The sequence below is a fragment of the Comamonas sp. Z1 genome (genome assembly GCF_008121555.1).
Taxonomy (GTDB): Bacteria; Pseudomonadota; Gammaproteobacteria; order Burkholderiales; family Burkholderiaceae_C; genus Comamonas; species Comamonas thiooxydans.
The window spans coordinates 1-112,689 of the sequence record NZ_VOQT01000008.1 but is presented as its reverse complement, the minus strand read 5'-3'; the positions used below and the strand labels follow the sequence as shown (position 1 = coordinate 112,689).

Below are 112,689 nucleotides of genomic sequence, written 5' to 3'. Positions count from 1 at the left end.
CTGTTTCCTGCGCTCGTTGCGCCGTGGAATCTTGCGCATTTTGCAAAAGATTGTGGATGACCTGACGCAATTGCTGGCTATCGCCCTGAATCAGCGGGCAGGCTTCGTCGAGCGATGCCTCCACACGCACCGCCGCATTCTCTTCGCCATAGAGCTGCAGCACCTCAGCGACCAGTGCATTCAGATCCAGCGCTTGCAGATTGGCAGCCGGCAAACGTGCATATTCACGAAACTCATCGACCAGACGCTTCATGGCCCCCACCTGATCGACGATGGTCTTCACGGATTTGGCCAGCAGCGCCTGCTCCGCAGGCTGCAGCTTGTCGGTCAGCTTCATCGCCAGACGCTCGGCAGACAGCTGAATCGGCGTCAGCGGATTCTTGATCTCATGCGCCACGCGGCGCGCCACCTCGCCCCAGGCCTGTGCGCGCTGGGCAGAGACGATCTCCGAGATGTCGTCAAACACCAGCAGGCGCTGGTCGTCGGGCAGCTCCGCGCCGCGCATGACCAGGCTGGTGGTGTTGTGCACCACATCACCGTTGCCGTTGCCCGCGTCCAGCTCATAGACCTGCTGCCAGCGGTCCCGCCCCTGCTCGGCCGAAGCATCGCCGAGAAAGATCTCGAACTGTTCCTGCACCACGCGCGCAAAGTCCTGCAAACCCGAGACATCGCGCAGGCGCTTGCCCTGGAACACCGCCATGGGCGCGCGCAGAATGCGTGTTGCACCAGGGTTGCTGAGCACGATGCGCCCGGAGCGATCGAGCACGATGACGCCCGAAGTAAGGTTGTCCAGAATGGTCTGCAGATTGCTGCGCGCCGCATCGAGTTGCAGCAGATTGCGGTTGGCGTCGGAGCGTGCGTCGGCCAGTTGCTGGGTCATGACGGCAAAAGAGCGCGTCAGCCCGCCAATCTCGTCCTTGCTCTGCAGCGCAGGCTTGGGGCGCAAATCGCCACGCGCCACATCGCGCATGCCCTGGGCCAGCAACAACAAGGGCTTGGCCAGTTGGTTGCCCAGCACCACGGCCAGCACCACGGCCCCAAACACGGCCAGAAAGAGCGCCAGCGTCAGAGTGCCGATATACATGCGCTGCAATCCACCGCGAGCAAGTGCTCGCTCCTGATACTCGCGATTGGCCTCCTGCACGGCCAGGGCATTGCTGACCAGGGCTTGCGGCAGGGGAATCGTGGCCTGCAGATAACGCGCCTCCTCCAGCAGATTCACTGCCGAGCTGGGCACCAACGCCAGTGTGCGCACCTTGGCGTTGGCCGCGGCCTGATCGGCAGGCACGTCGCCGGCATCATCCAGGCCTTCGATGCTGGCCACGGCACGCTGACCGCCCTGCTCCCTCAAGCTGCGCAGCAGCTGGGTGTTGGGCCGCTCGGGCGCCAGGCTGAACTGAGACTGACCGGCACTGGCAATGGCCTTGCCTGATGCATTCCAGAGCACCACATCGGAGGCTCCGATCTGATCTCGGATGCGCTCCAGCATCAGTGCCGCCCCTGCATCCGAAGTCTGAGACAGCTGAAGGCCTGCCGTGCGCGTGTTGTTGGCCATGTCATTGGCCACGGTATCCAGCGTGGCACTGGCCAGGCTCACGCCCGCAGACAAGGCCCCTTCGACCTTGACGTCGAACCAGCTCTCGATGGAGCGTGAGACGAACTGGTAGGACACCACATAGATCAACAAGCCCGGCAGCAAGCCCACCAGGGTGAAGATGCCCGCCAGCTTGAGCAACAGCTTGCTGCCAAAACGCCCGCGCCTGAGCCTCAGAGCCAGGCGCAAGCCGCCCCAGAACAGCACCAGCAGCAGCAATCCGGCCACAACGACATTGGCGGCAAACAGCCAGTTGTAGTTGCGCTCATAGGCCAGCCGGTTATTCGTGGCCAGGGTCAGCAGGAACAGCAGCAGCACCCCCACCACCACCATCAGCGCCACGCCCGTGCCAACGGCCCAGCGCGTGGCGCGCGACCAGCGCGCGGCAGAGGAGCCGCCGGCTTCGCCATCCGGGAGCTTGATGTCAGCCATCAGGGAGCGGCCTCCAGCGTCTGGGTGCGCGACAGTTGCAGATTCCAGCCCGAGCGCCCCAGTGCCCCAATCTGTAAAGGTCTGGGCAGGGACGACAGATCTACGCGAAAGCGCAGTTGCACCGAGACGCCGGAAGTGGAGCCGAGCTGGCCGGAGTCCAGAATCTTCCAGCGGTAAATGCGTTGAATGGCTGCGATGGCATCCTCCAGCTGCTCGTAGGACTGGCCCAGCGCCAGTCCGGTGCCGCTGCCGCCGGTGAAGGCGGAATTGGAGATATGCAAACGCCAGCGCCTGGTCAGCGGCTGGTGCGTAATGCGGTAATAGCGGGTGGCGACGCCCAATTGCTGATCGGACCAGTACCAGCGCTCGCGCTGCACCTGAGCCTCGGCAATGAAATACATGGGAATGCCCTGGCGCAGGGCATCTTCAACCTGACCGGGCAGCTCGAACTGCAGATTGGCCGAGAGAAACACCCCCTCGTCGGTACGCGTGACCTGCATGGAGCTGATATCCGGCGGCACGGTATCGGCCCGGGCCAGCACGAAAACCAGGGACAGCGCCAGCACCAGCGAAGCTGCACGGGCCGCACGCCGCAAGGCCCCCGCTACAGCGTTAGCGCAATTTTTCCAGCAGAGCGTAAAAAAAGCCGTCGTGGTCACCCAGGGGATTGTCTGCCACGGAATCGTGTTTGGCAGCTTTGCCGGGAATTAAATGACCCGGAGCAGGCAAGCTGGCCGCCGTAGTGTTGCGCGCAAGAAACGCTTGCATCTGGGCATCGCCCTCGGCCTTGAAGACCGAGCAGGTGCAATAGACCATGCGGCCGCCGGGCTGCAGCAGCGGCCACAGGGTATCGAGCAGCTTGGACTGGATGTCTGCCAGCTGGGCCACATCGCTCTCACGGCGCAGCCAGCGCACATCGGGCTGGCGACGCACAATGCCAGATGCCGTGCAAGGCGCATCGAGCAAGATCGCATCGAAGAACTGACCGCCACATTGCGATTCGAACCACGCCTGGGGCGCGGACGCATCGGCCACCAGCACCTTGGCCTTCAGGCCCAGGCGCGACAAGGTTTCACCGATGCGGCGAGCCCGCTCGGGGTCGATCTCCAGGGCCGTGACTTCGATGCCGCCGGGCGCAGCGCGCTCAAGCAGATGGGCAGTCTTGCCGCCGGGCGCAGCACAGGCATCCAGCACGCGCAGCGGGCGGCCCTGGGGCTCGGGCAAACCGGCCAGCAGCAGCGGTGCAGCGGCCTGCGCCGCGCCGTCCTGCACCGAGGCCCATCCCTCTTCAAACTGCGGCAGCTCCTGCACAGGCACGGCCTGCTCGAGTTGCAGGCCGCACTCGGCGACAGCTGTCGACTTCAGGTTCATCGCCTGCAGCGCATTCTGATACTGGGCTGGAGTGCTTTTCTGTGCATTCACCCGCAGCGTCATGGGCGGCTGGGCGTTGTTGGCCGCCAAAATGGTCTGCCAGTCCTGGGGATGGTCTTTTTTGAGCCGGGCAATCCACCATGCAGGGTGATTCCAGACGGCCACGGGATCGTTGTCGGTCGCGCTCACCAGGGCATCACGCTCGCGCAGAAAGCGGCGCAGGCAGGCGTTGATGAAGCCGGACTGCGCGCGTGCCGCGCCGTTCTTGGCGGCTTCCACGGCCTGGTTGACCAGGGTGAAGGGCGGATATGGGGCTTGGGTCTCATCCCAGGCCAGTGCCAGCGCAGTGCTCAGCAAGGCACTGACCTTGGGTGCCGGTGGGCGCGGCGCCAGCTGCTTTTGCAGCGCCTGGGCACGCCCCAGATTGCGCAGCACCTGGAACAGCAAGGCCTGCACTCCCGGACGCAAGCGCTGCGGCACCTGTGCCAGCACAGCCTTGCTGGACTGACCACCCAGGATGCCGTGCAAGGCCTTGGCCACCGCATCCAGCTGTTGCCACAGGGCAGGAGCGTTGGGCACGGCAGCACCTGCAGCGGCGTTCTTGGGTTGGGAAGGCTTGGAAGTCATGAAGAGCAGACCTGAAAATCTTGTAGAACTGACGCAGACCAGGATGCACAGCGGGCATTTCTATCGAGAAAACACCATGTCTGATCCGAGCTTGCGCAAATCGTGTCTTGATCAATGAAAAACGCTCCCGTCTGCACAAGGCAGAGCGGGAGCGCGGTGCATCAGCAGCGAACCGCAGCCGTTGCCGGCCGCGGCCCAGTGCCATGCTTAGTCGGCAGAGGCGTCGCCAGCAGGTGCTTCGACGTCATCAGCCAGCACACCGGCCAGCTCGGCTTCTTCGGCTTCGGCGATGGCACGACGCTCGGCATCGTCCATTTCGTCCTTGGCCTTGCGAGCCTGGTGATAGGCCAGACCGGTACCGGCGGGGATCAGACGACCCACGATCACGTTTTCCTTCAGGCCACGCAGCTCGTCGCGCTTGCCCATGATGGCAGCTTCGGTCAGAACACGGGTGGTTTCCTGGAAGGAAGCCGCAGAGATGAACGAGTCGGTCGACAGCGAAGCCTTGGTGATGCCCAGCAGCACGTTGGAGTACGTGGCAGGCAGCTTGCCTTCCTTCTGCATCTGTTCGTTGGTGTTGAGCACCTCGGAACGCTCGACCTGTTCACCCTGGATGTAGGTGGTATCGCCGGAGTTCTCGATGATCACGCGACGCAGCATCTGACGCACGATCACTTCGATGTGCTTGTCGTTGATCTTCACACCCTGCAGGCGGTAAACGTCCTGCACCTCGTCCACGATGTAGCGCGACAGCTCTTCGATACCCAGCAGACGCAGGATGTCTTGAGGATCGGCAGGACCGTCAACGATGGACTCGCCCTTGTTCACCACCTGGCCTTCGTGGACCAGAATGTTGCGCTCCTTGGGCACCAGTTCTTCCCAGACCTTGCCTTCCAGATCGGTGATCTGCAGGCGGATCTTGCCCTTGGTTTCCTTGCCGAAGGACACGGTACCGGTCATCTCGGCCAGAGTGCCCTTGTCCTTGGGCGTACGGGCTTCGAACAGTTCGGCCACACGGGGCAGACCACCGGTAATGTCGCGGGTCTTCTGGCCTTCCACAGGGATACGGGCCAGCACTTCGCCGGGGCCCACGTCCTGGCCGTCGCGCACCTGAATCAGGGCGCCGACCTGGAAGCCGATCGTCACGGCGTGGTCGGTACCAGGGATCTTGACTTCCTGGTTGTTGGCGTCGATCAGCTTGACCTGGGGACGCACCACCTTGGCAGAGCCACGACGCTTGGGGTCAATCACCACCAGAGTGGACAGACCGGTCACTTCGTCGACCTGCTTGGCCACCGTCAGACCTTCTTCCACATTCTCGAAACGCACTTGACCGGCGTATTCGGTAATGATGGGTCGGGTCAGCGGGTCCCAGTTCGCCAGGATCTTGCCGGCCTTGATGGCCTCATCGGGCTTGATGGTCAGCACGGCGCCATAAGGCACCTTGTGACGCTCGCGCTCGCGGCCGTTTTCGCTGATCACGATCTCGCCGGAACGCGAAATCACCACCAGCTCGCCCTTGGTGTTGGACACATAGCGCATCGTGCTGTTGAAGCCGATCACGCCATTGGACTTGGCTTCCACGCTCGAGGCGATGGCAGCGCGCGAAGCGGCACCACCGATGTGGAAGGTACGCATGGTCAGCTGCGTGCCGGGTTCACCGATGGACTGGGCAGCGATCACACCCACGGCTTCGCCGAGGTTGATCAGGCCGCCACGACCCAGGTCGCGACCGTAGCAGGTTGCGCACAGACCGAAACGGGTTTCGCAGGTCAGAGCCGTACGCACCTTGATTTCGTCCACGCCCTGGGCTTCCAGCTCTTCGATGGTGTCTTCGTTGAGCAAGGTACCGGCAGGCACCAGCACGGCACGGGTTTCGGGGTGCAGCACTTCTTCGGCGGTCGAACGGCCCAGCACACGGTCGCGCAGGGATTCGATCACTTCACCACCTTCGACGATGGCGCGCATCAGATAGCCGTTGGAGGTACCGCAATCCTGTTCGTTCACGACCAGATCCTGCGTCACGTCCACCAGACGACGAGTCAGGTAACCGGAGTTAGCCGTCTTCAGCGCCGTGTCGGCCAGACCCTTACGAGCACCGTGGGTCGAGATGAAGTACTGCAGCACGTTGAGGCCTTCGCGGAAGTTCGCGGTGATAGGCGTCTCAATGATGGAGCCGTCAGGCTTGGCCATCAGACCACGCATACCGGCCAGCTGACGAATCTGCGCTGCGGAGCCACGGGCGCCGGAGTCGGCCATCATGTAAATCGCATTGAACGATTCCTGATCGACTTCGTTGCCGTGACGGTCGGTGGTCTTCTGGACCTTGAGCTGGTCCATCATCACCTTGGACACGTCGTCGCCGGCCTTGCCCCAGATGTCCACCACCTTGTTGTAGCGCTCGCCCGAGGTCACCAGACCCGAGACGTACTGCTGCTCGATCTCCTTCACTTCGGACTCTGCGCGGGCCAGGATGTCGGCCTTTTGCGGAGGCACCAGCATGTCGTCGATGGAGATCGAGATACCGGCGTGCGTGGACAGACGGAAACCGTTTTGCAGCAGCTTGTCGGCAAACACGACCGTGGCCTTCAGACCGCACTTGCGGAAGGAGGCGTTGATCAGCTTGGAGATTTCCTTCTTCTTCAGCGCCTTGTTCATGTTGCTGAAAGCCAGGCCCTTGGGCAGGATTTCAGACAACAGGGCACGGCCCACGGTGGTTTCCACGAGCGAGGTCACGGGCTCGAATTCGCCAGTTTCCTTGTTCTTGTTCCACTCGGTCAGGCGCACGCTGATCTTGGCGTGCAGTTCGGTCTCGCCAGCATCCAGAGCGCGTTGCAGCTCCATCAGGTCGGCAAACACCATGCCTTCGCCCTTGCCGTTGATCTTTTCACGCGTGGCGTGATACAGACCCAGCACCACGTCCTGGGAAGGAACGATGGAGGGTTCGCCCGAAGCGGGGAACAGCACGTTGTTCGAGGCCAGCATCAGCACGCGGGCTTCCATCTGCGCTTCCACAGACAGGGGCACGTGAACAGCCATCTGGTCACCGTCGAAGTCGGCGTTGAAGGCCGCGCAGACCAGCGGGTGCAGTTGCAGGGCCTTGCCTTCGATCAGGATGGGCTCGAAAGCCTGGATACCCAGACGGTGCAGCGTAGGCGCACGGTTGAGCATGATGGGGTGTTCCTTGATGACTTCTTCAAGGATGTCCCACACCACGGGCGTACCGGCTTCCACTTCCTTCTTGGCAGCCTTGATGGTCGTGGCGATGCCGCGCTGCTCGAGCTGCGCGAAGATGAAGGGCTTGAACAGCTCCAGCGCCATCAGCTTGGGCAGACCGCACTGGTGCAGCTTGAGGTAAGGACCCACGGTAATCACGGAACGACCGGAGTAGTCCACGCGCTTGCCCAGCAAGTTCTGACGGAAACGACCGCTCTTGCCCTTGATCATGTCGGCCAGAGACTTCAGGGCACGCTTGTTGGCGCCCGTCATGGCCTTGCCGCGACGGCCGTTGTCCAGCAGCGAGTCCACCGCTTCCTGCAGCATGCGCTTTTCGTTGCGCGCGATGATTTCAGGAGCCTTGAGCTCGAGCAGACGACGCAGACGCGAGTTACGGTTGATAACGCGGCGGTACAGGTCGTTCAGGTCGGAAGTGGCAAAACGGCCACCGTCCAGAGGCACCAGGGGACGCAGATCGGGAGGCAGCACGGGCAGCACTTCCATCACCATCCACTCGGGCTTGATGCCGGACTTCTTGAACGCTTCCAGCAGCTTCAGGCGCTTGGCGTTCTTCTTGACCTTGACTTCGGAGCCGGTCAGATCGTTGCGCAGGCGCTCGATCTCGACGTCGATGTCGATGCCTTCGAGCAGGTCCTTGATGCCTTCAGCGCCCATCTTGGCGGTGAACTCATCGTAGCCGTACTCGAGTTGCTTGGCGTCGTAGTCGTCCTCGGTCATGATGCTGAACTTCTTCAGCGGGGTCATGCCGGGGTCGGTCACCACATAGGCTTCGAAGTACAGCACGCGCTCGATGTCGCGCAGCGTCATGTCCAGCACCAGGCCCAGGCGCGAAGGCAGGGACTTCAGGAACCAGATGTGAGCGCAGGGCGCGGCCAGGTCGATGTGACCCATGCGTTCGCGACGCACCTTGGTCTGTGTGACTTCAACGCCGCACTTCTCGCAGATCACACCGCGGTGCTTGAGGCGCTTGTACTTGCCGCACAGGCATTCGTAGTCCTTGATCGGGCCAAAGATCTTGGCGCAGAACAGACCATCACGCTCGGGCTTGAAAGTACGGTAGTTGATCGTTTCAGGCTTCTTCACTTCACCGAAAGACCAGGAACGGATCTTCTCGGGCGAGGCCAGGCCGATCTTGATGGCATCGAAATGCTCATCAGGCGTAAATTGCTTGAACAGGTCGAGTAGCGATTTCATGTAACTCTTTCCTTTTCGTCAAAAATCATTGCAGCCACCGCTGGATTTGCCTTGGTTTCAGCAACGAACCAAGCGCAAATCCTTTGTTTTAAAGCGGTTGCAGCTCTCTGTTTAATAGTGCTTAAGAACGTTCGAGCTCGATGTCCAAGCCCAGAGAGCGGATTTCCTTGACCAGCACGTTGAACGATTCGGGCATGCCCGCTTCGATCGAGTGCTCGCCCTTGACGATGGACTCGTACACCTTGGTACGACCGACCACGTCGTCGGACTTCACAGTCAGCATTTCCTGCAGCACATAGGCGGCGCCGTAAGCTTCCAGCGCCCACACTTCCATTTCACCGAAACGCTGACCACCGAACTGGGCCTTACCGCCCAGAGGCTGTTGCGTCACCAGCGAGTAAGGACCTGTGGAGCGGGCGTGCATCTTGTCGTCGACCAAGTGGTGCAGCTTCAGGTAGTGCATATAGCCCACGGTGGTCGGACGCTCGAAGCGCTCGCCGGTGCGGCCGTCATACAGATAAGCCTGAGTGCGTGTCTCGGTCAGACCCTTGGCGGCAGCGATGTCGTCAGGGTAGGCCAGCTTCAGCATGTCCTTGATTTCGGCTTCGGAAGCACCGTCGAACACCGGCGTTGCGAATGGCACGCCCGTGGTCAGCTCCTTGGCCATGGACATGACTTCGCCGTCGTCCAGCTGAGACAGCTCTTCCTTGCGACCGCTGCGGTTGTAGATCTCTTCCAGGAAGGCACGCACTTCAGCAGCACGGGCTTCCTTTTGCAGCATGTCGCCGATGCGCTGGCCCAGACCCTTGCCGGCCCAGCCCAAGTGCACTTCCAGCACCTGACCGATGTTCATACGCGAAGGCACGCCCAGCGGGTTCAGCACGATGTCGGCAGTGGTGCCGTCGGCCAGGAAAGGCATGTCTTCCACGGGAGTGATCTTGGAGACCACACCCTTGTTGCCGTGACGACCGGCCATCTTGTCGCCAGGCTGCAGACGACGCTTGACGGCCAGGTAGACCTTGACCATCTTCAGCACGCCGGCAGGCAGCTCGTCGCCTTGCGTGAGCTTCTTGCGCTTTTCTTCGAACGCCAGGTCGAAGGTGTGACGCTGCTGCTCGATGGAGTTCTTGATGGACTCCAGCTGAGCGGCCACTTCGTCTTCGGCAGGGCGAATGTCGAACCAGTGGAACTTCTCCACGCCGTCCAGATAGGCCTTGTCGATCTTGGCGCCCTTGGACAGCTTCTGAGGACCACCGTTGGCCACGCGGCCGGTCAGCAGCTTCTCGATACGGTCGAAAGCGTCGGCTTCCACAATGCGCAGCTGGTCGTTCAGGTCCAGACGGAAGCGCTTGAGTTCATCGTCGATGATCTGCTGGGCACGCTTGTCGCGCTGGATGCCTTCACGCGTGAACACCTGCACGTCGATCACGGTACCTTGCGAGCCCTGATCCACACGCAGAGAAGTGTCCTTCACGTCGGAAGCCTTCTCGCCGAAGATGGCGCGCAGCAGCTTCTCTTCAGGCGTCAGCGTGGTCTCGCCCTTGGGTGTGACCTTGCCCACCAGCACATCGCCGGGTTGCACTTCGGCGCCCACGTAGATGATGCCGGACTCGTCCAGGCGGTTCAGTTGCTGCTCGGACAGGTTGGGGATGTCGCGTGTGATTTCTTCGGCACCCAGCTTGGTGTCGCGAGCCATCACCACCAGCTCTTCGATGTGGATCGAGGTGTAGCGATCGTCAGCCACGATGCGCTCGTTGATCATCACCGAGTCTTCGTAGTTGTAGCCGTTCCAGGGCATGAACGCGATCAGCATGTTCTGGCCGATGGCGATTTCGCCCAGATCGGTCGAAGCGCCGTCCGCCAGCACATCACCCTTGGCCAGCTTGTCGCCACGGCTGACGATGGGGCGCTGGTGGATGTTGGTGTTCTGGTTGGAACGCTGATACTTGATCAGGTTGTAGATGTCCACGCCGACTTCACCGGCCACGGCTTCGTCGTCGTTCACACGGATCACGATGCGGGTGGCGTCGACATAGTCCACAATACCGCCGCGCTTGGCAGTGACCACGGTGCCGGAGTCCACGGCAGCAACGCGCTCGATGCCGGTACCGACCATGGGCTTTTCAGGACGCAGCACAGGCACGGCCTGACGCGACATGTTGGCGCCCATCAAGGCACGGTTCGCATCGTCGTGTTCCAGGAAGGGAATCAGCGAGGCGGCCACGGACACGATCTGCGCAGGCGACACGTCCATGTATTGCACGCGCTCGGCCGACACCAGGGTCGATTCACCGGCTTCACGGGCCGACACCAGCTCGCCCACCAGATTGCCTTCGGCATCCAGATCGGCGTTGGCCTGGGCGATCACGTACTTGCCTTCTTCGATGGCCGACAGATAGTCGATGTCCATCGTCACCTTGCCGTCCACCACGCGACGGTACGGGGTTTCGATGAAACCGTACTCGTTGAGGCGGGCGTACAGAGCCAGCGAGTTGATCAGACCGATGTTGGGACCTTCAGGCGTTTCGATAGGGCAGACGCGACCATAGTGGGTCACGTGCACGTCACGCACTTCAAAGCCGGCACGTTCGCGGGTCAGACCGCCTGGGCCCAGGGCGGAAACACGACGCTTGTGCGTGATTTCTGCCAGAGGGTTGGTCTGGTCCATGAACTGCGACAGCTGCGAGGCACCGAAGAACTCCTTCAGGGCCGCAGAGATGGGCTTGGAGTTGATCAGGTCGTGGGGCATGAGAGGCTCTTGCTCGGCCTGACCCAGACGTTCCTTCACAGCCTTTTCGATACGCGCCAGACCGGTGCGGTACTGGTTTTCGGCCAGTTCGCCCACGCAACGCACACGGCGGTTGCCCAAGTGGTCGATATCGTCGACTTCGCCACGGCCATTGCGCAGGTCCACCAGGATCTTGACCACGGCCAGGATGTCTTCGTTGGACAGCACCATGGGACCGGTCGCGCCTTCGCGGCCGATCTTGGCGTTGAACTTCATGCGGCCCACGCGCGACAGATCATAGGTGTCGGCGTTGTAGAACAGGCGCTGGAACAGGGCCTGCACGGCGTCCTCGGTAGGAGGCTCGCCAGGACGCATCATGCGGTAGATGGCAACGCGGGCAGCGAACTCGTCCACGGTTTCATCGGTGCGCAGGGTCTGCGAGATGTAGGCGCCCTGGTCCAGTTCGTTGGTGTAGATGCACTGAACGTCCTGCACGCCGGCGCTGCGCAGCTTCTTGAGCAGAGCTTCGGTCAGTTCTTCGTTGGCCTTGGCGATGATTTCGCCGGTATCGGGATCAACGATGTTCTTGGCCAGCACACGACCCAGCAGGAAGTCTTCGGGCACGCTGACGAACTTGGTGCCGGACTGCTCCAGCTCGCGGGTGTGGCGAGCGGTGATGCGCTTGTCCTTGGCGACCACGACCTTGCCGGACTTGTCGGTGATGTCGAAACGCGCGACTTCGCCCTTCAGGCGATCGGCCACGAATTCCATCTGTGCACCGCTGTCCATCAGGCGGAAGTTGTCGTTCACGAAGAACGTTGCCAGGATGGTCTCGGGCGTCATGCCGATGGCCTTCAGCAGGATCGACACAGGCATCTTGCGGCGACGGTCGACGCGGAAGTACAGCAGGTCCTTGGGGTCGAACTCGAAGTCCAGCCAGGAGCCGCGGTAAGGAATGATGCGAGCCGAGAACAGCAGCTTGCCCGAGCTATGGGTCTTGCCCTTGTCGTGCTCGAAGAACACGCCAGGCGAACGGTGCAGCTGAGACACGATCACGCGCTCGGTACCGTTGATGATGAACGAACCCTTGTCGGTCATCAGGGGCACTTCGCCCATGTAGACCTCTTGTTCCTTCACTTCCTTGACCACCTTGGACTGAGCCGTGGAGGACTCGCGGTCATAGATGATCAGCTGGACCTTGGCGCGGACAGCGGAGGCGAAGGTCAGACCACGGGTCTGGCATTCACGCACGTCGAAAGCGGGCTTGGCGAGGTTGTACTCGACAAACTTCATCTCCACAAAACCATTGTGGGAGACGATGGGGAAGGCGGAATTGAAGGCCGCTTGCAGGCCATCAATGGTACGTTTTTTGGGGGCTACATCTGCCTGCAGGAATGCTGTATAGGCATCTTTTTGCATCTGCAGCAGATAAGGCACTTCGAGCACGCTATCGCGGCTCCCGAAGCTTTTGCGGATTCGCTTGCGTTCGGTATAAGAATAGGCCATGAGATCTCCGGGCAAAGACATGAGTCCTGGGTCTGCGACGACTGCCCCACAGGGTTCTCCTGCGGGCTTGGCGGTTGGCCACTACCAACCATGGCTGACGGCGATGCGTTGCACATCGCCCGAACCAAGGCATCTTCTGCTGTCGGATTGTCAGAAGACACTAAAAAGCAGACTCCCTAGGAAACCTGCTTTTTGGTGTGTTCTTTAAGCGCACTCCACAAGCGCCAAAGGCTGGAGACCCTTTTACGAGTCTCCAGCCCTTGATTTCACTGAATTACTTCAGTTCAGCCTTGGCACCGGCTTCAACCAGCTTCTTCACAGCGGCTTCAGCGTCAGCCTTGGGAGCGGCTTCCTTCACGGTCTTGGGAGCGCCGTCGACCAGATCCTTGGCTTCCTTCAGACCCAGGCCGGTGATTTCGCGCACAGCCTTAATCACGGACACCTTGTTAGCGCCAGCGTCGGTCAGAACGACGTTGAACTCGGTCTTTTCTTCAGCAGCAGCAGCGCCACCAGCAGCGCCGCCAGCAGCGGGAGCAGCCATAGCAGCGGCGGACACGCCAAACTTCTCTTCAATAGCCTTGACCAGGTCGTTCAGTTCCAGAACAGTCATGCTGTCCAGGGCGGTCAGGAATGCGTCTTTATCGAATGCCATTTTGATTTCCTAAAATTGGTTGGTTTTGCCGAGCACTCAGGCTGCGGCTGTTTCTGTTGCCGCTTCGGCAGAGCCTTCGCCCTTCTTGGCCGCCAGAGCGCCCAGCACAACGGCTGTACGCGAGATAGGCGACATGAGCAAGCCGCACAGTTGTGCGAGCAGTACTTCCTTGGAGGGGATGTTTGCCAGTTGCTTAACGCCGTCGATGTCCAGGGCCTTGCCTCCGAACGCGCCACCGCGAATCACCAACTTGTCGTTGGTCTTCGCGAAGTCGGCCACCACCTTGGCGGCAGCCACTGCGTCTTCAGAGAAGCCATAGATCAGGGGACCAGTCATCTGGTCAGCCACCACGTCAAACGCGCTACCGGCAACAGCACGGCGGGCCAGGGTGTTCTTCAACACGCTCAGGCTCACACCCTTGCTGCGAGCATCGGCACGCAGTTTGGTCATGTCGGCGACCGTGATGCCACGGTATTCCGCGATCACAAGCGTTTGAGCTTTAGCGGCGAGGCTGGTCACTTCGTTGATGACCGCTTCTTTCTCACTGCGATTAAGACTCAAGGTCTACTCCTTCAAATGCATATGCAAGGCAAGCCCTGCATACACGCTCTTGTTGCAGCGACCAACTGTTTAGGAAAAATTTCCATCTGCAGCGGGATCGCCATCTGCGTTGGCCTTCGTGATTAAGTGATCAAATCACACCAACGGTCTTGGATGACCTGCAGGAGCAACAACTCCCGCAGCCCACCACACCAGATGAGCAAAGCTCATCTGACGATTTCTAGCAATTACGCCGAGATGGATTGTGTATCGACGCGAACGCCCACACCCATGGTCGACGAAACAGCCACCTTGCGCAGGTACAGACCCTTGCTGGAAGCAGGCTTGGCCTTGTTCAGTGCATCGATCAGAGCAGCCAGGTTGCCCTGCAGCTTGTCGGCATCGAACGAACGGCGACCGATCGTGCCGTGCACGATACCAGCCTTGTCCACGCGGAACTGCACCTGACCAGCCTTGGCGTTCTTCACGGCCGTAGCGACGTCAGGAGTCACGGTGCCAACCTTGGGGTTGGGCATCAGGCCGCGGGGGCCCAGGATCTGACCCAGCTGGCCCACAACGCGCATAGCGTCGGGAGCAGCGATCACCACGTCGAAGGGCATGTCGCCGGCCTTGACTTGAGCAGCCAGGTCGTCCATGCCGACCACGTCAGCGCCGGCGGCCTTGGCTTCTTCAGCCTTGGCGCCTTGTGCGAACACAGCCACGCGAGCAGTCTTGCCGGTACCGTGAGGCAGCACCACGGCGCCACGCACCACTTGGTCCGACTTCTTGGCATCCACGCCCAGTTGCACGGCCACGTCGATGGATTCATCGAACTTGGCAGTTGCAGCTTCCTTCACCAGCGCCACGGCGTCAGCGAAAGAGTACAGCTTGTTGGAATCAACCTTGCCCTGGAGAGCTTTTTGCTTCTTGGTCAACTTGGCCATTTACACACCCTCCACGATCACGCCCATCGAACGGGCAGAACCAGCCAGCGTACGCACAGCAGCGTCAACGTCAGCGGCGTTCATGTCCTTCAGCTTGGTCTTGGCGATTTCTTCCAGCTGAGCACGTGTGATCTTGCCAACCTTGTTCTTCAGAGGATTGGAAGAGCCCTTGTCCAGCTTCACAGCCTTCTTGATCAGAACGGTTGCGGGAGGAGTCTTGATGACGAACGTGAAGCTCTTGTCAGCAAAAGCCGTGATCACCACGGGCAGAGGCAGGCCGGGCTCGACACCTTGGGTCTGGGCGTTGAACGCCTTGCAGAATTCCATGATGTTGAGGCCGCGCTGACCCAGCGCAGGACCAATGGGAGGAGAAGGATTGGCCTTACCAGCTGGCACTTGCAGCTTGATGAAGCCGACGATTTTTTTCGCCATGTTGAGCTCCTTACGGGTATAGCGCCATTTGCAATATCTGCAAACAGCTCCCCGAGGTTGCTGACTCTACAAAAAAGCTTCGCATCGAGTCAAAAAATGCGAAGCCCTAGATTCTATTGCGAATCTCAAGTTTTCTCAACTTGAGAGAATTCCAATTCCACAGGAGTCGCGCGGCCAAAGATGGTGACCGAGACACGCAGACGGTTCTTTTCGTAGTTGACTTCCTCGACGGAGCCATTGAAGTCCGCGAACGGACCTTCCTTGACACGAACCATTTCGCCGACCATGAACTCGACCTTGTGGCGGGGCTTTTCGGTGCCCTCCTGCATCTGGTCGACGATCTTGCGAACTTCCTCTTCAGAAATGGGGGCAGGACGGTTCTTGGCACCGCCAACGAAACCGGTCACCTTGCTGGTGTGCTTCACCAGGTGCCAGGTATCGTCATCCATCACCATTTCGACGAACACATAACCGGGAAACAGGCGGCGCTCTGTGGTGCGGCGAGTGCCGTTGCGCATTTCCACCACTTCTTCGGAAGGCACCAGGATGCGGCCAAACTTGGACTGCATGTCCGAGCGAGCAATACGCTCCGCAATATTGCGCTCGACAGCTTTCTCCATACCCGAATAGGCATGGACGATATACCAGCGCAGATCGGGATTGGCGGGTCCCGCTGCTCCACCATTCACATCTGTTTCGACTGCATCAGCCATTACTTCCTCCAGCCCAAAATCAAGTCGTACAAGACCCATTCAAGCGTCTTATCGGTGAACCACAAGAACAAGGCCATCACCACCACAAACGCAAAGACATACAGTGTCATCTGCATGGTTTCCTTGCGGGTGGGCCAGACCACCTTCTTCACCTCACGCCAAGCATCACGAGCAAAGCCAATGAAGCGCTTGCCCGGCTCAGAGATCAGAAACACGCCAGCAGCCAGCACCAGGCCGACAATCAGAGCCGCCCACTGAACCAGCGCACCTTGCTTGCTCAACAGATAAAAGCCAGCAATAGAAGCAACAACTAAAGCCGCAACAGCGGCTAATTTTGCTTTGTCAGCAGCAGAGCTGACTGTTTCAACCTGAGTAGTGGCCATATTTTGTTTCAAATGCACAAAAATGTGCAATTTCAAGACACAAAAGCCCGCCAAAGGCGGGCTCTTGTTGATTCCACCATTAAGAGGTGGCAGGGGCAGTAGGAATCGAACCTACAACCTTCGGTTTTGGAGACCGACGCTCTGCCAATTGAGCTATACCCCTACAAATCAATTATGCAATGATCGTGGCAACCACACCGGCGCCCACAGTACGACCACCTTCGCGGATAGCGAAGCGCAGACCTTCTTCCATGGCGATGGGGGAGATCAGCTTCACAGTGATCGACACGTTATCACCAGGCATCACCATTTCCTTGCCTTCGGGCAGTTCGATGGAGCCGGTCACGTCAGTTGTACGGAAGTAGAACTGAGGACGGTAGTTGTTGAAGAAGGGAGTGTGGCGACCGCCTTCGTCCTTCGACAGCACGTAAACTTCAGCAGTGAAGTTGGTGTGGGGCTTGATGGAGCCGGGCTTGCACAGCACTTGGCCGCGTTCCACGTCTTCACGCTTGGTGCCGCGCAGCAGCAGACCCACGTTGTCGCCAGCTTGACCTTGGTCCAGCAGCTTGCGGAACATTTCCACGCCGGTGACGGTGGTCTTGACGGTGTCCTTGATACCGACGATTTCGATTTCTTCGCCGACCTTGATGATACCGCGCTCGATACGGCCAGTCACCACGGTACCACGACCGGAGATGGAGAACACGTCTTCCACGGGCATCACGAAGGCGCCGTCAACAGCACGCTCGGGAGTGGGAATGTAGGTGTCCAGAGCTTCGGCCAGCTTCAGGATGGCAGGCTCGCCCTTGTCGGACTGGTCACCTTCCAGGGCCAGCTTGGCAGAGCCGCGGATGATGGGGGTGTCGTCACCGGGGAAGTCGTACTTGGACAGCAGCTCGCGCACTTCCATTTCGACCAGTTCCAGCAGTTCTTCGTCGTCCACCATGTCGGCCTTGTTCAGGAACACGATGATGTAGGGCACGCCCACCTGACGCGACAGCAGGATGTGCTCGCGAGTCTGGGGCATGGGGCCATCAGCAGCGGAGCAAACCAGGATAGCGCCGTCCATCTGAGCGGCACCAGTGATCATGTTCTTCACATAGTCAGCGTGACCGGGGCAGTCCACGTGAGCGTAGTGGCGGTTGGCAGTTTCGTACTCAACGTGCGAAGTGTTGATCGTGATACCACGAGCCTTTTCTTCGGGGGCGTTGTCGATCTGCGAGTAATCCTTGGCTTCACCGCCGAAGTGCTTGGACAGCACGGTAGCGATAGCAGCAGTCAGGGTGGTCTTGCCGTGGTCAACGTGACCGATGGTGCCCACGTTCACGTGGGGCTTGGTGCGCTCGAATTTTTCTTTTGCCATTTTTCCGACTCCGAAAAAATTAATTCACTGCAAGAGGATTTCGGCGCAACCCTATCAAGCGAGCGCACCAGAAAATGGTGCCCATGGCGGGAATCGGACCCGCGACCTCTCCCTTACCAAGGGAGTGCTCTACCACTGAGCCACATGGGCAAAGAAGCTGCAAAAACAACTTCTAAAATCTTTGCTCGCAAACTGGAGCGGGAGACGGGAATCGAACCCGCGTCATTAGCTTGGAAGGCTAGGGTTCTACCATTGAACTACTCCCGCACAGATTTACTACTGCACGTGACTGCTATTTCTAGCAATCGCTCTTCTCAACCATTGCTGGTGGAGGGGACAGGATTCGAACCTGTGTACGCGTTAGCGGGCAGATTTACAGTCTGCTGCCTTTAACCACTCGGCCACCCCTCCGAAGAGACTTGAATTGTAGCATCTATTTCCAGCTTAAAAAGAAATTTTGAAATTTCTTTTTTCTTGCCGAAGATCGATGCTGGCGCGGCTGGCGGGGATCGAACCCACGACCCTTGGCTTCGGAGGCCAATACTCTATCCACTGAGCTACAGCCGCGAATCCGTCAGGCCGCTCGCACGGCCAACAACAATTCAACAGCCGCAATTATTGCACGGGTTTGGACACCCAAATCACAAATTCACCTGAAATCCCAAACCAGACAAGTAGACATCCACCGACATCGAACCGACCTTGACCAATGAGAAACTCCCTTCCGTCAATACCCAACCATGTATAAGACCCACAAAAAGAGAGTGCAAACCGAGGGCTGCCTCCTCCGGGGATACCGACAACTGCACGGACTGCCCCTGTGCCGCAGCCGCCAGGTCGTGCGCAAATTTTTCCCGAGCAAAGCCTGAACTTTCTATATGCTGCAAACGCACATCCGCCAGTTCGCCCACGTATTCCATTTTGAATAGCGCCGTTTCAAACACCTTGCGTCTGCGCTCATCCTCGTCCAAGCTCTCGAACACACACAGGATGGAGTGACGAATGCGCTCTAGCGGCAACAGGTCACCATACCTGTCGTCACAGATTTCTTCGAAAGGCAGGCATATGCGCCCAAGCATGGAAACAAAGACATCCATCTTGTCCTTGAAGTGCCAGTACACCGCTCCGCGTGTCGCCCCTGCACGCTGGGCGATATCGCCCAGAGAGGTTCGAGATACACCTTTCTCGAAAAACACCTCTTCAGCCGCATCCAGCAGCTTGGTGCGCGTCTCATCCGCTTCAGCCTTGGTTCTTCGAGCCATCACTCACCCTCTTCATCAATCGCCGACGATAGCTCGCCGCGAGAAAAGCCATTTCTCAGCTGCTTTACGCAGCGTTTGCAATTATACATTTATGCATGTATGTATAATTCCCCTAGCACCGATATGCAGGAAACCATCTAGGGTTTCCACCCAAATGAGCGCTCCACTGCGGACAGCGCTCTTTTCTCGTTTTCACAATGTCAACCGGAAGGACGTTCATGCACCCGATGTATGAAGCAAACCAGGCTCCCGACAATCAGTCCCATTCAGCCGCATCCGGCACCCGCTCCATGGTCATAGGCCTGAGCTTGGCTGCTGCACTGGGCCTAGTCGCATGCAGTGACAAAAACGCGGAAGCTCAAAAAGCACAAGCAGCCGCTCAGGCACAGCCACCCGAAGTTGGTGTGGTGACGGTATCCATGCAGAACGTGCCTTTGATCTCCGATCTGCCAGGCCGCCTGGAGCCATCGCGCATCGCTCAGGTTCGCGCGCGCGCTGCCGGCATCGTGCAAAAGCGCCTGTTCCAGGAAGGCTCGGATGTCAAGGCTGGCCAAGCCCTGTTCCAGATTGATAACACCCCGTACAAGGCCAACCTGCAGAGCGCTCAGGCGACCCTGGCACAGGCCGAAGCCAATCTCGCTCAGGCATCTGCCACCGCACGCCGCTACAAGCCCCTGGTGGAAGCCAATGCCATCAGCAAGCAGGAGTACGACACCGCCATTGCCAACGAAAAGGCGGCACTGGCACAAGTTGCGGCAGGCAAGGCGGCTGTCACCAATGCCAATGTCAACCTGGGCTATGCCAGCGTGACCGCCCCCATCTCCGGACGCATCGGCCGCGCTCTGGTGACGGAAGGCGCTCTGGTCGGCCAGGGCGAAGCCACGCAGCTGGCGACCATTCAGCAGGTCAACCCGCTGTACGTGAACCTGACCCAGTCCTCTTCCGACATCATGCGCATGCGCGAAGCGCTCAGTTCCGGCAAGTTAGCAAAGGTAGGTGACAACGCCGCGCGCGTCCACGTCTATTTGGACGATGGCAAGGAGTACGCACACACCGGCAAGCTGCTGTTCACCGACCTGACCGTGGACCCGACTACCGGCCAGGTCAGCGTGCGCGCGGAGCTGCCCAATCCCGACGGACTGCTGTTGCCCGGCACTTATGTGCGCGTGCACCTGGAGCAGGCCCAGGTCGAGAACGCCGCGCTGATTCCGCAACAAGCCGTGACCCGCAACGAAAAGGGCAACTTCGTCATGATCGTGGCCGAGGATGGCTCCGTGGCACCGCGCCCCGTTCAGATCAGTCAGTCCAGTGGCAATAACTGGGTCGTCACATCCGGCCTGAAAGCTGGAGAAAAAGTCATGGTGGACGGCCTGATCAAGGTGGGCATGGGGGCCAAGAAGGTCAAGCCCGTCGAGATCAACAATGCGGCTGCCGGCGCACCAGCACAACCCTCTGCTGCGCCCCCCCGCCGCACCTGCGCAAGAGAAAGCCGCCACTCCAGCCGAAGGTGCTGGCGAAGGCCATGCAGCCAAGTAACAGGCACGATCCATGTCAAAGTTTTTCATTCACAGACCGATCTTTGCCTGGGTGATCGCGATTTTCGTGATCATTGCGGGCGTGATCTCCATCACCAAGCTACCGGTGGCACAGTTCCCATCGGTCGCACCTCCGACCATCAACGTGACAGCGACCTACCCGGGCGCCACGTCACAAACCATGACGGACTCCGTTCTGCAACTGATCGAGCGCGAAATCAACGGCGCGCAAGGTCTGATGTATATGGAAGCCTCCGCCCCTGCGGGCGGTCAAGGCACTCTGACCGTCACCTTTGCTCCGGGCACCAACCCCGATCTGGCGCAGGTGGACGTGCAAAACCGCCTCTCCCGCGTGCTGCCCCGCCTGCCTCAGGTCGTTCAGGCCCTGGGCGTGCGCGTGGACAAGTCCATGAGCAACTTCCTGATGATTCTGGCCTTCCAGGCCGAGTCTGGAGAGACTTCGCGTGACGACATTGCCGACTACGTGAACCGCAATGTGGTGCCTGAAATCCAGCGTCTGGACGGCGTGGGCAAGGCACAGCTGTTCGCATCGGGTCGTGCCATGCGCGTCTGGGTGGATCCTGCCAAGCTCCAAGGCTTCGGTCTGTCGATTGCATCGGTCAACGCAGCGATTGCCGCGCAGAACCAGCAGATTTCCGGTGGCGCCCTGGGCAACCTGCCCAGCACACCCGGCACCACCACCACCGCCACGATCGTGGTGCCCGGCCAGCTGACGACGCCCGAGGAATTCGGCGAAGTGGTGCTGCGCTCCAACTCCGACGGCTCCACCGTGCGCCTCAAGGATGTGGCCCGCATCGAGCTGGGCATCGAGAGCTATGCCTTCGAGTCCCGCCTGGACGGCAAGCCCGCCGTGGCCATGGCCGTGCAGCTGACCTCGACGGCCAACGCCATGGCGACCGCCAAGCTGGTCAAGGCCAAGATGGCCGAGATGGAGCCCTTCCTGCCTGCCGGTGTGAAGTGGTCCTCGCCCTACGACACCTCCAAGTTCGTGAAGATTTCCATCGAAAAGGTGGTGCACACGCTGCTTGAAGCCATCGTGCTGGTGTTCATCGTGATGCTGATCTTCCTGCAGAACATCCGCTACACCCTGATCCCCACCATCGTGGTGCCTATCGCGCTGCTCGGCACGTTTGCCGTGATGCTGGTGGCCGGCCTGACCATCAATATTCTGGCCATGTTCGCCATGGTGCTGGTGATCGGTATCGTGGTGGACGATGCCATCGTGGTGGTGGAAAACGTCGAGCGCATCATGGCCGAGGAAGGCCTCCCCCCCAAGGAAGCCACCATCAAGGCCATGGGCCAGATCCAGGGCGCCGTGGTCGGCATCACCGTGATTCTGGTGACGGTGTTCCTGCCCTTGGCCATGTTCTCCGGCGCGACCGGCAACATCTATCGCCAGTTCTCGCTGGTGATGGCCATCTCGATCTTCTTCTCGGGCTTCTTTGCGCTGACGCTGACGCCTGCGCTTTGCGCCACCATGCTCAAGCCCATTCCCAAGGGCCACGCGCACGACAAGAAGACCGGCTTGCTCGGCCCGTTCTACAACTGGTTCAACCGCAAGTTTGACGCAGGCACGAAGCGCTACTCTTCCGCACTCTCCGGTGTGGTCAAGCGCTCCGCTCAAGCCTTTATCGTCTATCTGCTGGTGATTGCCGGCGTGGTCTTCATGTTCATGCGACTGCCCACGGCCTTTCTTCCCACCGAAGACCAGGGCTATGTCATCTCGCTGGCTCAGTTGCCTCCCGGCGCCAGCCTGGAACGCACCAGCAAGACCATGGCTGAGCTGGAGAAGTTTGCCCTGAGCCAGCCTGAGACCGATCACATCGTGAGCATTCTGGGCTTCAGCTTCATGGGCCAGGGCCAGAACGTGGGCCTGGCGTTCACCACGCTCAAGGACTGGTCCGAGCGCGCAGGTGCTGGCTCGGATGCCAAATCCTTCGCTGACCGAGCCAAGGGCGCCATGTCAGCGCTGCGCGATGGTTTCATCTTCACGCTGGTCCCCCCCTCCATTTCGGAGCTGGGCAATAGCGACGGTTTCACCTTCCGTCTGCAAGACCGCGGCAGCAAGGGGCATGCAGCCTTGCTGGAAGCCCGCAATCAGCTGGTTGCCAAAGCCAACCAGAGCTCTGTGCTGACCGGCGTGCGCTTTGATGGCGTGGATGACGCCCCCCAATGGCAAGTGGACATCAATCGTGATGCGGTCTATGCCCAGCGCGTGAGCATGGGCGACCTGGCCACCACACTGGCAACCGCTCTGGGTTCGTCCAACTCCACAGACTTCCCCAACAACGGCTTTATGCAGCGCGTCACCATCCAGGCCGATGCCGCCCGCCGCATGCAGCCCGAGGACGTGATGCGCCTGACGGTTCCCAACGCGCAAGGCCAGCTGGTGGAGCTTTCCACCATGGTCAGCGCCAAGTGGATCAGCGGCCCCATGCAGCTGACACGCTACAACGGCTACCCCTCCATGAGCATCACCGGTCAGGCCAAACCCGGCTTCACCAGCGGTGACGCCATGAAGGAAATGGAAAAGCTGGCCCAGGAACTGCCCGACGGCTTCGGCTACGAGTGGACCGGTCAGTCTCTGGACGAGAAAAAGGCTGGCTCCTCGGCCATGCTGCTGTACGCGTTCTCCATCCTGGCCGTGTTCCTGTGTCTGGCCGCACTGTATGAAAGCTGGAGCATCCCGCTGTCCGTGCTGCTGGTCGTGCCTCTGGGCGTGTTCGGCGCCGTGGCCGGCATGCTGATGCGCGGCATGCCCAACGACATCTACTTCCAGGTGGCGCTGATCACGGTGATCGGCCTGTCGGCCAAGAACGCCATTCTGATCGTGGAGTTCGCTAAGGACCTGCATGCTGAAGGCAAGAGCGCGCTGGAAGCCGCGCTGGAAGCCGGTCATCTTCGTTTCCGTCCCATTCTGATGACCTCGCTGGCCTTTATTCTGGGCGTGGTGCCGCTGTACATCGCCTCCGGCGCCAGCGCTGCCAGCCAGAAGGAGATCGGCACCGGCGTGTTCTGGGGCATGGTGATCGGCACGCCGATCTCCGTGTTCCTGGTGCCCGTGTTCTTTGTGGCCGTGTTCAATCTGTTTGGCAAGAAGTCCAAGCAGGACTCCAACGCCACTCCCCCAGCGGCAACTTCTGCAGCACAGGGAGGCTCGCAACATGAATAAAACCTTGCTACCCGTAGCACTGGCCGGCGCGCTGCTGGCCAGCGGCTGCTCCTTCATCCCCACGCTGGAGCGCCCTGCCGCTCCGGTGGCCGAGCACTACTCGGCCACCGACGAGCAGGCTGGCGCCACGGCGGCTGCCGACATCCCCTGGCAGCAGTTCTACACGGACCCACGCCTGCAGCAGGTGATCCAGCTCGCGCTGGAAAACAACCGCGACCTGCGTGTGGCCGTGCTCAACATCGAAAAGGCACAGGCTCAGTACCAGATCCAGCGTGCCGGCCAGTTCCCGGAATTCGGTGTCGCAGGCAGCGCCAGCCGCCAGCCCAGCGCCACCACGGGCCGCTATGCCAACTCGTACATGGTGGGCCTTTCCATGCCCAGCTGGGAGATTGACTTCTGGGGGCGCATCGGCAGCCTCAAGCAGCAAGCTCTAGCCCAGTATCTGGCGACCGAGGAAGGCCGCAAAGCGGCCCAGATCAGTCTGATTGCAACGGTCGCCAACACCTGGCTGAACCTGCAGGCTGACGAGGAGTTGCTGGCCATTTCCCGTCGTACCCTGGGCACACGTGAGCAGTCCATCAAGCTGACCAAGCTGCGACTGGACTCCGGTGTCGCTTCCGAGCTGGACTACCGCCAAGCTCAGTCGCTGACCGAAAGCGCACGCGCCACGCTGGCCCAGCAAGCCGGTCAGCGCGAGCGCGACGTCAACGCCCTGACCCTGCTCGTGGGTCAGACCCTGCCTGCCGATCTGCTGACCAGCATGCAAGGCAAGCAACTGCGCGATCTGCCAGCCCTGGCCGATGTGCCTTCGGGCCTGCCTTCCGACCTGCTCCTGCGCCGGCCCGACATCCGCCAGGCAGAGCAAAGCATGATCGCCGCCAATGCCAGCATTGGTGCCGCACGTGCGCTGTTCTTCCCGAACATCTCCCTGACCGCCTCGGCAGGTTTCGCAAGCTCCGACATCTCCGATCTGCTCAAGTCGGACTCTGCGGCGTTCACGATTGCGCCTTCGCTGTATCTGCCCATTTTCAATGCAGGCCGCAATCGCGCCAATCTGCAGGTTGCAGAAGCCAGCCAGAAGATTGCCGTGGCTCAATACGAAGGCTCCATCCAGTCGGCCTTCCGCGAGGTGTCCGACACCTTGGTGAATCGCCAAGCACTCAAGGATCAGCTCGATGCCCAATCGCGTCAGCTGGAGGCAGAGCAGGTTCGCTACAAGCTGTCGGACCTGCGCTACACCAACGGTGTGGCCAGCTACCTGGATCTGCTGGATGCGCAGCGTTCACTGTTTGCACTGGAGCAGTCCGTGGTTCAGGTCCGCCTGGCGCAGCTGCAAAACCAGGTCAATCTCTACAAGGTGCTGGGCGGCGGCTGGACGCAGGCAAGCGCCAGCGACAACCCTGCGGCAGCAACTACAGCCCAGTAATCGGGCCAAGTTTTGCACTCTCACACAAGGCGTCTTCGGACGCCTTTTTTCATGCACGCCACAAATTGGCTGCACAAAGTTGATCCAACTCAACTCCTTTATGCAGCAGCCGTCAACCCGGATCGTCGTGCACTGGCATTCTTAACCCTCACTTCTATAATGGTTTGTTCATCCCCATCCCACGATCTCAGAGGACTTCATGAGCGAGCAACACCACGAAGAAGCCCATACAGGCCCCATTAAAAAACCCAAGCAGTTGTTGCTTGCCGTCTTCTTCTCGTTTGTGGTTCCCATCTTCGTCATCATCGGTCTGGTCAAGTTCGTGACTTCGTCCGACACCACGGGCGCAGGTACGGCCAATGCCGAAATGGCCAAGGCCATGCGTCTGCAAAAAGTGGGTACGGTGGAAATTCGTGATGCCAACCGTCCTCTGCGCGGCGGAGCCGAAGTCTTCAAGTCGCAATGCGCGGCCTGCCATGAAACCGGCGTAGCCGGCGCCCCCAAATTCCAGGATGCAGCAGCCTGGGGCCCGCGCATCAAGCAGGGCCTGGAAACGCTGGTGCACTCTGCCCTGGCTGGCAAGGGTGCGATGGCGGCCCAGGGCGGCGGCGAGTTCAATGACACGGAAATTGCCCGTGGCGTGGTCTATATGAGCAATGCTGCCGGCGCCAACTTCCCCGAGCCCCAGCCTGCAGCCGGTGATGCCCCCGCAGCAGCACCTGCGGCCCCCGTCGCCGCTGCACCGGCAGCAGCTGTTGCAGCCGCCGAGCCAGCACCTGCAGCCGCCCCGGCTCCCGCAGCTGCCGCGGCCTCCGATGTGGGCAAGAACCTCTACAACACCACCTGCATGGCCTGCCACGCCAGTGGCGTAGCCGGGGTTCCCAAGTTTGGCGACAAGGCTGCCTGGGCACCTTTCATTGCCAAGGGCATGGACGATATGGTGCAGAAGGCCACCCAAGGCGTGGGCGCCATGCCTCCCAAGGGCGGCTCCACCGCATCGGATGCAGACTTCAAGGCCGCCATCCAGTACATGGTGGATGCAGCCAAGTAGGCGCCCCTCTGCCCCGCAAAAACCGGCTTTTGGCCGGTTTTGTTATTTTTGGCCTCAAACCCTTTGCACACAAACGAAAGCTGCTATCAGACTTGATAGCCCTCAGGACTGGGCACAAAACCGAACTGCAACGGCAGCAAGGCGCTCTCGATATCCTGCGCCTCGGGCAGCGCACCACTCTCCAGCGCATTGGCGGCATCCAGCATGTCCAGGCTGTGCACCATGCCCAGGCCTTGCGGCAGGGCCAGAAACAGCCGCCCCAGCTCGTCCAGCAGCACCTGCTGCACCTGTTCGGCAGCCAGCTCCTGGCCCGTATGACTGTGCAACTGCAAGCCATGCTCCGCGTATCGCAGACGCCATATCCATGGCGCGCTCTCCAGTTCCACATACACGCGCTGCGGGCCGTTCTGAAAATACCAGCGACCATCTGCCTCGACCAGATAGTTGCGTCCGATGAATTCGGCCAACTTTTCGTGGCGCAGCAGATTGCCCCTGGAGCCGGGTTTGCCGCTGGCAAACGCACCGCAGACCTGGGCCTGCTCGTCCCTGAGCCACCACTGGCCACGCGCATCCAGACCCAGCCAGCCACTGCAGGCCGGGACATTGGGCCACTTGAGCATGGCCTGTTTCACGATGTCATCCATCACTCATCTCCTGATTATTCTGCGAACGCTCAGAGCCACTGCTCCAGCCACTCGGTCACCGCCAGCGGCATGGCCTGCACATGGGCGGGCCAGGCTCCGCTGGCAAAGCCCACATGTCCGCCGTGCGGCGGCTGCCATAGCTGCACGGTGGCACTGACCTCATCGGGCCTGGGCAGGCTGTGCGCCGGCACAAAGGGATCGTTGCGCGCATTGAGCAGCAACAAGGGCACGGCCACTTGCTTGAGCAGGGGCTTGGCCGAGGCCCGGCGCCAGTAATCATCGGCATCCCTGAAGCCATGGACCGGGGCCGTGAACACATCGTCAAAGTCATGCAGGGTGCGTGCGCGCTGCAGCCGCTCCCTATCGAACACCCCCGGCGACTGCTGCCATTTGGCGAGGGCCTTGGGCACCAGGGTACGCATGAACATGGGGGTGTAGATCCAGCGATTGAGCCCCTGGCCCAGATTGACGCCTCCGGCCACCAGGTCCAGCGGCGCACAGATCACTGCCGCGCCCTTGACGAGCTCTGCGGCCGCCTGCTGCTGCAGCCCGGCCCAGCGCGCCAGGGCATTGCCGCCCAGCGACACTCCCATGGCCAGCAACTCTCCGCCCGCGCCTTGACGCAGCCGACGCAAAATCCAGTCCAGCTCGTCCGCATCGCCGGAGTGGTAGGCGCGTAGCAAGTGATTGGGCTCACCGCTGCAGCCGCGAAAATGCGGCACGGCCAGATGCCAGCCGCGCTGCGCGCAGACCTGTGCCAGGGCCTTGGCGTAGTGGCTGGAGGAAGAGCCTTCCAGGCCATGAAACAGCACCAGTGTGGGAGCGCTTGCACTTGCCATATGGCTTGAAAAATCGATATCGATGAAATCGCCATCGGGCGTATCCCAGCGCTCGCGCCGCCACGCCGGAGACTCTCCGCCCTTCGCACAGAGTGCAGCCCAAATGGTCTGGACATGACCTCCGGGCTGCCACCAAGGTGCACGAAATTGTTCGAAATTCATGAGAAACCCAGCCAGCTCCGCAGCTCTGACTGCAGAGCGTCTTTCTGTGCCGCACGCCAGACCAGCTCAGGCGGAGCCACATGAATTCCCGGCGGTGCCTTGAGCAAGGCTGCCTCCACCAGACGAGCCACATGCATGGCGCGCACCGGTCGCTCCGTCTGCGGCAGCATATAGCTGAGCGCCGACAGCATGGTCTTTGCCGTGCGCTGCAGCCAATGGCCTGCATTGATTTTCTGGGCTTCTCTGGCCGAGCGCACAAAAATCAGGCGCTCGAAGCCCAGCGCAGCTACGCCTTGCTCATTGAGATTGGCCAGCCCCTGCTTCAAAGCCTGGGGCAGGCTACCCATATCGTGGGGCAGCACCACGGCAAGCGTATGCACGCCACAGCGCTGCATCCACTGCGCCACCGCTTGCAGCTGGTCGGGCCGGGGCGTCCACAAGGCGCGCTCGCGCTGGTAATAGGGACGCGGAGGCTCAAACATGATGAGGCCCACATCGGCGCTCTGCACAGGCCATTGCTGCACATCGCCGTGCAGTTGCGTCAGCAACTCCATGCCACGCAGGCCCTGGACATAGGGCTCGCGTGCCAGCACCTGGACCAGCGCATAGTTCTGCGCGCCTACCACGCGACTGAGCACCTCGTTGCCCAGCGGCCCCGTGGCCCCGGCCAGCAACAGGCGCGGCAAGGTTGCAGTTTTCGGGCCGGGACGCTGTGCGCCACGCAGGGCATCGAGTGGAGAAACAGTGGACATGATTGCAATGCTAGCGCCGCTGGACAGCGGACAAGGTGACAGGCCTTGCACGCACACGAACCAAGCAAGCGCTTATGCTATGGTTTCCGTCTCAATCTCGTGAATGGAAACACCCATGAAACGCTGGCTTCTGGCAATCGCAACCGCGGCCTCCATGCTCTCCCTCACGGGCTGCGGCTATAACGACTTTCAGCGTCTGGATGAAAAATCCAAGGCCGCCTGGAGCGAGGTGCTGAATCAGTACCAGCGCCGCTCGGACCTGATCCCGAACATTGTCGCTACGGTCAAGGGCGAGGCCAACTTCGAGCAGGAGACCCTGACCAGGGTGATCGAAGCACGCGCCAAGGCCACCTCGATTCAGGCCACGCCCGAGCTGATCAACAACCCTGAAGCCTTCAACAAGTTCCAGCAAGCTCAGGGCGAGATTTCCAGCGCGCTCTCGCGCCTGATGGTGGTGGCGGAAAAATACCCCGAACTCAAGGCCAACCAGGCGTTCCGCGATCTGCGCGTAACGCTGGAGGGTACGGAAAATCGCATCACCGTGGCGCGCAACGAATACATAGGCACCGTACAAGCCTACAACGTGCTGGCGCGCAGCTTCCCCACCAATATCACGGCCAAGGTATTCAGCTACAAGGTCAAGCCGACCTTCACGGTACAAAACGAAGCCCAGATCTCGCAACCACCAGCCGTTGACTTTTCCACACCCGCAGCGCCTGCTGGCAGCAAGTAATTGTGCGCAGCGCTCTTTGAACCCATGCAAAAATCGCATCAAGCCCTTATCTACAAAGCGCTTGCAGCTATTGTTTTTGCTAGCATGGTGCTACTGTCGGCGCTGCCGGCCCTGGCGCAGGGTGGCGCAGGCGCTCAGCTGCAAGCTGTACCCGAGCTGACGGCGCGCGTCATCGACCAGACCGGTACGCTGAGCCAGAGCGATCAGCAGGCGCTGAGCGAGCAGCTCAAGAAACTGGAGGACGAGACCGGCGCCCAGGTCGCCGTGCTCATGGTCGCCACCACGGCTCCGGAAGACATTGCTGCCTATGCCTGGCGCGTAGCCAGCAGCTGGAAGCTGGGGCGCAAGGACATAGGCGACGGCTCTCTCATCGTCGTGGCCAAGAACGACAGGCGCATGCGCATCGAGGTGGCGCGCAAGCTCGAAGGCGCGATTCCCGACATCCAGGCCGCACGCATCATCGACGGCGCCATGAAGCCGCGCTTCCGCGCCGACGACTATGCGGGCGGACTGTCTGCCGCCATCGAGCAGATGAGCCTGCTGATTCACGGCGAGAAACTGCCCGCACCGCAGTCCCAGGCTCGCAAGTCCGGCCCATCCTGGTCCGAACATCTGGACTTTCTGCTGCCGCTGCTGTTCTTCGGCTTTCCGATCGGGATTGCCATCGCCCGCGCCATCTTCGGCCGCGTGCTGGGTTCGCTGCTCATTGGCGGCATTGCCGGGGCGGCCGCTTATGTGATCACCACCAGCCTGTTGATTGCAGGCGTGGCCGGCGTTGTTGGCCTGATCTTCACCCTGCTCTCCAATCTCTCGCGTGGCGGAGGCGGCCCCTACATCAGCACCGGCGGAGGCGGCTGGAGCAGCGGCGGCGGCGGTGGTTTCAGTTCCGGGGGCGGCTTCAGCTCCGGTGGCGGCGGCAGCTTTGGTGGCGGTGGCGCCTCGGGGGACTGGTGAAATGAGCAATGTCTTTCAACGCCTGGCACGCCTGGTACGACACCGCTGGGCCGAACAGCATCTGCGCAAGGCCTTGCCGCCTGCCACGCTCAAGGAGCTGGAATTGCTGATCGCCAAAAGCGAGCTGGGCCACACCGGCCAGGTCCGCATCTGCGTAGAGGCCGGCCTGCCCTGGAGCTATATCTGGCGCGATGCCACGGCGCGCGAGCGCGCTCTCTCGCAGTTCGCCAAGCTCCATGTCTGGGACACGGAGCACAACAACGGCGCCCTGATCTACCTGCTGCTGGCCGACCACGCCATAGAAATCGTGGCCGACCGCGCCCTGGACCGCACCATGAACGCCGAGCAATGGCAAACGCTGATCAGCGATATGCAGTCCGCCTTCCAGGGCGGGCATTTCAGCGTGGGTCTGGTATCGGCACTGGAGCGTGTCAACCGGCAGCTGCAGGCGCATTTTCCGCGCAAATCCGCGGCCAACACACAGCGAAACCTGCCCGATACGCCCGTGGTCCAAAGGCATCTGCCGAGCCGCAGCCGCTGATCCGGTTCTGCCGCCGCATGCGCCGGCTGCAGACCGCAGAAGCCTCAGGCCAGCACATGTCGCCCGTATGGCGAACACAGCCAGAGCACGGCCGCCACATTGATCAGGACCATGAGCCAGAACTGCAGCTGAAAGCTGGTCTTACTGCTTTTGTGGCGCAGCCACTGCTGGGCCAGCAGGGCACCGGGCCAGCCTCCGGCCAGCGCCATGGTCTGCAGCGTTTTTTCCGGCGTGCGCCACCGCCCCTTCTGGGCGGCCCATTTGTCCTGCCAGTAGGCCATGAAGGTCAGCATGCTCAGGCCTGCATAGATCAGCCAGAGGATGCGCGGTATGCCCCAGATCACGGCAGTGGCCAGCATCATCAGCAGCCAGACCAGCAACACGCCATAGCTGAAGCCACTGGAGGCATGCCAGCCCTGAGGCACCGCACGCGAGGACTGCAAACGCCCTGCAGAAGGGCTGTTGTGCCGCACCGAAGAAGACCGTGCCTGAGGCACTGGGCCGCCAGCTCGCCACGCAACCTGAAGCGCGCGTTTTCTGCCCTGCTCCATGCCGACGGAAAACTCCAGGCGCAGGCCGGGCCGAGGACGCTGCTCTGCGGGCGGGCGCGGCTCAAAAGCACTGATATGGACAAACAGGCGCTCGCCACCGCCATCGGCCTCTATCCAGCCAAAGCCACGCTCGTCATTCCATTGCGTCAAGGTACCGCTGTAGCGCATCCATGTCCTTTGTTGTTTTTGACACCGCGAACAGGCCCGGTGATGCAAAAAGCAGGCGGGCCCTATCCAGAAAAAACCTTTTTACCCGCATGGCTGTGTTAGTTTTGGGGCAGCCGTATTTTCTTAAGAAAGCACTCAAGCATGCAGAAATCTCTGTTCTCTCTGGCCGTCATCAGCTCTGTCCTGGCACTGAGCGCCTGCTCCTCCATCAGCCCCAGAGGCGCCGAAGCACCGGCTGAATACGACTACGCACTGAGCTGCAAGCTCAAGGAAGATGACCCCAAGAAGTGCGAAGCCCAGATCCGAGCCCTCTGCGAAGACCCCAGCAAGGCCGTGGTGCGCAAATCGCGCCATGTGGACCCCAAGGACAACTCCGTGGTCTACGGCTATCAGGCCGCCTGCAACGGCTAAGCCGCTTGCGCGCTGCCGCGGTTCAGAATCCTGCTGGTTTCGGGATCAATCCCTTTTGGGACAAGCGCAGTGCGCTTCGATTTACGCAGCAGCAGTCCATAAAAAAAGCCACCGCATGCGGTGGCTTTTTGCTGCTGATGCATGTGCTCAGGGCACAGCACATCAACGCTTCTGGCGGTACTTGCGCAGAGCAGCAATCTGAGCCGCCATCACGGCCAGCTCGGACTGTGCACGAGCGATGTCCAGTTCGCCCTTGGCGTTCTTCAGGGCTTCCTCGGCCGCAGCCTTGGCCTTTTGCGCCTTTTCATCGTCCAGATCCTTGCCGCGGATGGCGGTGTCGGACAGCACGGTCACGCAGTTGGGTTGCACTTCCAAAATGCCGCCGGCCACGAAGACGAACTCTTCGCTGCCGTCAGGCATTTCGATGCGCACCGAACCCGGCTTGATGCGGGTGATCAGCGGTGTGTGGCGGGGATAAATGCCCAACTCGCCCGCTTCACCGGGCAAGGCGACAAAGCGCGCTTCACCGGAGAAGATGGACTCTTCGGCACTGACCACATCAACGTGAATAGTGTTCATCTTTGCTCCTAGAAAAGGTAAAAACTGGTCCTAAAACAAGCACACCCCAAGCCAGAGACGCCGAGCAAGGGCCGCCCCGCAGCGAGGGCGTCGTCCCCCTCCTGGAAGAGAGGGGGAAGCGGCGCAAGCCGCTCAGGGGGTGCAAGCCAGTTAGGCAGCCAGCTTCTTGGCCTTCTCGAAGGCTTCGTCGATGGTACCAACCATGTAGAAAGCCTGTTCGGGCAGGTGGTCGGCTTCGCCGTTCACGATCATCTTGAAGCCACGGATGGTTTCAGACAGGGGAACGTACTTGCCGGGAGCACCAGTGAACACTTCAGCCACGTGGAAAGGCTGAGACAGGAAACGCTGGATCTTACGAGCACGAGCCACAGTCAGCTTGTCTTCGGGAGCCAGTTCGTCCATGCCCAGAATCGCGATGATGTCGCGCAGTTCCTTGTAGCGCTGCAGCGTACCCTGCACTTGGCGAGCCACCTTGTAGTGCTCTTCGCCAACCACTTGGGGGTCCAGCTGACGGCTGGTGGAGTCCAGAGGATCCACAGCGGGGTAGATACCCAGCGAAGCGATGTCACGGGACAGCACCACGGTGGAGTCCAAGTGAGCAAAAGTGGTGGCGGGCGAGGGGTCGGTCAAGTCATCCGCTGGCACGTAAACGGCCTGGATGGAAGTGATCGAGCCAACCTTGGTGGAGGTAATACGCTCTTGCAGCTTACCCATTTCTTCAGCCAGGGTAGGCTGGTAGCCCACGGCGGAAGGCATACGGCCCAGCAGAGCGGACACTTCGGTACCGGCCAGTGTGTAGCGGTAGATGTTGTCCACGAAGAACAGCACGTCCTTGCCTTCGTCACGGAACGACTCAGCCATGGTCAGGCCGGTCAGCGCCACGCGCAGACGGTTTCCTGGGGGCTCGTTCATCTGACCGTAAACCATGGCAACCTTGGACTCGCCCAGGTTCTCTTGGTTCACAACGCCAGCGTCGGACATTTCGTGATAGAAGTCGTTACCTTCACGGGTACGCTCACCCACACCAGCGAACACCGACAGACCGCTGTGGGCCTTGGCGATGTTGTTGATGAGTTCCATCATGTTCACGGTCTTGCCCACACCGGCACCACCGAACAGGCCCACCTTGCCGCCCTTGGCGAAGGGGCAGACCAAGTCGATCACCTTGATACCGGTTTCCAGCAGTTCCTGCGAAGGCGACAGTTCGTCGTAAGCAGGAGCCTTGCGGTGGATGGCGGCGGTCAGGGTCTGGTCCACGGGACCACGTTCGTCGATGGGGTTGCCCAGCACGTCCATGATGCGGCCCAGGGTAGCCTTACCCACGGGAACGGTGATGGGGTTGCCGGTGTTGGTGACCATCAGGCCACGCTTCAGGCCGTCCGAAGAACCCAGGGCAATGGTACGCACCACGCCGTCGCCCAGCTGCTGCTGAACTTCCAGGGTCAGGGCCGAGCCTTCCAGCTTCAAGGCGTCATACACCTTGGGCACCTGGCCGTGGGCAAACTCCACGTCCACCACGGCGCCGATACATTGAACAATCTTGCCTTGTACTTGAGCCATTTTTTGCTCCAATCTGTTTGTTCGTTAAAGCCGTTTACACAGCGGCTGCGCCTGCCACGATTTCCGACAACTCGGTCGTAATCGCTGCCTGACGCGTCTTGTTGTAGACCAGCTTCAACTCGCTGATGACGTTGCCGGCGTTGTCGGTAGCGGCCTTCATGGCCACCATGCGCGCCGATTGCTCGGACGCCATGTTTTCCGCAACTGCCTGGTACACGAGGGACTCCACGTAACGAACCAGCAGTTCGTCGATGACGCTTTGAGCGTCAGGTTCGTAGATGTATTCCCACGATGCACCCGTCTTCTCGGCTTGCAATTTTTCGGACGACAGGGGGAGCAGTTGCTCCACCACCGACTCCTGCTTCATGGTGTTGATGAACTTGGTGTACGCCAGGTACACCGCGCTCAGCTTGCCTTCAGCATATTGGTCCAGCAACACCTTGACAGGCCCGATGAGCTTGTCGAGGTGAGGCGTGTCGCCCAAGCCTGTAGCGTGAGAGACCACCTTGGCACCGACACGGTTCAGGAAACCCAGTCCCTTGCCGCCAATGGCCACTGCATCTGTCGCAACACCCGCATCCTGCAGTTCGCGCAACTTGTTGGTGACGACACGCAACACGTTGGTGTTCATGCCGCCGCACAAACCCTTGTCGGTCGTCACCACGATGACGCCGACCTTCTTGGCATCGTTCACTTGCATGAACGGATGCACATATTCAGGGTTAGCTTCGCCAAGATGGGCTGCAATGTTGCGGATTTTTTCGCTATATGGACGGGCAGCCAGCATCCGGTCCTGCGCCTTGCGCATTTTGGATGCAGCCACCATTTCCATGGCTTTGGTGATCTTCTTGGTGTTTTCCACCGATTTGATCTTGCCGCGTATTTCCTTACCTGCTGCCATGATGACTCCTCGCCGGTATTAAGCGAAGGACTTCTTGAATGCAGTAATGGCTGCAGTCAGTTCAGCTTCGTCCTTGCCTTCCTTGTCGAAAGCACGCTTTTCGTTCAGACGGTCGAGCAGAGCGCCGTGGCTGGTCTTCAGGAACTGGTGCAGACCAGATTCGAAGGGCAGCACTTGCTTGACTTCGATGTCGTCCATGAAGCCCTTGTTCACTGCGAACAGCGAAGCAGCCATCAGAGCGGTCGACAGAGGAGAGTACTGAGCCTGCTTGAGCAGTTCGGTCACGCGGGCACCGCGGTCCAGCTGCTTGCGGGTTGCATCGTCCAGGTCGGAAGCGAACTGCGCAAAGGCAGCCAGTTCACGGTACTGAGCCAGGTCGGTACGGATACCGCCGGACAGGCCCTTTACAACCTTGGTCTGAGCGGAACCACCCACGCGGGACACCGAAATACCGGCGTTGATAGCGGGGCGGATACCGGCGTTGAACAGGCTGGTTTCCAGGAAGATCTGGCCGTCGGTAATCGAAATCACGTTCGTGGGAACGAAAGCGGACACGTCGCCAGCTTGTGTTTCGATGATAGGCAGAGCGGTCAGAGAACCGGTCTTGCCCTTGACTTCACCCTTGGTGAAGGCTTCGACGTAGTCGGCGTTCACGCGAGCGGCACGCTCCAGCAGACGGCTGTGGAGATAGAACACGTCGCCGGGGAAGGCTTCACGTCCGGGGGGACGACGCAGCAGCAGCGAAACTTGACGGTAGGCCACGGCTTGCTTGGACAGATCGTCATAAACGATCAGAGCGTCTTCGCCGCGGTCGCGGAAGTATTCGCCCATGGTGCAGCCAGCGTAGGCCGACACGTACTGCATGGCAGCGGATTCAGAGGCGGTGGCAGCCACGACGATGGTGTAGTCCATCGCGCCGGCTTGTTCCAGAGAGCGCACCACGTTCTTGATCGAAGAAGCCTTCTGACCAATAGCCACGTAGATACAGATAACGCCCTGGCCCTTCTGGTTGATGATGGCGTCGATAGCGACAGCCGTCTTACCAGTCTGACGGTCACCAATGATCAGTTCACGCTGACCACGGCCCACGGGAACCATGGAGTCGATGGACTTGATACCGGTTTGCAGGGGCTGATCCACGGATTGACGTGCGATCACGCCAGGAGCGACCTTCTCGATCACGTCCGTCATCTTGGCGTTGATGGGGCCCTTGCCGTCGATAGGCTGACCCAGGGCGTTCACCACGCGGCCGACCAGCTCGGGGCCCACGGGCACTTCCAGGATACGGCCGGTGCACTTGACGGTGTTGCCTTCTGCGATGTGCTCGTAAGCACCCAGAATCACGGCGCCCACGGAGTCGCGCTCCAGGTTCAGAGCCAGACCGTAAGTGGGTTGACCGTCGGCGCCTGCGGGGAATTCCAGCATTTCGCCAGCCATCACGTCCGACAGGCCGTGCACGCGCACGATACCGTCAGTCACCGACACCACGGTGCCTTGGTTACGGACGTCAGTGCTAGCAGCCAGCCCTTCGATGCGGCTCTTGATCAGTTCAGAAATTTCTGCGGGATTGAGTTGCATGACTCTTTCCTTCTTTCTTGTGTGTTAGCCGAGACCTCAAGCGCATTACGCGGTGAGGGCCGCTTTCATTTGTTCCAGACGGGCCTTGACGGAGGTGTCCAGCACCTCGTCGCCCACCACGACGCGAACGCCACCGATCAGCGATTCATCGAGCTTCACGGTGAGATTCAGCTTGCGGCCAAAGCGCTTTTCCAGCGTGGCGCCAAGCTCGGCCAGCGCTGCATCCTCAATCGGGAAAGCGCTGTACACCACGGCATCCGAAGAGCCGCTCTTGCTGTTCACGAGGCTGCGGAACTGGGCTGCCACTTCAGGCAGCACGTCCAGACGGCCGTTTTCGAGGACCACACGCAGGAAGTTGCGTGCGGACTCGGGCAATGCCGACTTGGCCACACCCGTGATGAGATCGAACACTTGCGCGTCGCTCACGTTCGGGTTGTCGGCCAGTTGGCGCAATTGCGGATTGGCGGCAATCGCCGCCAATTCCTCCACCCAAGCGACAGTGCTGTTCAAGTCTGCAGCCTTGTCGGCGCAGGCTTTGAACAATGCTTCGGCGTAAGGGCGGGCAATGGTGGCGAGTTCTGCCATTTTTTGCTTTCCTTACAGCTCTGTCTTCAGGCGGTTCAGCAGATCAGCGTGGATACCGGCATTGACTTCCTTCTTCAGGATCTGCTCGGCACCCTTGACGGCCAGCGCTGCCACTTGCTCACGCAGGGCTTCACGGGCAGCAATGGCTTGCTGGTCAGCTTCAGCGCGGGCAGCAGCAACAATCTTGTTGCCTTCTTCTGTCGCGCGGGCCTTGGCTTCTTCAATGATGGCCTGGGCGCGGCGTTCGGCGTCCGCAAGCCGCGAAGCTGTTTCGTTGCGCGTCTGGGCCAATTCCTGTTCGACACGCTTGTTGACAGCGGTCAGTTCGGTCTTGGCCTTGTCGGCAGCAGCGAGGCCATCGGCGATTTTCTGGGCTCGCTCATCCAGTGCCTTCGCAATCGGGGGCCACACGAGTTTCATCGTGAACAGCACCAGGATCAGGAAAACAATGGCCTGAACGAACAGGGTCGCGTTGATACTCACGGCAACACCTTTCTATTTAGGGCGTTGATCGGAGCTTAGGCCACCAGTTGGAAGGGGTTGGCGAAAGCGAACAGCAGGGCGATAGCAACACCGATCAGGAAGGCGGCGTCGATCAGACCAGCCAAGATGAACATCTTGGTTTGCAGTTCGTTGATCAGCTCAGGCTGACGTGCCGAAGATTCCAGGAACTTGCCACCCATCAGGGCGATACCGATCGAAGCGCCGATAGCGCCCAGACCAACAATCAGACCACAAGCCAGAGCGACGAGACCGAGAACGTTTTCCATGATGACTCCTAGGGATTAAAGGAAAGAAAGGTTGAAGAGGGAAAGGTCAGTGAGCTTCATGTGCCTGGCCGAGGTAAATCAGCGTCAGCATCATGAAAATGAAGGCCTGCAGGGTAATCACCAGGATGTGGAAGATTGCCCAGATAGAGCCTGCAATGATGTGCCCCACGGGGAGCAACACACCAGAGAGCGACATAGCCGCCGCACCACCCATCAGGGCAATCAGCATGAACACCAACTCACCAGCGTACATGTTGCCGAACAGTCGCATGCCATGCGACACGGTCTTGGCAACGTATTCAATCACCTGCATCAGCAGGTTCACCACGCCCAGGATCAGGGCGAAGACGGGATTCTTGGAAGTGCCGAACGGTGCAGTCACCAGTTCATGCGCCCAGCCGCCCATGCCCTTGATCTTGACGCTGTAGAACAGGCACAGGACCAGCACGGCGAAGGACAGGCCCAGCGTGGTGGACAGGTCGGCGGTAGGCACGACACGCAGATAGGCGTGTTCGTCGGCGGTAGCGCCTTGCCACAGATAGGGCAGCAGATCCACGGGCAGCATGTCCATGGCGTTCATCAGGAAGATCCAGACGAAGACGGTCAGTGCCAGAGGAGCGATGAATTTGCGCGATTGGGCGTTGTGGATATTGGCCTTGGCCTGGTTGTCCACCATCTCGACCAGGATTTCCACGGCGGCCTGGAAGCGGCCGGGCACGCCGGAAGTCGCCTTGCGGGCAGCCAGCCAGAGCACGAAGATGCCGAGCAGACCCAGAACGCCAGCCACCACGATCGAGTCGTAGTTGATGACTGAGAAATCAATGACGGACTTCTGCTTGATGTTTTGCAGGTGTTGCAAGTGGTGAACGATGTATTCACTTGCAGTTGGGGCGTGCGCATCAGCGGCCATCGTCAACTCTCTTCTTAAGCTTCAGTTTTTCGGACACTGGATCGCACCAGCAGTGCAACCCAATACGTTTTCATCACAACAATCAAACCGGCCAGCAACGCCAGCCAACTGAGATCGGGAACCAGCTTTGGCGCAGCCGCCAGCATCGCGATGCACAGCACCAGCTTCACCAGTTCCCAACCGAAAATCCCCGCCATGGCCGCCCCGGCACCTCCCGGCCGTTGACGAACCACACCTCTTGCAAACAGCGCTGCGGGCAACACGACCGCCAGCGCTCCATACGCCGCCGACCAGCCTGCGGCTGCACGCCCCGTCATCAACCACGACAGCAAAGCCACGATAACGCCGACCAGCGTCTGAACGATGACGATGCGCCAGACAGAAACCTGCGGAAAGCGCGAACGCCATGCAGAGGCTTCTTGTGCAGTCAGGGGCTTGAAGTCTTCGACTTCGTCCTCATCCTGAAAATCAGCGGGCATGTTTGTCATGTTTTCTTTCACACCGCTGACCAGGCAAGACTTTTTTACAAAGCCTCTGATTATAAGTAAAAACCCCCGTCGTTAGATAGGGGTTGATACTGTCATGCGCAAAACGTCTTTGACAAGACCTGAGGGTTGTCGCTGAGTGACAACATCTGCCACCCTCAGCTTTGGTGCGGCGCGAGTGTGCCCTAATTGAAATACCTGATTACCCTGAATTGTCTGCCGCCTGCCAGGGGCTTTGCCGGTTTGCCGGCCTCGCCGGGCCATGGATTAGGCCCACGCGCGCAGGGCTGCCCGGCGTGGCGCACAATCTTTCTTACTCATTGACCGGCTGTTTCACCAACGGCAATTTTTCATTCCAGCCAAGGACTCTTCATGAGCGACACGCCCAACCCATCTGCCGCCAACGAGAACGGCCAGCAAGAAGACCCGCGCAAGGATTCGCTGATCGAGTATCCGAGCCAGTTCCCCATCAAGGTGATGGGCGTCAAGAATGAGCATCTGGTGCATGAAATCACCAAGATCGCCGAAAAATTCGACCCCAGCTTTGACGCCAGCACGGTGGAGCTGCGCCCCAGCTCCGGCGGCAACTACCTGGGCGTGACCATCACCATCACGGCCACCAGCCGCGAACAGCTGGACGATACCTACCGCGCACTGACCTCTCACCCCCTGGTGAAGGTCGTGCTGTGAGCAACAGCCCGATTGCTTCCGCCTTGCAGCCCCCCGAAGCCATGGACCTGCGCTTTCTGGGGCGCACCGGCTATGAAGCAACGGTGGTCGCGATGCAGGAGTTCACGCGCACACGCAACTCGGCCACACGTGACGAAGTATGGGTATGCGAGCACTCACCCCACTTCACCCAGGGGCTGGCCGGCAAAATTGAAAATGTTCTGAACCCCGGCGATATTCCCGTGGTGGCCACCAATCGCGGCGGCCAGGTGACCTATCACGGCCCCGGTCAGGTGGTGGCCTATCCGCTGCTGGATCTGCAGCGCATGGGCTACTTCGTCAAAGAATATGTGTACCGGCTGGAAGATGCGGTGATCCGCACGCTGGAGCATTTCGGCGTCACCGGCCACCGCGTGGCAGGCGCCCCCGGCATCTATGTGCGCCTGGACGATCCGCGCAGCCATGCCATGCTGGAGCAGCGTCCGCAACATCGCGAACCGGGCAGCCCGGCGCCCGAGCCGCATTTCGAGGGCCTGGGCAAGATTGCCGCCCTGGGCATCAAGGTCAGCCGCCACAGCACCTACCACGGAGTGGCCCTCAATGTCGATATGGATTTGGAACCTTATTTGCGAATCAACCCTTGCGGATACGCAGGGCTGAGAACAGTGGACCTTTCTACAATCGGCGTACAGACAACCTGGGACGAGGCCGCATCCGTGCTGGGCCGCCAGCTGAAGGCGCGTCTCTCACCCTGAAGGCAAGATCATGAGCACCAATGAAGTCGTGCGCGAAGCGCAGTCCGCCGAAAACTACAACCCGCTGGCCAAGCAGAAGGCTGCCGCCAAGCTGGCACGCATCCCCGTGAAGGTGGAGCAGGCCGAAGCCCTCAAAAAGCCGGAATGGATACGCGTCAAGGCCGGCAGCCCCAGCACGCGCTTCTACGAGATCAAGGACATTCTGCGCAAGAACAATCTGCACACGGTCTGCGAGGAAGCCAGTTGCCCGAATATCGGCGAGTGCTTTGGCAAGGGCACGGCCACCTTCATGATCATGGGCGACAAGTGCACGCGCCGCTGCCCCTTCTGCGACGTGGGCCATGGCCGCCCCGATCCGCTGGACGTGAACGAGCCGCTGAATCTGGCGCGCACCATTGCCGCTCTGCGCCTGAAGTACGTGGTGATCACCAGCGTGGACCGCGACGACCTGCGCGACGGCGGCTCGGGCCACTTTGTGGAATGCATCAAGAACATCCGCGAGCTCTCGCCCGAGACGCAGATCGAGATCCTGGTGCCCGACTTCCGCGGCCGTGACGACCGCGCGCTGGAAATCCTCAAGTCGGCTCCGCCCGATGTGATGAACCACAATCTGGAAACCGCGCCGCGCCTGTACAAGGAAGCACGCCCCGGCTCCGACTACCAGTTCAGCCTCAACCTGCTCAAGAAGTTCAAGGAACTGCACCCCGATGTGCCGACCAAGAGCGGCATCATGGTGGGCCTGGGCGAGACGGACGAGGAAATCCTGCAGGTGATGCGCGATATGCGCACCCACAACATCGACATGCTGACCATCGGCCAGTATCTGGCGCCCACCAACAGCCACCTGCCCGTGCGCCGCTATGTGCACCCCGATACCTTCAAGATGTTCGAGCAGGAGGCCTACAAGATGGGCTTCACCCACGCCGCCGTGGGCGCCATGGTGCGCTCGAGCTACCACGCCGACCAGCAGGCCCATGCCGCCGGCGTCTGAGCACCGAAGACAGCACTCACAAAAGCAGCCCCTGTGGCTGCTTTTTTCATGCCCGGATGCAATGAGCAGTACTGCACGCTCCAGTATTTGCCAAAAATAAAGCTCCTGAATAAGGAGCTTGCTGCGCTTTTCTGGTAAAGCTTACATAGTCAATTCATAGCAGAATCGTTGCACATCATGCGCTAAAAGCTATGAATTTTGATAATCCACTGTTTACATCGAAAAAACGCCTGGCTAACCGGCAAACCGCTGGCTGGCAAAAACGACTGCAGGCTGAACAGGCCCGACGAGTCGCCCCACGATGAAACTGAGCCATGCAGCGCTGGATACCCCACCAGAGTCCTGTGCTGCAAGCTGGGATGGATAGTAACATCAAATGAGAATCAATATCAATTAATTTTCGTTTTCCACAAAAAGAAATCTCCAAACACCTGTTTTGCAGCCATTTCGCAACCGTTGACACCTGCAATCACGGCGCATGCTGGTCTCAGCAACACTGCAGCACCAACCGCACTCGGTCGAAGCGACGTGCGCGCAGGTCGTCGCGGCGCATCCACAAATAGACCTGGCCTTCATCGCCCCAGCCCATGCCGCCTTTTTCATCGCTGCCGATCTGCAGCAGCAAAAGCCACTGCGTTGCGGTATCGCGTACGGCCCGCGTGGCCTCGTCCGCGTAGGCCTCGCCATTACCGCAGTAATGCCCCGCAGCCACCAACGCGCATTCGGTCTGCATATCACCCTGGACAGGCGTGGGCCAGCCGCCGATGCGATGGCAGCCACTGTCCTCTCCACCGCTGCTGGCAGCGTTTTGTGCGTCATCGAACCACCATTCGACAAAGCGGTCACGCTGCTCTTCGTCAAGCGCTAGGCCCTGCGAATCCCACTGAGCGCTCTCCAGGGGCAAGGCCGTGACGCAGGCATGCAGTTCGCAGGCCATAGGTGCGAGCTGGCAATGATCGGGCAGCTCTAGCAGCGCCGGCGGCTGCGGGCGCCGCTCAAGCTCGGCATCGCCCTCGGAGAAGATCAGCTTCAGCGCACAGGCATCGGCAGGATCGAAACCCCAGGGCTGCTCCATCAGGTCGTAGAAGACGGACAGCAGCCCGGACTCGGGGAAATCCGCATCCAGAGTCCCGGCGGAGCGGGCTTCGGCGAAGTTGATCTGCGCCACAAAGCTCAGCGGAAAAGTGCTTTCAAGCCTTGCGACGTGCTGCAAGGCCTCTTTGCGAAACAGCAGTACTTGCTCGGGTCTGGCCCATCGCCAGCGGCTGTCGGGAGCAAGGCTGTCTTCGCGATGGGGCTTCACCCGCTGCTCATGGTCCGGATAGCGCCCTCGCTCGGGCCAGGCCACACCGGCTGGCAGGTCGGGACAGCCGCCAAACTTGGTGCTGCCGGACGCAATCTCCGCTTCATCCTTCACCGCAGTGGTCTGCAGCCACACGGCCGGCCTGGCTTGTGCAGCCAGTTGCTGCGCAAGCGCTGCATCTTCCAGCACCGGCTCGAGCTCACGGGCGATTTCCTTCGAATGTGCGTAATTCATCCATCCCTTTTCTGCCTGCCTCGAGGCCGCTCCCTGGGTTCTTCAGGGCGCCAGCATCTGCGCAGGGCATTCGCTGCACAGTACCTCGCAGGCCCAGGGAGCCAGCTTGCTGGAGTCCGCACGCAGCACCTCCTGCTTGACGGCCAGAATCTGCGCGGGGTGCATGGAAAAGCTGCGCAGCCCCAGGCCCAAAAGCAGCCGGGTCATGCTCAGATCACCGGCCATTTCGCCGCAAACGCTGACTTCCTTGCCTGCAGCATTGGCCGCTGCGATGACCTCCGCCACCAGGCGCAGCACGGCCGGATGCATGGGGTCGTAGAGATGGGCCACGGTTTCGTCGGCACGGTCGATGGCCAGCGTGTACTGGATCAGGTCGTTGGTGCCTATGGACAGAAAGTCGAAATATTGGAGAAAGCTGTGTACCGTCAGGGCGGCCGCCGGGATCTCGATCATGGCGCCCAGCTTGACCGGGCCGTAGGCCACGCCGCGCACATCGAGCTCATGCTGCGCCTGGCGCAGCTGTGCCAGGGTCTGCTCGATCTCGCTGCGATGGGCCAGCATGGGAAACAGCAGCTTGACCTGCCCATGCGCTGCCGCGCGCAGAATGGCGCGCAGCTGGGTGCGGAACATCACGGGGTCGGCCAGACTCCAGCGTATGGCGCGCAGGCCCAGCGCGGGGTTGAGGTAGTAGTCCTTGGGCTGAGCCTTGTCCAGCGGCTTGTCGGCCCCCACGTCCAGCGTGCGGATGGTGACCGGCATGCCTTGCATGCCGTCTATGGCCTCGCGATAGGCACGATACTGCTCTTCCTCGCCGGGCAGATTGCCGCTGCGCCCCATGAACAGAAACTCGGTACGGAACAGCCCCACCCCGACTGCGCCAGCACGCACGGCAGCAGCCCCGTCGCTGGGCTGCTCGATATTGGCCAGCAGCTCCACCTTCTGCCCATCCATGGTGAGGGACGGCGTGTAGCGCAGACGGGTCAGGCGCTCGCGCTCCAGTTCGGTCTGGCGCTGGCGAAAGCTGTACTCCGCCAGGATGATGGGCGTGGGGTCCACGATGACCACGCCCTCGTTGCCGTCGATGATGACCCAGTCGTCCTGGCGAATCAGCTGGCTTGCGGCCCGCGCGCCAACCACGGCCGGAATGTCCATGCTGCGCGCGACGATGGCCGTGTGGCTGGTCTTGCCGCCCACGGCTGTGATGAAGCCCGCAAAGACCTTGCTCTTGAACTGCAGCATGTCCGCTGGCGACAGATCCTGCGCCACCAGCACCAGCGGGGTTTCCGTGGTGACGTCGAGAGGCAGCTGCTGTCCATCGGTTGCAGGCACGGCGCCCGTCGGAGCCAAAGGTGGAGCAACCTGCGCAAGCGGACTGGCCGCGCCCTTCATGTGGCGCAGAATGCGCTCCACGACCTGCTCCAGATCGGCCTTGCGCTCGCGCAAGTACTCGTCGTCCATCTCGTCGAACTGGCGCGAGACGATTTCCAGCTGAGTGGTCAGCGCCCATTCGGCGTTGTAAAGACGCTCGGATATCCAGTTGCGAATGGCCTCGGCCAGTGCCTGGTCCTGCAGCAGCATCAGATGCACATCGAGCAGCGCATCCAGCTCGCCAGGCGCATCCTTGGGCATTTCTTCCTGAAGCCGGCGCAGCTCGTCAATCACCGCATTGCGTGCCGTGCGGGCACGCTGGATCTCCGACTCCACCTGATCGGGCCGGATGAAGTAGTGCACCACCTCCATGCGACTGGAGGCCACAACGACCGCGCGCCCGATGGCAATCCCTCGGGAGACGGCCAGGCCGTGGATGGCAAATGTCATAGCGAATGCCCTTTCGCGAATTTCGCGATTGCTTTTTGCTTGCTTCTTGCTCTTGTTTTTGCAGCAGTCAGCGCCAACTATCGCTGCACTACAGCATCAAAGCCGCTCTACTTCATTGACAGCAAGACCCTGCCTGCTATCAAAAGAGCTAATCGTCAAGCTGCCACCTGCGCGCGGTCAAGCCGCGGCACAGGTGAAGCAGCCTTTACTGGCCTTCGCCAAACTTGTCGTTGATCAGGGCCACCAACGCATCCGTGGCTTCCTGCTCCTGTGTGCCATCGGTTTCCAGCTCCAGCTCGGAGCCTATGCCTGCCGCCAGCATCATCACGCCCATGATGCTCTTGGCATTGACGCGGCGCTCGCCCTTGGTCAGCCAGACCTCGCAGGGGAAGCTGCCGGCCAGCTTGGTGAGCTTGGCCGATGCACGGGCATGCAGGCCCAATTTATTGCTGATGGTGATATTGGTCTTGATCATTGGAAGGTCGTGCGCTTTGATTTTGTCGGGAACTGCCGGCTACCTGCATCACTCCTTGGCTGCCGCCCACCATGGCCCGCGAAACCAGGGCATCCAGCGGCTCATGCCGATAGCCTATGGAGCGCAAAAGCATGGGCAGGTTCACGCCCGCCACCAGCCTGGCCTGCAACAGGCCCGTGAGACGCTGGGCCACGTTACAGGGTGTGGCACCGAACAGATCGGTCAGCACCAGTGTCGGGGCATCCAGCCCGCCATGCGCCACCAGCATGGCCAGGGCACGCTCCAGCGTGGCCTCGGGCGCCTCTTCGGAAGGCACGTCCAGGGCCAGCAAGTCGTCAGCGCTATCGGCAAACACATGCAGCGCGCATTCGCGCAATGCAGCGGCCAGAGGAGCGTGAGTGAGCAAAAGAATGCGCGTGGTCATGTAGTCACAGTTCTTGATAGCAAATTATGGCTTGTCGCCGCCGTCAACAAGGGCAATGAGGTGGATGAAGCGCAAGGGTCATGATCTGGATGCGGGCTTATTGCAACTGCAGGCCCGAGAAAAACAGCTCGGCCTCTGCAGGCATGGCCTTGTCAGCGTAAATTACCGCGTGATAGACCCTGGCGCCGCCGCCTTCCAGGCGAGCGAACCACAGTCCATGTCCAACCACCTTCTGTCCGCCGCTCGGGCCCTGGCCTTCGAACGAGATGCGCAGGGACTGCGGCAGATTCAGCGCCCCCTTGGGCACCCATGGACCGTCTCCCTTGACATTGAGCTTTGTCGCGACGCCGTCTGCCGACTTCAGCTGCTTGAGCACCGCCTGCTGCCAGAACGTCAGAGCCTCGGCCGCGCGGGCGGGCTCGGCCACGGCAAAATGCGATACCGCATAGATCGCGCCCCGGGCCTCGCAGCCCACCACCGACAGCGGCACCTGGCCCAGGCCCAGATCGACAGGGCGGCTGGCCGTCTGCGCATCGCAGGGCAAGAGTGCTTGCAGCGGCGCATCCTTGAGCTGGGTGGTACGCCAGTTCAGCGCCGGGCTGCAGGCGGCCAGCAGCGCACCGCTGACCAGCAGCGTCGCAGCCCAGAATCCGGTTTTCTTCATGGCCCATTATCGGCAGCGGCACGGGCCCGACCTGTCACGCAAGCCTAGGGTTGACCCGTGGGTCAAGCAGTAAGAACTGAACTTTCGGCGTGTTTGACACACCAAACCACAAATCAGCAAGGTGCTGAAGATTTGTGCACAATCAATCTCTATGGCAAGCAAACATTGGATCGCAGGCATTGTGGCGGCCGCCGTCATCGGCGTCGGGGCCTGGGTGTATTCGGGCGCAGGGCAAGCCGCGGCGCCGCAATCCACCTTTGTGCTGCTGGACGGCAGCCAGAAAACCACCGCCGACCTCAAGGGCAAAGTGACGCTGGTGAACTTCTGGGCCACCAGCTGCACCACCTGCGTGGCAGAGATGCCCGAGATCATCAGCACCTACCAGAAGTACCAGGGCAAGGGCTTTGACACCCTGGCCGTGGCCATGAGCTACGACCCGCCCAGCTATGTCGTGAACTTCGTCGAATCGCGCAAGCTGCCCTTCCAGGTCGCGCTGGACAACACCGGCAACGTGGCCAAGGCATGGGGCGATGTGCAACTCACCCCCACCACCTTCATCGTCAACAAGCGCGGTGAGATCGTGAAGCGCTATATCGGCGCACCCGACTTTGAGCAACTGCACAAGCTGATCGAGACGCTTCTGGCAGAACCGACTGCAGCTTGATTAAAAACCATAGCTCACAGCGCTTGACAGCAGGTCACTTCAACATCAAAAGTGCCTAAAACATAGAAATAGCAAGCGACAGCAGCTCACAAAAAAAAAACCGACCATTGGTCGGTTTTTTCATGCCTGGAGCATCGAGCAAGGGCCGCTCCGCAGCAAAGATGCTGTCCTCTGGGGGAAGCCGCGCAGCTGCTCAGGGGGCTACTTATTCCGGAAGCTGTCGTGGCAGCTCTTGCAACTATTGGCGGCCGGGCCGAAAGCCGTCTTGAGATTGTCCAGATTTCCGGTCTTGGCAGCAGCGTTGAGCTTGACGACTTCTGCTTCCATCTTGCCCGACAGATCATGGAACTTGGCCTGCTCCTTCCACACCTCAGGCTTGGCCTTGCCGCCTTCGGTGCCGGCGCCGAAGCCGGCCCAGGGCAGCTTGGACATGAAGGCCACAATTTCCGCACTTTCCTGCGCGCTCTTGGCATCAAAGGGCATCTTGCCATTGGCCATGGCGCCCAGGCGACCGAAATGCGTGCCCAGCACGCTCAAGGCGCTCTGGCGGTATTTGATGGCATCTTCAGCCTTAGCGAACTGTGCCGAGGCAGGCAGGGCCACGGTGGCAACCACAGCAGCGAATGCCAGAGTGGAAAAAGCTTTCATCGGGGTATCCTTTCTTGGTTCTGCAGCCTGCCGCAGGCGGCTGCCCGACCAGTATGGCAGAGTCCCCCAAAGGCCGCGATTTGGGCTTGCAGCCCTGCCAGGGCACAATGTCCGGGTCCATCAGCCATGAAAAAGCCATGACAGAGTCCGCCACACAAGCCTCCACGGAAGTCCACAGAATTCGGATCTGGGACCTGCCCACCCGCCTGTTTCACTGGCTGCTGGCAATCTGCATCGTGGCCCTGGTGGTCACTGCCAAGATGGGCGGCAATGCCATGAACTGGCATCTGCTGCTGGGACAGGTGGTGCTGGCCTTGCTGATCTTTCGCATTCTCTGGGGTTTGGTGGGCGGGTACTGGTCGCGCTTTGGCAGCTTCATCCCTTCTGCAGCAGCCATGAGCCGCTATATGCGCGGCACTTCGACCACGCAGGACCGCGCAGGCCACAACCCGCTGGGTTCACTGTCCGTGATCGCGATGCTAATCGTGCTGATGGCGCAAATCGCAAGCGGGCTGATGAGCGATGATGAAATTGCCTTCAGCGGACCGTTGACGCGTTTTGTCTCTGGCGAACTGATCTCCAAGGCCACCAACTACCACGCCCACTGGGGCCAGTACCTGATTTACGCACTGGTCGCACTGCATCTGCTGGCCCTCATCGGCTACAGCCTCAAGGGCGACAAACTGGTCCCGGCCATGGTCACGGGCGACAAATTGCTGAAGGAGCCCGTTGCTGCGAGCCGCGACACCGCCAGCACCCGGGTTCTGGCTGCGCTGCTGGCCGTGGTGGCAAGCTCTCTTTCCTGGTGGATCCATCAACTGGGGCAGAGTGCTGCTTTCTGAGTTCTGACGCTGCAGGCAGCGGCTTTAACCATGTAAAGCACTTGCCGCTACACTGGGCCTTCTTTCATCATTGCCTAGTTGCCGTGGACAAGCCTGCCGTGGACTTGCTGACGCCCAGCCTGGAGGAAATAGGTGCTGTGCGCCAGATCTTTCAGGAGTATGCGGACAGCCTGAACATCGACCTGGAATTTCAAGGATTCGAATCCGAACTCGCCGCCCTCCCTGGCGAATATGCTGCGCCCCGTGGACAGATTCTGCTGGCTCGCGTGGATGGCAGCATTGCGGGCTGCTGCGCACTGCGTCCTCTTGACGACTCCGACTACCCCAATGCCGCTGAGATGAAGCGCCTGTTCGTGCGCAAGGCTTTTCGTGGCTTTGGCCTGGGGCGTCAACTGGCCGAAGCCATGCTCGATATTGCCCGCCAGGCTGGCTATGACCATGTGCTGCTCGACACACTGGACGACATGGAGTCTGCCCGCGCGCTGTATGTGGACCTGGGCTTCGAGCCCATCGAACCCTACTATCACAATCCGCTTCCAGGCGCACACTACCTCAAGGCCGATCTTTTCTGAGCCCGAATGCAAAAAGGCATTGCCAGTTTGGCAATGCCTTTTTTCTGTGACGCCGCGCAAAGCCGCCTTGCGGCGAGAGCGTCACTCCCGCGCGCAGCCACTCAGGGCTTCAGCCATCAAGCCTTGGCTTGAGCCAGCATGGTGCCGGCATCGCTGACTTCAAACTTGCCAGGAGCTTCCACGTTCAGGGTCGCAACCTTGCCGTCCTTGACCAGCATGGAGAAGCGGTTGGCGCGCAGGCCCAGGCCCTTGCCGTTCAGGTCCAGCGTCAGGCCAGTCGCCTTGGCGAATGCCGCATCGCCGTCGGCAATCATGCGCACCTTGCCAGCCACCTTCTGATCGCGGCCCCAGGCGCCCATCACGAAAGCATCGTTCACGGCCAGGCACCAGATTTCGTCCACGCCCGCAGCCTTGAGTTCTTCGGCCTTGGCCACATAGCCTGGCAGATGCTTTTCGGAGCAGGTGGGCGTGAATGCGCCGGGCACGGCAAACACGGCAATAGTCTTGCCGGCCAGAGCCTCGGGCAGCTTCACGGGGTTGGGACCAAGGCTGCAGCCATTGCCTTCCACTTCCACATATTCCATCAAGGTCACTGCGGGCAGGGCATCACCAACTTTAATCATGACTATCTCCTTTGTTGCAAAGCACGGACCGCATTCTTGGCGGCCCAAATAAAAAAACGACCCACAGCATTGTGGGTCGTTTTCAAGGGCTTTGCAGCCGGCGGGCCTGGTTAGGCTTACACCAGAGCAGCCTTTTGAACCAAGCGGGTAGCAACCCAGTTCTTGGTCTTGGAGAGAGGACGGCTCTCGGTGATTTCAACCACGTCACCCAGCTTGTACTCACCTTGCTCGTCGTGAGCGTGGTACTTGCTCGACTTGATCATGATCTTGTCGTAGATGGGGTGCTTGACGCGGCGTTCCACCAGAACGGTCACAGTCTTGGCACGCTTGTCGCTGACCACCTTGCCAATCAAGGTGCGCTTGAGGGATGTTTTAGCTTCCGTCATGTCGGCTCCTTACTTGGCGGCTTGCTTTTCAGCAAGGATGGTCTTGGCACGAGCGATGTCACGGCGTGTAGCCTTGATGGTCGCAGTGTTGCCCAGTTGTTGCGTGGCCTTTTGCATGCGCAGACCGAAGTGAGCCTTTTGCAGGGACTTCACTTCAGCTTCCAGACCAGCCACGTCTTTTTGGCGGAGTTCAGCAGATTTCGTCATGTTGATCTCCTTAAGCACCAATGTGACGGGACACGAAGGTCGTGCGCAGAGGCAGCTTTGCAGCAGCCAGGCGGAACGCTTCACGGGCCAGCTCTTCAGGCACACCCACGATTTCGTAGATCACCTTGCCGGGCTGGATTTCGGCCACGTAGTACTCGGGGTTGCCCTTACCGTTACCCATACGCACTTCGGCGGGCTTGGTAGAGATGGGCTTGTCCGGGAACACGCGGATCCAGATACGACCACCACGCTTGACGTGACGGGAAATTGCACGACGTGCAGCTTCGATCTGGCGTGCGGTCAGACGACCACGGTCAGTAGACTTCAAACCGAAATCGCCGAAGGCAACGGAGTTGCCACGGGTAGCGATGCCGGTGTTGCGGCCTTTTTGTTCCTTACGGAACTTGCGGCGTGCAGGTTGCAGCATGTTTATTCTCCTTTACCGTCCGCTGCTGTAGCGGGCGCGTCGGCCTTACGAACGCGCTTAACGGAATCAGCACCAGCGCCAGCAGGCTTGTCGCTGCCATCGGCAGGAGCGGCATTGGTGCCTGCGGGACGACGGCCACCACGGCCAGCGCCATCACGGCCATCACGGCGACCGTCACGACGGGGACCACGAGGACGACGCTCGTCTTCAGGACGGGGCGTTTCCACGGCGGGCAGATCGTTGCGGCCCAGGGTGTCACCCTTGTAGACCCAGACCTTCACGCCGATGATGCCGTAAGTCGTCTTGGCTTCGGAGAAGCCGTAGTCGATGTCGGCACGCAGAGTGTGCAGAGGCACGCGGCCTTCGCGGTACCACTCGGTACGAGCGATTTCGATACCGTTCAGACGACCGGAAGACATGATCTTGATGCCTTGAGCACCCAGACGCATGGCGTTCTGCATGGCACGCTTCATGGCGCGGCGGAACATGATGCGCTTTTCCAGCTGTTGGCAGATGGAGTCAGCGATCAGCTTGGCATCGATTTCAGGCTTGCGCACTTCTTCGATGTTCACAGCCACGGGCACGCCCAGGCGAGCAGCGAGTTCCTTCTTCAGGGCTTCGATGTCTTCACCCTTCTTGCCGATCACCACGCCCGGACGAGCCGAGAAAATGGTGATGCGGGCGTTCTTGGCAGGACGCTCGATCAGAACGCGAGCCACGGCGGCGTTCTTCAGCTTGGCCTTCAGGTACTCGCGCACCTTGATGTCTTCGGCCAGCATGCCGGCGAAGTCACGGTTGCTAGCGTACCAGCGGCTTGCCCAGTTGCGGCTCACCGCCAGACGGAAGCCGGTAGGATGGATTTTCTGTCCCATATTCTTCCTTAAGGCCTCAGTTACCCACTGTCACGTAGATGTGGCAGGTAGGCTTGCTGATGCGGTTGCCGCGGCCCTTGGCGCGAGCAGTGAAACGCTTGAGCGTAGTGCCTTGCTCGACGTAGATGGTCTTGACCTTCAGTTCGTCGATATCGGCGCCGTCGTTGTGCTCAGCGTTGGCGATAGCGGATTCCAGAACCTTCTTCACGATCACGGCAGCTTTTTTCTGCGTGAACTGGAGAATGTTCAGAGCTTGATCCACCTTCTTGCCGCGGATCAGATCCGCGACCAGGCGACCCTTGTCAACAGACAGGCGGACGCCACGGAGAACAGCACGTGTTTCAGACATGTTCTATTCCTTACTTCTTGGCTTTCTTGTCCGCAGGGTGACCCTTGAAGGTACGAGTCAGCGCGAATTCACCCAGCTTGTGGCCAACCATCTGGTCAGTCACATAAACCGGCACGTGTTGCTTGCCGTTGTGCACGGCGATGGTCAGACCGATGAACTCGGGCAGGACCATGGAGCGACGCGACCAGGTCTTCACTGGCTTCTTGTCCTTGGTGGCGATGGCCTTTTCGACCTTGGCCAGCAAGTGATGGTCAACAAACGGACCCTTTTTAAGAGAACGAGTCATTTGCTACCCCTTACTTCTTACGGCGCGACACGATCATGGTCTGTGTGCGCTTGTTGTTACGGGTGCGGTAGCCCTTCGTCAGATTGCCCCATGGGTCAACTGGGTGACGGCCTTCACCGGTCTTACCTTCACCACCACCGTGCGGGTGGTCGACAGGGTTCATGACCGTACCGCGGACGGTAGGACGAATACCCATCCAACGCTTCACACCGGCCTTGCCCAGACGGCGCAGGCTGTGTTCTTCGTTGGCAACTTCACCGATGGTGGCGCGGCACTCGATGTGCACCTTGCGGACTTCGCCCGAACGCATACGCACTTGAGCGTAGATGCCTTCGCGAGCCAGCAGAGTGGCGGAGGTACCAGCCGAGCGAGCGATCTGAGCACCGGCACCGATCTTCAGTTCGATGCAGTGGATGGTCGAGCCCACGGGGATGTTGCGGATAGGCAGGGTGTTGCCCACGCGGATAGGAGCTTCGGAGCCGCTGATGATGGTAGCGCCGACTTCCAGGTTGCGAGGAGCAATGACGTAGCGACGCTCGCCGTCTGCGTAGCACACCAGAGCGATGTGGGCAGTACGGTTGGGGTCGTATTCAATGCGCTCAACCTTGGCGGGGATACCGTCCTTGTTGCGCTTGAAGTCCACCACACGGTAGTGGTGCTTGTGACCACCGCCCTTGTGGCGAGTTGTGATGTGACCGTTGTTATTACGACCGGCCTTCTGGAATTGAGCTTCCAGCAGGGGGGCAAAACCCTCACCCTTGTGCAGGTGGTCGCGAGTAACCTTCACCGCGCCGCGTTGGCCGGGGGTCGTAGGTTTGAGCTTGATAACAGCCATGATTACGCAGCCTCCCCAGACAGGTTCAGCTCTTGACCGGGCTTGAGCATCACGTATGCCTTGCGCACATTGTCGCGACGGCCCACGGTCTTGCCAAAGCGCTTGGTCTTGCCCTTGGTGTTCACCACAGACACGCCAGCCACTTCAACCTTGAACATCAATTCCACAGCGGCCTTGATTTCGGGCTTGGTAGCGTTCTGCAGCACCTTGAATGTCACAGCATTGGACTTTTCAGCAACCAGAGTGGCCTTTTCGGACACGATGGGAGCGACCAGCACTTGCATCAGACGACCTTCGTCAAACTTGGTAGTGCTCATGCGAACATCTCCTTGAGTTTGTCGATCGCACCCTTGGTGACGAGCACTTTCTTGTAGTGCACCAGCGACACGGGGTCTGCATAGCGCGGCTCAACCACGAACACGTTCTTCAGATTGCGGGATGCCAGGTACAGGTTCTCGTCGATTTCTTCAGCGATCACCATCACCGACGAAGACAGGTTCATAGCCTTGAACTTGTCTGCCAGCACCTTGGTCTTGGGGGTATCCAGCGTCAGGGATTCCACAACTGCCAGACGGCCTTCGCGGGCCAGCTGAGACAGGATGGAAGCCATACCGGCGCGGTACATCTTCTTGTTGATCTTCTGCGAGAAGTTTTCTTCGGGCAGATTGGGGAAGATGCGACCGCCGCCACGCCACAGAGGCGAGGAGGACATACCAGCACGTGCACGGCCTGTACCCTTTTGCTTGAAAGGCTTGGCAGTGGTGTGACGCACTTGTTCACGGTCCTTCTGGGCGCGAGTGCCTTGACGTGCGTTGGCACGGTAGGCAGTCACCAGCTGGTGGACCAGATCTTCGTTGAATTCACGACCGAACACAGTCTCGGGAGCTTCCACCTTGGAAGCGGCCTGGCCTTGTTCATTCAGGAGTTCGAGCTGCATTAGTTCGCTCCTTTGGAAGCTTTAGCCTTGATCGCGGGGCGCACGGAAACGAAGCCACCCTTGGCACCAGGAATGGCACCCTTGATCAACAGCAGTTGGCGTGCTTCGTCGATACGAACCACGTCGAGGTTTTGAGTAGTGACGGTTTCGTCGCCCATGTGGCCAGTCATACGCTTACCGGGGAACACGCGACCGGGGTCTTGTGCCATACCGATAGAACCGGGAACATTGTGCGAACGGCTGTTACCGTGCGAAGCGCGCTGCGAACTGAAGTTGTGGCGCTTGATCGTGCCGGCGTAACCCTTACCGATGGAGGTGCCTTGCACGTCCACCTTCTGGCCAACGCTGAACAGCTCTGCCACAGGCAGAACGGCACCAGCGGCATACTTGCCAGCGGTTTCATCAGTCACGCGGAATTCACGGGTCACTTCACCGGCTTCGACACCCGCCTTGGCGAGGTGGCCGGCTTGAGGCTTGGTCACGCGAGAAGCCTTGCGTGCACCGAAAGTGACCTGCAGGGCCACATAGCCATCGTTCTCTTGGGTTTTGACCTGAGTCACGCGGTTGTTAGAAACATCCACCACTGTGACAGGCACTGCGTCCCCATCATCAGTGAACAGACGCATCATGCCCACCTTGCGACCCAGCAACCCCAGGGAGTTGCTCAGACTCATTTGTTTGCTCCAAAACTTTTGCCGCTGAAACTGCAATTGGCCCAGCGTTGTGCCTTAGCAATCATGCCTAGCACACAAAAGAAGGTTAATAAAACTTCGCATCAAAGGCGAAGCTCCAAATTTTAACGCGAACTGCTTTTTCAAGCAAGTTCGCGTTAAACAAAGACCCTTAAAAGCCTCTTGCGAGGCCTCCAAAACTCTTATTGCAGTTTGATCTCGACGTCCACACCTGCGGGCAGGTCCAGCTTCATCAGAGCGTCAACAGTCTTGTCAGTCGGATCCACGATGTCCATCAGACGCTGGTGCGTACGGATTTCGAACTGGTCACGGCTGGTCTTGTTGACGTGAGGCGAACGCAGGATGTCGAAGCGCTTCATGCGTGTCGGCAGGGGCACGGGACCCTTGACGATGGCGCCGGTACGCTTGGCGGTATCAACGATTTCGGCTGCAGACTGGTCGATCAGCTTGTAATCGAAAGCCTTCAGACGGATGCGGATTTTTTGCTTAGACATTGTTAATTCCTAGCTTTTCTAAGAATTAGGCAATGATCGTGGCAACCACACCGGCACCAACGGTACGACCACCTTCGCGGATAGCGAAGCGCAGACCTTCTTCCATGGCGATGGGGGAGATCAGCTTCACAGTGATCGACACGTTATCGCCAGGCATCACCATTTCCTTGCCTTCGGGCAGTTCGATGGAGCCGGTCACGTCAGTTGTACGGAAGTAGAACTGGGGACGGTAGTTGTTGAAGAAGGGAGTGTGGCGACCGCCTTCGTCCTTCGACAGCACGTAAACTTCAGCAGTGAAGTTGGTGTGGGGCTTGATGGAGCCGGGCTTGCACAGCACTTGGCCGCGTTCCACATCTTCACGCTTGGTGCCGCGCAGCAGCAGACCCACGTTGTCGCCAGCTTGACCCTGGTCCAGCAGCTTGCGGAACATTTCCACGCCGGTGACGGTGGTCTTGACGGTGTCCTTGATACCGACGATTTCGATTTCTTCGCCGACCTTGACGATACCGCGCTCGATACGGCCGGTCACCACGGTACCACGACCGGAGATGGAGAACACGTCTTCCACGGGCATCACGAAGGCGCCGTCAACAGCACGCTCGGGAGTGGGGATGTAGGTGTCCAGAGCTTCGGCCAGCTTCAGGATGGCAGGCTCGCCCTTGTCGGACTGGTCACCTTCCAGGGCCAGCTTGGCGGAGCCGCGGATGATGGGGGTGTCGTCACCGGGGAAGTCGTACTTGGACAGCAGCTCGCGCACTTCCATTTCGACCAGTTCCAGCAGTTCTTCGTCGTCCACCATGTCGGCCTTGTTCAGGAACACGATGATGTAGGGCACGCCCACCTGACGCGACAGCAGGATGTGCTCGCGAGTCTGGGGCATGGGGCCGTCAGCAGCGGAGCAAACCAGGATAGCACCGTCCATCTGAGCGGCACCAGTGATCATGTTCTTCACATAGTCAGCGTGGCCGGGGCAGTCCACGTGAGCGTAGTGGCGGTTGGCAGTTTCGTACTCAACGTGCGAAGTGTTGATCGTGATACCACGAGCCTTTTCTTCGGGGGCGTTGTCGATCTGCGAGTAGTCCTTGGCTTCACCGCCGAAGTGCTTGGACAGCACGGTAGCGATAGCAGCAGTCAGGGTGGTCTTGCCGTGGTCAACGTGACCGATGGTGCCCACGTTCACGTGGGGCTTGGTACGTTCGAACTTTTCTTTTGCCATGATTTCTCCGAAAGAGCAAAAACCTGTGTGATGTTTAAGGTCTGCACCTCATTGCTGACTCGCCCCGCACAGGAAACAGGACGGCATGGGATCGCAGACCGGCAAAAATCGCGGCAATCCTCAAAGGACTGCCGCGATTGGAAGCCGTAGATTATGACGGATTCGTCAAACCTGCGTCAATTACTTGGCGCGGGCAGCAACAATGGCTTCAGCCACGTTACGAGGAGCTTCAGCGTAGTGCTTGAACTCCATGGTGTAGCTGGCGCGACCTTGAGTCATGGAACGCAGCGAAGTGGCGTAGCCGAACATTTCGGACAGAGGCACTTCAGCCTTGATGGCCTTGCCGCCACCAACCATGTCGTCCATACCCTGAACCATGCCGCGACGCGAGGACAGATCGCCCATCACGGTACCGGCGTAGTCTTCGGGCGTTTCCACTTCCACAGCCATCATGGGTTCCAGGATGACGGGGTTGGCCTTGCGGGCAGCTTCCTTGAAACCGAAGATAGCGGCCATCTTGAACGCCATTTCGTTCGAGTCCACATCGTGGTACGAACCGAAGGTCAGACGAACCTTGACGTCCACCACAGGGTAGCCAGCCAGCACGCCGGAAGTCAGCGCTTCGATCACGCCCTTCTCCACCGCAGGGATGTATTCGCGAGGAACCACACCGCCCTTGATTTCGTCGACGAACTCGAAGCCCTTGCCGGCTTCCTGGGGTTCCAGAGTCAGAACCACGTGGCCGTACTGGCCCTTACCGCCGGACTGGCGAACGAACTTGCCGTCCACGTCCTTGACCGTGCTGCGGATGGTTTCGCGGTAAGCAACCTGGGGCTTGCCCACGTTGGCTTCCACGTTGAATTCGCGCTTCATGCGGTCAACGATGATTTCCAGGTGCAGTTCGCCCATACCGGCGATGATGGTCTGACCGGATTCTTCGTCGGTACGCACGCGGAAGGAAGGATCTTCTGCAGCCAGACGCGACAGAGCGATACCCATCTTTTCCTGGTCGGTCTTGGACTTGGGTTCCACAGCCTGTGCAATCACGGGCTCGGGGAACACCATGCGCTCCAGCACGATAGGCGCGGCGATGTCGCACAGGGTTTCACCGGTGGTCACGTCCTTCAGGCCCACGCAGGCAGCGATGTCGCCAGCACGGATTTCTTCCACTTCCACGCGGTCGTTGGCCATCATCTGCACGATACGGCCGATACGTTCCTTCTTGCCCTTGACGGCATTCAGAACGGTCTCGCCCTTGGACAGAACGCCAGAGTACACGCGCACGAAAGTCAGCTGGCCCACGAAGGGGTCGGTCATCAGCTTGAAGGCCAGAGCCGAGAACTTCTCAGCATCGTCAGCCTTGCGGCTCAGCTTCTTCTCTTCGTCATCGGGGTCGGTACCGGTAACGTCAGGGATGTCCACAGGAGCGGGCAGATAGTCGATCACGGCGTCCAGCATGCGCTGCACACCCTTGTTCTTGAACGCGGTGCCGCACAGCATGGGCTGAATTTCGGTGGCCAGGGTACGGGTACGCACGCCGAGCTTCACTTCTTCTTCAGTCAGAGTACCTTCTTCCAGGTACTTGTTCATCAGCTCTTCCGAAGCTTCGGCAGCGGCTTCCACCAGGTTTTCACGCCACTTGTTGGCAGTCTCCACCAGCTCGGCGGGGATGTCCTGGTATTCGAACTTCATGCCCTGGGAAGCTTCGTCCCAGATGATGGCCTTCATCTTGACCAGATCGACCACGCCCTGGAAGTTTTCTTCAGCGCCGATTGGGATCACCACGGGCACAGGGTTCGCGTTCAGGCGAGTCTTCATGCCTTCATAGACCTTGAAGAAGTTGGCACCGGTACGGTCCATCTTGTTCACGAAGGCCAGACGAGGCACCTTGTACTTGTTGGCCTGACGCCACACGGTTTCGGACTGAGGCTGCACGCCACCCACAGCGCAATACACCATGCAAGCACCGTCCAGCACGCGCATGGAACGTTCCACTTCAATCGTGAAGTCCACGTGACCGGGGGTGTCGATGATGTTGAAACGGTGTTCTGGGTAGGACAGATCCATACCCTTCCAGAAGCAGGTCACTGCAGCGGAAGTGATGGTGATACCACGCTCTTGCTCTTGCTCCATCCAGTCGGTGGTGGCAGCGCCGTCGTGCACTTCGCCCAGCTTGTGGGTCACACCGGTATAGAACAGGATACGTTCTGTAGTGGTTGTCTTACCTGCGTCAATGTGAGCGGAAATACCGATGTTGCGATAGCGCTCAATGGGGGTCTTGCGAGCCATGATGGATCCTTGCTTGATCGTATGGGAGTACTGCCGGCCCCGCATTGTGCGCAGGAGGCAGCAGCTCTATATGGGGGCGCTCAGAATCGACACAAGGCCGCAGCAAGTTTTTGCATGCGGCCCTGTATCTCGAGCGAGATTCCGATTAGAAGCGGAAGTGGCTGAAGGCCTTGTTGGCTTCGGCCATACGGTGCACTTCGTCACGACGCTTCATGGCGCCGCCACGGCCTTCCGTAGCTTCCAGCAGCTCGTTGGCCAGGCGTTGAGCCATGGACTTCTCGCCACGCTTGCGGGAGGCTTCCTTGATCCAGCGCATGGCCAGAGCCAGACGACGGACGGGACGCACTTCCACGGGAACCTGGTAGTTGGCACCGCCAACACGGCGGGACTTCACTTCAACCATGGGCTTGACGTTGTTGATGGCAACAACGAAAGCTTCCAGAGGGTCCTTGCCGGGATGCTTCTTCTCGATCAGGTCCAGAGCGCCGTAAATGATGCGCTCAGCAACCGCCTTCTTGCCGCCTTCCATGATCACGTTCATGAATTTGGACAGCTCTACATTGCCGAACTTGGGATCCGGCAGGATTTCACGTTTGGGGACTTCGCGACGACGTGGCATTTTTTACCTCTATCTTTGCTTCAGTTGGCATCTTTTCAGATACCGCGAGAGCTATTCAAAACTCTCACTTACTCGACCCGCACAAAACATTCGTGCTCAGGGCCACTACGTTTGACCGCGCCAGTCAGGCGAATCAAACACCGTTTGTTTTCAAAAAACCAGGGCTGATTACTTAGCCTTAGGCTTCTTGGCACCGTACTTGGAGCGAGCTTGCTTACGGTCCTTGACGCCTTGCAGGTCCAGGGAACCGCGCACGATGTGGTAACGCACACCGGGCAAGTCCTTCACACGACCACCGCGCACCAGCACAACGCTGTGCTCTTGCAGGTTGTGGCCTTCACCGCCGATGTACGAAATCACTTCGAAACCGTTGGTCAGACGAACCTTGGCCACCTTACGCAGAGCCGAGTTAGGCTTCTTGGGAGTGGTGGTGTACACACGAGTGCACACGCCACGGCGTTGGGGGCAGTTTTCCATAGCAGGGCTCTTGGATTTAACAACTTCGACCGTGCGGCCCTGACGCACGAGTTGGTTAATGGTTGGCATTAATTAAACGTCCCTAAACGTGAATTTGCTTCGTGAAAGCAAAAGGTTTATCCGCAGCAACAGATGCCGATGCGGAAACGTGAATCCCTTCGGAAATTCCGAAAAGCCCTCGAATGTACCAGCTTGTGCAAATCAGCACAACTCCCTGCCGACAATAGCCCTGCCGGCAGCAAGATGCTTTGCATGGCACATCAAAGTGCTCTCACCGGCAGGAGCTACCTCCTGCCGGCCCGGGAACTTACTTGATCCAGAGGCGGATGGTGTCCCACAGACGGCCGAAGAAGCCTGCCTGCTCGACGGCCTCAAGCGCTACCAGCGGCACCTCGGCCACCACATCCGCACCCGACTTGACCTTGAGCACCCCCATGGACTGCCCCTTGGCAATGGGTGCAATCAGCGGATCCTGGCGCACCACCTCGGTGGTCAGCTTGCCGCCAGTGCCCGAGGGCACGGTCACCACCACGGCGCCGTCGGCCTTGCCGATCTTGACGGCATTGGCAGCGCCCTTCCAGACGGCGGGAGTGGCCACGGGCTGATCGGAATCAAACAGCTTGACGGCATCGAAAGCGGTGTAACCCCAGTTCAACAGCTTCTGGCTTTCGTTGGCACGCGCCTTTTCGCTGGCCGTTCCCAGCACGATGGACAGCAGGCGGCGCTGACCCACATTGGGCAGGTCACGCTTGGCCGTGGCCACCAGGCAATAGCCGGCGGCATTGGTGTGACCGGTCTTCAGGCCGTCCACGGTGGGATCGCGAAACAGCAAGGCATTGCGGTTGCTGCCGTTGGAGGCGGGCGTGCCGGGGTAGCTGTATTGCTTGGTGGCGTAGTAGTGCATGTACTCGGGGAAGTCATGCATCAATCGCTGGGCCAGGATGGACAGATCACGCGCCGTCGTCAGGTGACCGGGCTCGGTCAGTCCTTCGGGGTTCTTGTAGCTGGTGTTCTTCATGCCCAGGGCCTTGGCCTGGTCATTCATCATCTTGACGAAGTTCTCGGCCGTGCCGCCCACGGCCTCGGCCAATGCCATGGTGGCATCGTTGCCGGACTGGATGATCATGCCGCTGAGCAGGTCATTGACGGGCACCTGCATCTTGGGGTCGATGAACATGCGCGAGCCGGGCATCTTCCAGGCGCGCTCGCTCACGGGCATGCGCTGCTCCAGCGTGATCTTCTTGGAGCGCAAGGCGTCGAACACCACATAGGCCGACATCAGCTTGGTCAGCGATGCCTGCTCAACGGGAGCATCGACGTCCTTGGCGCCCAGCACCTGGCCGGCAGTGACGTCCACCAGCAGATAGTTGCGGGCAGCAATTTCGGGAGGAACAGGGGCCGCCACCTGTGCCATGGCAAACACGGGCGCCACTGCGGCAGCAACGGCCAGAACACGCAGTGTGGAGTAGATGGGCTTCATGAAGAGGACTCTCGCTAAAGCAAAGGTAAGCGCGGTGATTTACCGTCGGAAACGGCCAAAGCCAAGGATATACCTCGGCCTGGCGCTATGAAAAGGGAGTTAACCAAGACGGGGCAGCAATTCACGTGCGTCAAGGTGTGGGAAATGGCTCTTACAGGGACTTCAGGTGGCGCACCACCAGGCTCTTGAGCAGCGGCAATTGTCCGTGAAAGAAATGGCCGACCTGCGGAATCACGGTAACAGGCAGTATCTGCGGGCGCGCCCAGTCCATCACGGCGGACAGCTCGACGGTGTCGTCCGCCTCGCCGTGGATCACCAGGGTCTGGTCATGGGCCTCGGCAGGCACGGGAGCCACTTCGAAGCGACTGGCGGCGGTGCCGACCAGCACGGCCTTCTGCACCCGGCCCGTACCCCAGAGTTGGGCCAGCGCATGGCTGGTGACGAAAGCGCCGAAGGAAAAGCCGGCCAGAGCTACAGGGCCTTCGGGAGCCACCTGCTGCACCACGGCCAGCAAATCCTGCAGCTCGGCCTTGCCGGCGTCATACTCGCCGGCACTGGCGCCCACGCCGCGAAAGTTGAAACGCACGACCGTGTAGCCGCACTGAACAAAGGCACGCGCCAGGGTCTGGACCACCTTGTTGTCCATGGTGCCGCCAAACAGCGGATGCGGATGGGCGATGATGGCCACGCCCTTGGGGCTCTGGCCTTCGACCAGTTGCGGCGCATCGCGCAGGGCCTCAATGGCACCGGCGGTGCCGGTGAGCGTCAGTCGTTCGGTCTGGGAATTCACGATTGCTATCCTAGTTGTAGCTTTTTGCGCTTGCTGTAATTGGGCTGACGCTTGAAAACGCTTAAAGTTCCTGAACAAGCAAGCCCAAAGTCGGCCGCACCATGCAAGAGCCGCCTTGCCGCAAGCCTGTCGGGACGGCCAAAGGACTCAAGGCAGCCAGATCAGCGCCCCACGCTTTCGGGCAGCACCAGGCGCTCGACCACCTTGCCGTGCTTGAGATGGGATTCGACGATTTCATCGATATCGCTGTCGTCGATGAAGGTATACCAGACGGCTTCGGGGTAGACCACGGCCACGGGACCGCCGGCGCAGCGATCCAGGCAGCCGGCCTTGTTCACACGCACCAATCCCTTTCCGGCAAGCCCCTCTTCCTTGACTTTGCGCTTGCAGTGGTCAAAGCCCGCCTTGGCGCCATGCAGAGCACAGCAGTCCTCACCGTTGGGACGCTCGTTCAGGCAAAAGAAGATATGACGCTGGTAGTAGCCGCCGGCCTGGTCTTGATTCTGGATGTCGCTCATGGTGGATCATTCTAGGCAGGCTGTTGGCGGCGCGAGAGTCGAATCACTACATACGCCAGTGTCACGTAAGGCCAGAGCCAGCCCAGCCATTGGCCCAGACCGTAGAAGCGGATGAAACGGCCTTGCTCCCAGGCCTGCAGGGTCTGGGCGAAGTACACGTTCGTCGGCGCCTGATTGAGGATGCTCAGATGCAGCACCAGCACCAGCAGCAATAGCACGGCGCACATGCTGCGCGAGGCAGGCAATGCAATCACGGCCAAGCCCAGCCCACCCCAGACACCCAGGCGCACCGGCAGATCCACCCACTCCCAGGCATGGGCCGGGCCCCAGCTCAACGCGGCCGACAGCGCTGTCACCCCCACCCCTGCCGCCACCAGAAGCAGTCCGGCCAGCGCGCGGCGGCCCATATGACGCACGGCGCAGTAGGCCAGCAGGCAGGGAATCCACAGCCCCAGCATTACGCATAGCATCTCCGTCACCAGCGACAGCGGCGTCATGGCGAAATCGCCCAGCGGCAGCCAGTCTTCAAACGGCGTGTTCAGCAACCAGTCCTGCAAGGTGTCGTCGATGCGCTCCAGCACCTGGCCCAGACCAAACGGCACGGCCGCCGGAAACAGCAGCGCAAACGGCCACAGCGCCAGCAGCACCAGCACGCCGGCACCGCCCTCGCCCAGCCACTGGTTGCGAAATGCACTCCAGCGCGAGAGAGCCCCCAGCCTCTCCAGCAGCGCAGCCAGCAGGGCACCGATCAAGGTGCCGCCGGCATTGAGCACCAGATCCAGATTGGACGGCACGCGGCGCGGCAGATAGATCTGCAGAAACTCCATGCACAGCGACAGCAGCGTGCCGGCAAGAAAAGCCAGCGGCACGGCCAGCCTGGGCTGGCCCGAGCGCATCAGGGCCAGCGCCAGGAAAAAGCCCAGCGGCGCATAGCCGACGATATTGGTGTTGACGTCGAACCAGGTCCAGTAAGGCGGCGGAATCCTCGCGAACAGGAACACGCTGGGATCTATGCCCTGGGCGCGCCAGCCGTCGAAGGGGAACAGGCTGGCAAAGACAATGAGCAGCCCATAAACCAGCGCCAGCGGCCAGGCCGAGGTATGGCGCATGGAAATCACCGGCACCGCGGAATCGGACACAGTCGCCTCCTACTCTCAGCGCAAGATTCAGAAGGGCTTGACCACCACCAGAATCACGGCAGCGATCAGCAGCAGCACCGGCACTTCGTTATAGAAACGGAACCAGCGATGGCTTTTATGACAGGTGTTGTCCGCCAGCTTGCGCAGCAGCACGGCACAGCTGTGGTGGTAGCCGATGACCAGCAGCACCACGGCCAGCTTGGCATGCAGCCAGCCGCCCGCGAAGCCCCAGCCCAGCCACAGCCACAGGCCCAGTCCCAGCGCGGGCACGGCCAGCATGGTGGTGAAGCGCAGCAGCTTGCGCGCCATCAGCAGCAGGCGCTCGCGTTCGGCCACCGAGCCCGGCGTGACCATGGCGATGTTGACAAAGATGCGCGGCAGGTAGAACAGACCAGCAAACCAGCTGGCGACAAAAACGATGTGAAAGGCTTTGACCCATAGCATGGAGCCAGTGTAAAGGCCTGCGCTGCGCCACAGCCGCTGCGCGCCGCGTCTTTACCTCGGAGCTCGGGCCCAGTCGCGCCGGCCGTCATGGAATAGTCACGCAGCTGCAAGCCAAGCCATGACGAATGGGGCACAATTTTCCCCATGCATTTGTCCAGCCCTACTCCTTTTCCCCAGAACCGTCCGCGCCGCCTGCGCCGCGATGCTTTCACCCGCAATCTGGTGCGCGAGAGCGTGCTGACGCCGCACGACTTCATCTACCCCGTGTTCGTGCATGAAGGTCAGAACAAGCGCGAGGCCGTGCCCTCCATGCCCGGCGTGGACCGCCTGAGCCTGGACCTGCTGCTGCCCGTGGCCGAGGAATGCGTGAAGCTGGAGATTCCCTACCTGGCGCTGTTCCCCGCCATCGAATCCAGCCTCAAGACCCCCGACGGCAAGGAAGCCCTGAACCCCGACGGCCTGATCCCGCGCGTGGTGCGCGCGCTGAAAAAGGAATTCCCCCAGCTGGGTGTGATGACCGACGTGGCCCTGGACCCCTACACCAGCCACGGCCAGGACGGCATCCTCGACGAGAGCGGCTACATCATCAACGATGACACCGTCGAAGTGCTGGTCGGCCAGGCCCTGACCCATGCCGAAGCCGGTGTGGACATGGTGGCCCCCAGCGACATGATGGACGGTCGCATCGGCGCCATCCGCGAGGCCCTGGAGTTGCAAGGCCATATTCACACCCGCATCATGGCCTATAGCGCCAAGTACGCCAGCGCTTTCTACGGCCCCTTCCGCGACGCCGTGGGCACACGCGGCGCCCTGGGCAAGGCCGACAAGAATGTCTACCAGATGGACCCTGCCAACACCGACGAAGCCCTGCGCGAGGTGGCTCAGGACATCGCCGAAGGCGCGGACATGGTCATGGTCAAGCCCGGCATGCCGTATCTGGACGTGGTGCGCCGCGTCAAGGACGAGTTCAAGGTACCGACCTTCGCCTACCAGGTGTCCGGCGAATACGCCATGCTCAAGGCCGCTGCCGCCAACGGCTGGCTCGATCACGACGCTGTGATGATGGAAGCCCTGCTGGCCTTCAAGCGCGCGGGCGCCGACGGCATCCTGACCTACTTTGCCATCGACGCCGCCAAGAAGCTGCGCGGCCTGTAACAAAATTGATAGCTGTCAGCGTAGGTCATGCTTGCGCCTGAGAGCATTTCAGGCATGATCTGACGGCCCGTGCAGCTTGCACGGGCCGTTTTTACATCTGCTTTTTGCACTGACATCGAGACTGCCTAATCCCATGCGCGTGCTGCATATCTCTCCCCTCTATGCCCAGCCTGTTGACGGACTGCCCACGCAGGCGGCAACAACGGGGTTTTACTGGGTCTCCTGCACACGCTCGGAGCTGGAGGCTCAGCTGCCAGCCATTCAGACCATGTTGGTCAGGCTGGGCGGCTCCGCCCTCGTGGACCTGCATGTCTCCGACCTGTTGAATCCGGCAATCCCTTCCAATTACGACTACACCTCGGTGTACGACGTGCTGGTATTCCGACGCCTGGCCAACGCCCATCTGCCGCCGCTCAGCGGCAACCACGCCTCGCCCGCGTCAGCCGCGGCCTCACCGCCAGGCCTGCCTGCAGTGATGGCAGGCACCGGCAGTGCGGCATCCAGCGCCCCGCCTCCATCGCACAACCCGGCCCACAGCGGCCAGCGCGAAGCGCCGGTGCTGCAACGCGTGGAAACCCAGCCCGTGGGCTTTGCGCTGTATGACCAGATTCTGCTGTCCGTGCATCCCGACGGCTGCTTTGTACTGGAAAACTTCTGGCAGCGCCTGATTTCCGGCCCCGCCAAGACTGACAGCCGCCAGGCCAGCACCAAGATGCCCGTGGAGCCTGCCGACCTGATGCTGCGCATGGTCAACGGCATGGTGGACGGCTACCTGGATCTGCGCCGTACCCTGACGCGCCAGATCGACCACTGGCAGATGGCGCTGCTCAAGCCCAACAAGCGTTTCAGCAACTGGGCCAGCGTGCTCGACGTGCGCCTGGCGCTGCACCAGTTGGATGAAATCTGCGAAGACCAGCGTGCCGCCGTGCAGGACTGGACCGAGGCGCTGGAGGGCTGGCCGCCCGAGCACACACCTGCGCGCCAGCATGAGCGCGAACTGCTGCGCGTGCGCTCGCGCGACGTGCTCGAACATATAGAGCGCGTGACCCACCACATTCACCGCATGGAGCAAAGTGCCGAGACCGCCGTGCAGATGCACTTTTCGGCTCAGAGCAACCGCGCCAACGACATCATGCGCACGTTGACCACGGTGACGGCCATCTTTCTGCCGCTGAACCTGATTGCCGGCATCTTCGGCATGAACTTCGAGTTCATCCCGTTCGTCCACAAAAAGGACGGCTTCATCTGGGCCCTGGTGGCCATGGTGATCATCACCGTGGTGCTGGTGGCCTATTTCTGGCGCCGCCGCTATCTGGAAAGCGAAGAAAAAGAATGACCCCCTGAGGCGCTTCCGCGCCTTCCCCCAAGGGGGACGACATCCTCGCTGCGCGGCGGCGCTTGCTTGATGTCTCTGATGGGGGACCGCCCAGCGGCAACGGGCTTTAGATAAAAACAGCTGCTTGCGCTTATATATAAAGCACAAGCAGCTATTGTTTTTATATCAACCCAGATGCTGGGCGAAGAAGGCCAGAGTGCGCTCACCTGCCAACGCTGCAGCGGCTTCGTTGTAGGAGCCGCGCTGGTCGCAGTTGAAGCCATGGTCGGCTTCATAGACATGGACTTCCACCTTGGGCTGGGCCTTCTTGAAGGCTTCGACGGACTCCAGCGAGATGTAGTGATCCTTGCTGCCGAAATGGGCCAGCACCGGGCACAGCGCCAGACGGCTGGCTTCCAGTTCGCCCGTCATGCCGCCGCCGTAGTAGCAGACTGCAGCCGAGACGCTGGCCAGATTGCAAGCCGAGCGCCAGGTCATGAGGCCGCCCCAGCAAAAGCCCACCACGCCGATCTTGCCGCCAGGCACCAGAGTCGCCGCATAGGCCACGGCCGCTTCCACATCGCGCAGCGCTCCAGGCTCAGGCAGGGCTTCCACTGCGGTCTTGAGCGCAAAGCCGGCCTTCATGTCTTCTTCGCTGTAACCCAGCTCCACATCGGGCTTGACGCGGGCAAACATGGCGGGCGCCACGGCCACATAGCCCTGGGCTGCGTAGCGGTCTGCCACGGAGCGGATATGCGAATTCACGCCGAAGATCTCCTGCAGTACCACGATGGCACCGCGTGCCTGGCCCTCGGGCATGGCCACATAAGCCGGGGTTTTTGCGCCATCCACGGCTGTCAGTTCAACAAAGCTGCCCATTGCGAAGCTCCTTAACATGGTTCAAAAGGGAAATCCGCGACGCGGCCGCCAGCAATGCTGTAATGGCTGATGCCGCGTCGATGATTCGGCCATTTTTTCACAGGAGTGTTGATGCAAGCTATCTCAGCCCCACAAAAGGCCGACAGTCGCAAGAAGCCCCCCATGCCAGGAGGCGAGCTGTAATGGATATCAAGCCGCTGATCACCCTGGTCGCCATCATCAACCCGCTGGCCATCGTCCCGTTCTTCATCCACTACACGGCCGGCTTCGACGCCGAGCAGCGCTGGCAGACGATTCGCACCGCCGCCTTTGCCGCCTTCTGCGTGATTGCGGTCTGCGCCCTGCTGGGACTGCAGATTCTGCAGTTCTTCAATATCTCGCTGCAAAGCTTTCAAGTCGGCGGCGGCCTGCTGCTGCTGATCAGTGCGATGAACATGCTCAACGCCCGCCCCGCCGAAGACCGCCCCAACAATGCCACGCTGGCAGCCGGCGTCGAGAAGGCCGCCGAGGGCAACAGCATTGCCGTCGTACCGCTGACCATTCCGCTGCTGACCGGGCCTGCCGCCATGTCCACCGTGGTGATCTATGCCGATCAGGCGCGCACCATCTGGCAGCATGTGGCACTGGTCGGTTATGGCGTGGTGGTGGCCGCTGCCATCATGGTCTGCTTTTCATTGGCCCACCCGATTGCCCGTGTGCTGGGCAAGACCGGCATCAATGTGATGACCCGGCTCATGGGCCTGATTCTGGCAGCGCTGGCCATCGAGGTGATGGCGGGAGGCCTGATCAAGATCTTCCCCATCCTGGCCTCCCCGGCAATATACCCTTGACCCCCTGAGCGGCTGCGCCGCTTCCCCCAAGGGGGACGGCAGCTTCGCTGCGCGGCGGCTCTTGCTCGCTGTCTCTCGCCTTATCGCGTGCCAGTTTCAGGCAGTTACCACTTCCATTTTTTCAGCTTCACCACAGGCACCACCGCAGCCGGTGATCGGCTCCGCAGGCAAAGCCTCGGGCACCAGCACCGCGCCGGTCACCGGGTCAAAGCCCGCGCGGCGCATGTGCAGGGCCAGGGCGGCATCCATGTTCTGCGCATGGTGGCTGAACCACGGACCCAGCTCGGCCGCCATATGGCGGATCGTGGCCAGATCGCCCTGCCCGCCCTTGACCGCCCCCTCGCGCAGCACGGCCAGCACCACCTTGTGCTGCTGGCTGTGGCAGTTGCCCGTGGCAAAGCCCGTGGTCTGCATCCAGCGGTCTTCCTGATCGAAGTGCTGCTGGGTATGGGCAATCAGCTCGTCCCAGAGCGCGCACAGCTGCTCGTCGCCCGCAGCTTCCACCTGGGCCAGCAGGGTGACGAACTCTTCATGCACCGCGTCCATGACGGGAAAATCCAGGATGAGAGCGGCATTCCATTCGAGGCTGGCCATGGCAGTTCCTTGTGCGAGGTTGAGGAACTGGCAGCTTAAGAACAAGGCCCGGCCCGGCCATTGACCCACATCAGCAAAGCAGCTGCGCGCGAGTAGGCAGGACTTGCCCGGAATCAACAAAGCCCTGCATGGCAGGGCTTTGGGAGCGGAAATGCCTGGGACTGGTCGGGCCCTAGCGCCCGTAACCCTGCAACCAGCGGCTGAGCTGGGCAGCCGCCTCGTCCACGGCGCGTGCCATGGCCTGGGCACCGCCGGCTGCGTCGGCTGAGGCAGCCGGAACTTCGACCGTGAACACCTTCTGGCCCAGCAACTGGTTGCCTGCACTCTCGCCGGCACCGATCAGGCTGGCGCTCAGGCGCAGCAACGCACGGCTGTTGCTGGCGTTGTCGAAGACCTGGCTGAACTCGTCCACCGTCACGCGCAGCTGCGCAATCGAGCGCTTGTCGGCCTGCAGGGGGCGGACATTATCCTTGCCCGAAAGCACGGGGCGCTCCAGCCCCAGGCGCATGCGCAGGCGCTGCTCCACCATCTGAGCGGGAGGCAGGCTCCAGCGCGCGTTCTGGTAGGCACGCAGTTGCTGGCTGTCGCTGTAGTTCAGACGGTAGAACATGGCCGTCAGGCCCTCGGGCAACCCCGGCGCCTGGACTTCGGCCAGCACCAGCGGTACCGGCGCCACGGAGGGTGCGGCCGCATTCGCGGCCGGCACTGCCAGGTCGGCCATGCCCAGGTCATATCGCACCGGTTGCGTGGGTGCCGTGGGCAGGCCCGAGCAGGCGGCGAGCGCCAGTACCAGGGAAGAAGCGCCCAGCAATCGCCATGCTCCGCGGCCGGTGAGTGAAATCTTTGTGTCTGCCATATTGATTCCTTTGGGACTTAGGCCAGTCAGAATGAGTAGCAGGCATTTCCATCGAAAAGCTGCCTGCCCGATCCGAATTGGCGCAAGTCGTGTCCTTGTTGCTTCTTCACTTGGCCGGAGCCACGAAACCGGCCTCGCCGGGGCCTGGCAAGCCCATTCCCTGGCCGTAGATGACGGATTGCGGGTTGTCATTGAAGCGGCCCGCGGCCGCGCCCATGCTGCGCGCGGCGCGCGAGACATCGTCGGCCGCGCCGTTCATGCGCGGCAAGGTGCTGCGCCCCAGCGACTCGGCCGCCTGCGACAGGGCCTGCGTGCCCTCGGCAATCTGCTGCAGCGGGCCATCGGGGGCATTGACCTTGCGCACGGTCTGCTGCAGATCGGTCGCCACGCCCGTGGCGGCATTGCCGGCCTTGGTAAGGGACTGCAGGGTCTGGTGCGCATCTGCCGTGATCTGTGGAAAGTCCTTGGCCGTCTTGTTCATGGTCTCGGCCAGATCCTTGATCCCGCCGGATGCGGCAGCGATATTGTCGAGCGCCACGCTCACCCGCTTCTGGTTGTCCTCACCCAGCATGGAATTGAGGCGGCGTGAAATTTCGTCAACCCGCTCCAGCAGCACCGGCCCCTGGTCGGCCAGCATGTTCAGCGGCGATGACTTCATGGGCAGGCGCGGCAGGCCGCTGGGCCCGGGCTTGAGCGGTTGCGAAGACTTGCTGTCATCGTCGAGCTGGATATGGGCCAGCCCCGTCACTCCCTGATAGCCGAGCTGGGCGTAGGTGGCCGGCGTGACCGGCGTGTCCTCGCCCACGGCAATGCGAATCAGCACATTGCCGGAAATCTGCGGATCAAAACCGATGCGCACCACCTTGCCCACGGGCACGCCCTTGTAGCGCACCGTGGCCTGGGGCTGCAGGCCGCTGACTCCGTCCTTGGTGGACATTTCATAGAGCTGGTATTCGCGGTTGTCGCGCGTCAGCCAGACGGCCAGCCCTGCCAGCAGGGTCGCCACCACCAGCACGAAGATGCCGGCAGCCATGGCATGGGACTTGTTTTCCATCAGCTTTCCTCTGCGGCCACGCCGCCTTGCACCGGGGCCATGGCACGGCGGCCACGCTCTCCCTGGAAGAAATGTTCAATAAACGGGTGCTTGATCCGTGCCACGTCGCGCGGAGCTCCGGTGAACAGCACTTTTTTCTCGGCCAGCACGGCCACTCGTGTGGACAGCGCAAACAGCGTATCCAGATCGTGGGTGACCATGATCACGGTCAGGCCCAGCTCTGCATGAATATCGCGCAGCAGCTCGCAGAACTCGTCCGAGCCCTTGGGGTCCAGCCCCGCTGTGGGTTCGTCGAGCAGCAGCAGCGGCGGATCCATCATCAGCGCGCGCGCCAGCGCCACACGCTTGATCATGCCGCCCGACAGGTCCGCAGGCATGCGCGAGGTATGCTCGGGCTTGAGGCCCACCATCTGCAGCTTGACCATGGCCGCATCGCGCACCACGGCATCGGGCAAGGTGCCCTGCTCACGCAGCGCAAACGCGATGTTGTCGAGCACGTTGAAGGCCGAATACAGTGCACCCTGCTGGAACAGCATGCCCACCTGACTCGCCGCCAGCTCGCCGCTGATGACCTCACGCGAGGGCCGGCCATCCACGGTCACCGTGCCGCGCGATGGCGAAAGCAGCCCCAGTATCTGTCGCAGCAGCACCGTCTTGCCCGTGCCGGAGCCGCCCACCAGGGCCAGAATCTCGCCCGGGTAGACATCGAAGTTCAAGTCCTGGTGCACGGCAAAGCGCGACTCGCCCTCGCCGAACTCGGTCCACAGGTCCACTGCCTGCACCAGGGGCTTCACATCCTGCGGCGGCGCGTAATCGCCCACGGCACCCTCGATACGGCGGTTGTGCATCACCTCTGTCATTGGCGTGCCCCCCGCTGCACGAGGCTTGCGCGACCCAAGCCAGAAACGCCGAGCAAGGGCCGCCCCGCAGCGAAGGTGTCGTCCCCTTGGGGGGAAGCGGCGAAGCCGCACAGGGGGTAGTTCATCCTAAAAGCCCACGTTTCTGAAGAGGATGGCAAAGATGGCATCCACGATGATGACCATGGTGATGGATGACACCACCGCCGCCGTGGTGCCGCGACCCAGGCTCTGGGTATTGGGCTCTACCTTCAGGCCCCAATGGCAGCCGATCAAGGCAATCAGCACGCCAAACACCACGGACTTGCCCATGGCCAGCACCAGATTGCCGACCTTCACGGCCGCAGGCAGGCTTTGCACGAAATAGGAGGGCGTGATGTCCATGGTCAGGTCCGCCGCGACCATGCCGCCAGCCAGTGCCGCAAGAATGGTCCACAGCGCCACCAGCGGCATGGACACGGCCAGCGCCAGCGCACGCGGCAGCACCAGCCGGTAACCCTGGGAAATGCCCATGACCTGCATGGCGTCAAGCTCCTCGGTCACGCGCATCACGCCGATCTGCGCCGTGATGGCCGAGCCGCTGCGCCCCGCCACCAGAATCGCCGCCAGCAGCGGCCCGAGCTCGCGGATCAGCGAAATGCCAAGAATGTTGACAATAAAGGATTCGGCCCCGAACTGACGCAGCTGCAGCGCCATCAGATAGGCCAGCACCACGCCGATCAGAAAGCCGACCAGCGCCGTGATCGGCAAGGCTGTCGCTCCCGTTGCATAGAGATGGCCCGAAATATCGCGCCAGGGGCCGCGAAGCGGGTTGCGCAGCAGGCGCAGGCAGTCCAGCAGCAACTGGCCGACCAGCTGGATCAAGTTGGAAAAGTGCCCGCAGGCATCGATCACCATCTGACCCAGCCGATTGACCTCGCACATCCATCCCGAGGGCTCGGGCTTGGACTCGGGCACTTCGCTGAACCTGGCCACACGCTCCAGCATGGAGCGCTGGGTCTTGGTCGTCAGCAGTTGGGCCGGCCAGGCCTTGCCCCATTGCTCCCACAGCAACTGGGCACCGATATGGTCGAACCAGACCATTTGCTGCAAATCCCAGGCCGCGCCCTTGGGCACGGCCCTGATCTGCGGCGCCAGCCGACGCCAGATATGGCGGTCGCCCAGCTCGGCGGCACTCCAGCGGCCCGCAGGCACGGCCCATTGCTGACCTTCACGGGACTGCAGCGGGCATTGAGGTAGTTGGTCTGAGCTGGGCAAAGAAAAGCTTCCTAGGACATGGGGGAGACGGGCTGACCGCAGGGGCCAGCATAACGCGCCAAGCGAGGAGCATGCCAAACGCAGCACGTAGGCCGCTGCCGCATGCCACGCAATGATAGCGTTGCAATTTTTATCAAAAATCCGCGAAAGTCAAAACCAGCACTGCGCCGACAGCTTCCAAAACAGGAGTATGCGAGCGCTTTCCCTATCGACACCCGCAAGCTCATCACACCTAATGAACCAGCCTTTTTGCCCATGACTGCCTGATGCTCTGGCCTCTGCGCCTAGCTGTACCGGCCTTTTGATCTGCCCATGAGTGATACCCAGTTCGACTACATCGTCATCGGCGGCGGCACAGCAGGTTCGCTGCTGTGCAACCGTCTCACCCGCAACAAGAATCACCGGATTCTGCTGATCGAAGCCGGCGGCAAGGATGACTACCACTGGATCCACATCCCCGTCGGCTATCTCTATTGCATAGGCAACCCGCGCACCGACTGGCTCTATCAGACCGAGCCCGACCCCGGCCTCAACGGTCGCAGCCTGCGCTATCCGCGCGGCAAGACACTGGGCGGCTGCTCCAGCATCAACGGCATGATCTATATGCGCGGCCAGGCCCGCGACTATGAGCAATGGGCCGAGCTCACCGGCGACGACACCTGGCGCTGGGAGCAGGTCCTGCCGGCTTTCAAACAGCATGAAGACCATTGGCGTCTCGACGCCGGCGGCAGCGCCAGCGAAGAGTTCATGCGCCTGCACGGCAGCAAGAGCACCGGCGGCAGCGGCGAGTGGCGCGTGGAGAAGCAACGTCTGCGCTGGGACATACTCGACGCCTTTGCCCAGGCCGCGCAGCAGGCCGGCATCCCGGCCACCGACGACTTCAACCGCGGCTGCAACGAGGGCGTAGGCTACTTCGAGGTCAATCAGAAATCGGGCCTGCGCTGGAACACCGCCAAGGCCTTTCTGCGCCCCACCTGCTATGGCCGACCCAACTTCGAGATGTGGACCCGCGCCCAGGTGCGCCGGCTGATTCTGGAAGATCTGCCGGACGGCAGCCAGCGCTGCACCGGCGCCGAAGTCTGGACCGGAGAGGAGATGGTGACTGTGCAGGCCGGGCGCGAGGTGCTGCTCTGCGCGGGTGCGGTCAACTCGCCGCATATCCTGCAGCTGTCGGGCATAGGCCCCGGCGAATTGCTGCAGCGCCATGGGATGGCTGTGCGCCGCGATCTGCCCGGCGTGGGCGCCAATCTGCAGGACCATTTACAAATCCGCTCCGTCTACAAGGTGCAGAACGCCCAGACGCTCAACACCATGGCCGGCAGTCTCTGGGGCAAGGCGGCCATCGCCCTGGAATACGCACTCAAGCGCAGCGGCCCCATGAGCATGGCGCCTTCGCAACTCGGTGCCTTTACACGCAGCAATCCGGCATTGGCCCACCCCAATCTGGAATATCACGTGCAACCGCTGTCGCTGGATGCCTTTGGCGAGCCGCTGCACGACTTTGCCGCCTTCACCGCCAGCGTCTGCAACCTCAACCCCAGCAGCCGCGGCACGGTGCAACTGCAAAGCGCGGATTTCCGCCAGGCTCCGGCCATCGCACCCCATTACCTCTCCACGCAAGAAGACCGGCAGGTGGCGGCAGACAGCCTGCGCGTCACGCGGCGCATCGTCAGCCAGCCGGCGCTTGCGCGCTTCCAACCCGAAGAGTTCAAGCCCGGTGCTCAATACCAGAGCGACGAGGAGTTGGCGCGTCTGGCCGGTGATATCGCCACCACCATCTTCCACCCCGTGGGCACGACCAAGATGGGACGCGCCGACGACCCGATGGCAGTCCTGGACAGCCGTTTCAAGGTGCGAGGCGTGCAGGGTCTGCGCGTGGTCGATGCCGGCGCCATGCCCACCATCACCAGCGGCAATACCAACAGCCCGACGCTGATGATGGCCGAGAAGGCGGCGCAGTGGATTCGTGACGCGACCTGAAAAACGGCCGCTCGAAAGCCGAGCGATTCACTGCGACAAGCCCGTCAGCGCCCGAAATTCGCTCTGGAGCGCAATGTCTGTACTAGCGAAAGAATCCCGCGCGGCATCATTCCCCATGAAGCAAAGTCCTCAGAGATCTTTTGCTTATAAGCATATGACGCTATTGTTTTTGAAATATCTCAAAACTCACAAGGATGTCACGAAACTTTCTGATTCATTTGTCAGACGTTTTTGATATAACCCAAGGGAATTCCCCAATGCACCACACAGGTGCAGCCCTTACATTCTCGTCACTCTCGCTGCTCCACGAAGCAGCATGGAGGGCCGAGGAGACAACTCGACACAACCAGACCAATACATATAAAAGCATCAAAGATGCGTTCAAAAGCGCCCCACAGTGGGCGCTTTTTTTATGCCTGCGCACAAGCTTGAGGCTGCGGTGCGACAATGCCGGCGCCATCCTCGGGCATTCAAGCCCGCTCTCCCCTGGCTTCTTCATCCCGCCTCCGGCAGCGCCGCCCAGCGGCAACGCGCGTTGCTCACGGCATGCACCAATTGCAGGCATTTGCTCCATGGAATGGATTCTTGTTTCCCTCGCCTCGGCCCTGGCCGGGTTTGTTGACGCCATCGTGGGAGGCGGCGGACTGATTCTGGTGCCGGCCATGTTTGCAGCCTTCCCCACCACCACGCCTGCCACGCTGTTTGGAACCAACAAGAGTGCCGCCGTCTGGGGCACGGCCATTTCCGCCTGGCAGTACAGCAAGCGTGTGCATATCACCTGGGCCACGCTGGTACCCGCCATCGGCACGACGCTGGTGGGAGCTTTTCTCGGAGCCTGGGCTGTCACATTGATTTCGCCCGATTTTCTGCGCAAGCTGCTGCCCTTCATCCTGCTGGGCGTGCTGGGCTACACCCTGGCCAAAAAAGAGCTGGGCCGCGACCACGAGCCGCGCCTGGCAGGCCGCACCGAGATGCTGACCGCCAGCGCCATCGGCCTGCTGATCGGTTTCTACGACGGCTTCTTCGGCCCGGGCACAGGCAGCTTCTTCGTGTTCCTGTTCGTGCGCCTGCTGGGCTATGACTTCCTCAACGCCTCGGCCAGCGCCAAGCTGCTGAACCTGGCCTCCAACGCCGCGGCACTGCTGCTGTTCACTCTCAAGGGCCATGTCTGGTGGCACTTTGCGATTCCGCTGGCCGTGGCCAATGTGCTGGGCAGCATGCTTGGCACCTGGATGGCCTTGCGCCACGGCACGGGCTTTGTGCGCACGATTTTCATCGGCGTGGTCAGCCTGCTGATTCTGAAGACAGGTTACGACGCTTTTCTGCGTTAAACCATTACACAGCAAGCGTTAACAGCTATCAATTTATCAAGGTGCTGTTTCGTCGTCGGACAGCACCGAGATATCTTCCACACGACGCGGCGTGCCGATCGGTGCGCCTGCCTTGCCCTGGCGCACGGCAGCGATATCAGCCTCGCTGGGATAGTTGCCCACCAGCCAGTAGTCCAGTATGCGGCGTGCGATAGGCGCGGCAGCCGCTGCACCGAAGCCAGCATTCTCCACAATCACGGCCACGGCAATCCTGGGCGCTTCGGCCGGGCCGTAGGCGATATAGAGCGAGTGGTCGCGCTGGTACTCGGCCAGACGCGCAGCGTTGTACTTTTCCTTCTGGCCCACGCTCACTGCCTGGGCCGTGCCGGTCTTGCCGCCCGACAGATAGCTGGCACTGCCGAAGACGCCACGGCCCGTGCCGCCGGTCACCACTCCGACCATGCCGCGCTTGACGACATCGACATTGCTCTGCTTGTAGCCCAGATTGACGGGTGCCGGCTGAACAATGGCCGTGCGCGTACCGGTGACGGAGTCGATCAGCTCCTTGCCCACATGGGGCGTGAAGCTCATGCCGTTGTTGACCAGCGTGGCCAGCGCATGCGAGAGCTGGAGGATGGTGAAGTTGTTGTAGCCCTGGCCGATACCCAGAGAAATCGTCTCGCCTGCAAACCATTGCTGCTGGGCTGCGCGCTTGTAGGTCTTGCGCTTCCACTCCTTGCTGGGCAGCACGCCGCGCACCTCGCCGGGCAGATCGATGCCGGTGATCTGACCAAAGCCCAGCGGCTTCATGAAATCGTGAATCGCATCCACACCCATCTCGTTGGCCAGCGTGTAGAAATAGACGTTGCTGGAATGCTGGATGGCGCGCGCCAGATCCACCGGGCCCAGCGCATGGCCGGAGCGGAAGGTGTGGCCGCCGAAAGTCCAGGAGCCGCCGTCCTGGATCACCGTGCCCGGCGTGCGCTTGCCGGTCTCTATGCCCGCCAGGCCCATAAAGGGCTTGTAGGTCGAGCCCACGGGATAGGTGCCGCGCATGGAACGGTTGAGCAAAGGGCGGTCCAGCGATTCGTTGAGTGCCTTCCAGCTTTCCTGGTCGATGCCGTCGACAAACAGATTCGGGTCGTAGGTCGGCTTGCTGACCATGGCCAGCACCTCGCCGTTGCGCGGATCCATGGCGATGGCCACGCCGCGGCGGTTGCCGTAGAGGTCTTCCACCATCTTCTGCAGCTTGATGTCCACCGATAGCTGCAGGCTGTGTCCCGGCGTGGCAGGGCGACTGCCCAGGCGGCGCACGGCATGGCCGCCAGCCGAGGTTTCCATTTCCTCCCAGCCGGTCTGACCGTGCAGCTGCAGCTCATAGCTCTTTTCGGCCCCCAGCTTGCCCATGACCTCGGTGCCACGGTAGTTGGCCGCATCGTCGGAGTCGTCGATCTCTTCTTTTTCTCTTTGGTTGATACGACCGATGTATCCGATCAAATGGCTGCCGGTTTCCTTGAGCGGGTAGGTGCGGAACAGGCGGGCCTTGATATCCACGCCCGGAAAGCGATAACGCTGAGCCGCGAATTTGGCGACTTCCTCATCCGTCAGGCGCGAGCGGATCGGAATCGACTCAAAGCTCTTGGAGTCATCCATGAGCCGCTTGAACTTGCGGCGGTCGCGCGGCGTGATCTCTATGACCCCGGACAGCCCTTCGATGGTCTCGTCCAGATCCTCGACCTTGGAGCGTGTGATCTCCAGCGTATAGGCCGAGTAATTGGTCGCCAGCACCACGCCGTTGCGGTCCAGGATCTGGCCCCGGTTGGGCACGATGGGCACCACCGCCGTGCGATTGCTCTCGGCCCGCTCGGCAAATTCCTCATGGCGCTCGACCTGCAGCACCAGCAGACGCCAGACCAGCAGACAGAACGCCAGGAACACCACGCAGCCCATGACGACTGCACGCATCCGGAAGCGCTGCAGCTCGACTTCGGTGTTGCGAATCTCCATCATGCGCAGGCTCCCCGCACGCCAAGCCAGTGACTGCAAGCAAGGGCCGCCCCGCAGCGAGGCAGTCGTCCCCTCCCGCGAAGCGAGAGGGGGAAAGGCGCGCAGCGACTCAAGGGGGCTTTCATCTACAGAGGCCGGTTTTCATCGCTGTCCGGCGCACGGCGCTGCGGCGCCAGCAGCAAAGCGCTGACCACAGGCCACAGCAAGGTCTCGATCACTGGAGCTATCAGAAACTCCAGCCCGGGGAAGATGCCTCCCGTCGCCACACGCAGCAGAACCTGAATGCCGTGCGCCGCAGCAAACACCGGCAACAGGTGCAGGGCCTGCACAGGGCTCGAGAACCAGAGCAGGCGGCGACTCATCCAGCCCGTCACGAAAACCAGCAAGGTATAGGCCAGGGCATGCTGGCCCAGCAGCGAGGCCCGGTCCACATCCATGATCAGCCCCAGCACAAAGGCAATACCCAGGCCCACGCGCTGCGGCTGATTCAGACTCCAGAAGGCCAGCAGCAGCAGCAACATGTCCGGCAGCCAGACGATGCGGCCCAGCGGAAGCATGTTGACGGCCAGGCCTACCACCAGGGTGACGACGATGAACAGAGGATTGACCGGCAGCAACAGCTGCTGGCCGCGCGGCATGATCATGCGGGATCCTTTGCAGGCTTGGCGGCCTTGGTCCCCGCCTTCTCAACGGCGGCCTTCTCCTTTTCGGCAGCGGCCGCCTCCTTTTTGCCACGTGCCTTGGCAGCCCGGTCGGCCTTCTCGGCATCGGCCTGGGCCTGCATATTGGCGGCCTCGGGATGCTCGGTACGGCCCTGGGGCTTGAGCACCATCACATGGCGCACGCCCTGCACACGGCCCACGGGCTCGCAGTAGATGCGGGTAAAGGCCGAGTCGGCACGGCGGTCCACGGTCACCACCTTGGCCACGGGCAGGCCCGTGGGATAAAGCCCGTCAATACCGCTGGTGGTGAGCAGATCGCCCACCTGTACATCGGCGTTGCTAGGCATGAAGCGCAGCTCCAATCCGCCGGCGCGGGTCGAGGATGCATCGCCATAGGCGACGCTGCGCGCGCCAGTGCGCGGGTTGAAAACGGGAATGGCCTGATCGCGATCGATGAGCAGCGTGACCTCGGCACGCGTCGGATAGACGCGCGTGACCTGACCTATCACGCCTTTTTCATCGAGCACGGGCGAGCCCGGCGCAATATTGTCCGCCTGCCCCTTGTCGATCACCACGCGGCGCGTATAGGGGTCAGGACTGTCATAGACCACCTCGGCCACCTGCCCCGGCGTCAACGAGCGCTCACGCAACTCCAGCATGGAGCGCAGATGCTCGTTCTCCTTGATCAACTCGTCGGCCAGCTCGGCGCGCTGAGCCATGACGACCAGCTCCTTGCGCGCAGCATCCTCGCGGGCCACGGCCTGCTGCTGCACCTCGGCATAGCGGCTAGCGTTCTGATAGGCCAGCACGGGCTGGGCCACCAACCATTGCACGGGCGACAGCGCCACCGACAAGGCCGCGCGCACCGGCGTGGTGATCTTGAAGCGCGCGTCGGCCACCATCAAAAACAGCGCCAAGGCGCTGTAGAGGGCAAGCTGGGAAGTGCGCGAGGCCTGTTGCTTGAACAGTGATGGAGCGCGGTGGTCCAGGGTGTCCAGGCTCATGCGTGCTCCCGCGGCATGGCCGCATGCGCACGGCCTCCCGGATCAGAAGGAATGCAAAAAGAGAGCGCGGTATGCAGGCGTATCACGGACTCAGGCCCTGTTCATGGAAGTGGCTGCGGTACGCGCACTATGCCGCGTGCCGCAAAACACCACATTGCACAGCGATTAATCGCTGGTGAAGATGCTGCCCTGGCGATCCATGGTCTCCAGCGCCATGCCGCAACCGCGCACCACGCAGGTCAGCGGCTCCTCGGCCACCAGCACGGGCAGACCCGTCTCTTCGGCCAGCAGACGATCCAGATCGCGCAGCAGCGCACCGCCGCCGGTCAGCATCATGCCGCGCTCGGCAATGTCGGCGCCCAGCTCGGGAGGCGTCTGCTCCAGCGCATTCTTCACGGCGGAAACGATCTGATTCAGGGGGTCGGTCAGCGCTTCCAGCACTTCGTTGGAAGAGATGGTGAAGCTGCGCGGCACGCCTTCGGACAGGTTGCGGCCCTTGACTTCCAGTTCCTTGACTTCGGAGCCGGGGAAAGCCGAGCCGATCTGCTTCTTGATCAGTTCTGCCGTCGGCTCGCCGATCAGCATGCCGTAGTTGCGGCGGATATAGCTGATGATGGACTCGTCGAACTTGTCGCCACCCACGCGCACGGAGCCCTTGTAGACCATGCCGCCCAGCGAGATCACGCCCACTTCGGTCGTACCGCCGCCGATGTCCACCACCATGGAGCCGGAGGCTTCGGAAACGGGCAGGCCCGCGCCGATGCCGGCAGCCATGGGTTCTTCGATCAGGTACACGGCCGTGGCGCCCGCAGCTTCGGCAGCGTCCTTGATGGCGCGGCGCTCGACCTGGGTGGAGCCACAGGGCACGCAGATGATGATGCGGGGGCTGGGCGTCAGCACCGAGCGCGGATGCACCATCTTGATGAACTGCTTGATCATCTGCTCGGTGATCACGAAGTCGGCGATCACGCCGTCCTTCATGGGGCGAATGGCTTCGATGTTGCCGGGCACCTTGCCCAGCATGGCCTTGGCTTCGCGGCCGACAGCCTGAATCACCTTCTTGCCGTGGGGGCCGCCTTCGTGACGGATCGCAACCACCGAAGGTTCGTCCAGAACAATGCCCTTGTCTCGGGCGAAAATCAGGGTGTTAGCTGTGCCAAGGTCAATGGCAAGGTCGGTGGAGAAGTACCGACGGAAAGCTCCGAACATTCAGGGTCCTCTCAGGCACGGCTTGCGCATCGGCTGGCCGTCGCCGGGATGTAAGGTAATGGAGTCTGGGTGGTGGGCATTTTTTGCACAATGACCAGCCGAACGGAGGTATTGCGGCAAAGCCGAGATAATACCGTATCCCCTGTGAATAACTTCTACTGTCAGGGTTAGAAACACTGCTTTACACGCGGCGGCCCTGTTAAATAATTTCTATGGCATTGAACGATCAAGACATTGCGCGCATCGCCAACTTGGCCCGCCTTGAACTGTCACAAGACGAAAGTAAGCGCATGCTCGCGCAACTAAACAACTTTTTCGGCATCGTCGAAAAAATGCAGGCTGTGGATACTTCGGGCGTCAGCCCTCTGTCACATCCGGTGGCAGCCATCCAGGACGTCGCCTTACGGCTACGTGACGATTTGGTAAGTGAGGGCAATAACCGCGACGCCAACATGCAGAACGCCCCTGCAGCCGAAAAGGGTTACTTCCTCGTGCCCAAGGTCATCGAATAAACGCGCGGAACCACAAGAACATGAGCCAAACCGAACTCCACCAATTGAGCGTGGCCGAGCTGGCCGCGCAGCTGCGCGCCAAGCAGGTCTCTGCCACCGAAGCCGCCCAGCATTTCCTGGCCCGCGCCAAGCAGCACCAGAACCTGGGCGCTTTTGTCGCCATCAATGAAGATGCCACCCTGGCCCAGGCCAAGGCGGCCGACGCCCTGATCGCCGAAGGCAAGGGCGGCAAGCTGGCCGGCGTGCCCATTGCGCACAAGGACATCTTCGTCACCAAGGACTTCCCCACCACCGCCGCCAGCAAGATGCTGGAGGGCTACCAATCGCCGTTTGACGCCACCGTGGTGCGCAAGCTGGCGGAGTCCGGCGTGGTCACCCTGGGCAAGCTCAACTGCGACGAATTCGCCATGGGCGGCGCCAACGAGAACTCGGCCGTGGCCCCCGTGGGCTTTGACGCGGCACAGCCCGTGCGCAACCCCTGGAACAACGAGCGCGTGCCCGGCGGCTCCTCGGGCGGCTCGGCCGCTGCCGTGGCCGCGCGTCTGGCCCCGGCCGTGACCGGCACCGACACCGGCGGCTCCATCCGCCAGCCCGCCTCGTTCTGCGGCATCACCGGCATCAAGCCCACCTATGGCCGCGCCAGCCGCTACGGCATGATCGCCTTTGCCTCCAGCCTCGACCAGGCCGGCCCCATGGGCCGCAGTGCCGAAGATTGCGCGCTGCTGCTCTCCGAGATGTGCGGCCCCGATCTGGACCGCGACTCCACCAGCCTGGACTACCCGGCCGAGGACTTCGCTGCCCGCCTGGGTGACTCGATCGAAGGCCTGCGCATCGGCGTGCCCGCCGAGTTCTTTGGTGAAGGCCTGTCCGACGATGTCCGCGCAGCCGTCGACGCAGCGCTCAAGGAATACGAAAAGCTGGGCGCCAAGCTGGTGCCCGTGAGCCTGCCGCGCACCGAACTGTCCGTGCCCGTGTACTACATCCTGGCTCCGGCCGAGGCTTCGTCCAATCTGTCGCGCTTTGACGGCGTGAAGTTCGGCCATCGCGCCGCCAAGTACGAAGACCTCAACGACATGTACAAAAAGACCCGCGCCGAAGGCTTTGGTGACGAGGTCAAGCGCCGCATCATGATCGGCGCCTATGTGCTGTCCGAAGGCTATTACGACGCCTACTATCTGCAGGCGCAGAAGATCCGTCGCATGATTGCCGACGACTTCCAGACCGCCTTCAAGGACTGCGACGTCATCGCCGGCGCGGCCGCGCCGACGACGGCCTGGGCCATTGGCGGCAAGGCCGATCCGGTCAGCAACTACCTGGCAGACATCTTCACCCTGCCCGCATCGCTGGCCGGCCTGCCCGGTCTCAGCCTGCCCGCAGGCTTCGGCGACGGCGGCATGCCCGTGGGCCTGCAGCTGATTGGCAACTACTTCAGCGAAGCCAAACTGCTGAACGCGGCCCACCGCTTCCAGCAAGCGACAGACTTCCACCTGAAGAGCCCCGCCGGCATTTAAATGAAACACCCCCTGAGTCGCTTCGCGCCTTCCCCCTCAAGGGGGACGACAGCCTCGCTGCGGGGCGGCCCTTGCTCGCTGTCCCTGGATCGGGCCGCGCCGGTTTCATGCGCGGCGCCATGGATACAGCCCACTTTTTGAAGCAAGAACATGACTGTGAAACTAATCAATGGCTACGAAGTCGTCATCGGCTTCGAAACCCACACCCAGCTGGCGACCAACAGCAAGATCTTCAGCCGTGCCAGCACCGCCTTCGGCGCCGAGCCCAACACCCAGGCCAGCGCCGTGGACCTGGCCCTGCCCGGCACGCTGCCGGTGATGAACAAGAAGGCCGTGGAATGCGCAATCAAGCTCGGCCTGTCGCTGGGCTCGACGATTGCGCCGCGTTCCATCTTCGCGCGCAAGAACTACTTCTACCCCGACCTGCCCAAGGGCTACCAGATCTCCCAGTTCGAGATCCCCGTGGTGCAAGGCGGTGAAGTCAGCTTCTATCTGGAAGAAGGCAAGAACAACGTCCTCAAGACCGTGCGCCTGGTGCGCGCCCACCTGGAGGAAGATGCCGGCAAGTCCGTGCACGACGAGTTCATCGGCCAGTCCGGCATCGATTTGAACCGCGCCGGCACGCCGCTGCTGGAAATCGTGACTGAGCCCGATATCCGCTCCACCGCCGAAGCCGTAGCCTACGCCAAGGAGCTGCACAAGATCGTCACCTGGATCGGCATCTGCGACGGCAATATGCAGGAAGGTTCGTTCCGCTGCGACGCCAACGTCTCCGTGCGCAAGCCCGGCCAGCCGCTGGGCACCCGCCGCGAGATCAAGAACCTGAACTCGTTCAGGAATATGCAGATCGCCATCGACTACGAAATCCTCTGGCAGATCGAGCAGATCGAGGACGGCCACAAGATCCAGCAGGCGACCGTGCTGTTCAACCCCGACACGGGCGAGACCCGCGCCATGCGCACCAAGGAAGACGCGGCCGACTACCGCTACTTCCCCGACCCCGACCTGCCTCCGCTGGTCGTGGCGCCCGAATGGGTGGAGCAGGTCAAGGCCGAGATGCCCGAGCTGCCCCGCGCCATGGCCGCGCGCTTTGTCGAGCAATACAGCCTGCCCGAGTACGACGCCACCACGCTGACGCAAAGCCAGGCCATGGCCGCCTACTTTGAAGCCGCCGCCAAGACCTGCGGCCAGCCCAAGCTGGCGTCCAACTGGGTCATGGGCGAGATCTCGCGCCGCCTGAACATGGAAGAGATCGGCATGGACCAGGTCAAGGTCAGCGCCGAGCAGCTGGGCACCCTGATCGCCCGTATCCACGGCAATGTCATCAGCAACAACTCGGCCAAGCAGGTGTTTGAAGCCCTGTGGACCGGTGAAGGCTCCGATGTGGACGCCATCATCGAAGCCAAGGACCTCAAGCAGTCCAACGACACCGGCGCACTGGAAGCCATCATCAACGAGGTGATTGCTGCCAACCCTGCCAACGTGGAGCAATACCGCGCCGGCAAGGACAAGGCCTTCAACGCCCTGGTCGGTCAGGTCATGAAGGCGTCCAAGGGCAAGGCCAACCCCGGCCAGGTCAATGAGCTGCTCAAGGCCAAGCTGGCCTAACTCTGTTACAAGCACGTCCCTCAAGGCGTGCCTCTGCCCCCAGATAATGGGAGCACGCTCCAGGGCCGCAGGCAGCATATGCCTGCGGCCTTATTACTTGCAGCTCATCCCAGTCCTCGGTCCCCATGCCCTGTGGCGCCTGCCCAGGAAAAAATCAGTGATCTTCTCGAACGCCTCACTCATCGAATCCGAAAAAGAGCGCAACCTCTGCAGCAAGTTTTTTGCCGGTTACTTTTTCAACGAATTCACGGCCGGCTATGCCAAGCGCATCGTCCAGTTCAACCGCTACATCCAGGAAGTCACGGGCCGCGAAGACCTGGGCATTCAAAGCCCCCATATCTCGTTTGACACCCACGCCTACCTGTGCCACGAACGCCTGCGCAGCAAGCTGGCCGATGTGCTCATCTCAGACCCTGCGCGCCAGGTCTTTCTGTTCATCGAGACCAAATACCTGAGCAACTGGACTTACGCCGCCGATGTGGCCAAAGGGCTGGAGCGCCTGGACAAGGTCTTCGACGCCGACAAGAAGCCCCATCTGGCGGACGCATGCCAGCATTACTTTGTGCTGACCTCGCGCCGCAAGGAAGAAGCCGCAGGCCGCCCGGTGCAGCACTACGCCCCGGTGAATGGACCTATCTATGTTCCCACCCCTGCGAGGCACGCAGAAGCTGTGGCCGAGGGCGATGGCCCTGAGTCTGCAAAGGCTTCTTTCACCAGCCTGCTGTACTGGGAGGATTTGGCGCAGATGTGCGACCGCTCGGAAGTGCGCCAGTACATGGAGGCGCGGTTGAAGTTGTGCGTGAGCAGTTCGCGAAATCAGCATAAGGCGGGGTATTTTTTGCCGGGGGCGTGATAGTTAGGTGTCTGCTCCCCTCGCAGGCGCAGCCGAAGGAACGGGGGCAGTAGGGGCTGGCTCTTTGCCTACTTTCTGGTGGTCCGGCATACCGGTAGCAGAAAGTAGGTCGGCATGGCGGGCTGAGGCCCGCCCACTGTCCACTAATCAGGCATGTCGCTAAAACAGAGGCTTCAAGTCAAATGGGCCTCCAACCCGATCACCTCAGGCACTGACAGCTATTAAAAAAGCATTGCTTTGTCGCCAGCGACAGAGGCCGGGATTTCGCCCCGGCTGGCGACTCACTTTCTTGCTTGTGCAAGAAAGTGAGCAAAGAACACAAACCCGACTGTCTGCGTCCCTGCGCTTCGCTCCGGGCAAACCTGCGTCACGCCATTCAGTCTGCGGTGCCGCCCAACTCGCTGCGCGCTTGCAGCGCTTCGCTCAAACAAGCGGCGGCAGGTCAGAGCACGATGCAACGCTGTCCTGCGGCAGCGTTGCCCACAGCCTGAACCGCGTGCCGCAGGCGCTGACACACGGGTGGAAGCGGGTGCGGACGGCCTGCGAGAGTTATGACGAAATTGGCTTCTTTCGCTTATCTGTATTGCGGTAGCAGCTATTAATTTTCCAAAGAAGCTATCCCGTATCCAGTATTGCCCCTTGTGCCCACGCCTGCGACGGCAAGTTCTTGGGGCTGGCAGTTGCACCGCAGAGTGCAACTGCATCGTCATCACTTTTACGGCGACCTGTTTGAGCGAAGCGCTGCAAGCGCGCAGTGAGTTTTGCCGTACAGCCCCAAGAGCTTGAAGGCGCAGGTTGCCCCATAGCGAAGTGAAACGCAGCGAAGGGGTCGTGGGCAGCAGGGGCCGGCTCTTTGCCTACTTTCTTCCACAAGAAAGTAGGTCGGCATGGCGGGCCGAGACCCGCCCTCTGCCCAAAAAGCAGGCATACAGACAGCTCCGTCATCCAGAAGAAGGGCTGAAGTCGAATTACGAGCCAAACCAGCCCCAAGCACAGACAACACCAGCACCAACCGCTATCAATTCCTCAAACCACCGCTTACATAAAGCCGAGGTAAAGCGCACACCAAACCCACACAAATCTGCGCACAATCCGGCGCAAACCTCATACTTTTGCGCTCCATGCTCTCAAAGCTGCTCAAGCCCCTGCTCTGGCTGCTGGCCCTGTGCCTGGCGGTCTATATCTGTATCTGCAGCTATATGTTTGCGCAGCAGCGCCAGATGATTTTTCCGGGCGGCGGCACGCAGGTGGCGGCCGAGAGCACCGATTTCTCGCTGCAACGCGCCGATGTGCTGCTGCGGGGCTGGCAGCTACACCCGGCGGATGGCAAGGCGCGCAATGCGGTGATCTACTTTGGAGGGAATGCCGAGAACATTGCCCACCGGCGCCAGCAGCTGTCGCGCAGCCTGCCGCACAGCGATATCTATATGCTGGCCTACCGCGGTTATGGCGCCAGCGAGGGCGAGCCCACGCAAGAGCTGATGGAGCTCGATGCCGCAGCCTTGTTCGATGAAGTCAGGCGCCTGCACCCCGAGCTACCCATCACCGTGATCGGCCGCAGCCTGGGCACGGGCGTGGCGGCTGCCGTGGCCGACCTGCGCCAGCCGGACCAGCTGGTGCTGGTCACGCCCTTCGACAGCATTCTGAACACGGTACGCGGCATGTATGGCTGGCTACCTGTGGAACTGCTGCTGCGCGACCCGTTCGACTCTGCCGCGCATCTGCGCAATTACCATGGGCCGATTCTGGTGCTGCGCGCCGGACGCGATCAGGTGGTGCAGCCCGAGCGCACCGACGCCCTGCTGCACAGCCTCAGGGACAAGGCTGTGCAGGTGCAGGCATTCGCCCAGGCGAATCACTCGACCATCTTCCGCGCCAACGGCTTCTGGAGCGCCATAGAGCAGTTCGTGGACGGGCATCACAAAGCGGCCTGAAAGGCCTCCGACGCTCCCAGCAGGTGCTGTCCGGCGATGCGTTAAGTGCCAGTCAAATCCTTGACGACCGTCGTCGCGCCGTTTTTCCTGACGGACTCGATACCCGCATCGCGCGAGGCCACCGAGGCATAGAGCTGGCTGCTGCCTATGACCTGGTGGTTGGCGGCCTTGAGGTTGAAATGCTCCTTGCCATTGCTGGCGGTCTTTTTCTCGTAGCGCTCGGCCAGCGGGCTGTTGGTCTGCACCGAGGCGATGCCGTTCTCGGCCGCCGCCCGGGTCTTGTACAGCTCGCTGGTGAGAATGATCTCGCCGTTGCCGGCCTTGAGCACAAACCGGAACTGCCCATCGCTGCTCTTGCTCAACTCGAAATGACCTGCCATCGGTTTCTCCTTGGTTGCAAAAAGCGGCCTGCGCCGCGGGGGTAGCCCGCACACTATAAAACCATCACCGCTGAAACCGGACATCTCATGACCGGCTCCAGCGTTCATGAATCCAACCCTGTCAGCTTTTCATAGTGCTTTCAGAAGACGGCTGATCAAGCCCCAGGCCTTCTGCCAAGCCCTCGGCATAGCCGAGCATCAGCGTGCGCCGTGATAGCAGCACGGACGCCAACTGCGCCCAGCCCGCATGTTCCCGCACCTCGTCCTGCCCCTGACCGTAGAGCATGCGCAAATCCTCTATCAGCCGATCGACCAGCACCGCATCGGGCAAGCTGGCGCGCACAAATCCCATCCAGGCGGCGCCCATGCCGAAGAAGCGATAACCATATTGCGCCGCAAGATGACGAATGACGGCGCGGTTCTGGAAGCTGTCCCAGTCCGCGCTGAAATAGCCGTTGGGCTGGCCCGCAATCATGAGCTCGTCGTCGGGCACGGGCAGACACTGGACATAGACCACCTCGTCGAGCAGCACCTCGGGCCTGCGGTTGGCCTGCAGCAGGGCATCCACGTCCTCCGCAGCCAGCAGCAGCGTGCCGCAGACCTGCGCCCAGTCCTGCACCAGCTCGGGCCGCTGCAGCTGCGCCACGCGGTGCTGCAGCGAAGCCAGCGTCAGGGCCTGCTCCTGCGCCGGGTCCTCCCAGTCCATGTCGTCGGGACTGTCCAGATACAGGCGCTCATCCTGGCTCGCATGGCCGCTGGTGTAGCTGCACTGACTCACATCGTCCAGCGTGCACAGATAGCGATGTGCAGGGTCGGCGGCACGCAGCGCGTCCAGCCGCTCCAGCACCTCGTCCAGCGTCTTGAACTCCTGCAGCCATTCATGGGCGAATCCGAAGTTGCCCTGGCGGTATTCGGCCTGTTCCCCGTCGAATCCTCCTGTCTTCATTTGCGCAGCACCCGGCGATAAAAGAACACACACAGGCCCACGAAATAGGCCAGGCCCAGCCACATGGCGGGCGCAAAGCCTTCGCCAACCAGGGCCAGCGGTGCGTCCTTGCCGCTGAAGCCTATGAGTGCCGCAATCAGCAGGCCCATCAGGCTCTCGCCCACGATCAAGCCGGAGGCCAGCAGCAGGCCTCGCTCCTCGGCCGCCGCCGTCCAGTCCTTGCCGCCGCGCTGCGCATAGGCCTTGATGGCTCTGGCAATGCACCAGCCCAGCACCGCGCCTATGGTCAGCGTCAGGCCTATGGTGGGCGGCAGATAGATGCCCAGGCCCACGGCCAGCGGCGGCAGCGCACCCTTGCCGCTCTTGCGCAGGGTCAGATCGATCAGGATGACGGCAATGCCCACGGCCACGCCCAGACCCAGCATGCTCCAGTCCAGCGAGCCCTTGAAGATGCCGCTGGCAATCTGCATCATCAGCGTGGCCTGTGGCGCGGCCAGGGCCTGATTCGGGTCCATGCCGGCACGCGGCATGCTGCCGGCAAAACCGTAGGCGTTGTAGAGCAGATCCAGCACGGGCGGTATGACCAGCGCGCCCACCAGACAGCCGATGATGAGCACGATCTGCTGACGCCAGGGCGTGGCCCCCACCAGATAGCCGGTCTTGAGATCCTGCAGGTTGTCGTTGGAGATCGCAGCCATGGCCAGAACGGCCGAAACCATGAACAGCACCAGCGCAATGCCCATCTGCCCCGCGACGGCGCTGGCATAGGCCGGCACCAGGGCATGCAGCGCCAGCAGGGCCACGCCCATGAGCAAGGTGGCGATGATGCCGATGCCCGAGATGGGACTGGCCGACGAGCCCACCAGACCGGCCATATAGCCGCAGGCCGCCGCCACCAGAAAGCCGAACAGGGCCGCGAACAGCACGCACAAGGCCGCCAGGCCGTAGCGTGCGCCAGCGGCCAGATCGGGCATATGCCCGGCGATGAAGTCATTGACCACCAGGAACAGCACGCCCAGGGCGGCAGCACCTATCGTCAGCATCCAGCTGCGCGGCATGTCCTTGTCGGTTTCGTCGCCACCGGCCCCCTCGGCAACGCTGCGTGCAGGCTGGTTGCGAATCGCCTGGACAATGGGCTTGGCCAGCGTGGCCACGGTCCACAGCGCCGAGATGCCGATGACGCCCGCCCCCAGAAAGCGGGCCTTGCTGCCCCAGAGCTGGGTGGACAGCTCGGAGAGCGCCTGGCCGGCCGCAGGAGAAGCCTGGGCCGTCAGCCAGGGCACGACCACGCCCCAGCACAGCGCCAGCCCCGCAAGCACGGCAATGCCTGCGGCCGCCCCCATCAGATAGCCGGCAGCCAGCAGGGCGGGCGAAAAGCCTGCCGCCACGCGAAAGGCCACGCTGCCTGCGGGAATCCAGAAATTGAAGGCATCGCCAAGCAGGCGCAGACCGCCGCTGAGAAAGCCGAACAGCGCGGCCAGCCCCGTGCCCCAACCCAGCTCGCGCAAGCCCGAACTACGCGGTTTGCCCAGGTTCTCCGGATCGTGAAGATGGCGCTGCTCATCGCCTACGCGCAACACCTCGGCAGCGGCCACGCCTTCGGGATAGGGCAGCTCGGACTGCACCACCAGCACGCGGCGCAGGGGCACGGTGTAGAGCACGCCCAGCGTGCCGCCGGCCGCGCAGATCAATGCCGTCTGCCAGAACGGGAAACCCGTCCACAGCCCCAGCATGAGCAATGCCGGCAGCACAAAGATGACCGAAGACAAGGTGCCGGCCGCGGAGGCCTGGGTCTGCACCAGATTGTTTTCAAGGATGTTGGAATCCTTGAAGCGATAGAGCAGCGCCATAGAGATCACGGCAGCGGGAATCGCCGAGGCAAAGGTCAACCCGACCTTGAGCCCCAGATAGACGTTGGCGGCGGTGAACGCCAGGGTGATGAGCGCGCCAAGCAGCACGCCACGAAAGGTGAACTCTCTCTTGATTGGTGTATTCATTGTGCAAGCGGGAGGGTCTGTAACGGCACAAGCCTAGCATCAGCGGCGCGCAACACCATGTCCGTCGCGCGCCCTTCGGGCCAGCTCCTGGCATCGCCAATGGCCGGTCCATGAAAAAAGGAGACCAAGGTCTCCTTTTCCGTTCAGCGGCCAAGGCTTCAGAACAGCACGCGGCAGCGGATGGTGCCCGCAATCTGCGCGAGCTTTTCCAGCGCCAGCGCCGAGGACTTGGCATCGATATCGATCACCACATAGCCCACTTTTTCATCGGTACGCAGGTACTGACCGGCGATATTGATGCCGTTGTCGGCAAACACCTGGTTGATGGCAGAGAGAATGCCGGGGCGATTCTCGTGCACATGCAGGATGCGGTTGTTGCCGGGGTGCTCGGGCAGCGCCACTTCGGGGAAGTTGACGGCCGATGTGGTCGTGCCGTTGTCGCTGTACTTGACCAGCTTTTCCGCCACTTCCAGACCGATATTGGCCTGCGCCTCCATGGTGGAGCCGCCGATATGCGGCGTGAGGATGACGTTGTCCATGCCGCGCAGCGGCGACAGGAATTCGTCCTTGTTGCTCTTGGGCTCCTTGGGGAAGACGTCGATGGCCGCGCCCAGCAGCTTGCCGCTTTGCAGCGACTCCGCCAGCGCCTCGATATCGACCACCGTGCCGCGCGATGCATTGATGAGAATGCTGCCGGGCTTCATGGCGGCAATCTGCGCCGCTCCCATCATGCCGTTGGTGGAGGCCAGCTCGGGCACATGCAGGGTGACGATGTCGGACTGGGCCAGCAGCTCGTTGAGACCGCTGCTCTGCTGGGCATTGCCCAGCGGCAGCTTGGTCACCACGTCGTGGAAGATGACCTTCATGCCCAGGCCTTCGGCCAGCACCGACAGCTGGGTGCCGATGGAGCCATAGCCGACGATGCCCAGCGTCTTGCCACGGATCTCGAAGGAATTCTCCGCGCTCTTCTTCCAGCCGCCGCGGTGGGAGACGGCATTCTTTTCGGGGATGCCGCGCAGCAGCAAAATGGCTTCGCCCAGCACCAGCTCCGCCACCGAACGGGTGTTGGAGTAAGGCGCATTGAAGACCACCACACCGCGCTCGCGCGCTGCGTTGAGATCCACCTGGTTGGTGCCGATGCAAAAGCAGCCCACAGCCACCAGCTTCTGCGCGGCCGCGAACACATCGGCCGTGAGCTGGGTGCGCGAGCGGATGCCGACAAAGTGCACATCGGCAATCTTGCGCTTGAGCTCCTCGCCGTCCAGCGCGCCGGTCAGTGCCTCCACATTGGTGTAGCCCGCGTCATGCAGCACCTTGAGCGCGGAGGGATGTATGCCCTCGAGCAGCAAAAACTTGATCTTCGATTTATCCAGCGACGTCTTACCCATGATCCAGCCTCGATCCATCAAAACTCCATTACAGCGGTTTCGTAATTCCGTTACAGGATCTGGGTGCATCGCCCCTTCGTGAAGTGCAGAGGAGCCGCACTGGCGTCCCTGGCCCAAAAACAAGCACTGGGCGGGACGGAAGCGTGCATGTGTCGACTCAGCTGTAACAAATTACGACTTTCCGATTCGCTTCCTACAATCGCGATCATTCACGCGCTTCCAATTTCATAGTTGAAAGTGCAGACCACTCAAGCTTTTTACAAGGATTTGCTGCCTATGCTGACCCTCTTGCGCCGCGCAGAAGATTTGCTGATTCAAGTTCTGCGTCTTGTCTTGCTCGCCTTTTCCATCTTTGTGCTGTTTGGCATGGGCCACTGGATCTGGGACCACTACAAGCCCAAGAAGCCCGATATCGCCACTGCCGGCGCAACGGCGCTGAACTGGAAGGATGCGCCCTACGACCTCAAGTACATGGAAGAAGAGACCGGCCGCGACCTGAGCGTCCTCGGCAACGCCGTGCCCATGGAAAAGCGTCTGGCCGACCCCGCCCTGCGTCCTGATTTCCGCAAGGCCGACGGCCTGCTGCGTGGCTTCATCTACCGGGACACGGCTGCGCGCAAACGCGTAGAAACGGAAAACAGCAGCCAGGGCCTGGATCCCATCCACCCCCTGCTCAAGGGCGATGCCCTGCCCTCGGCCGACGATGTCAACCGCCAGATCAAGATGCGCGAGGCACGTGAAAACTCCTGCTGCGACAAGGAGGCTGCCGACGCGGCCGCTGCCGAGGTGGATGCCGCCTGGACGGCTCGCCGCATCTCGCTGACCCGCGAGGACCGCATGGCCCGTGCCGCCGCAGATGCTGCAGCCGATGCAGCGATTGCGGCAGCCGCCGAGGCTTCGGGCGAAGACGCCATGCTGATGGATCCGGTGAACCTGGCCTCAGAAATCAACGACCGTGCCCAGGCAGCCGAGATGGAGCATGGCGAAGGTTCATACGCGGCCTACATCAAGGGGCTGCCCGTGGCGCTGGAGAAGGTGCTGGGCAACGAAAGCCTGGTCAAGAAGCTGCAGCAGCAGTCCGCTCCGCAGATCGTCAACACCTTGCTGACCAACTACACACTGTCGTTCGACCGCACGGCCGCCAAGCTGCGCGGCGACAACCCCGATGAGGAAAAGTGGGAGTTTCTGGGCATGGACACGGCTTTTGCCACGCTGCTGATTTCCTGCCTGGTGATGGTGATGATGGCGCTGGTGATGTTCCGTATGGAGCGCCATCTGCGCGGCATCGGCGCGCAATCGGGTCAAAAGTCCTGATCTCCCGGCTCCGGCACAAAGGCCGGAGCTTGCGCTATGGTTTCGGGCCCGCCGCTGTACAGCAGGCAGGCCCTTTTCTTTTCAGTTCAGCGATATCACCATGAGCACCACCCGTAGCAGTACCGTCCCCGTCCACGCGCAATTCGTCGAGCGCATGTCGCCGCGCGCCTTTGTGCCTGAAGCACTGAGCGCTGCCCAGATCGAGCAACTGGTGGAAGCCGCCCGCTGGGCGCCTTCGGCCAGCAACAAGCAGCCCTGGCACTTTGCCTACGCCCTGCGTGACGACGCGAACTGGCAAGCGTTCTCGCAGATCCCCAACGAAGCCAACCGCCGCTGGTGCCTGAATGGCGGCGCGCTGATCGTGCTGCTGTCGGACAGGCAGGCTTCCGCCGCCAAGCACAGCTTCGATGCGGGCTGTGCCTGGGGCTATCTGGCGCTGCAGGCCCATGCCATGGGTCTGGCCACGCACGCCATGGGCGGCTTCTCTGCCGATGAAGCCCGCAAGGTGCTGAACCTGCCCGAGCATCTGGTGCCCGAATGCGTGATCGCCGTGGGCCGCCGCGCCGATGCCTCCACGCTGCCCGACGATCTGCGCGAGCGCGAGCAGCCCTCTGACCGCAAGCCGCTGACCGAAATGCTGAGTGCCGGAGCCGTTCAAGCCGCCGCAACCGCCTGAAGCGGAGCAATCCCGCCAAAGCTCCACAGCTCACCCTGTGGAGCTTTTTTTGACAGAATTGCCGCATTAATCAATACAACATTGCGGGAGCAGCTATCAAATTTACGCCCCGTAGCCTGAGCCTATGTCCGTCATGCAAACAATGTGGCAGCGCCTGGGGCCGGTGGCCTCGCGCCCTTCTTGGAAAGAGCTGATCCGCGCCAGCATTGGCGCAGGCCTGGGCCTGGCTCTGGCCGGCATTCTGGTGGGGCTGGTCGAGCATTTCTTTCCCAACACCCTGTTTCTGTTCGCACCGCTGGGCGCCACGGCCGTGCTGGTGTTCGCCGTGCCCAGCAGCCCGCTGGCCCAGCCCTGGAACTGTGTCGTCGGCAACACCGTGCCTGCTCTCTATACCTTGCTGCTGCTCTGGGCGTTTCCCACGCTGTCCCAGACCTCGCTGGCCGCGCTGGCCGTGGCAGGAGCCATTGCCCTGATGCTGCTGCTGCGTGCCCTGCACCCACCGGGTGGTGCCGTGGCCTTGCTGACGGTACTGGCGGCGGCCCAGATGGCGCCGCTGGGCTGGCATCTGCTGATTCCCATGGCCGTGCTCTCAGGCGTTCTTGCAGCAGTCGGCGTGCTCTACCACCGCGCCTGCGGCCGTCCCTACCTGCACCAGCCGCCCCAGGCGGCCAAGACCCAGCGCCCCACCACGCGCCTGGCGCTGAGCGAGCAGGATCTGGAGCAGCTGTTGCAGCGCTTCGAGCAAAGCTACAACCTGACACCCGAGGACCTGGGCGAGCTGCTGGCCGCCGCCGAGGAGGAAGCCATCAAGCGCCGGCTGTCCAGCGTGAACTGCGGCACCGTCATGTCCGCCAAGCTCCTGACCGTCAGCCCGCAGACTCCGCTCGAAGAGGTCGCCGAGCTGTTTCACCGCCATCTGATCAAAAGCCTTCCCGTGGTCGATGCGCAAGGTGAGCTGATTGGCCGCGTGCTGCGCGCCGACCTGTTCGACTGGCTCTGGCAGGATCACCGCGCGCGCCAGCAGCAAAACCTCTGGCAGCGCCTGCGCAGCCGGCCATCCAAAGTGCAGTCCGTAGCCCAGGAACTGATGCGCGCACCAGAGATGAGCGTGCAGGAAGACACACCCATGGGCGATCTGCTGCACGAGCTGGCATCGCACAGCGTTCAGTTCATTGCCGTGCTGCGCGGCAAAACCCTGGTCGGGGTCATCACGCGCTCCGACGTGATTCGCACCTTGCTCTCCATCAATCAATAGCCATGCGGGCAAAGGCCCTCTTGCCTGACACGGACTGCTGGATAAACTATGGGCAGTACTGGTTTGATTGCCCGAAAAGGAGTTGCTGCCATGGACGCCGTGTTCACCCCCAACCTCGACAAGCTGCGCAACATCGTGCAAAGCTTTGGAGCCAGTTCCTTTACCGCGACACAGGTGGCCACGGAATATGAAGGCAGCACTGCCAGCAGCGAAATCACCAAGACCTTCGAAGAGCTGCTCGCCCACCACGCCACCGTGCTGGGCATTCAGTCCGTGCCGGGCCACCATGTGGTCTGGCGCGCAAACTGAGCCGCTGACTAGCCCCTTCATGCATGCCCACTTCGGTGGGTATTTTCTTTTTCGTCCAGGGATCAACTGGGCTAAAGTGCGGCGCCATGTCGCTGATTCCTCTTTCGTTGTGGATGCCGCTGTCCGTTGCGGCCTGCGTGCTGCTGGTACTGGCCGCCGTGGGCTGGCTATGGCGTACCGCCCTTCGCATCCCCGCAGGCAGCCGTGACGGCCGCAATATGCGCAGCATGGCCGCCATTGCCAGCGCAGGCCTGCTGCTATGGCTGGCCTATGGCTTGTTCAAGGGTTATGGGGCGCTGTGGCAAGCCGATGCGCTGATGCTCATGGCTCAGGCACCGCTGCTGGTGCAGATGCCCTTGATCATCGCTGGAGTGGCCTGGATTGCGACCCTGCTGCTGGGCCGCGTCATGGCCATGCACAAAGACGGCCACGAAGACTGAAGGCACAGCCGTCAGTGCGAGCGCGTTGCGGCCGGCTGCAGATCAGCCCATAGCTTGCGCAGCTGCTGCAGCTCGGCATCGAAGCGCTGGTTGATGCGCTGCTTTTCCTCTTCCTGCTGCTTGATGAAGCGCTGCTGCTCGGCCTGAGATTCCGTGTTGTCGTCCAGCTGACGGCGCAGATTGGCGGGAGCCTTCTTCGGGTCGTTCTGATAGAACTCCAGCTCGGTATTGAGCTTGCGGCGGCGTTCCTTGAGATCGACCTGGCGCTGCTGGGCCACGCCGATCACATCGTTGACCTGGGCAATCGCCTCGGCTCTGGCGGCGTCATGCACGCCCTGATTGGGGAAGCGCGCCAGCATGGCACGGTCACGCGAGCGCTCCTCACGCAGGCGTTGCTGCTCGGCCTGGTCCTGGCGGCGCTTGGCCTCCTGTGCACTGCGCTCCTGATCGGTCAGCGTGGGGCCCACGCGGCGCAACTCGACGCCCGTGGTACCAAGCACACGCTGCTCGCGATCGACGCAGGAGGCAATAGGTCTGTCGGCCGTGATGCGCCGCCCATTGGCATCCGTGCAGGCGTAGATACCGCCGCTATTGGCTGGGGCCTGGGCTTGAGCCGGCATGGCGCCTGCCCAGACGGTAGCTATCACATACAAACTCAGTTTTGCATGCAAGGCCTGCTTCATTTGCGTGTTTATTCCTTGTCTTCAACACCATAACGCTGACGGTAGGCCAGCACGCGCTCATGATGCTCGCGCCCGGCATCCCCGCCCTGCTGCTCGAGATAAAGCAACAGATCTGCCAGCTTGGCAATCGCACAGACCTGCATGCCCAGCTGATTGCGCACATATTGCACGGCGCTGTGCGGCACGTCCTGGCCATTCTCCGTCGCCATTTCCTGGCGATCCAGAGCGATGGCCACGGCATGCGGCTCGGCACCGGCCGCCTTGATGATAGCAATCGACTCGCGCGCGGCCGTACCGGCCGACATCACGTCGTCAATGATGAGCACGCGGCCCTTGAGGGGAGCGCCCACCAAAGTACCGCCTTCGCCGTGATCCTTGGCTTCCTTGCGGTTGTAGGCAAAGGGTACGTTCTTGCCTTGGCGTGCCAGTTCCACCGCCACCGTGGCTGCCAAAGGGATGCCCTTGTAGGCAGGCCCGAAGACCATATCAAACTCCATGCCGCTGGCCAGAATGGCTTTTGCATAGAATTCGGACAGACGGGCCATCTTGGCGCCATCGTCGAACAGGCCGGCATTGAAGAAGTACGGGCTGATGCGCCCGGCCTTGGTCTTGAATTCGCCAAAACGCAGCACGCCCGCATCGACGGCAAACTGCACAAAATCCTGCGCCAGACGGTCTGCACCGCCCATTGGCTTCTCACTCACCACCATGGATTCATCCTTGTTCAAATTAACCAGCCTCAACCTCAACGGTATCCGCTCTGCCACGACCAAAGGCGCCGAAGCCTGGATCGAAGCCACTGCGCCGGATTGTATTTGCGTCCAGGAAATCAAGGCCCAGGCTTCGGATATGGCCGGGCGCTTCGAGGTGTTGGCCGGCATGAAGGGCTATTTCCACTTTGCCGAGAAGAAGGGCTACTCGGGCGTGGGCGTCTACACCCGCCACGAGCCCAGCGATGTGATCGTGGGCTTCGATATCGACGAGTTCGACGCCGAGGGCCGCTATGTCGAAACCCGCTTCGACACGCCCGGCCGCAAGTTCTCCATCATCAGCGCCTACTTTCCCAGCGGCAGTTCGGGCGAGTTGCGCCAGGAGGCCAAGTTCCGCTTTCTCGCCAAGATGCACAGCCACCTGATGCACCTCAAGGCAGAGCGCGACTTCGTGCTCTGCGGCGATATCAATATCGCGCACCAGAAGGAAGACCTGAAGAACTGGCGCGGCAACCAGAAAAACAGCGGCTTCCTGCCCGAAGAGCGCGACTGGATGAGCAAGTTGCTGCACAAGACCGAGGCCAGCGGCGGTCTGGTCGACGTCTATCGTCAGCTTCAGCCCGACACCACGGATGCCTGCTATACATGGTGGAGCAATCGGGGCCAGGCCTATGCCAACAACGTGGGATGGCGACTGGACTACCACCTGGCCACACCGGCGATCGCGGCCCTGGCCCGCACCGAGTCCATCTACAAGGGCGAGAAGTTCTCGGACCACGCGCCCATCACCATTGATTACGACATGGCGATCTGAAGCGCGCAAGCAACGCCGGCAGCGACCTGCAAGGCAGTGAACGCACGCATGCTCGGCGAATTGAGTTAGCGCAAGGTGCAACAGTACAACCCATGCGAGCATGAGTTGTACTGAGCCGGCTGGGCAGGTTTCCGAAAGAATGAACTGCGGAACCTGGAGGGCGACAAGGCCACAGCGGTTCCCGTTTCGCTTTTAGGAAAAGGAATAGCCAATGAAGAAGATCCTGATGACCCTGGCCCTGTGTGCAGTCGGTGCCCTGAGCGCACCCGCCATGGCGGCAGGCTGCGAAGCCGTCGTTGAAAGCAACGATGCCATGCAGTTCAATGTCAAAAGCATCGATGTGCCCAAGTCCTGCAAGAAGTTCAGCGTGACTCTCAAGCATGTGGGCAAGATGCCCAAGACCGCAATGGGCCACAACATCGTGATCAGCACCGCTACCGACATGCAGGCCGTGATCACCGACGGCATGGCCGCTGGTGCTGGCGCCGACTATGTGAAGGCCGGCGATGCACGCGTGCTGGCTCACTCCAAGGTGATCGGTGGCGGCGAGACTACCAAGTTCGACATCGATGCGAGCAAGCTCAAGGCTGGCACTGACTATGCCTTCTTCTGTTCCTTCCCCGGTCACTCGGCCCTCATGAAGGGCTCGCTCAAGCTGGGCTCCTGAGTTCCGAAGCTCCCGATTCAGGAGCTTGCAGCGCTTTCCTCATATAAGTTTTGAAGTTATTCAAACTGAAAACATTGATGAGCAAGCGCCATAAGCTCTGAAATCAGGAGCAGAATCGGCTACATCAAAGCGCCTGTGATTCGCGTCACAGGCGCTTTTTCATGGCTTATTCCATCGCCGAAGTCAGCGGTCTGTTGCTCACCACATGCTTCATCACCAGCGTGGAAGTCATGCGCAGCACGCCGGGCAGCCGGGTCAGCTGCTCGTCATAAAGTCGCTGGTAGGCAGGCAGATCGCGCACCACGACCTGCAGCAGATAGTCGGGATCACCGAACAGGCGCTGAGCCTGCACCACATTGTCGAGCCGGGCTACGGCGTCCTCGAACGCAGGCACGGACTTGCTGTCCTTGAGCGTGACAAAGACCAGGGACGAGAAATCCAGCCCCAGCGCCGCGGGGTCCAGCTCGGCGCGGTAGCCGCGAATCACGCCCGATTCTTCCAGCGCACGCACACGCCGGTGGCAGGGCGACAGGCTCAGGCCCACCTGCTCGGCCAGCTCGGTCACCGTGAGGCGGCCATTGTTTTCGAGCGCAGCAAGAATTTTTCGATCCAGCGAATTCACGGGGCAGTTTCTTCCAATTTTAAGCCGTTCATCGGCGAATATTGAGAGCACATTCTCTCTCCTCTTCCATATTCTCTCGACATCAACGCTTTTCGAGGGAATTTCGTGTCCTACGCCGCCTTGACCGCCTTCTGGGCCGTCTCCTTTCTTCTGGTGCTCACGCCCGGTGCCGACTGGGCCTATGTGATCTCGGCCGGTCTGCGCGGCAGGCGGCTGGTGCTGCCAGCCACGCTGGGCCTGGCCTGCGGTGCGCTGCTGGCCACGCTGGCCGTGGCTGCAGGCGTGGGCGCCCTGGTGGCGCGCAACCCGGCCCTGCTGACCGCCTTGACGGCCACCGGCGCGCTGTACCTGGCCTGGATGGGCGTGGGCCTGTGGCGCAGCCCGGCCGCCATCAGCAGCGCCGCAGATGCCGAGACCGGCACGCGCTGGCACTGGACGGTCAAGGGTGCCAGCGTCAGCGGCCTCAATCCCAAGCAGCTGTTGCTGTTGTTGGCCTTGCTGCCACAGTTTGTGCGGCCCGGCGACAGCTGGCCGGTATTTGCGCAGATCATGGTGCTGGGCGCCGTCCATGCGGCCAGCTGTGCCGTGGTCTACTTCGGCGTGGGCTGGGGCTCTCAAAGCGTGCTGCGCTCGCGCCCTGCAGCCGCACTAGCCGTCTCGCGCCTGTCGGGCACGCTGATGCTGGTGATTGCCGCAGTGCTGCTGGGCGAGATCGCCGTTCAGCATCTCTGACAGCAAAAATGCCTGCGGCCAAAAACCGCAGGCATTTCAAGAATAGGCATATGCCACAACCCGGGACACCGGGCTCCCGCATTGCAAAGCAAGGCGGCAGAGGGGGCAGAGCGCCTCAGCAGAGGCCACTCCATCTCATCAGCTCTTCAGCGCCCCCAGCACCTCATCCAGCATCTTCTTGGCATCGCCGAACAGCATCCGGTTGTTGTCCTTGTAGAACAGCGGATTGTCCACGCCCGCATAACCGGAGGCCATGGAGCGCTTCATCACGATCGAGGTCTTGGCCTTCCAGACTTCCAGCACCGGCATGCCGGCGATGGGGCTCTCGGGATCGTCCTGGGCTGCCGGATTGACGATGTCGTTCGCGCCGATGACGATGGCCACGTCGGTCTCGGGGAAGTCTTCGTTGATCTCGTCCATCTCCATCACGATGTCGTAAGGCACCTTGGCCTCGGCCAGCAGCACGTTCATGTGGCCGGGCATGCGGCCCGCCACCGGGTGGATGGCAAAGCGCACATCCACACCCTGCTCGCGCAGGGTCCGGGTGATTTCATTGACGGTGTGCTGGGCCTGGGCCACGGCCATGCCGTAGCCGGGCACGATGATGGCGCTTTTTGCCTCGCGCAGCATCTCGGCGGTCTCGGCTGCACTGACGGGTGCCACCTCCCCCTGGGGCTCGGCGGCCGCAGAAGCATCGCCTTTCTTGGCGGGAGCGCCGGAGCCGAAGCCGCCCGCAATCACGCTGATGAAGTTGCGGTTCATGGCCTGGCACATGATGTAGCTCAGGATGGCACCCGAGGAGCCCACCAGCGCGCCGGTGACGATCAGCAGGTCATTGCCCAGCATGAAGCCGGTGGCCGCAGCAGCCCAGCCCGAGTAGCTGTTGAGCATGGACACCACCACGGGCATGTCGGCGCCACCGATGGCCATGACCATGTGCACGCCGAACAGCAGGGCGATGACGCTCATCACGATCAGCGGCAACATGCCGTCAGCCACGGTTTGGGCATGCAGAAACTCGCGCCCGAACCAGATCACCACCAGCAGCGCGAGCAGATTGAGCCAGTGGCGTGCGGGCAGCAGCAGCGGCTTGCCGCCTATCCTGCCGTTGAGCTTGCCGAAGGCTATCAGCGAGCCCGAGAAGGTGACCGCGCCGATCAGGATGCCCACGTAGATTTCCACCTCGTGAATGGCTTTTTCTGCGCCAGCGAGCTCGATGGAGGTATCGACATAGCTGGCAAAGCCCACCAGACAGGCGGCCAGGCCGACCAGGCTGTGCATGAGGGCGACCAGCTCGGGCATCTGGGTCATCTTGACGACCTTGGCCGCATACAGGCCGATACCGCCACCGACCACCAGCGCGCCGACGATCCAGGCGATGCCGCCGGCATCGACACGCGGGCCGAACACGGTGGCCAGCACGGCCAGCGCCATGCCGACCATGCCGAACAGATTGCCGCGGCGTGAGGTTTCGGGGTTGGACAGGCCACCGAGGCTGAGGATGAACAAAATGGCAGCCCCCAGATAGGCCACCGTTGCGAGACTTTGGGACATGGTGTTTCTCTCTTGTGCTCGTTCTTCTTATTTGCGGAACATGGCCAGCATGCGACGTGTCACGGCAAAGCCGCCAAACATATTGATGGCAGTCAGCACCAGCGCTGCAAAGGCCAGCCAGCGGATCAAGTCATCAGGGCGAGCGGTACCCGCCGTTCCCGGCGGTGCAATCTGCACCAGGGCGCCAATGGCGATGATGCTGGAGATGGCGTTGGTCACGCTCATCAGCGGCGTGTGCAAGGCAGGCGTCACATTCCACACCACCATGTAGCCGATGAAGCAGGCCAGCACGAACACCGTGAAGTGGCCCAGGAAGGCCGCCGGCGCGTAGGCACCGATGAACCAGAAGGCCAGGGCGGCAATCGCAAAAATAATGGCCAAGGTCTTGGCCGGCAGCGGGCCGGCAGCGCCATGGCCATGGCCGCTTTTCTTCTGCTCCACCACAGCCGCGGCCGGTTTGGGGGCTGGCTTGGGCGCCTGGGCAAGGGGCGGGGCAGGCCAGGTGATTTCGCCGTCCTTGACCACGGTCAGGCCGCGAATCGCATCGTCTTGCATATTCACCACGGCCACGCCATCCTTGGCCTTGCACAGCTCTTCCGTCAGGCGCAGCAGGTTGGTGGCGTACAGGGTGGACGATTGCTTGGCCAGGCGCGATGCGAGGTCGGTGTAGCCGATGATGGTCACGCCGTGGCGCACAACGGCCTCGTTGGGAACGGTCAGCTCGCAGTTGCCGCCCTGCTCGGCCGCCATGTCGACGATCACGCTGCCGGGCTTCATGCTCTGCACCATCTCGGCCGTGATCAGCTTGGGCGCCGGTTTGCCGGGGATCAGCGCGGTGGTGATGATGATGTCGGCCTCCCTGGCCTGCTGGGCATACATCTGGCGCTGCGCAGCCTGGAAGCCCTCGCTCATCACCTTGGCATAGCCGCCGCCGCCGCCGCCGTCTTCTTCGTAGTCGACCTTGACGAACTCACCGCCCAACGATGTGACCTGATCGGCCACTTCGGCGCGCGTGTCGTTGGCGCGCACGATGGCGCCCAGATTGGCGGCCGTGCCAATGGCCGACAGACCGGCCACACCTGCGCCGGCAATGAAGACCTTGGCTGGCGGCACCTTGCCTGCGGCCGTGATCTGGCCGTTGAAATAGCGGCCGAAGGCGTTGGCGGCCTCGATCACGGCGCGGTAACCCGAAACACCGGCCATGGAGGTCAGTGCATCCATCTTCTGCGCGCGGCTCAATGTCCGGGGCAGCGAGTCGATCGCCAGCACCGTCACCTTTTTGGCAGCCAGTTGCTGCATCAGATCGGGATTCTGGGCCGGCCAGATGAAGTCGATCAGGATCTGGCCTTCGCGCATCAGCGCGACTTCTTGCGGGGTGGGCGGGCGCACCTTGAAGAGGATGTCGGCAGCAGCCCAGACCGCCGCAGCGTTGGGCAGCACCTCGGCCCCCACTGCGCGATAAGCGTCATCGCTGAAGTTGGCGGCATCGCCGGCGCCCGATTCGATGGCGACCGAAAAACCCAGCTTGATGAGTTTTTCGACCACATCGGGCACGGTGGCCACGCGCTTTTCCAACGGGAAGGTTTCCCGCGGGATGCCGATGCGTTGGGCGCCAGCGCCGCTCGGCTGGTTGGAAGAGGTAGACATGCAGAGTCTCCTGGAGTTTAAAAACGGTTTTCCTCCAGACCGACCCATCCCCTGCCATTCCTGCCCGTGGGAGGAACTTGTATTGCATGGGCATTGGCACGGCCTGAACGATCTTGAAACTGTGTCGGGCCGCCTCCCATGAAGCAAATGCCCGCTGCCTTGCAGCACAAATACGTTTTAGCAGCCCGCACCAAAATGGGGCACTCGCATCCATGCTAGCTCAAATGAGGGATGACGCCAGAATCTGAGCGGGCATTTTTGATGCGCGTGTCATGCCGTGTCATGCTTGCGGGGTTCGCAGCCCGCGAGACTACGCAAACGCCCGAAAAATACAAGTCACCCATGTTGCAATATCACACTGTCCCCGTCACAGCCTTTCAACAGAACTGCTCTCTCGTCTGGTGCGACCAGACCATGGACGCGGCCGTCATCGACCCGGGCGGAGATCTCGAGCAGATCGAGTGGGAGGTGGAACGCCTGGGCCTGAATCTGAAGGCCATCTGGATCACCCACGCCCATATCGACCACGCGGGCGGCACCAGTGAGCTGGCGGCCAAGTATGAGCTGCCCATCATCGGCCCGCATGAGGGCGACCAGTTCTGGATCGACGGTCTGCCCCAGCAGGGTGCCATGTTCGGCTTTCCCCACTCCGACCCCTTTGTGCCCACGCGCTGGCTGCATGACGGCGACACCGTGAGCATCGGCCAGGAAACGCTGAACGTGCGCCACTGCCCCGGTCACACGCCCGGCCATGTGGTGTTCCACTCACCGCAGATCGACCGCGCCTTTGTCGGCGATGTGCTGTTTGCCGGCAGCATAGGCCGCACGGACTTCCCGCAGGGCAATCATCAGCAGCTGATCGACTCCATCGTGCAGCGCCTGTGGCCCATGGGCGACCAGACGATCTTCATCCCCGGGCATGGCCCGGAAAGCAGCTTTGGCCGCGAGCGCAAGCTGAACCCCTATGTCAGCGGAACCTGAAGCCTGACGGCCGAGGCTTGCGGAATCAGGTCTTCCGTAGCAGCATGCGCCTGTCACGCCTTGTGACATCACATCTATTGGAGGGAGTTCGTATGCGCAATTTATGGAAAATTTGCCTGGCTTCAGCCCTGGTCAGCAGCTCATGGGCGAGCCTTGCTCAGGCTCCGGCAGCGGCGCCTGCCGCACCGGCCGCCAAAACAGCACCCATGCCCGCCAAGCCGGCGGCAGAACCCGCAGCAAAGGCTGCGCCGGCCCCTGCCGCTGCCAAGACGGACATGCAGACCTTTGTCTGCAAGGATGGCTCCACCATGAGCGCGGCGTCCTCCAAGGGAGCTTGCTCGGGCCGCAAGGGCATTGATCAGGATGCCACGGCCAAGGCTGCAGCAGGCGGCAAGCCGGCCGCGACCGCCGCACCTGGCGGCGGTGCAGGCAAGGTCTGGGCCAATGAGGACAGCAAGATCTATCACTGCCCCGGCACCCGTTTCTACGGCACCACCAAGAACGGCAAGTACATGAGCGAGGCCGATGCCAAGGCCGCCGGCATGCATGGCGCCAACAACAAGAGCTGCAGCTGAACCTGTAGCATCAAACCATCGCGCTGATCTGCGATTGCAGGCAGCGCGATTTTTCATTCACAACAGGCTAGATTGCTTGTCCATCAAGCACAAGCAGCTATCAATTCAAAAGGACAATCGCGGGCATGAACTGGTTGGTCGGACTGGGTATCTTGCTGATGGCGGCCTTGCTGCTATGGGCTTTTTCGGCGCTGTTCATCAGCATGCTCTCCGGTCTGGCGGTCAGCGCCCTGCTCTGGCAGCCGCTGCGCTGGTGGCGCCGCAGGCAGTTGCTGCGCGAGCTGGAGCAGAACCCGGCTCTCGATGTCCAGCAGCAGGCCCCTTGCGCCCTGTTTTATCTGCTGTCCTCAGCCGTGGTTCTGCTGGGATGCGCCGCCGCACTGGCCACACTGATTCATCTGCCCGATAGCCTTTATTCGCCCGAGCAGCTTTCTCTGATCTGTGGTCTGGTCTTTGCCATCAGTCTTGCCACCCTCATCAAGCTGAGCGGCAATCTCGTCAGCCTGGGTGAGGAGGCCGCTGCCGCTGCCGAGATCAGGGCGGCCTGGTCGCTGGCAGCGGGCATTGTGCCCATGCTGTCCCTGATCACTCTGATTTTCTTCGTACCGCATACGGCGGGCTGGATGGTCTGGCGCGAGCAATGGCGGGGCTATGACAGCACGCAGTTGCGCATCCCCCTGAAGCACAACGATGCCGAGCACCAGCAGGCCTTGTTGCAGTTGGTCCGCCCGATGCTGGAGCAAGGCAGCCGCATCCTGAGTCACCGAGCCCGCTCGCGCAGCGGCGGCAGCTATACCCTGAGCGCCGCCCTGCCCGCACGCTATCGTTTTCATAACAATGCGCTGGAGTTGCAACTGGCGGGCCTGATGCCGCAGGAGCAACTCAACATGCATCTGCAGGCCCTGATTTCCGTGGTGGAAGGAGAGGCCAGCAGCCTGCCACTGGCCTATGCCCAATGTCAGCCGTCCCCCGACTGGTTGGGCAGACAGCGCTTTTTCGGGCGTGGCCAGCAAGCCATGCAATCGCTGCGCGAATGCGTGCGGACTCGCCAATCCGAGCTGACGACCGCTCTTCAATTGCTGCGGGGCAATCTGCAGGAGGTGCAAGTGGGCTGGAGTCGCTTTCGCCCCTGGCCGGCTCTGCCGCGCTGGCAGGCAGCGGCCTTGCCGGAAGATGAAGATGAGCTGCTACGGCTCGATACTTTGCGCTAGGAACCACTGAGCGGCAACACATCCAGCCACTGGCCGGGCTCCAGCCCTTCGATCGAATAAGGCCCCACGGCCATGCGCACCAGGCGCAGTGTGGGATGGCCGACGGCTGCCGTCATGCGACGCACCTGGCGGTTCCTGCCCTCGCGGATGATGAGCTCGATCCAGCAATCGGGAATGTTCTGGCGCACGCGAATCGGCGGGTTGCGCGGCCACATCAGGGGCTGGGGTTCTATCAGGCGGGCCTTGGCGGGCAGTGTCTTGCCGTCGCTCAACTCCACGCCCTCGCGCAGCCGCTGCAAAGCGGCCTCGTCCGGGATGCCTTCGACCTGCACCCAGTAGGTCTTCTCCATCTTGTGGCGCGGATCGGCAATGCGGGCCTGTAACTGACCGTCATTGGTCAGCAGCAGCAGGCCTTCGCTGTCGGCATCGAGCCGGCCCGCAACATAGACACCGGGCACATCGATCCAGTCCTTGAGGCCCTGCCACTTGCCCTCGGGCGTGAACTGGCTGAGCACTCCATAGGGCTTGTGAAAGCACAGCAGACACGTGACCTCGGGCCGGGGCGCGGGCTGGTGCACCACGGTGCTGCGGCGCAAGTTGCTGGAGCGATTGGAAGAGAACGGGCGGGGCATGGCAGCGAGCTTAGCAACAAAGACCTGGACTGGCATCAAGCATCAAAAAGCCTTGCATCGCTTACTGGACAATGGAAAATAGCTATCAGTTTTGAAAATCCGGGAAAGCAGCACCGAGGAGCGGCTGTGGATACACCTCACGCACGCAGTTCAGCCAGGCCTGGGCCGCACGCGACAGGTAGCCGGGCCGCCACATCAGCGCCACATCCCAGGGGATCTCGGGCTCCACCAGCGGGCGGCTGGCCACGCGCTGCGGGTCGTAGCGGGCGATGACATGCTCGAACATCACGGCCACGCCCACCTGGGCCGCGACCAGATGGCCTATGAAATCCCAGTAGCGCGTCTGCAGCTTGACCTGTGGCGTGAAGCCCGCTGCCTCGCATTGCTGCAGCACATGCTCGTGCAGCGCAAAGTCCGAGGTGTAGAGCACAAACGGCAGCTCGCGCAGATCGCTCCAGCGCATGGGTTGGCCCGGGTCTGTCACCTGCTGGGCGGGCAGCACCACGCGCGTCTTCTGGCGCGCCACGGTGTAGCGCTCCAGCGCCGGATCGGGGGCCGCGAACAGGCCCAGCGCCATGTCCAGCTTGCCTTCCTGGATCAGCTGGTACTGGGCGCGCGCGCCCTGCTCGTTGACCTGCAGGTTCACACCCGGATAGCGCTGCTGGAACAGCGCGATCACCGGAGCCATGTAATGGCCCGTGGTGGGCATGATGCCCAGGGACAGATCGCCGCGCGTGATGTGATCCACCTCGGCCACCTGGCGGCGCAGCAACTGGGCCTGCTCGAGAATCTCCATCCCGCGGTCATAGACCACCTGGCCTGCGTCGGTCAGCTGCACGCCCCGGCCTTCGCGCAGCAACAGGCGACCACCGAATTCGTCCTCCAGCGCCTTGACCATCTTGCTGATGGTGGGCTGGGTCACATGCAGGGTTTCGGCCGCGCGGGTGAAGCCGTTCTGGCGCACAACCTCAATGAAATAGCGCAGGGCACGCAAGTCCATGATAATTCCTTTTACGCATGGAAAAAATGAAAATAAGTCATTTTGTGAATATAGGTGAAAACCCTAGAATTTCACCCATGTCACAGATTACGGAAGCTGTCGCTCCTCGCGCCCAGGGCGACAGCCATTCTTTTGCCCAGACACTCTGGCAACTGCTCAAGGCCGTGCTGCAAGTGTGCCTGCTCAGCGCCATCTGGATTGCCATGGATGTGCTGCGCCAGCATTTCGGCTGGAGCATGCCCGCCGGTCTGATCGGTTTCGGCCTGCTGGCAGTGGGCCTTTTTTCGGGCCTGGTCAAAGCACGCTGGCTGCAAGGCGGCACCAACTGGCTGCTGGCAGAGATGCTGCTGTTCTTCGTGCCCGCCATGCTGGTGGTCACCGAATACCCCGATCTGATCCGCCACCAGGGCTTGCGCATTCTGGCCGTCATCGTCGCCAGCACAGCCTGCGTGATGGCCGTGACCGCGCTGGCAGTCGATCGCGTCTATCGCTTCGAGCTGTGGCTGGCAAGGCGCAAGTCCAGCCGCGATGCCGCTGCCCTGAACGAGGATTAAGCCATGCTGTCGAATGAAGTCATCGGCCTGCTGTCGCTGCTGATCACCGTGGCCTGCTACTGGGTCAACAAGCGCCTGTATCGCAAACATCCCCACCCGCTGCTGATGCCCATAGTCGCCACCCCCATGGTGCTGATCGGCCTGTCGCTGCTGACCCATGTCAGCTACCCGCAGTACATTGCCCAGACCCACTGGCTGGTCTGGCTGCTGGGCCCCACCACGGTGGCATTTGCACTGCCGCTGTACGAGAACCGAAAGCTGCTACGCAAGCACTGGATGTCGATAGCCACCGGCGTGATCGTGGCCAGCCTGGTCTCCATCTCCACCACCATTGCGTTTGCCGATATGTTCGGCCTGTCCGAGGCGCTGCAAAAAGGCCTGGCCGTGCGCAGCATCACGACACCGTTTGCGATCGAGGCCGAGAAAGTGCTGGGCGGCCCCACCGATCTGGCGGCGCTGTTCGTGCTGCTGACCGGCGTCAGTGCCATGCTGCTGGGCGAGACCGTGCTGCGTGTGCTGCCCCGCATCCGCAGCAAACTGGCCACGGGCGCCAGCTGGGGCGGAGCTGCCCATGGCAGCGGCGTGGCCAGGGCGCGCCAGGCCGGCGAGGTGCAAGCCGTAATGGCATCGCTGGTGATGATGATTGCCGGTGCCGTGAACGTGCTGGCCGCCCCCTGGGTGCGCACATTGTTTTTCTGAGCGGCGCTCAGGGAGCGGCTCCGGCAAGCGCCGCCCTCAGCGCACCGGAATGGCGATCGGGCGCAGCGGCGCGGCGTCGCCGCCGCGGATCTTGAGCGGCCCTCCGATGAAGGCGAACTCATAGACCTTGTCGCGCGAGAGCCCGTCCAGGGCCACCAATTCCATGATGGGAATGCCTTGCTGGGCCAATAGGTAGCTGTGCAGCGGCACATAGTCATCGTCCACTTCCGAGGGGAAAGTCTCCAGGCTCAGGTTGTCGGCGCCGACAATCATGGCGCCGGCATCCTCGGCCAGAAAGCGTGCGGCATCCAGGCCCAGCCCTGGCGGTTTGGCCATATAGGCCTGGGGTTGCTCGTAGAGCTTCATGCGCCCCGTGCGAATCAGCACGACATCGCCCTTTTGCAGCGTCACGTTCTGGCGTGCCAGCGCGTCCTTGAGGTCCTGCCGGGTGATCCGGTACTGGTCGGGCAGCATGTCGACGCCCTTGGCCGCGGCCACGTCAATCAGCACGCCGCGCGCCACCAGAGGCGGGAATTTCTCTATGCCTGTGCGCTGCCAGCCGCGGTCGCCCAGATGCTCGTCGGCGCTGAAGCCGTTCCAGATCCTGCCGCGTATGCCGAAGTGGTTGAGTGCGTCGATGTGCGTGCCCGTGTGGCTGTACATGGAGAACGCCGTGCCCGTGTAGCTGCGCGTGGCGTTCATGTTCTTGCCCACGTTCATGGGGTCGTCCACCACGGTGCCGCGTGGCGTGTGCGTCATCCAGAACTGGTAGTGCGGATCGCCGGCGTCCTGCCAGCTGGGCATGCCCACGTAGTACTCGGTGGCGAGGTCATAGACCTGACCGCCTGCGATGCGCTGCAGGATGGCAGCGCGCGAGGCAGGCGTTATCAGGTTCAGGCGGCCGATCTCGTCGCCCGGCCCCCAGGGGCTGGTGCCCACATCCTGGCCGGCACCGGCCGGGAGCGTGTGGCCACCGTGGGCATGAGCCAGGCCGGAGAACGCTGCTGCCATCACGAGCAACAGGGTAGGCAAGCGCCGGACACGGGCGCGGCAAGAGAAGTTCATGAGTGTTTCCTAGGAAGCGGTGCGCCTTTCGGCGCTAGTGAGAAAGTGAAAGGTAGTGACTTAGCCCAGCAGGACGCGCAGCCGTTCACGCAGCATGTTCAGAGGCTGGGTCTGCAGCGGTGGCAGGCCCTGGGCGATCAAGGTGGGAATGCTGCGCAGGCCCAGGCGCCGGGCCAGGGCGAGGTCCTGGTGAACCATGTTCAAGGCCTCGGCGCTTTCCATGCAGCGTGCAAAAGCATTGCGCTCGAAGCCGGTGTGCGTGGCGATGTCCAGCAGCACCTCGGCGTCGCCTATGTTGCGATGGGCACTCATATGGGCGTGCTGTATGGCATCGAACAGATTCCAGTGGGCCTCGTCGCCCTCCAGAATCTGGGCGGCCTGGCAGGCCAGTGCGCCGGCCAGTCCGCTGGGATACTCAAAGGTTTCGCGGCGCATGCCTTCGATGTCGATGCGCTGTGTGTCGTCATGCCGTGCGCAGGCCGCCCAGTGCCCGAGAATGGTCTGCTTGGCCTGCTCCATGGAACCAAACCTTGCCACCATCTCGGCGCGGGAAGCTTGCAGCACAAAGCTGCGCTGACGTACGCGCAAGCCCAGCTCGCGGGCCACCTGGCGCAGGCGCGGCGACATCACATAACACCAGCCGCAAACCACGTCATGGAAGAAATCGATGGTGGGAGCAGCCTCAACTGCCGCGGACAGGACCGGGGCAGGGGCTGGATGGGCTGCAACCTGCGCGGGCAGAGCGCAGGAAAAATCATGGCATTGCGTCATGCTTGTGTCCTTCATGGCTGATGGACAGCAAGCGTAGGACGCAAGCCTCGCAGGAGTAAGAGGCCTGCGCTTGAGAAACTCTTAATCCAGCGTCAAGAATCCCCGCCCATGGCCGCAGGCAGCTCTTCGGCCAGAAAGTCCACAAAGGCGCGCACCTTGGGCAGCAGGTGGCGTTGCGTGGGGTAGACCACGTAGACATGGCGCGGCTGCTCGGCCCAGTCTTGCAGGGCCAAGGCCTCCAGCTGGCCCTGGGCGATGGCGGGCCGGGCCAGAAAGGACGGCAGTGCACCAATGCCCATGCCAGCCACCAGCAGCTCCCGCAACATCAGGCTGTTGTTGACGCTGGCTCGTGCTTCGCTCGGAACTTGCAGGCCGTCGTCAACCTGTGCCAGGCTGTAGTTCAGCAGTGCATGGCCACGCAGCGCAGCCACGCTGGCCGGGCGGCCGTGTTGCTGTAAATAGGCCGGCGACGCGCACAACATTTGCGACAGCGAGGCCAGGCGCCGCGCAATCAGCGATGAATCCGCGAGCTCGGCGCTCAGGCGTATGGAGACATCAAAGCCCTGGCCCACGGCGTCCACCAGCCGGTCTTCCATGGATAGGTCAATCTGCAATTGCGGATGGCGCTGCATAAAGCGCGCCAGCAGCGGCGCCAGCGTGCTCAGCGCAAACGACAGCGGCGCGTTCACGCGCAGCCGCCCCGTCACCTGCAGGGACTGGGCACGTACCGATTGCTCCAGCGTGTCAAAGTCATCCAGCAGCCGGCAGCATTCGGCGTAATAGGCCCGGCCGGTATCGGTCAGACTCATGCGGCGCGTGGTGCGCTGGATCAGCACCGCCCCCAGCTGTGCCTCCAGCGCGCGCAACTGCTTGCTGAGAGCCGCCGAGGAAAGATCGAGTGCATCGGCGGCCCTGGCAATGCTGCCCAGTTCGACAATGCGCCTGAAGGCGCGCAAAGGGGTGAGCGAATCCATGGAAGAGAAGAGCGAAAAACTGGGCCGCAGCGTAGCAGCTTTCGCTGCGGGGGCGACGCGGCCCGGGCATGCTCGCTCTTCTTCTGAAAAATGGGCCGCTCAAGTTTTGCAGCTTGCTTGAACAGCCCCAAGCATCACGCCAGCGTATAGGCCGTCTTCACCGTGGTGTAGAACTCCTGGGCATAGCGGCCCTGCTCGCGCGGGCCGTAGCTTGAGCCCTTGCGACCGCCAAACGGCACGTGGTAGTCCACGCCCGCCGTG

Annotated in this window: 114 protein-coding genes, 5 tRNA genes and 1 pseudogene (1 of these 120 only partly in view); 37 read left to right on the top strand and 83 right to left on the bottom strand. The window is 61.5% G+C overall.

From position 1 onward, the window contains the following. The 18 genes from FSY45_RS15740 to FSY45_RS15655 all read right to left on the bottom strand — a co-directional run. Positions 1-2,026: the 5' portion of an ATP-binding protein gene (locus FSY45_RS15740; RefSeq protein WP_148748114.1), read on the bottom strand. Its footprint begins 296 nt before the window's first position; 2,026 of the gene's 2,322 nt are visible here — the first part of the coding sequence; it begins with the start codon at positions 2,024-2,026; its stop codon lies off the left edge, out of view. Further along, a complete protein-coding gene (locus FSY45_RS15735; protein WP_034362111.1) occupies positions 2,026-2,595 on the bottom strand; it encodes a DUF4390 domain-containing protein in 570 nt (189 codons plus the stop codon). Before FSY45_RS15735 ends, FSY45_RS15740 begins: the two co-directional genes overlap by 1 nt. Before the next feature lie 43 nt (positions 2,596-2,638). After that, positions 2,639-4,024: a 16S rRNA (cytosine(967)-C(5))-methyltransferase RsmB gene (gene rsmB, locus FSY45_RS15730; RefSeq protein WP_046461461.1), complete on the bottom strand. Its 1,386-nt coding sequence runs from the start codon at positions 4,022-4,024 to the stop codon at positions 2,639-2,641. Between the two features lie 207 nt (positions 4,025-4,231). Continuing rightward, complete coding sequence (rpoC, locus tag FSY45_RS15725) at positions 4,232-8,455, bottom strand: DNA-directed RNA polymerase subunit beta' (RefSeq protein ID WP_003065685.1); 4,224 nt, start codon at positions 8,453-8,455, stop codon at positions 4,232-4,234. Between the two features lie 121 nt (positions 8,456-8,576). Then, positions 8,577-12,689, bottom strand: a complete 4,113-nt coding sequence (gene rpoB, locus FSY45_RS15720; RefSeq protein ID WP_046461462.1) for a DNA-directed RNA polymerase subunit beta — start codon at positions 12,687-12,689, stop codon at positions 8,577-8,579. A gap of 274 nt (positions 12,690-12,963) precedes the next feature. Beyond that, on the bottom strand, positions 12,964-13,341 hold the full coding sequence (rplL, locus tag FSY45_RS15715) for a 50S ribosomal protein L7/L12 (RefSeq protein WP_003065690.1): 378 nt from the start codon (positions 13,339-13,341) through the stop codon (positions 12,964-12,966). Positions 13,342-13,377: 36 nt separating this feature from the next. Continuing rightward, positions 13,378-13,902: a 50S ribosomal protein L10 gene (rplJ, locus tag FSY45_RS15710; protein ID WP_003065692.1), complete on the bottom strand. Its 525-nt coding sequence runs from the start codon at positions 13,900-13,902 to the stop codon at positions 13,378-13,380. 227 nt (positions 13,903-14,129) lie between these two features. Then, positions 14,130-14,825: a 50S ribosomal protein L1 gene (gene rplA / locus FSY45_RS15705; protein WP_003065693.1), complete on the bottom strand. Its 696-nt coding sequence runs from the start codon at positions 14,823-14,825 to the stop codon at positions 14,130-14,132. Further along, complete coding sequence (rplK, locus tag FSY45_RS15700; RefSeq protein ID WP_003059339.1) at positions 14,826-15,257, bottom strand: 50S ribosomal protein L11; 432 nt, start codon at positions 15,255-15,257, stop codon at positions 14,826-14,828. It lies immediately after the preceding gene. Positions 15,258-15,382: 125 nt separating this feature from the next. Beyond that, a complete protein-coding gene (nusG, locus tag FSY45_RS15695) occupies positions 15,383-15,970 on the bottom strand; it encodes a transcription termination/antitermination protein NusG (RefSeq protein ID WP_003065695.1) in 588 nt (195 codons plus the stop codon). Further along, positions 15,970-16,353: a preprotein translocase subunit SecE gene (gene secE, locus FSY45_RS15690; RefSeq protein ID WP_012836790.1), complete on the bottom strand. Its 384-nt coding sequence runs from the start codon at positions 16,351-16,353 to the stop codon at positions 15,970-15,972. Before secE ends, nusG begins: the two co-directional genes overlap by 1 nt. A gap of 87 nt (positions 16,354-16,440) precedes the next feature. After that, positions 16,441-16,516 (bottom strand) — tRNA-Trp (locus tag FSY45_RS15685). A 9-nt stretch (positions 16,517-16,525) separates the two neighbouring features. Then, positions 16,526-17,716 carry an elongation factor Tu gene (gene tuf / locus FSY45_RS15680; RefSeq protein ID WP_148748113.1) on the bottom strand — a complete coding sequence of 397 codons (1,191 nt, stop codon included), beginning with the start codon at positions 17,714-17,716 and terminating at the stop codon, positions 16,526-16,528. A gap of 75 nt (positions 17,717-17,791) precedes the next feature. After that, positions 17,792-17,866: transfer RNA gene (locus FSY45_RS15675), tRNA-Thr, on the bottom strand. Between the two features lie 43 nt (positions 17,867-17,909). Continuing rightward, positions 17,910-17,983, bottom strand: a tRNA-Gly gene (locus FSY45_RS15670). Positions 17,984-18,041: 58 nt separating this feature from the next. Beyond that, positions 18,042-18,127 (bottom strand) — tRNA-Tyr (locus FSY45_RS15665). A gap of 80 nt (positions 18,128-18,207) precedes the next feature. Beyond that, a tRNA-Arg gene (locus tag FSY45_RS15660) sits at positions 18,208-18,283 on the bottom strand. A 74-nt stretch (positions 18,284-18,357) separates the two neighbouring features. Further along, positions 18,358-18,978: a TetR family transcriptional regulator gene (locus FSY45_RS15655; RefSeq protein WP_003065361.1), complete on the bottom strand. Its 621-nt coding sequence runs from the start codon at positions 18,976-18,978 to the stop codon at positions 18,358-18,360. Positions 18,979-19,175: 197 nt separating this feature from the next. On the opposite strand from FSY45_RS15655, the pseudogene FSY45_RS15650 reads away from it, so the two are divergent. The 4 genes and pseudogenes from FSY45_RS15650 to FSY45_RS15635 form a co-directional block, all read left to right on the top strand. After that, positions 19,176-20,315 (top strand): annotated as a pseudogene (locus tag FSY45_RS15650) (efflux RND transporter periplasmic adaptor subunit); the annotation flags it as partial. Positions 20,316-20,526: 211 nt separating this feature from the next. Beyond that, positions 20,527-23,706, top strand: a complete 3,180-nt coding sequence (locus tag FSY45_RS15645; protein ID WP_003065367.1) for an efflux RND transporter permease subunit — start codon at positions 20,527-20,529, stop codon at positions 23,704-23,706. After that, entirely contained in the window at positions 23,699-25,132 is a 1,434-nt protein-coding gene (locus FSY45_RS15640) for an efflux transporter outer membrane subunit (RefSeq protein ID WP_012836785.1), read from the top strand. The genes FSY45_RS15645 and FSY45_RS15640 overlap by 8 nt, the downstream gene beginning before the upstream one ends. A 199-nt stretch (positions 25,133-25,331) precedes the next feature. Then, on the top strand, positions 25,332-26,183 hold the full coding sequence (locus tag FSY45_RS15635) for a cytochrome c5 family protein (protein ID WP_148748112.1): 852 nt from the start codon (positions 25,332-25,334) through the stop codon (positions 26,181-26,183). Between the two features lie 86 nt (positions 26,184-26,269). Here FSY45_RS15635 and FSY45_RS15630 read toward each other — a convergent pair whose 3' ends face one another. From FSY45_RS15630 to FSY45_RS15620, 3 genes are read right to left on the bottom strand one after another with little or no spacing between them, the layout of a single operon-like run. After that, positions 26,270-26,827 carry a DUF2946 family protein gene (locus FSY45_RS15630; RefSeq protein ID WP_046462146.1) on the bottom strand — a complete coding sequence of 186 codons (558 nt, stop codon included), beginning with the start codon at positions 26,825-26,827 and terminating at the stop codon, positions 26,270-26,272. Positions 26,828-26,856: 29 nt separating this feature from the next. Continuing rightward, positions 26,857-27,828, bottom strand: coding sequence for a YheT family hydrolase (locus FSY45_RS15625; protein WP_003065380.1), 972 nt, complete (start codon positions 27,826-27,828; stop codon positions 26,857-26,859). After that, a complete protein-coding gene (locus FSY45_RS15620) occupies positions 27,825-28,580 on the bottom strand; it encodes a hypothetical protein (protein WP_046462147.1) in 756 nt (251 codons plus the stop codon). Before FSY45_RS15620 ends, FSY45_RS15625 begins: the two co-directional genes overlap by 4 nt. Positions 28,581-28,695: 115 nt before the next feature. On the opposite strand from FSY45_RS15620, the gene FSY45_RS15615 reads away from it, so the two are divergent. The 3 genes from FSY45_RS15615 (at position 28,696) to FSY45_RS15605 (ending at position 30,808) form a co-directional block, all read left to right on the top strand. Then, on the top strand, positions 28,696-29,313 hold the full coding sequence (locus tag FSY45_RS15615; RefSeq protein ID WP_003065385.1) for a LemA family protein: 618 nt from the start codon (positions 28,696-28,698) through the stop codon (positions 29,311-29,313). 84 nt (positions 29,314-29,397) lie between these two features. Beyond that, on the top strand, positions 29,398-30,267 hold the full coding sequence (locus tag FSY45_RS15610) for a YgcG family protein (RefSeq protein WP_003065387.1): 870 nt from the start codon (positions 29,398-29,400) through the stop codon (positions 30,265-30,267). A gap of 1 nt (position 30,268) precedes the next feature. Beyond that, positions 30,269-30,808 (top strand): TPM domain-containing protein, encoded by a 540-nt coding sequence (locus tag FSY45_RS15605; RefSeq protein WP_003065390.1) that lies wholly within the window; start codon positions 30,269-30,271, stop codon positions 30,806-30,808. A 44-nt stretch (positions 30,809-30,852) separates the two neighbouring features. Here the strand turns inward: FSY45_RS15605 and FSY45_RS15600 are convergent, their stop codons facing one another. Beyond that, positions 30,853-31,509: a cold shock and DUF1294 domain-containing protein gene (locus FSY45_RS15600; RefSeq protein ID WP_255443337.1), complete on the bottom strand. Its 657-nt coding sequence runs from the start codon at positions 31,507-31,509 to the stop codon at positions 30,853-30,855. A 159-nt stretch (positions 31,510-31,668) separates the two neighbouring features. Between FSY45_RS15600 and FSY45_RS15595 the strand changes: the two genes are divergently transcribed. Next, entirely contained in the window at positions 31,669-31,938 is a 270-nt protein-coding gene (locus FSY45_RS15595; RefSeq protein ID WP_012836777.1) for a hypothetical protein, read from the top strand. Between the two features lie 162 nt (positions 31,939-32,100). Here the strand turns inward: FSY45_RS15595 and FSY45_RS15590 are convergent, their stop codons facing one another. The 9 genes from FSY45_RS15590 to FSY45_RS15550 all read right to left on the bottom strand — a co-directional run bounded on the left by FSY45_RS15590 (position 32,101) and on the right by FSY45_RS15550 (position 39,300). After that, entirely contained in the window at positions 32,101-32,517 is a 417-nt protein-coding gene (locus tag FSY45_RS15590; RefSeq protein ID WP_003059364.1) for a F0F1 ATP synthase subunit epsilon, read from the bottom strand. A gap of 150 nt (positions 32,518-32,667) precedes the next feature. Continuing rightward, the gene (gene atpD / locus FSY45_RS15585) at positions 32,668-34,077 is read right to left on the bottom strand and encodes a F0F1 ATP synthase subunit beta (RefSeq protein WP_003065399.1); all 1,410 of its coding nucleotides are present in this window, start codon (positions 34,075-34,077) and stop codon (positions 32,668-32,670) included. A gap of 34 nt (positions 34,078-34,111) precedes the next feature. Continuing rightward, a complete protein-coding gene (gene atpG / locus FSY45_RS15580) occupies positions 34,112-34,978 on the bottom strand; it encodes a F0F1 ATP synthase subunit gamma (RefSeq protein WP_003065400.1) in 867 nt (288 codons plus the stop codon). An 18-nt stretch (positions 34,979-34,996) separates the two neighbouring features. Next, positions 34,997-36,556 (bottom strand): F0F1 ATP synthase subunit alpha, encoded by a 1,560-nt coding sequence (atpA, locus tag FSY45_RS15575; RefSeq protein ID WP_003065402.1) that lies wholly within the window; start codon positions 36,554-36,556, stop codon positions 34,997-34,999. A gap of 45 nt (positions 36,557-36,601) precedes the next feature. Further along, positions 36,602-37,141, bottom strand: a complete 540-nt coding sequence (locus FSY45_RS15570; protein WP_003065404.1) for a F0F1 ATP synthase subunit delta — start codon at positions 37,139-37,141, stop codon at positions 36,602-36,604. A 12-nt stretch (positions 37,142-37,153) separates the two neighbouring features. Then, positions 37,154-37,624 (bottom strand): F0F1 ATP synthase subunit B, encoded by a 471-nt coding sequence (locus tag FSY45_RS15565; protein WP_003065405.1) that lies wholly within the window; start codon positions 37,622-37,624, stop codon positions 37,154-37,156. Between the two features lie 35 nt (positions 37,625-37,659). After that, complete coding sequence (gene atpE, locus FSY45_RS15560; protein WP_003059376.1) at positions 37,660-37,911, bottom strand: F0F1 ATP synthase subunit C; 252 nt, start codon at positions 37,909-37,911, stop codon at positions 37,660-37,662. A gap of 46 nt (positions 37,912-37,957) precedes the next feature. Then, positions 37,958-38,821 carry a F0F1 ATP synthase subunit A gene (atpB, locus tag FSY45_RS15555; RefSeq protein WP_003065408.1) on the bottom strand — a complete coding sequence of 288 codons (864 nt, stop codon included), beginning with the start codon at positions 38,819-38,821 and terminating at the stop codon, positions 37,958-37,960. Between the two features lie 14 nt (positions 38,822-38,835). Beyond that, entirely contained in the window at positions 38,836-39,300 is a 465-nt protein-coding gene (locus FSY45_RS15550) for an ATP synthase subunit I (RefSeq protein ID WP_003065409.1), read from the bottom strand. A gap of 378 nt (positions 39,301-39,678) precedes the next feature. Here FSY45_RS15550 and FSY45_RS15545 point away from each other — a divergent pair, with 378 nt between their 5' ends. Genes FSY45_RS15545 through lipA form a run of 3 tightly spaced genes read left to right on the top strand, consistent with a single transcriptional unit; the run spans position 39,679 to position 41,721 of the window. Then, on the top strand, positions 39,679-39,996 hold the full coding sequence (locus FSY45_RS15545) for a YbeD family protein (RefSeq protein ID WP_003065410.1): 318 nt from the start codon (positions 39,679-39,681) through the stop codon (positions 39,994-39,996). Positions 39,997-40,037: 41 nt separating this feature from the next. Next, positions 40,038-40,730, top strand: a complete 693-nt coding sequence (lipB, locus tag FSY45_RS15540; protein WP_046462156.1) for a lipoyl(octanoyl) transferase LipB — start codon at positions 40,038-40,040, stop codon at positions 40,728-40,730. 10 nt (positions 40,731-40,740) lie between these two features. Further along, entirely contained in the window at positions 40,741-41,721 is a 981-nt protein-coding gene (gene lipA / locus FSY45_RS15535; RefSeq protein WP_046462150.1) for a lipoyl synthase, read from the top strand. A 487-nt stretch (positions 41,722-42,208) separates the two neighbouring features. Here the strand turns inward: lipA and FSY45_RS15530 are convergent, their stop codons facing one another. The 5 genes from FSY45_RS15530 to FSY45_RS15510 form a co-directional block, all read right to left on the bottom strand. Continuing rightward, on the bottom strand, positions 42,209-43,258 hold the full coding sequence (locus tag FSY45_RS15530) for a YwqG family protein (protein WP_046462151.1): 1,050 nt from the start codon (positions 43,256-43,258) through the stop codon (positions 42,209-42,211). A 42-nt stretch (positions 43,259-43,300) separates the two neighbouring features. Beyond that, on the bottom strand, positions 43,301-45,076 hold the full coding sequence (gene ptsP, locus FSY45_RS15525) for a phosphoenolpyruvate--protein phosphotransferase (protein WP_046462152.1): 1,776 nt from the start codon (positions 45,074-45,076) through the stop codon (positions 43,301-43,303). A 205-nt stretch (positions 45,077-45,281) separates the two neighbouring features. Next, positions 45,282-45,551, bottom strand: a complete 270-nt coding sequence (locus tag FSY45_RS15520; protein WP_046462153.1) for an HPr family phosphocarrier protein — start codon at positions 45,549-45,551, stop codon at positions 45,282-45,284. Then, positions 45,520-45,975, bottom strand: a complete 456-nt coding sequence (locus FSY45_RS15515; RefSeq protein WP_034359049.1) for a PTS sugar transporter subunit IIA — start codon at positions 45,973-45,975, stop codon at positions 45,520-45,522. Before FSY45_RS15515 ends, FSY45_RS15520 begins: the two co-directional genes overlap by 32 nt. Before the next feature lie 97 nt (positions 45,976-46,072). Then, positions 46,073-46,639, bottom strand: a complete 567-nt coding sequence (locus tag FSY45_RS15510; protein WP_046462154.1) for a hypothetical protein — start codon at positions 46,637-46,639, stop codon at positions 46,073-46,075. Between the two features lie 151 nt (positions 46,640-46,790). Between FSY45_RS15510 and FSY45_RS15505 the strand changes: the two genes are divergently transcribed. Then, complete coding sequence (locus FSY45_RS15505; protein WP_046462155.1) at positions 46,791-47,303, top strand: TlpA disulfide reductase family protein; 513 nt, start codon at positions 46,791-46,793, stop codon at positions 47,301-47,303. 201 nt (positions 47,304-47,504) lie between these two features. Here FSY45_RS15505 and FSY45_RS15500 read toward each other — a convergent pair whose 3' ends face one another. Beyond that, positions 47,505-47,951 carry a cytochrome c gene (locus FSY45_RS15500; protein ID WP_003065417.1) on the bottom strand — a complete coding sequence of 149 codons (447 nt, stop codon included), beginning with the start codon at positions 47,949-47,951 and terminating at the stop codon, positions 47,505-47,507. 137 nt (positions 47,952-48,088) lie between these two features. Between FSY45_RS15500 and FSY45_RS15495 the strand changes: the two genes are divergently transcribed. Together FSY45_RS15495 and FSY45_RS15490 are read left to right on the top strand one after the other, a co-directional pair. Then, entirely contained in the window at positions 48,089-48,793 is a 705-nt protein-coding gene (locus FSY45_RS15495; protein WP_046462157.1) for a DUF4017 family protein, read from the top strand. 83 nt (positions 48,794-48,876) lie between these two features. Beyond that, a complete protein-coding gene (locus tag FSY45_RS15490) occupies positions 48,877-49,365 on the top strand; it encodes a GNAT family N-acetyltransferase (protein WP_003065419.1) in 489 nt (162 codons plus the stop codon). A 116-nt stretch (positions 49,366-49,481) separates the two neighbouring features. On the opposite strand, the gene FSY45_RS15485 is transcribed toward FSY45_RS15490, so the two are convergent. From FSY45_RS15485 to FSY45_RS15385, 21 genes are all read right to left on the bottom strand, one after another. Continuing rightward, a complete protein-coding gene (locus FSY45_RS15485) occupies positions 49,482-49,988 on the bottom strand; it encodes a peroxiredoxin (protein WP_003065420.1) in 507 nt (168 codons plus the stop codon). A gap of 116 nt (positions 49,989-50,104) precedes the next feature. Beyond that, on the bottom strand, positions 50,105-50,374 hold the full coding sequence (gene rpsQ, locus FSY45_RS15480; protein ID WP_003059401.1) for a 30S ribosomal protein S17: 270 nt from the start codon (positions 50,372-50,374) through the stop codon (positions 50,105-50,107). Between the two features lie 9 nt (positions 50,375-50,383). Continuing rightward, positions 50,384-50,581, bottom strand: coding sequence for a 50S ribosomal protein L29 (gene rpmC / locus FSY45_RS15475; protein WP_003059403.1), 198 nt, complete (start codon positions 50,579-50,581; stop codon positions 50,384-50,386). 10 nt (positions 50,582-50,591) lie between these two features. After that, positions 50,592-51,008, bottom strand: a complete 417-nt coding sequence (gene rplP / locus FSY45_RS15470; RefSeq protein WP_003059405.1) for a 50S ribosomal protein L16 — start codon at positions 51,006-51,008, stop codon at positions 50,592-50,594. 2 nt (positions 51,009-51,010) lie between these two features. Further along, positions 51,011-51,880, bottom strand: a complete 870-nt coding sequence (gene rpsC / locus FSY45_RS15465; RefSeq protein ID WP_003059406.1) for a 30S ribosomal protein S3 — start codon at positions 51,878-51,880, stop codon at positions 51,011-51,013. Between the two features lie 16 nt (positions 51,881-51,896). Beyond that, complete coding sequence (rplV, locus tag FSY45_RS15460; protein WP_003059408.1) at positions 51,897-52,229, bottom strand: 50S ribosomal protein L22; 333 nt, start codon at positions 52,227-52,229, stop codon at positions 51,897-51,899. A 10-nt stretch (positions 52,230-52,239) separates the two neighbouring features. After that, positions 52,240-52,515, bottom strand: a complete 276-nt coding sequence (gene rpsS, locus FSY45_RS15455) for a 30S ribosomal protein S19 (RefSeq protein WP_003059413.1) — start codon at positions 52,513-52,515, stop codon at positions 52,240-52,242. 10 nt (positions 52,516-52,525) lie between these two features. Further along, positions 52,526-53,350 (bottom strand): 50S ribosomal protein L2, encoded by an 825-nt coding sequence (rplB, locus tag FSY45_RS15450; RefSeq protein ID WP_003059414.1) that lies wholly within the window; start codon positions 53,348-53,350, stop codon positions 52,526-52,528. 2 nt (positions 53,351-53,352) lie between these two features. After that, positions 53,353-53,667 (bottom strand): 50S ribosomal protein L23, encoded by a 315-nt coding sequence (gene rplW / locus FSY45_RS15445; RefSeq protein WP_003059415.1) that lies wholly within the window; start codon positions 53,665-53,667, stop codon positions 53,353-53,355. Further along, positions 53,664-54,287, bottom strand: coding sequence for a 50S ribosomal protein L4 (rplD, locus tag FSY45_RS15440; protein ID WP_003065421.1), 624 nt, complete (start codon positions 54,285-54,287; stop codon positions 53,664-53,666). Before rplD ends, rplW begins: the two co-directional genes overlap by 4 nt. Continuing rightward, positions 54,287-54,961, bottom strand: coding sequence for a 50S ribosomal protein L3 (gene rplC / locus FSY45_RS15435; protein ID WP_003059417.1), 675 nt, complete (start codon positions 54,959-54,961; stop codon positions 54,287-54,289). The genes rplD and rplC overlap by 1 nt, the downstream gene beginning before the upstream one ends. Positions 54,962-55,161: 200 nt before the next feature. Continuing rightward, the gene (gene rpsJ, locus FSY45_RS15430) at positions 55,162-55,473 is read right to left on the bottom strand and encodes a 30S ribosomal protein S10 (RefSeq protein ID WP_003059431.1); all 312 of its coding nucleotides are present in this window, start codon (positions 55,471-55,473) and stop codon (positions 55,162-55,164) included. Between the two features lie 25 nt (positions 55,474-55,498). Then, a complete protein-coding gene (gene tuf / locus FSY45_RS15425) occupies positions 55,499-56,689 on the bottom strand; it encodes an elongation factor Tu (RefSeq protein ID WP_012836789.1) in 1,191 nt (396 codons plus the stop codon). 180 nt (positions 56,690-56,869) lie between these two features. Then, positions 56,870-58,978 carry an elongation factor G gene (gene fusA / locus FSY45_RS15420; protein ID WP_003064006.1) on the bottom strand — a complete coding sequence of 703 codons (2,109 nt, stop codon included), beginning with the start codon at positions 58,976-58,978 and terminating at the stop codon, positions 56,870-56,872. A gap of 145 nt (positions 58,979-59,123) precedes the next feature. After that, positions 59,124-59,597 carry a 30S ribosomal protein S7 gene (rpsG, locus tag FSY45_RS15415; protein ID WP_003059438.1) on the bottom strand — a complete coding sequence of 158 codons (474 nt, stop codon included), beginning with the start codon at positions 59,595-59,597 and terminating at the stop codon, positions 59,124-59,126. A gap of 168 nt (positions 59,598-59,765) precedes the next feature. Beyond that, positions 59,766-60,143, bottom strand: a complete 378-nt coding sequence (rpsL, locus tag FSY45_RS15410; RefSeq protein WP_003059441.1) for a 30S ribosomal protein S12 — start codon at positions 60,141-60,143, stop codon at positions 59,766-59,768. A 238-nt stretch (positions 60,144-60,381) separates the two neighbouring features. After that, on the bottom strand, positions 60,382-61,554 hold the full coding sequence (locus FSY45_RS15405; protein WP_003064007.1) for a D-alanyl-D-alanine carboxypeptidase family protein: 1,173 nt from the start codon (positions 61,552-61,554) through the stop codon (positions 60,382-60,384). 151 nt (positions 61,555-61,705) lie between these two features. Next, entirely contained in the window at positions 61,706-62,344 is a 639-nt protein-coding gene (locus tag FSY45_RS15400) for an alpha/beta hydrolase (protein ID WP_003064008.1), read from the bottom strand. A 161-nt stretch (positions 62,345-62,505) separates the two neighbouring features. Further along, positions 62,506-62,862 (bottom strand): ferredoxin, encoded by a 357-nt coding sequence (locus FSY45_RS15395; RefSeq protein ID WP_003064010.1) that lies wholly within the window; start codon positions 62,860-62,862, stop codon positions 62,506-62,508. An 11-nt stretch (positions 62,863-62,873) separates the two neighbouring features. Further along, positions 62,874-63,971 (bottom strand): VanZ family protein, encoded by a 1,098-nt coding sequence (locus tag FSY45_RS15390; RefSeq protein WP_034357922.1) that lies wholly within the window; start codon positions 63,969-63,971, stop codon positions 62,874-62,876. A gap of 57 nt (positions 63,972-64,028) precedes the next feature. Further along, positions 64,029-64,445 carry a CopD family protein gene (locus FSY45_RS15385; protein ID WP_003064013.1) on the bottom strand — a complete coding sequence of 139 codons (417 nt, stop codon included), beginning with the start codon at positions 64,443-64,445 and terminating at the stop codon, positions 64,029-64,031. Positions 64,446-64,589: 144 nt separating this feature from the next. On the opposite strand from FSY45_RS15385, the gene hemB reads away from it, so the two are divergent. Both hemB and FSY45_RS15375 read left to right on the top strand, forming a co-directional pair. Further along, positions 64,590-65,600 carry a porphobilinogen synthase gene (gene hemB, locus FSY45_RS15380; protein ID WP_046460298.1) on the top strand — a complete coding sequence of 337 codons (1,011 nt, stop codon included), beginning with the start codon at positions 64,590-64,592 and terminating at the stop codon, positions 65,598-65,600. A 133-nt stretch (positions 65,601-65,733) separates the two neighbouring features. Further along, the gene (locus tag FSY45_RS15375; RefSeq protein WP_012836762.1) at positions 65,734-66,936 is read left to right on the top strand and encodes a magnesium transporter CorA family protein; all 1,203 of its coding nucleotides are present in this window, start codon (positions 65,734-65,736) and stop codon (positions 66,934-66,936) included. Positions 66,937-67,101: 165 nt separating this feature from the next. On the opposite strand, the gene FSY45_RS15370 is transcribed toward FSY45_RS15375, so the two are convergent. Continuing rightward, positions 67,102-67,794, bottom strand: coding sequence for a dienelactone hydrolase family protein (locus FSY45_RS15370; RefSeq protein WP_046460297.1), 693 nt, complete (start codon positions 67,792-67,794; stop codon positions 67,102-67,104). A 182-nt stretch (positions 67,795-67,976) separates the two neighbouring features. Here FSY45_RS15370 and FSY45_RS15365 point away from each other — a divergent pair, with 182 nt between their 5' ends. Next, positions 67,977-68,624, top strand: coding sequence for a MarC family protein (locus FSY45_RS15365; RefSeq protein WP_003059455.1), 648 nt, complete (start codon positions 67,977-67,979; stop codon positions 68,622-68,624). Between the two features lie 96 nt (positions 68,625-68,720). On the opposite strand, the gene FSY45_RS15360 is transcribed toward FSY45_RS15365, so the two are convergent. The 5 genes from FSY45_RS15360 to FSY45_RS15340 form a co-directional block, all read right to left on the bottom strand. Beyond that, positions 68,721-69,218, bottom strand: a complete 498-nt coding sequence (locus FSY45_RS15360; RefSeq protein ID WP_003070423.1) for a hemerythrin domain-containing protein — start codon at positions 69,216-69,218, stop codon at positions 68,721-68,723. Positions 69,219-69,390: 172 nt separating this feature from the next. Continuing rightward, positions 69,391-70,074, bottom strand: a complete 684-nt coding sequence (locus tag FSY45_RS15355; RefSeq protein WP_003070420.1) for an ABC-type transport auxiliary lipoprotein family protein — start codon at positions 70,072-70,074, stop codon at positions 69,391-69,393. A gap of 106 nt (positions 70,075-70,180) precedes the next feature. Further along, complete coding sequence (locus tag FSY45_RS15350) at positions 70,181-71,128, bottom strand: MlaD family protein (protein WP_003070419.1); 948 nt, start codon at positions 71,126-71,128, stop codon at positions 70,181-70,183. Further along, positions 71,128-71,988 carry an ABC transporter ATP-binding protein gene (locus FSY45_RS15345; RefSeq protein ID WP_370512837.1) on the bottom strand — a complete coding sequence of 287 codons (861 nt, stop codon included), beginning with the start codon at positions 71,986-71,988 and terminating at the stop codon, positions 71,128-71,130. The genes FSY45_RS15350 and FSY45_RS15345 overlap by 1 nt, the downstream gene beginning before the upstream one ends. 126 nt (positions 71,989-72,114) lie before the next feature. Further along, a complete protein-coding gene (locus FSY45_RS15340) occupies positions 72,115-73,242 on the bottom strand; it encodes an ABC transporter permease (protein ID WP_003070415.1) in 1,128 nt (375 codons plus the stop codon). Between the two features lie 312 nt (positions 73,243-73,554). On the opposite strand from FSY45_RS15340, the gene FSY45_RS15335 reads away from it, so the two are divergent. Both FSY45_RS15335 and FSY45_RS15330 read left to right on the top strand, forming a co-directional pair. After that, positions 73,555-75,222 (top strand): GMC family oxidoreductase, encoded by a 1,668-nt coding sequence (locus FSY45_RS15335; RefSeq protein ID WP_046460296.1) that lies wholly within the window; start codon positions 73,555-73,557, stop codon positions 75,220-75,222. Positions 75,223-75,794: 572 nt separating this feature from the next. Then, a complete protein-coding gene (locus FSY45_RS15330; RefSeq protein WP_003070412.1) occupies positions 75,795-76,553 on the top strand; it encodes a TSUP family transporter in 759 nt (252 codons plus the stop codon). 36 nt (positions 76,554-76,589) lie between these two features. On the opposite strand, the gene mrdA is transcribed toward FSY45_RS15330, so the two are convergent. The 4 genes from mrdA to FSY45_RS15310 all read right to left on the bottom strand — a co-directional run bounded on the left by mrdA (position 76,590) and on the right by FSY45_RS15310 (position 81,414). Continuing rightward, positions 76,590-78,542, bottom strand: a complete 1,953-nt coding sequence (mrdA, locus tag FSY45_RS15325) for a penicillin-binding protein 2 (protein WP_046460295.1) — start codon at positions 78,540-78,542, stop codon at positions 76,590-76,592. 122 nt (positions 78,543-78,664) lie between these two features. Then, the gene (mreD, locus tag FSY45_RS15320; RefSeq protein ID WP_046460294.1) at positions 78,665-79,183 is read right to left on the bottom strand and encodes a rod shape-determining protein MreD; all 519 of its coding nucleotides are present in this window, start codon (positions 79,181-79,183) and stop codon (positions 78,665-78,667) included. Continuing rightward, positions 79,180-80,205 carry a rod shape-determining protein MreC gene (gene mreC, locus FSY45_RS15315; RefSeq protein ID WP_046460293.1) on the bottom strand — a complete coding sequence of 342 codons (1,026 nt, stop codon included), beginning with the start codon at positions 80,203-80,205 and terminating at the stop codon, positions 79,180-79,182. Before mreC ends, mreD begins: the two co-directional genes overlap by 4 nt. A 165-nt stretch (positions 80,206-80,370) precedes the next feature. Next, a complete protein-coding gene (locus tag FSY45_RS15310) occupies positions 80,371-81,414 on the bottom strand; it encodes a rod shape-determining protein (RefSeq protein ID WP_003059473.1) in 1,044 nt (347 codons plus the stop codon). A gap of 212 nt (positions 81,415-81,626) precedes the next feature. Between FSY45_RS15310 and gatC the strand changes: the two genes are divergently transcribed. The 5 genes from gatC (at position 81,627) to FSY45_RS15285 (ending at position 87,832) form a co-directional block, all read left to right on the top strand. Further along, positions 81,627-81,926 carry an Asp-tRNA(Asn)/Glu-tRNA(Gln) amidotransferase subunit GatC gene (gene gatC, locus FSY45_RS15305; RefSeq protein ID WP_003070403.1) on the top strand — a complete coding sequence of 100 codons (300 nt, stop codon included), beginning with the start codon at positions 81,627-81,629 and terminating at the stop codon, positions 81,924-81,926. A 20-nt stretch (positions 81,927-81,946) separates the two neighbouring features. Further along, complete coding sequence (gene gatA, locus FSY45_RS15300; protein WP_046460292.1) at positions 81,947-83,437, top strand: Asp-tRNA(Asn)/Glu-tRNA(Gln) amidotransferase subunit GatA; 1,491 nt, start codon at positions 81,947-81,949, stop codon at positions 83,435-83,437. Between the two features lie 150 nt (positions 83,438-83,587). Next, the gene (gene gatB / locus FSY45_RS15295; protein WP_039050962.1) at positions 83,588-85,045 is read left to right on the top strand and encodes an Asp-tRNA(Asn)/Glu-tRNA(Gln) amidotransferase subunit GatB; all 1,458 of its coding nucleotides are present in this window, start codon (positions 83,588-83,590) and stop codon (positions 85,043-85,045) included. A 157-nt stretch (positions 85,046-85,202) separates the two neighbouring features. After that, positions 85,203-85,898, top strand: a complete 696-nt coding sequence (locus FSY45_RS15290) for a hypothetical protein (RefSeq protein WP_046460291.1) — start codon at positions 85,203-85,205, stop codon at positions 85,896-85,898. Between the two features lie 1,121 nt (positions 85,899-87,019). Beyond that, positions 87,020-87,832, top strand: coding sequence for an alpha/beta hydrolase (locus FSY45_RS15285; protein ID WP_046460290.1), 813 nt, complete (start codon positions 87,020-87,022; stop codon positions 87,830-87,832). Between the two features lie 41 nt (positions 87,833-87,873). Here FSY45_RS15285 and FSY45_RS15280 read toward each other — a convergent pair whose 3' ends face one another. From FSY45_RS15280 to serA, 4 genes are all read right to left on the bottom strand, one after another. Continuing rightward, on the bottom strand, positions 87,874-88,212 hold the full coding sequence (locus tag FSY45_RS15280; protein ID WP_012836750.1) for a YegP family protein: 339 nt from the start codon (positions 88,210-88,212) through the stop codon (positions 87,874-87,876). Positions 88,213-88,333: 121 nt separating this feature from the next. Beyond that, on the bottom strand, positions 88,334-89,158 hold the full coding sequence (locus FSY45_RS15275) for a hypothetical protein (RefSeq protein WP_046460289.1): 825 nt from the start codon (positions 89,156-89,158) through the stop codon (positions 88,334-88,336). Beyond that, entirely contained in the window at positions 89,155-91,155 is a 2,001-nt protein-coding gene (locus FSY45_RS15270) for an OPT family oligopeptide transporter (RefSeq protein ID WP_046460288.1), read from the bottom strand. Before FSY45_RS15270 ends, FSY45_RS15275 begins: the two co-directional genes overlap by 4 nt. Before the next feature lie 158 nt (positions 91,156-91,313). Then, positions 91,314-92,543 (bottom strand): phosphoglycerate dehydrogenase, encoded by a 1,230-nt coding sequence (serA, locus tag FSY45_RS15265; RefSeq protein WP_034357918.1) that lies wholly within the window; start codon positions 92,541-92,543, stop codon positions 91,314-91,316. 276 nt (positions 92,544-92,819) lie between these two features. Between serA and FSY45_RS15260 the strand changes: the two genes are divergently transcribed. From FSY45_RS15260 to FSY45_RS15240, 5 genes are all read left to right on the top strand, one after another. Next, positions 92,820-93,857 carry a hypothetical protein gene (locus FSY45_RS15260; RefSeq protein WP_046460303.1) on the top strand — a complete coding sequence of 346 codons (1,038 nt, stop codon included), beginning with the start codon at positions 92,820-92,822 and terminating at the stop codon, positions 93,855-93,857. A gap of 100 nt (positions 93,858-93,957) precedes the next feature. Beyond that, positions 93,958-94,533, top strand: coding sequence for a nitroreductase family protein (locus tag FSY45_RS15255; RefSeq protein ID WP_046460287.1), 576 nt, complete (start codon positions 93,958-93,960; stop codon positions 94,531-94,533). Between the two features lie 133 nt (positions 94,534-94,666). Further along, on the top strand, positions 94,667-95,788 hold the full coding sequence (locus tag FSY45_RS15250; protein ID WP_223305602.1) for an HPP family protein: 1,122 nt from the start codon (positions 94,667-94,669) through the stop codon (positions 95,786-95,788). 90 nt (positions 95,789-95,878) lie between these two features. Further along, positions 95,879-96,097: a hypothetical protein gene (locus FSY45_RS15245; RefSeq protein ID WP_003070377.1), complete on the top strand. Its 219-nt coding sequence runs from the start codon at positions 95,879-95,881 to the stop codon at positions 96,095-96,097. A gap of 86 nt (positions 96,098-96,183) precedes the next feature. Continuing rightward, entirely contained in the window at positions 96,184-96,537 is a 354-nt protein-coding gene (locus FSY45_RS15240) for a hypothetical protein (protein WP_003070374.1), read from the top strand. A gap of 11 nt (positions 96,538-96,548) precedes the next feature. On the opposite strand, the gene FSY45_RS15235 is transcribed toward FSY45_RS15240, so the two are convergent. Together FSY45_RS15235 and pyrE are read right to left on the bottom strand one after the other, a co-directional pair. Then, a complete protein-coding gene (locus FSY45_RS15235) occupies positions 96,549-97,220 on the bottom strand; it encodes a hypothetical protein (protein WP_003070372.1) in 672 nt (223 codons plus the stop codon). Positions 97,221-97,228: 8 nt separating this feature from the next. Continuing rightward, positions 97,229-97,930, bottom strand: coding sequence for an orotate phosphoribosyltransferase (gene pyrE, locus FSY45_RS15230; protein WP_045839220.1), 702 nt, complete (start codon positions 97,928-97,930; stop codon positions 97,229-97,231). Positions 97,931-97,940: 10 nt separating this feature from the next. Here pyrE and FSY45_RS15225 point away from each other — a divergent pair, with 10 nt between their 5' ends. Both FSY45_RS15225 and azu read left to right on the top strand, forming a co-directional pair. After that, positions 97,941-98,744: an exodeoxyribonuclease III gene (locus FSY45_RS15225; RefSeq protein ID WP_046460302.1), complete on the top strand. Its 804-nt coding sequence runs from the start codon at positions 97,941-97,943 to the stop codon at positions 98,742-98,744. 211 nt (positions 98,745-98,955) lie between these two features. Then, a complete protein-coding gene (gene azu, locus FSY45_RS15220; protein WP_046460285.1) occupies positions 98,956-99,411 on the top strand; it encodes an azurin in 456 nt (151 codons plus the stop codon). A 166-nt stretch (positions 99,412-99,577) separates the two neighbouring features. Here azu and FSY45_RS15215 read toward each other — a convergent pair whose 3' ends face one another. Beyond that, positions 99,578-100,033 (bottom strand): Lrp/AsnC family transcriptional regulator, encoded by a 456-nt coding sequence (locus FSY45_RS15215; RefSeq protein ID WP_003070362.1) that lies wholly within the window; start codon positions 100,031-100,033, stop codon positions 99,578-99,580. Positions 100,034-100,138: 105 nt separating this feature from the next. Between FSY45_RS15215 and FSY45_RS15210 the strand changes: the two genes are divergently transcribed. Further along, positions 100,139-100,765, top strand: a complete 627-nt coding sequence (locus tag FSY45_RS15210; protein WP_046460284.1) for a LysE family translocator — start codon at positions 100,139-100,141, stop codon at positions 100,763-100,765. A 138-nt stretch (positions 100,766-100,903) separates the two neighbouring features. On the opposite strand, the gene pntB is transcribed toward FSY45_RS15210, so the two are convergent. Together pntB and FSY45_RS15200 are read right to left on the bottom strand one after the other, a co-directional pair. Then, positions 100,904-102,319, bottom strand: a complete 1,416-nt coding sequence (gene pntB, locus FSY45_RS15205; RefSeq protein ID WP_003070358.1) for a Re/Si-specific NAD(P)(+) transhydrogenase subunit beta — start codon at positions 102,317-102,319, stop codon at positions 100,904-100,906. A gap of 27 nt (positions 102,320-102,346) precedes the next feature. Continuing rightward, positions 102,347-103,966, bottom strand: coding sequence for a Re/Si-specific NAD(P)(+) transhydrogenase subunit alpha (locus FSY45_RS15200; RefSeq protein WP_046460283.1), 1,620 nt, complete (start codon positions 103,964-103,966; stop codon positions 102,347-102,349). 342 nt (positions 103,967-104,308) lie between these two features. Here FSY45_RS15200 and FSY45_RS15195 point away from each other — a divergent pair, with 342 nt between their 5' ends. The 3 genes from FSY45_RS15195 to FSY45_RS15185 all read left to right on the top strand — a co-directional run bounded on the left by FSY45_RS15195 (position 104,309) and on the right by FSY45_RS15185 (position 106,733). Continuing rightward, positions 104,309-104,947: an MBL fold metallo-hydrolase gene (locus FSY45_RS15195; RefSeq protein WP_034363356.1), complete on the top strand. Its 639-nt coding sequence runs from the start codon at positions 104,309-104,311 to the stop codon at positions 104,945-104,947. Between the two features lie 206 nt (positions 104,948-105,153). Next, on the top strand, positions 105,154-105,522 hold the full coding sequence (locus FSY45_RS15190; protein WP_046460301.1) for a hypothetical protein: 369 nt from the start codon (positions 105,154-105,156) through the stop codon (positions 105,520-105,522). A gap of 125 nt (positions 105,523-105,647) precedes the next feature. Continuing rightward, complete coding sequence (locus FSY45_RS15185) at positions 105,648-106,733, top strand: hypothetical protein (protein ID WP_046460282.1); 1,086 nt, start codon at positions 105,648-105,650, stop codon at positions 106,731-106,733. Here the strand turns inward: FSY45_RS15185 and FSY45_RS15180 are convergent. Together FSY45_RS15180 and FSY45_RS15175 are read right to left on the bottom strand one after the other, a co-directional pair. Next, positions 106,730-107,401 (bottom strand): pseudouridine synthase, encoded by a 672-nt coding sequence (locus tag FSY45_RS15180; RefSeq protein ID WP_122975062.1) that lies wholly within the window; start codon positions 107,399-107,401, stop codon positions 106,730-106,732. The two genes, FSY45_RS15185 and FSY45_RS15180, sit on opposite strands and share 4 nt — an antisense overlap. A gap of 49 nt (positions 107,402-107,450) precedes the next feature. Then, positions 107,451-108,365: a LysR family transcriptional regulator gene (locus tag FSY45_RS15175; RefSeq protein WP_012836732.1), complete on the bottom strand. Its 915-nt coding sequence runs from the start codon at positions 108,363-108,365 to the stop codon at positions 107,451-107,453. Between the two features lie 77 nt (positions 108,366-108,442). Here FSY45_RS15175 and FSY45_RS15170 point away from each other — a divergent pair, with 77 nt between their 5' ends. Next, positions 108,443-108,919 carry a CidA/LrgA family protein gene (locus FSY45_RS15170; protein WP_003070342.1) on the top strand — a complete coding sequence of 159 codons (477 nt, stop codon included), beginning with the start codon at positions 108,443-108,445 and terminating at the stop codon, positions 108,917-108,919. A 3-nt stretch (positions 108,920-108,922) separates the two neighbouring features. Next, a complete protein-coding gene (locus FSY45_RS15165) occupies positions 108,923-109,618 on the top strand; it encodes an LrgB family protein (protein WP_046460281.1) in 696 nt (231 codons plus the stop codon). A 36-nt stretch (positions 109,619-109,654) separates the two neighbouring features. Here FSY45_RS15165 and FSY45_RS15160 read toward each other — a convergent pair whose 3' ends face one another. The 4 genes from FSY45_RS15160 to FSY45_RS15145 all read right to left on the bottom strand — a co-directional run. Then, positions 109,655-110,683 carry a cyclase family protein gene (locus tag FSY45_RS15160; RefSeq protein WP_046460280.1) on the bottom strand — a complete coding sequence of 343 codons (1,029 nt, stop codon included), beginning with the start codon at positions 110,681-110,683 and terminating at the stop codon, positions 109,655-109,657. Between the two features lie 60 nt (positions 110,684-110,743). Next, positions 110,744-111,454 (bottom strand): DsbA family protein, encoded by a 711-nt coding sequence (locus tag FSY45_RS15155; protein WP_046460299.1) that lies wholly within the window; start codon positions 111,452-111,454, stop codon positions 110,744-110,746. Between the two features lie 92 nt (positions 111,455-111,546). After that, entirely contained in the window at positions 111,547-112,428 is an 882-nt protein-coding gene (locus FSY45_RS15150; protein WP_148748110.1) for a LysR family transcriptional regulator, read from the bottom strand. Between the two features lie 134 nt (positions 112,429-112,562). Continuing rightward, positions 112,563-112,689 (bottom strand): aldehyde dehydrogenase family protein (locus tag FSY45_RS15145; RefSeq protein ID WP_134737337.1); only part of this gene is annotated, 127 nt, incomplete at its 5' end.

Coding starts and splice junctions, on each gene's coding strand:
- FSY45_RS15640 (WP_012836785.1), top strand. CDS start 23,699: ATGAATAAAACCTTGCTACCCGTAGCACTGGCCGGCGCGCTGCTGGCC.
- mreD (WP_046460294.1), bottom strand. CDS start 79,183: ATGATCATGCCGCGCGGCCAGCAGCTGTTGCTGCCGGTCAATCCTCTG.
- FSY45_RS15390 (WP_034357922.1), bottom strand. CDS start 63,971: ATGCGCCATACCTCGGCCTGGCCGCTGGCGCTGGTTTATGGGCTGCTC.
- rplB (WP_003059414.1), bottom strand. CDS start 53,350: ATGGCTGTTATCAAGCTCAAACCTACGACCCCCGGCCAACGCGGCGCG.
- FSY45_RS15620 (WP_046462147.1), bottom strand. CDS start 28,580: ATGTCCACTGTTTCTCCACTCGATGCCCTGCGTGGCGCACAGCGTCCC.
- FSY45_RS15385 (WP_003064013.1), bottom strand. CDS start 64,445: ATGCTATGGGTCAAAGCCTTTCACATCGTTTTTGTCGCCAGCTGGTTT.
- rplV (WP_003059408.1), bottom strand. CDS start 52,229: ATGTCTGAAACACGTGCTGTTCTCCGTGGCGTCCGCCTGTCTGTTGAC.
- FSY45_RS15195 (WP_034363356.1), top strand. CDS start 104,309: ATGTTGCAATATCACACTGTCCCCGTCACAGCCTTTCAACAGAACTGC.
- FSY45_RS15250 (WP_223305602.1), top strand. CDS start 94,667: ATGCAAACAATGTGGCAGCGCCTGGGGCCGGTGGCCTCGCGCCCTTCT.
- gatA (WP_046460292.1), top strand. CDS start 81,947: ATGAGCCAAACCGAACTCCACCAATTGAGCGTGGCCGAGCTGGCCGCG.
- tuf (WP_148748113.1), bottom strand. CDS start 17,716: ATGGCAAAAGAAAAATTCGAGCGCACCAAGCCCCACGTGAACGTGGGC.
- rpsJ (WP_003059431.1), bottom strand. CDS start 55,473: ATGTCTAAGCAAAAAATCCGCATCCGTCTGAAGGCTTTCGATTACAAG.
- FSY45_RS15270 (WP_046460288.1), bottom strand. CDS start 91,155: ATGAATACACCAATCAAGAGAGAGTTCACCTTTCGTGGCGTGCTGCTT.
- FSY45_RS15570 (WP_003065404.1), bottom strand. CDS start 37,141: ATGGCAGAACTCGCCACCATTGCCCGCCCTTACGCCGAAGCATTGTTC.
- azu (WP_046460285.1), top strand. CDS start 98,956: ATGAAGAAGATCCTGATGACCCTGGCCCTGTGTGCAGTCGGTGCCCTG.
- FSY45_RS15655 (WP_003065361.1), bottom strand. CDS start 18,978: ATGGCTCGAAGAACCAAGGCTGAAGCGGATGAGACGCGCACCAAGCTG.
- FSY45_RS15615 (WP_003065385.1), top strand. CDS start 28,696: ATGAAACGCTGGCTTCTGGCAATCGCAACCGCGGCCTCCATGCTCTCC.
- rpmC (WP_003059403.1), bottom strand. CDS start 50,581: ATGACGAAATCTGCTGAACTCCGCCAAAAAGACGTGGCTGGTCTGGAA.
- FSY45_RS15510 (WP_046462154.1), bottom strand. CDS start 46,639: ATGAAGAAAACCGGATTCTGGGCTGCGACGCTGCTGGTCAGCGGTGCG.
- FSY45_RS15240 (WP_003070374.1), top strand. CDS start 96,184: ATGTCGCTGATTCCTCTTTCGTTGTGGATGCCGCTGTCCGTTGCGGCC.
- FSY45_RS15280 (WP_012836750.1), bottom strand. CDS start 88,212: ATGGCAGGTCATTTCGAGTTGAGCAAGAGCAGCGATGGGCAGTTCCGG.
- tuf (WP_012836789.1), bottom strand. CDS start 56,689: ATGGCAAAAGAAAAGTTCGAACGTACCAAGCCCCACGTGAACGTGGGC.
- FSY45_RS15245 (WP_003070377.1), top strand. CDS start 95,879: ATGGACGCCGTGTTCACCCCCAACCTCGACAAGCTGCGCAACATCGTG.
- FSY45_RS15285 (WP_046460290.1), top strand. CDS start 87,020: ATGCTCTCAAAGCTGCTCAAGCCCCTGCTCTGGCTGCTGGCCCTGTGC.
- FSY45_RS15200 (WP_046460283.1), bottom strand. CDS start 103,966: ATGTCTACCTCTTCCAACCAGCCGAGCGGCGCTGGCGCCCAACGCATC.
- atpG (WP_003065400.1), bottom strand. CDS start 34,978: ATGGCAGCAGGTAAGGAAATACGCGGCAAGATCAAATCGGTGGAAAAC.
- FSY45_RS15170 (WP_003070342.1), top strand. CDS start 108,443: ATGTCACAGATTACGGAAGCTGTCGCTCCTCGCGCCCAGGGCGACAGC.
- FSY45_RS15485 (WP_003065420.1), bottom strand. CDS start 49,988: ATGATTAAAGTTGGTGATGCCCTGCCCGCAGTGACCTTGATGGAATAT.
- FSY45_RS15405 (WP_003064007.1), bottom strand. CDS start 61,554: ATGAAGCCCATCTACTCCACACTGCGTGTTCTGGCCGTTGCTGCCGCA.
- FSY45_RS15160 (WP_046460280.1), bottom strand. CDS start 110,683: ATGAACTTCTCTTGCCGCGCCCGTGTCCGGCGCTTGCCTACCCTGTTG.
- gatC (WP_003070403.1), top strand. CDS start 81,627: ATGGCATTGAACGATCAAGACATTGCGCGCATCGCCAACTTGGCCCGC.
- FSY45_RS15345 (WP_370512837.1), bottom strand. CDS start 71,988: ATGACAGAGGTGATGCACAACCGCCGTATCGAGGGTGCCGTGGGCGAT.
- FSY45_RS15175 (WP_012836732.1), bottom strand. CDS start 108,365: ATGGACTTGCGTGCCCTGCGCTATTTCATTGAGGTTGTGCGCCAGAAC.
- FSY45_RS15255 (WP_046460287.1), top strand. CDS start 93,958: ATGAGCACCACCCGTAGCAGTACCGTCCCCGTCCACGCGCAATTCGTC.
- FSY45_RS15355 (WP_003070420.1), bottom strand. CDS start 70,074: ATGGCAGACACAAAGATTTCACTCACCGGCCGCGGAGCATGGCGATTG.
- mreC (WP_046460293.1), bottom strand. CDS start 80,205: ATGAGCCTGGACACCCTGGACCACCGCGCTCCATCACTGTTCAAGCAA.
- atpE (WP_003059376.1), bottom strand. CDS start 37,911: ATGGAAAACGTTCTCGGTCTCGTCGCTCTGGCTTGTGGTCTGATTGTT.
- FSY45_RS15590 (WP_003059364.1), bottom strand. CDS start 32,517: ATGAACACTATTCACGTTGATGTGGTCAGTGCCGAAGAGTCCATCTTC.
- rplL (WP_003065690.1), bottom strand. CDS start 13,341: ATGGCATTCGATAAAGACGCATTCCTGACCGCCCTGGACAGCATGACT.
- rpsQ (WP_003059401.1), bottom strand. CDS start 50,374: ATGACGGAAGCTAAAACATCCCTCAAGCGCACCTTGATTGGCAAGGTG.
- gatB (WP_039050962.1), top strand. CDS start 83,588: ATGACTGTGAAACTAATCAATGGCTACGAAGTCGTCATCGGCTTCGAA.
- atpB (WP_003065408.1), bottom strand. CDS start 38,821: ATGGCCGCTGATGCGCACGCCCCAACTGCAAGTGAATACATCGTTCAC.
- FSY45_RS15500 (WP_003065417.1), bottom strand. CDS start 47,951: ATGAAAGCTTTTTCCACTCTGGCATTCGCTGCTGTGGTTGCCACCGTG.
- FSY45_RS15350 (WP_003070419.1), bottom strand. CDS start 71,128: ATGGAAAACAAGTCCCATGCCATGGCTGCCGGCATCTTCGTGCTGGTG.
- hemB (WP_046460298.1), top strand. CDS start 64,590: ATGCATTTGTCCAGCCCTACTCCTTTTCCCCAGAACCGTCCGCGCCGC.
- pntB (WP_003070358.1), bottom strand. CDS start 102,319: ATGTCCCAAAGTCTCGCAACGGTGGCCTATCTGGGGGCTGCCATTTTG.
- FSY45_RS15625 (WP_003065380.1), bottom strand. CDS start 27,828: ATGAATTTCGAACAATTTCGTGCACCTTGGTGGCAGCCCGGAGGTCAT.
- FSY45_RS15190 (WP_046460301.1), top strand. CDS start 105,154: ATGCCCGCCAAGCCGGCGGCAGAACCCGCAGCAAAGGCTGCGCCGGCC.
- FSY45_RS15645 (WP_003065367.1), top strand. CDS start 20,527: ATGTCAAAGTTTTTCATTCACAGACCGATCTTTGCCTGGGTGATCGCG.
- rplC (WP_003059417.1), bottom strand. CDS start 54,961: ATGAGTCTGAGCAACTCCCTGGGGTTGCTGGGTCGCAAGGTGGGCATG.
- FSY45_RS15150 (WP_148748110.1), bottom strand. CDS start 112,428: ATGGATTCGCTCACCCCTTTGCGCGCCTTCAGGCGCATTGTCGAACTG.
- FSY45_RS15365 (WP_003059455.1), top strand. CDS start 67,977: ATGGATATCAAGCCGCTGATCACCCTGGTCGCCATCATCAACCCGCTG.
- rsmB (WP_046461461.1), bottom strand. CDS start 4,024: ATGACTTCCAAGCCTTCCCAACCCAAGAACGCCGCTGCAGGTGCTGCC.
- rplK (WP_003059339.1), bottom strand. CDS start 15,257: ATGGCGAAAAAAATCGTCGGCTTCATCAAGCTGCAAGTGCCAGCTGGT.
- FSY45_RS15545 (WP_003065410.1), top strand. CDS start 39,679: ATGAGCGACACGCCCAACCCATCTGCCGCCAACGAGAACGGCCAGCAA.
- FSY45_RS15605 (WP_003065390.1), top strand. CDS start 30,269: ATGAGCAATGTCTTTCAACGCCTGGCACGCCTGGTACGACACCGCTGG.
- FSY45_RS15495 (WP_046462157.1), top strand. CDS start 48,089: ATGACAGAGTCCGCCACACAAGCCTCCACGGAAGTCCACAGAATTCGG.
- rpsL (WP_003059441.1), bottom strand. CDS start 60,143: ATGCCAACCATTAACCAACTCGTGCGTCAGGGCCGCACGGTCGAAGTT.
- FSY45_RS15335 (WP_046460296.1), top strand. CDS start 73,555: ATGAGTGATACCCAGTTCGACTACATCGTCATCGGCGGCGGCACAGCA.
- pyrE (WP_045839220.1), bottom strand. CDS start 97,930: ATGGTGGTGAGTGAGAAGCCAATGGGCGGTGCAGACCGTCTGGCGCAG.
- FSY45_RS15370 (WP_046460297.1), bottom strand. CDS start 67,794: ATGGGCAGCTTTGTTGAACTGACAGCCGTGGATGGCGCAAAAACCCCG.
- rplP (WP_003059405.1), bottom strand. CDS start 51,008: ATGCTGCAACCTGCACGCCGCAAGTTCCGTAAGGAACAAAAAGGCCGC.
- FSY45_RS15550 (WP_003065409.1), bottom strand. CDS start 39,300: ATGCCCGCTGATTTTCAGGATGAGGACGAAGTCGAAGACTTCAAGCCC.
- FSY45_RS15630 (WP_046462146.1), bottom strand. CDS start 26,827: ATGGATGACATCGTGAAACAGGCCATGCTCAAGTGGCCCAATGTCCCG.
- FSY45_RS15610 (WP_003065387.1), top strand. CDS start 29,398: ATGGTGCTACTGTCGGCGCTGCCGGCCCTGGCGCAGGGTGGCGCAGGC.
- FSY45_RS15635 (WP_148748112.1), top strand. CDS start 25,332: ATGAGCGAGCAACACCACGAAGAAGCCCATACAGGCCCCATTAAAAAA.
- FSY45_RS15360 (WP_003070423.1), bottom strand. CDS start 69,218: ATGGCCAGCCTCGAATGGAATGCCGCTCTCATCCTGGATTTTCCCGTC.
- FSY45_RS15260 (WP_046460303.1), top strand. CDS start 92,820: ATGCTGACCCTCTTGCGCCGCGCAGAAGATTTGCTGATTCAAGTTCTG.
- lipA (WP_046462150.1), top strand. CDS start 40,741: ATGAGCACCAATGAAGTCGTGCGCGAAGCGCAGTCCGCCGAAAACTAC.
- secE (WP_012836790.1), bottom strand. CDS start 16,353: ATGGCCACTACTCAGGTTGAAACAGTCAGCTCTGCTGCTGACAAAGCA.
- rpsG (WP_003059438.1), bottom strand. CDS start 59,597: ATGCCACGTCGTCGCGAAGTCCCCAAACGTGAAATCCTGCCGGATCCC.
- FSY45_RS15395 (WP_003064010.1), bottom strand. CDS start 62,862: ATGAGCGACATCCAGAATCAAGACCAGGCCGGCGGCTACTACCAGCGT.
- FSY45_RS15235 (WP_003070372.1), bottom strand. CDS start 97,220: ATGAAGCAGGCCTTGCATGCAAAACTGAGTTTGTATGTGATAGCTACC.
- rplA (WP_003065693.1), bottom strand. CDS start 14,825: ATGGCCAAGTTGACCAAGAAGCAAAAAGCTCTCCAGGGCAAGGTTGAT.
- rpsC (WP_003059406.1), bottom strand. CDS start 51,880: ATGGGACAGAAAATCCATCCTACCGGCTTCCGTCTGGCGGTGAGCCGC.
- FSY45_RS15375 (WP_012836762.1), top strand. CDS start 65,734: ATGCGCGTGCTGCATATCTCTCCCCTCTATGCCCAGCCTGTTGACGGA.
- FSY45_RS15275 (WP_046460289.1), bottom strand. CDS start 89,158: ATGAAGACAGGAGGATTCGACGGGGAACAGGCCGAATACCGCCAGGGC.
- serA (WP_034357918.1), bottom strand. CDS start 92,543: ATGGGTAAGACGTCGCTGGATAAATCGAAGATCAAGTTTTTGCTGCTC.
- nusG (WP_003065695.1), bottom strand. CDS start 15,970: ATGGCTGATGCAGTCGAAACAGATGTGAATGGTGGAGCAGCGGGACCC.
- FSY45_RS15330 (WP_003070412.1), top strand. CDS start 75,795: ATGGAATGGATTCTTGTTTCCCTCGCCTCGGCCCTGGCCGGGTTTGTT.
- FSY45_RS15165 (WP_046460281.1), top strand. CDS start 108,923: ATGCTGTCGAATGAAGTCATCGGCCTGCTGTCGCTGCTGATCACCGTG.
- FSY45_RS15595 (WP_012836777.1), top strand. CDS start 31,669: ATGCAGAAATCTCTGTTCTCTCTGGCCGTCATCAGCTCTGTCCTGGCA.
- FSY45_RS15185 (WP_046460282.1), top strand. CDS start 105,648: ATGAACTGGTTGGTCGGACTGGGTATCTTGCTGATGGCGGCCTTGCTG.
- FSY45_RS15310 (WP_003059473.1), bottom strand. CDS start 81,414: ATGTTCGGAGCTTTCCGTCGGTACTTCTCCACCGACCTTGCCATTGAC.
- rplD (WP_003065421.1), bottom strand. CDS start 54,287: ATGCAGCTCGAACTCCTGAATGAACAAGGCCAGGCCGCTTCCAAGGTG.
- FSY45_RS15180 (WP_122975062.1), bottom strand. CDS start 107,401: ATGCCAGTCCAGGTCTTTGTTGCTAAGCTCGCTGCCATGCCCCGCCCG.
- lipB (WP_046462156.1), top strand. CDS start 40,038: ATGGACCTGCGCTTTCTGGGGCGCACCGGCTATGAAGCAACGGTGGTC.
- FSY45_RS15530 (WP_046462151.1), bottom strand. CDS start 43,258: ATGAATTACGCACATTCGAAGGAAATCGCCCGTGAGCTCGAGCCGGTG.
- FSY45_RS15520 (WP_046462153.1), bottom strand. CDS start 45,551: ATGATCAAGACCAATATCACCATCAGCAATAAATTGGGCCTGCATGCC.
- FSY45_RS15155 (WP_046460299.1), bottom strand. CDS start 111,454: ATGACGCAATGCCATGATTTTTCCTGCGCTCTGCCCGCGCAGGTTGCA.
- rpoC (WP_003065685.1), bottom strand. CDS start 8,455: ATGAAATCGCTACTCGACCTGTTCAAGCAATTTACGCCTGATGAGCAT.
- FSY45_RS15515 (WP_034359049.1), bottom strand. CDS start 45,975: ATGACCACGCGCATTCTTTTGCTCACTCACGCTCCTCTGGCCGCTGCA.
- atpD (WP_003065399.1), bottom strand. CDS start 34,077: ATGGCTCAAGTACAAGGCAAGATTGTTCAATGTATCGGCGCCGTGGTG.
- rplW (WP_003059415.1), bottom strand. CDS start 53,667: ATGAGCACTACCAAGTTTGACGAAGGTCGTCTGATGCAAGTGCTGGTC.
- rpoB (WP_046461462.1), bottom strand. CDS start 12,689: ATGGCCTATTCTTATACCGAACGCAAGCGAATCCGCAAAAGCTTCGGG.
- atpA (WP_003065402.1), bottom strand. CDS start 36,556: ATGCAACTCAATCCCGCAGAAATTTCTGAACTGATCAAGAGCCGCATC.
- ptsP (WP_046462152.1), bottom strand. CDS start 45,076: ATGACATTTGCCATCCACGGCCTGGCCGTCTCCCGAGGGATTGCCATC.
- rpsS (WP_003059413.1), bottom strand. CDS start 52,515: ATGACTCGTTCTCTTAAAAAGGGTCCGTTTGTTGACCATCACTTGCTG.
- mrdA (WP_046460295.1), bottom strand. CDS start 78,542: ATGATGGAGATTCGCAACACCGAAGTCGAGCTGCAGCGCTTCCGGATG.
- fusA (WP_003064006.1), bottom strand. CDS start 58,978: ATGGCTCGCAAGACCCCCATTGAGCGCTATCGCAACATCGGTATTTCC.
- FSY45_RS15505 (WP_046462155.1), top strand. CDS start 46,791: ATGGCAAGCAAACATTGGATCGCAGGCATTGTGGCGGCCGCCGTCATC.